General features: G+C 70.3%; 92 protein-coding genes and 1 pseudogene. 37 read left to right on the forward strand and 56 right to left on the reverse strand.

Annotation, left to right across the window (positions count from 1 at the left end; all coding sequences use genetic code 11):
* Positions 1 to 98 precede the first annotated feature (98 nt).
* The 10 genes from C5E06_RS17720 to C5E06_RS17775 all read right to left on the reverse strand — a co-directional run bounded on the left by C5E06_RS17720 (position 99) and on the right by C5E06_RS17775 (position 12,405).
* Positions 99 to 1,127, reverse strand: a complete 1,029-nt coding sequence (locus tag C5E06_RS17720) for a LacI family DNA-binding transcriptional regulator (RefSeq protein ID WP_219819572.1) — start codon at positions 1,125 to 1,127, stop codon at positions 99 to 101.
* A complete protein-coding gene (locus C5E06_RS17725; RefSeq protein ID WP_104307743.1) occupies positions 1,124 to 2,344 on the reverse strand; it encodes a fumarylacetoacetate hydrolase family protein in 1,221 nt (406 codons plus the stop codon). Before C5E06_RS17725 ends, C5E06_RS17720 begins: the two co-directional genes overlap by 4 nt.
* Before the next feature lie 824 nt (positions 2,345 to 3,168).
* Complete coding sequence (locus tag C5E06_RS17740) at positions 3,169 to 3,963, reverse strand: enoyl-CoA hydratase/isomerase family protein (RefSeq protein ID WP_104298179.1); 795 nt, start codon at positions 3,961 to 3,963, stop codon at positions 3,169 to 3,171.
* Positions 3,960 to 5,225 (reverse strand): extracellular solute-binding protein, encoded by a 1,266-nt coding sequence (locus C5E06_RS17745; protein ID WP_181063026.1) that lies wholly within the window; start codon positions 5,223 to 5,225, stop codon positions 3,960 to 3,962. Before C5E06_RS17745 ends, C5E06_RS17740 begins: the two co-directional genes overlap by 4 nt.
* Positions 5,222 to 6,640, reverse strand: coding sequence for a CaiB/BaiF CoA-transferase family protein (locus C5E06_RS17750; RefSeq protein WP_219820243.1), 1,419 nt, complete (start codon positions 6,638 to 6,640; stop codon positions 5,222 to 5,224). Before C5E06_RS17750 ends, C5E06_RS17745 begins: the two co-directional genes overlap by 4 nt.
* 98 nt (positions 6,641 to 6,738) lie before the next feature.
* Complete coding sequence (locus tag C5E06_RS17755) at positions 6,739 to 7,926, reverse strand: aldose 1-epimerase family protein (RefSeq protein WP_219819571.1); 1,188 nt, start codon at positions 7,924 to 7,926, stop codon at positions 6,739 to 6,741.
* Complete coding sequence (locus tag C5E06_RS17760; RefSeq protein ID WP_104244933.1) at positions 7,923 to 8,678, reverse strand: SDR family NAD(P)-dependent oxidoreductase; 756 nt, start codon at positions 8,676 to 8,678, stop codon at positions 7,923 to 7,925. The genes C5E06_RS17755 and C5E06_RS17760 overlap by 4 nt, the downstream gene beginning before the upstream one ends.
* Positions 8,679 to 8,849: 171 nt before the next feature.
* Positions 8,850 to 9,764, reverse strand: a complete 915-nt coding sequence (locus tag C5E06_RS17765) for a sugar phosphate isomerase/epimerase (protein WP_104298177.1) — start codon at positions 9,762 to 9,764, stop codon at positions 8,850 to 8,852.
* 70 nt (positions 9,765 to 9,834) lie between these two features.
* Positions 9,835 to 10,980: a Gfo/Idh/MocA family protein gene (locus C5E06_RS17770; RefSeq protein WP_219819684.1), complete on the reverse strand. Its 1,146-nt coding sequence runs from the start codon at positions 10,978 to 10,980 to the stop codon at positions 9,835 to 9,837.
* A gap of 279 nt (positions 10,981 to 11,259) precedes the next feature.
* Positions 11,260 to 12,405, reverse strand: coding sequence for a mandelate racemase/muconate lactonizing enzyme family protein (locus C5E06_RS17775; protein WP_104244937.1), 1,146 nt, complete (start codon positions 12,403 to 12,405; stop codon positions 11,260 to 11,262).
* Positions 12,406 to 12,527: 122 nt separating this feature from the next.
* Between C5E06_RS17775 and C5E06_RS17780 the strand changes: the two genes are divergently transcribed.
* Positions 12,528 to 13,259 (forward strand): FadR/GntR family transcriptional regulator, encoded by a 732-nt coding sequence (locus C5E06_RS17780; protein ID WP_104244939.1) that lies wholly within the window; start codon positions 12,528 to 12,530, stop codon positions 13,257 to 13,259.
* An 893-nt stretch (positions 13,260 to 14,152) separates the two neighbouring features.
* Here C5E06_RS17780 and C5E06_RS17785 read toward each other — a convergent pair.
* Positions 14,153 to 16,078, reverse strand: a complete 1,926-nt coding sequence (locus tag C5E06_RS17785) for an amidohydrolase (RefSeq protein ID WP_219820244.1) — start codon at positions 16,076 to 16,078, stop codon at positions 14,153 to 14,155.
* A 954-nt stretch (positions 16,079 to 17,032) separates the two neighbouring features.
* Positions 17,033 to 17,884, reverse strand: a complete 852-nt coding sequence (locus C5E06_RS17790) for a sugar nucleotide-binding protein (protein WP_104307746.1) — start codon at positions 17,882 to 17,884, stop codon at positions 17,033 to 17,035.
* Positions 17,885 to 17,949: 65 nt separating this feature from the next.
* On the opposite strand from C5E06_RS17790, the gene C5E06_RS17795 reads away from it, so the two are divergent.
* From C5E06_RS17795 to C5E06_RS17805, 3 genes are all read left to right on the forward strand, one after another.
* A complete protein-coding gene (locus tag C5E06_RS17795) occupies positions 17,950 to 18,759 on the forward strand; it encodes a thymidylate synthase (protein ID WP_104307747.1) in 810 nt (269 codons plus the stop codon).
* A complete protein-coding gene (locus C5E06_RS17800) occupies positions 18,756 to 19,310 on the forward strand; it encodes a dihydrofolate reductase (protein WP_104307748.1) in 555 nt (184 codons plus the stop codon). The genes C5E06_RS17795 and C5E06_RS17800 overlap by 4 nt, the downstream gene beginning before the upstream one ends.
* Before the next feature lie 165 nt (positions 19,311 to 19,475).
* Positions 19,476 to 22,058 carry a helix-turn-helix transcriptional regulator gene (locus C5E06_RS17805; RefSeq protein WP_104307749.1) on the forward strand — a complete coding sequence of 861 codons (2,583 nt, stop codon included), beginning with the start codon at positions 19,476 to 19,478 and terminating at the stop codon, positions 22,056 to 22,058.
* Here the strand turns inward: C5E06_RS17805 and C5E06_RS17810 are convergent.
* Positions 22,039 to 23,568: a glycosyltransferase family 2 protein gene (locus C5E06_RS17810; RefSeq protein WP_258067757.1), complete on the reverse strand. Its 1,530-nt coding sequence runs from the start codon at positions 23,566 to 23,568 to the stop codon at positions 22,039 to 22,041. The genes C5E06_RS17805 and C5E06_RS17810 overlap by 20 nt on opposite strands.
* Before the next feature lie 207 nt (positions 23,569 to 23,775).
* Here C5E06_RS17810 and C5E06_RS17815 point away from each other — a divergent pair, with 207 nt between their 5' ends.
* Genes C5E06_RS17815 through C5E06_RS17835 form a run of 5 tightly spaced genes read left to right on the forward strand, consistent with a single transcriptional unit; the run spans position 23,776 to position 29,184 of the window.
* A complete protein-coding gene (locus C5E06_RS17815; RefSeq protein ID WP_104307750.1) occupies positions 23,776 to 25,125 on the forward strand; it encodes a nucleotide sugar dehydrogenase in 1,350 nt (449 codons plus the stop codon).
* Positions 25,126 to 25,156: 31 nt separating this feature from the next.
* On the forward strand, positions 25,157 to 26,185 hold the full coding sequence (locus tag C5E06_RS17820; protein ID WP_104307751.1) for an NAD(P)-dependent oxidoreductase: 1,029 nt from the start codon (positions 25,157 to 25,159) through the stop codon (positions 26,183 to 26,185).
* Positions 26,182 to 26,997 (forward strand): hypothetical protein, encoded by an 816-nt coding sequence (locus tag C5E06_RS17825; RefSeq protein WP_181063028.1) that lies wholly within the window; start codon positions 26,182 to 26,184, stop codon positions 26,995 to 26,997. The genes C5E06_RS17820 and C5E06_RS17825 overlap by 4 nt, the downstream gene beginning before the upstream one ends.
* Positions 26,969 to 28,402, forward strand: coding sequence for a polysaccharide deacetylase family protein (locus tag C5E06_RS17830; RefSeq protein WP_104307753.1), 1,434 nt, complete (start codon positions 26,969 to 26,971; stop codon positions 28,400 to 28,402). Before C5E06_RS17825 ends, C5E06_RS17830 begins: the two co-directional genes overlap by 29 nt.
* Complete coding sequence (locus C5E06_RS17835; RefSeq protein ID WP_104307754.1) at positions 28,399 to 29,184, forward strand: hypothetical protein; 786 nt, start codon at positions 28,399 to 28,401, stop codon at positions 29,182 to 29,184. Before C5E06_RS17830 ends, C5E06_RS17835 begins: the two co-directional genes overlap by 4 nt.
* Positions 29,185 to 29,261: 77 nt before the next feature.
* On the opposite strand, the gene C5E06_RS17840 is transcribed toward C5E06_RS17835, so the two are convergent.
* The 7 genes from C5E06_RS17840 to C5E06_RS17870 form a co-directional block, all read right to left on the reverse strand.
* Positions 29,262 to 30,104, reverse strand: coding sequence for an SDR family NAD(P)-dependent oxidoreductase (locus C5E06_RS17840; RefSeq protein ID WP_228496639.1), 843 nt, complete (start codon positions 30,102 to 30,104; stop codon positions 29,262 to 29,264).
* Between the two features lie 139 nt (positions 30,105 to 30,243).
* The gene (locus tag C5E06_RS17845; RefSeq protein WP_104307755.1) at positions 30,244 to 31,092 is read right to left on the reverse strand and encodes a fumarylacetoacetate hydrolase family protein; all 849 of its coding nucleotides are present in this window, start codon (positions 31,090 to 31,092) and stop codon (positions 30,244 to 30,246) included.
* Positions 31,089 to 32,180: an aldo/keto reductase gene (locus C5E06_RS17850; protein ID WP_258067758.1), complete on the reverse strand. Its 1,092-nt coding sequence runs from the start codon at positions 32,178 to 32,180 to the stop codon at positions 31,089 to 31,091. The genes C5E06_RS17845 and C5E06_RS17850 overlap by 4 nt, the downstream gene beginning before the upstream one ends.
* Positions 32,177 to 33,112 carry an amidohydrolase gene (locus tag C5E06_RS17855; protein ID WP_104307756.1) on the reverse strand — a complete coding sequence of 312 codons (936 nt, stop codon included), beginning with the start codon at positions 33,110 to 33,112 and terminating at the stop codon, positions 32,177 to 32,179. Before C5E06_RS17855 ends, C5E06_RS17850 begins: the two co-directional genes overlap by 4 nt.
* Positions 33,109 to 34,056 carry a carbohydrate ABC transporter permease gene (locus tag C5E06_RS17860; RefSeq protein ID WP_258063562.1) on the reverse strand — a complete coding sequence of 316 codons (948 nt, stop codon included), beginning with the start codon at positions 34,054 to 34,056 and terminating at the stop codon, positions 33,109 to 33,111. The genes C5E06_RS17855 and C5E06_RS17860 overlap by 4 nt, the downstream gene beginning before the upstream one ends.
* Positions 34,049 to 35,020, reverse strand: a complete 972-nt coding sequence (locus C5E06_RS17865) for a carbohydrate ABC transporter permease (RefSeq protein WP_228496640.1) — start codon at positions 35,018 to 35,020, stop codon at positions 34,049 to 34,051. The genes C5E06_RS17860 and C5E06_RS17865 overlap by 8 nt, the downstream gene beginning before the upstream one ends.
* Positions 35,017 to 36,381: an ABC transporter substrate-binding protein gene (locus C5E06_RS17870; protein WP_104307757.1), complete on the reverse strand. Its 1,365-nt coding sequence runs from the start codon at positions 36,379 to 36,381 to the stop codon at positions 35,017 to 35,019. The genes C5E06_RS17865 and C5E06_RS17870 overlap by 4 nt, the downstream gene beginning before the upstream one ends.
* Positions 36,382 to 36,542: 161 nt before the next feature.
* On the opposite strand from C5E06_RS17870, the gene C5E06_RS17875 reads away from it, so the two are divergent.
* Entirely contained in the window at positions 36,543 to 37,619 is a 1,077-nt protein-coding gene (locus tag C5E06_RS17875; protein ID WP_104307758.1) for a zinc-binding dehydrogenase, read from the forward strand.
* Between the two features lie 22 nt (positions 37,620 to 37,641).
* On the opposite strand, the pseudogene C5E06_RS19720 reads toward C5E06_RS17875, so the two are convergent.
* A pseudogene (locus C5E06_RS19720) lies at positions 37,642 to 38,457 on the reverse strand (EamA family transporter); the annotation flags it as partial.
* A 39-nt stretch (positions 38,458 to 38,496) separates the two neighbouring features.
* Between C5E06_RS19720 and C5E06_RS17885 the strand changes: the two are divergent.
* From C5E06_RS17885 to C5E06_RS17905, 5 genes are all read left to right on the forward strand, one after another.
* A complete protein-coding gene (locus tag C5E06_RS17885) occupies positions 38,497 to 39,027 on the forward strand; it encodes a MarR family winged helix-turn-helix transcriptional regulator (protein ID WP_104298166.1) in 531 nt (176 codons plus the stop codon).
* 55 nt (positions 39,028 to 39,082) lie between these two features.
* Entirely contained in the window at positions 39,083 to 40,492 is a 1,410-nt protein-coding gene (locus C5E06_RS17890; RefSeq protein ID WP_104307760.1) for a M20/M25/M40 family metallo-hydrolase, read from the forward strand.
* Positions 40,493 to 40,531: 39 nt separating this feature from the next.
* Positions 40,532 to 41,995 carry an MFS transporter gene (locus tag C5E06_RS17895; protein WP_104307761.1) on the forward strand — a complete coding sequence of 488 codons (1,464 nt, stop codon included), beginning with the start codon at positions 40,532 to 40,534 and terminating at the stop codon, positions 41,993 to 41,995.
* Positions 41,996 to 42,816: 821 nt separating this feature from the next.
* Positions 42,817 to 43,182, forward strand: coding sequence for a PadR family transcriptional regulator (locus tag C5E06_RS17900; protein WP_104307762.1), 366 nt, complete (start codon positions 42,817 to 42,819; stop codon positions 43,180 to 43,182).
* Entirely contained in the window at positions 43,179 to 44,594 is a 1,416-nt protein-coding gene (locus tag C5E06_RS17905) for a hypothetical protein (protein ID WP_104307763.1), read from the forward strand. The genes C5E06_RS17900 and C5E06_RS17905 overlap by 4 nt, the downstream gene beginning before the upstream one ends.
* A gap of 718 nt (positions 44,595 to 45,312) precedes the next feature.
* Here the strand turns inward: C5E06_RS17905 and C5E06_RS17910 are convergent.
* From C5E06_RS17910 to efeU, 5 genes are all read right to left on the reverse strand, one after another.
* Positions 45,313 to 46,824 carry a cell wall metabolism sensor histidine kinase WalK gene (locus tag C5E06_RS17910; RefSeq protein ID WP_219820247.1) on the reverse strand — a complete coding sequence of 504 codons (1,512 nt, stop codon included), beginning with the start codon at positions 46,822 to 46,824 and terminating at the stop codon, positions 45,313 to 45,315.
* A 56-nt stretch (positions 46,825 to 46,880) separates the two neighbouring features.
* Positions 46,881 to 47,630: a response regulator transcription factor gene (locus C5E06_RS17915; RefSeq protein ID WP_104240221.1), complete on the reverse strand. Its 750-nt coding sequence runs from the start codon at positions 47,628 to 47,630 to the stop codon at positions 46,881 to 46,883.
* Between the two features lie 115 nt (positions 47,631 to 47,745).
* Entirely contained in the window at positions 47,746 to 49,062 is a 1,317-nt protein-coding gene (efeB, locus tag C5E06_RS17920; protein WP_104307765.1) for an iron uptake transporter deferrochelatase/peroxidase subunit, read from the reverse strand.
* Between the two features lie 124 nt (positions 49,063 to 49,186).
* Positions 49,187 to 50,404, reverse strand: a complete 1,218-nt coding sequence (gene efeO, locus C5E06_RS17925) for an iron uptake system protein EfeO (RefSeq protein WP_104240219.1) — start codon at positions 50,402 to 50,404, stop codon at positions 49,187 to 49,189.
* A gap of 49 nt (positions 50,405 to 50,453) precedes the next feature.
* Positions 50,454 to 51,362 (reverse strand): iron uptake transporter permease EfeU, encoded by a 909-nt coding sequence (gene efeU, locus C5E06_RS17930; protein WP_104307766.1) that lies wholly within the window; start codon positions 51,360 to 51,362, stop codon positions 50,454 to 50,456.
* A gap of 267 nt (positions 51,363 to 51,629) precedes the next feature.
* Between efeU and C5E06_RS17935 the strand changes: the two genes are divergently transcribed.
* The 3 genes from C5E06_RS17935 to recQ all read left to right on the forward strand — a co-directional run bounded on the left by C5E06_RS17935 (position 51,630) and on the right by recQ (position 54,291).
* Positions 51,630 to 51,932, forward strand: coding sequence for a rhodanese-like domain-containing protein (locus C5E06_RS17935; protein WP_104240217.1), 303 nt, complete (start codon positions 51,630 to 51,632; stop codon positions 51,930 to 51,932).
* 156 nt (positions 51,933 to 52,088) lie between these two features.
* Positions 52,089 to 52,316, forward strand: a complete 228-nt coding sequence (locus C5E06_RS17940) for a hypothetical protein (protein ID WP_104307767.1) — start codon at positions 52,089 to 52,091, stop codon at positions 52,314 to 52,316.
* Between the two features lie 61 nt (positions 52,317 to 52,377).
* Entirely contained in the window at positions 52,378 to 54,291 is a 1,914-nt protein-coding gene (recQ, locus tag C5E06_RS17945) for a DNA helicase RecQ (protein WP_104307800.1), read from the forward strand.
* 185 nt (positions 54,292 to 54,476) lie between these two features.
* Here recQ and C5E06_RS17950 read toward each other — a convergent pair whose 3' ends face one another.
* Complete coding sequence (locus C5E06_RS17950; RefSeq protein ID WP_104307768.1) at positions 54,477 to 54,977, reverse strand: heme-degrading domain-containing protein; 501 nt, start codon at positions 54,975 to 54,977, stop codon at positions 54,477 to 54,479.
* Between the two features lie 160 nt (positions 54,978 to 55,137).
* On the opposite strand from C5E06_RS17950, the gene C5E06_RS17955 reads away from it, so the two are divergent.
* Positions 55,138 to 55,539 (forward strand): YccF domain-containing protein, encoded by a 402-nt coding sequence (locus C5E06_RS17955; RefSeq protein ID WP_104307801.1) that lies wholly within the window; start codon positions 55,138 to 55,140, stop codon positions 55,537 to 55,539.
* Between the two features lie 95 nt (positions 55,540 to 55,634).
* On the opposite strand, the gene C5E06_RS17960 is transcribed toward C5E06_RS17955, so the two are convergent.
* The 5 genes from C5E06_RS17960 to C5E06_RS17980 form a co-directional block, all read right to left on the reverse strand.
* Complete coding sequence (locus tag C5E06_RS17960) at positions 55,635 to 56,534, reverse strand: ATP-binding cassette domain-containing protein (RefSeq protein ID WP_104307769.1); 900 nt, start codon at positions 56,532 to 56,534, stop codon at positions 55,635 to 55,637.
* Complete coding sequence (locus C5E06_RS17965) at positions 56,534 to 57,616, reverse strand: ABC transporter permease (protein WP_104307770.1); 1,083 nt, start codon at positions 57,614 to 57,616, stop codon at positions 56,534 to 56,536. The genes C5E06_RS17960 and C5E06_RS17965 overlap by 1 nt, the downstream gene beginning before the upstream one ends.
* A 67-nt stretch (positions 57,617 to 57,683) precedes the next feature.
* Positions 57,684 to 58,661, reverse strand: coding sequence for a substrate-binding domain-containing protein (locus C5E06_RS17970; RefSeq protein WP_104240252.1), 978 nt, complete (start codon positions 58,659 to 58,661; stop codon positions 57,684 to 57,686).
* 282 nt (positions 58,662 to 58,943) lie between these two features.
* Positions 58,944 to 59,936 carry a Gfo/Idh/MocA family oxidoreductase gene (locus tag C5E06_RS17975; protein WP_104307771.1) on the reverse strand — a complete coding sequence of 331 codons (993 nt, stop codon included), beginning with the start codon at positions 59,934 to 59,936 and terminating at the stop codon, positions 58,944 to 58,946.
* A gap of 1 nt (position 59,937) precedes the next feature.
* Positions 59,938 to 61,164, reverse strand: a complete 1,227-nt coding sequence (locus C5E06_RS17980; RefSeq protein ID WP_104307772.1) for a Gfo/Idh/MocA family protein — start codon at positions 61,162 to 61,164, stop codon at positions 59,938 to 59,940.
* Positions 61,165 to 61,295: 131 nt separating this feature from the next.
* Here C5E06_RS17980 and C5E06_RS17985 point away from each other — a divergent pair, with 131 nt between their 5' ends.
* Positions 61,296 to 62,327: a LacI family DNA-binding transcriptional regulator gene (locus tag C5E06_RS17985; RefSeq protein ID WP_258063012.1), complete on the forward strand. Its 1,032-nt coding sequence runs from the start codon at positions 61,296 to 61,298 to the stop codon at positions 62,325 to 62,327.
* 114 nt (positions 62,328 to 62,441) lie between these two features.
* Positions 62,442 to 62,972, forward strand: coding sequence for a GNAT family N-acetyltransferase (locus tag C5E06_RS17990; RefSeq protein WP_104307773.1), 531 nt, complete (start codon positions 62,442 to 62,444; stop codon positions 62,970 to 62,972).
* A gap of 310 nt (positions 62,973 to 63,282) precedes the next feature.
* On the opposite strand, the gene C5E06_RS17995 is transcribed toward C5E06_RS17990, so the two are convergent.
* Entirely contained in the window at positions 63,283 to 64,935 is a 1,653-nt protein-coding gene (locus C5E06_RS17995; protein ID WP_258067763.1) for an aminotransferase class I/II-fold pyridoxal phosphate-dependent enzyme, read from the reverse strand.
* 75 nt (positions 64,936 to 65,010) lie between these two features.
* On the opposite strand from C5E06_RS17995, the gene C5E06_RS18000 reads away from it, so the two are divergent.
* Together C5E06_RS18000 and C5E06_RS18005 are read left to right on the forward strand one after the other, a co-directional pair.
* On the forward strand, positions 65,011 to 65,952 hold the full coding sequence (locus C5E06_RS18000) for a LysR family transcriptional regulator (RefSeq protein WP_104240209.1): 942 nt from the start codon (positions 65,011 to 65,013) through the stop codon (positions 65,950 to 65,952).
* 96 nt (positions 65,953 to 66,048) lie between these two features.
* Entirely contained in the window at positions 66,049 to 66,882 is an 834-nt protein-coding gene (locus C5E06_RS18005) for an aldo/keto reductase (RefSeq protein ID WP_104307774.1), read from the forward strand.
* Between the two features lie 290 nt (positions 66,883 to 67,172).
* On the opposite strand, the gene C5E06_RS18010 is transcribed toward C5E06_RS18005, so the two are convergent.
* From C5E06_RS18010 to C5E06_RS18020, 3 genes are all read right to left on the reverse strand, one after another.
* Positions 67,173 to 68,066: a neutral zinc metallopeptidase gene (locus C5E06_RS18010; RefSeq protein ID WP_104240207.1), complete on the reverse strand. Its 894-nt coding sequence runs from the start codon at positions 68,064 to 68,066 to the stop codon at positions 67,173 to 67,175.
* A 136-nt stretch (positions 68,067 to 68,202) separates the two neighbouring features.
* Positions 68,203 to 69,627 carry an aldehyde dehydrogenase family protein gene (locus C5E06_RS18015; RefSeq protein WP_308471442.1) on the reverse strand — a complete coding sequence of 475 codons (1,425 nt, stop codon included), beginning with the start codon at positions 69,625 to 69,627 and terminating at the stop codon, positions 68,203 to 68,205.
* Positions 69,624 to 70,709, reverse strand: coding sequence for a homoserine dehydrogenase (locus C5E06_RS18020; RefSeq protein ID WP_104307775.1), 1,086 nt, complete (start codon positions 70,707 to 70,709; stop codon positions 69,624 to 69,626). The genes C5E06_RS18015 and C5E06_RS18020 overlap by 4 nt, the downstream gene beginning before the upstream one ends.
* Positions 70,710 to 70,964: 255 nt before the next feature.
* On the opposite strand from C5E06_RS18020, the gene C5E06_RS18025 reads away from it, so the two are divergent.
* The 3 genes from C5E06_RS18025 to C5E06_RS18035 are packed head-to-tail and all read left to right on the forward strand — an operon-like array spanning position 70,965 to position 74,449.
* Complete coding sequence (locus C5E06_RS18025) at positions 70,965 to 72,482, forward strand: amino acid permease (RefSeq protein ID WP_374953248.1); 1,518 nt, start codon at positions 70,965 to 70,967, stop codon at positions 72,480 to 72,482.
* Positions 72,479 to 73,645: an alanine racemase gene (gene alr, locus C5E06_RS18030; RefSeq protein WP_104307776.1), complete on the forward strand. Its 1,167-nt coding sequence runs from the start codon at positions 72,479 to 72,481 to the stop codon at positions 73,643 to 73,645. Before C5E06_RS18025 ends, alr begins: the two co-directional genes overlap by 4 nt.
* Positions 73,646 to 73,696: 51 nt before the next feature.
* Complete coding sequence (locus C5E06_RS18035; protein ID WP_104307777.1) at positions 73,697 to 74,449, forward strand: IclR family transcriptional regulator; 753 nt, start codon at positions 73,697 to 73,699, stop codon at positions 74,447 to 74,449.
* Positions 74,450 to 74,483: 34 nt separating this feature from the next.
* Here C5E06_RS18035 and C5E06_RS18040 read toward each other — a convergent pair whose 3' ends face one another.
* Complete coding sequence (locus C5E06_RS18040; protein WP_258064903.1) at positions 74,484 to 75,248, reverse strand: IclR family transcriptional regulator; 765 nt, start codon at positions 75,246 to 75,248, stop codon at positions 74,484 to 74,486.
* A 19-nt stretch (positions 75,249 to 75,267) separates the two neighbouring features.
* Positions 75,268 to 75,972 carry a cyclase family protein gene (locus C5E06_RS18045; protein ID WP_104307806.1) on the reverse strand — a complete coding sequence of 235 codons (705 nt, stop codon included), beginning with the start codon at positions 75,970 to 75,972 and terminating at the stop codon, positions 75,268 to 75,270.
* 571 nt (positions 75,973 to 76,543) lie between these two features.
* Between C5E06_RS18045 and C5E06_RS18050 the strand changes: the two genes are divergently transcribed.
* A complete protein-coding gene (locus C5E06_RS18050; protein ID WP_104240203.1) occupies positions 76,544 to 77,041 on the forward strand; it encodes an Lrp/AsnC family transcriptional regulator in 498 nt (165 codons plus the stop codon).
* A gap of 29 nt (positions 77,042 to 77,070) precedes the next feature.
* On the opposite strand, the gene C5E06_RS18055 is transcribed toward C5E06_RS18050, so the two are convergent.
* The 10 genes from C5E06_RS18055 to C5E06_RS18100 form a co-directional block, all read right to left on the reverse strand.
* Positions 77,071 to 77,532 carry a flavodoxin domain-containing protein gene (locus tag C5E06_RS18055; protein ID WP_104240202.1) on the reverse strand — a complete coding sequence of 154 codons (462 nt, stop codon included), beginning with the start codon at positions 77,530 to 77,532 and terminating at the stop codon, positions 77,071 to 77,073.
* A gap of 9 nt (positions 77,533 to 77,541) precedes the next feature.
* The gene (locus C5E06_RS18060; protein WP_104240201.1) at positions 77,542 to 78,888 is read right to left on the reverse strand and encodes an FAD-dependent oxidoreductase; all 1,347 of its coding nucleotides are present in this window, start codon (positions 78,886 to 78,888) and stop codon (positions 77,542 to 77,544) included.
* A 113-nt stretch (positions 78,889 to 79,001) separates the two neighbouring features.
* The gene (locus C5E06_RS18065) at positions 79,002 to 81,095 is read right to left on the reverse strand and encodes an acyl-CoA dehydrogenase (RefSeq protein WP_104298143.1); all 2,094 of its coding nucleotides are present in this window, start codon (positions 81,093 to 81,095) and stop codon (positions 79,002 to 79,004) included.
* A 195-nt stretch (positions 81,096 to 81,290) separates the two neighbouring features.
* Positions 81,291 to 82,484, reverse strand: a complete 1,194-nt coding sequence (locus C5E06_RS18070) for an ABC transporter permease (RefSeq protein WP_104307778.1) — start codon at positions 82,482 to 82,484, stop codon at positions 81,291 to 81,293.
* Positions 82,481 to 83,365 carry an ABC transporter ATP-binding protein gene (locus C5E06_RS18075; protein ID WP_104240198.1) on the reverse strand — a complete coding sequence of 295 codons (885 nt, stop codon included), beginning with the start codon at positions 83,363 to 83,365 and terminating at the stop codon, positions 82,481 to 82,483. Before C5E06_RS18075 ends, C5E06_RS18070 begins: the two co-directional genes overlap by 4 nt.
* Before the next feature lie 207 nt (positions 83,366 to 83,572).
* Entirely contained in the window at positions 83,573 to 84,292 is a 720-nt protein-coding gene (locus C5E06_RS18080) for a response regulator transcription factor (protein ID WP_104307779.1), read from the reverse strand.
* A gap of 104 nt (positions 84,293 to 84,396) precedes the next feature.
* Positions 84,397 to 85,851 carry a sensor histidine kinase gene (locus C5E06_RS18085; protein ID WP_104307780.1) on the reverse strand — a complete coding sequence of 485 codons (1,455 nt, stop codon included), beginning with the start codon at positions 85,849 to 85,851 and terminating at the stop codon, positions 84,397 to 84,399.
* 46 nt (positions 85,852 to 85,897) lie between these two features.
* Positions 85,898 to 86,380, reverse strand: coding sequence for a hypothetical protein (locus tag C5E06_RS18090; protein WP_104298138.1), 483 nt, complete (start codon positions 86,378 to 86,380; stop codon positions 85,898 to 85,900).
* A gap of 132 nt (positions 86,381 to 86,512) precedes the next feature.
* Positions 86,513 to 87,331 (reverse strand): M48 family metalloprotease, encoded by an 819-nt coding sequence (locus tag C5E06_RS18095; RefSeq protein ID WP_104240194.1) that lies wholly within the window; start codon positions 87,329 to 87,331, stop codon positions 86,513 to 86,515.
* 74 nt (positions 87,332 to 87,405) lie between these two features.
* Complete coding sequence (locus C5E06_RS18100) at positions 87,406 to 87,804, reverse strand: BlaI/MecI/CopY family transcriptional regulator (protein ID WP_104240193.1); 399 nt, start codon at positions 87,802 to 87,804, stop codon at positions 87,406 to 87,408.
* Positions 87,805 to 87,981: 177 nt separating this feature from the next.
* Here C5E06_RS18100 and C5E06_RS18105 point away from each other — a divergent pair, with 177 nt between their 5' ends.
* The 3 genes from C5E06_RS18105 to C5E06_RS18115 are packed head-to-tail and all read left to right on the forward strand — an operon-like array spanning position 87,982 to position 91,270.
* The gene (locus tag C5E06_RS18105) at positions 87,982 to 88,545 is read left to right on the forward strand and encodes an ECF transporter S component (protein ID WP_104307781.1); all 564 of its coding nucleotides are present in this window, start codon (positions 87,982 to 87,984) and stop codon (positions 88,543 to 88,545) included.
* Positions 88,542 to 90,404, forward strand: a complete 1,863-nt coding sequence (locus tag C5E06_RS18110) for an ABC transporter ATP-binding protein (RefSeq protein WP_104307782.1) — start codon at positions 88,542 to 88,544, stop codon at positions 90,402 to 90,404. Before C5E06_RS18105 ends, C5E06_RS18110 begins: the two co-directional genes overlap by 4 nt.
* The gene (locus C5E06_RS18115; protein WP_104307783.1) at positions 90,401 to 91,270 is read left to right on the forward strand and encodes an energy-coupling factor transporter transmembrane component T; all 870 of its coding nucleotides are present in this window, start codon (positions 90,401 to 90,403) and stop codon (positions 91,268 to 91,270) included. The genes C5E06_RS18110 and C5E06_RS18115 overlap by 4 nt, the downstream gene beginning before the upstream one ends.
* A gap of 31 nt (positions 91,271 to 91,301) precedes the next feature.
* On the opposite strand, the gene C5E06_RS18120 is transcribed toward C5E06_RS18115, so the two are convergent.
* From C5E06_RS18120 to C5E06_RS18145, 6 genes are all read right to left on the reverse strand, one after another.
* On the reverse strand, positions 91,302 to 91,637 hold the full coding sequence (locus C5E06_RS18120; protein ID WP_104240189.1) for a hypothetical protein: 336 nt from the start codon (positions 91,635 to 91,637) through the stop codon (positions 91,302 to 91,304).
* A 114-nt stretch (positions 91,638 to 91,751) separates the two neighbouring features.
* Complete coding sequence (locus tag C5E06_RS18125) at positions 91,752 to 93,857, reverse strand: DEAD/DEAH box helicase (RefSeq protein ID WP_104307784.1); 2,106 nt, start codon at positions 93,855 to 93,857, stop codon at positions 91,752 to 91,754.
* 129 nt (positions 93,858 to 93,986) lie between these two features.
* Entirely contained in the window at positions 93,987 to 94,766 is a 780-nt protein-coding gene (locus C5E06_RS18130; RefSeq protein WP_258063008.1) for a hypothetical protein, read from the reverse strand.
* On the reverse strand, positions 94,742 to 96,580 hold the full coding sequence (locus C5E06_RS18135) for a polysaccharide deacetylase family protein (RefSeq protein ID WP_104307785.1): 1,839 nt from the start codon (positions 96,578 to 96,580) through the stop codon (positions 94,742 to 94,744). The genes C5E06_RS18130 and C5E06_RS18135 overlap by 25 nt, the downstream gene beginning before the upstream one ends.
* Complete coding sequence (locus C5E06_RS18140) at positions 96,577 to 97,557, reverse strand: NAD-dependent epimerase/dehydratase family protein (RefSeq protein ID WP_104307786.1); 981 nt, start codon at positions 97,555 to 97,557, stop codon at positions 96,577 to 96,579. Before C5E06_RS18140 ends, C5E06_RS18135 begins: the two co-directional genes overlap by 4 nt.
* Positions 97,558 to 97,580: 23 nt before the next feature.
* Entirely contained in the window at positions 97,581 to 98,852 is a 1,272-nt protein-coding gene (locus C5E06_RS18145; protein ID WP_219819606.1) for a nucleotide sugar dehydrogenase, read from the reverse strand.
* A 326-nt stretch (positions 98,853 to 99,178) separates the two neighbouring features.
* On the opposite strand from C5E06_RS18145, the gene C5E06_RS18150 reads away from it, so the two are divergent.
* Entirely contained in the window at positions 99,179 to 100,441 is a 1,263-nt protein-coding gene (locus tag C5E06_RS18150; protein WP_181063031.1) for a glycosyltransferase family 2 protein, read from the forward strand.
* Here the strand turns inward: C5E06_RS18150 and C5E06_RS18155 are convergent.
* Together C5E06_RS18155 and C5E06_RS19440 are read right to left on the reverse strand one after the other, a co-directional pair.
* Entirely contained in the window at positions 100,438 to 103,899 is a 3,462-nt protein-coding gene (locus C5E06_RS18155; protein ID WP_258067768.1) for an efflux RND transporter permease subunit, read from the reverse strand. The genes C5E06_RS18150 and C5E06_RS18155 overlap by 4 nt on opposite strands.
* A 129-nt stretch (positions 103,900 to 104,028) precedes the next feature.
* The gene (locus tag C5E06_RS19440) at positions 104,029 to 105,105 is read right to left on the reverse strand and encodes a YdcF family protein (RefSeq protein WP_181063033.1); all 1,077 of its coding nucleotides are present in this window, start codon (positions 105,103 to 105,105) and stop codon (positions 104,029 to 104,031) included.
* 208 nt (positions 105,106 to 105,313) lie between these two features.
* Here C5E06_RS19440 and C5E06_RS19445 point away from each other — a divergent pair, with 208 nt between their 5' ends.
* From C5E06_RS19445 to C5E06_RS18190, 6 genes are all read left to right on the forward strand, one after another.
* Positions 105,314 to 106,291 carry a hypothetical protein gene (locus C5E06_RS19445; RefSeq protein ID WP_181059694.1) on the forward strand — a complete coding sequence of 326 codons (978 nt, stop codon included), beginning with the start codon at positions 105,314 to 105,316 and terminating at the stop codon, positions 106,289 to 106,291.
* Positions 106,288 to 107,334 carry a PadR family transcriptional regulator gene (locus C5E06_RS19840; protein WP_104307791.1) on the forward strand — a complete coding sequence of 349 codons (1,047 nt, stop codon included), beginning with the start codon at positions 106,288 to 106,290 and terminating at the stop codon, positions 107,332 to 107,334. The genes C5E06_RS19445 and C5E06_RS19840 overlap by 4 nt, the downstream gene beginning before the upstream one ends.
* Positions 107,335 to 107,476: 142 nt before the next feature.
* The gene (locus C5E06_RS18175; RefSeq protein ID WP_181063035.1) at positions 107,477 to 107,992 is read left to right on the forward strand and encodes a CrcB family protein; all 516 of its coding nucleotides are present in this window, start codon (positions 107,477 to 107,479) and stop codon (positions 107,990 to 107,992) included.
* Positions 107,992 to 108,456, forward strand: coding sequence for a CrcB family protein (locus tag C5E06_RS18180; protein ID WP_104307793.1), 465 nt, complete (start codon positions 107,992 to 107,994; stop codon positions 108,454 to 108,456). The genes C5E06_RS18175 and C5E06_RS18180 overlap by 1 nt, the downstream gene beginning before the upstream one ends.
* Before the next feature lie 127 nt (positions 108,457 to 108,583).
* Positions 108,584 to 109,402 (forward strand): ABC transporter ATP-binding protein, encoded by an 819-nt coding sequence (locus C5E06_RS18185; RefSeq protein ID WP_104307794.1) that lies wholly within the window; start codon positions 108,584 to 108,586, stop codon positions 109,400 to 109,402.
* Complete coding sequence (locus C5E06_RS18190) at positions 109,399 to 110,877, forward strand: permease (RefSeq protein WP_104307795.1); 1,479 nt, start codon at positions 109,399 to 109,401, stop codon at positions 110,875 to 110,877. Before C5E06_RS18185 ends, C5E06_RS18190 begins: the two co-directional genes overlap by 4 nt.
* Positions 110,878 to 111,048 lie beyond the last annotated feature (171 nt).

The following is a 111,048-nucleotide window of genomic DNA, read 5'->3' on the forward strand; positions in this document are numbered from 1 at the left end:
CTCCTGCCCGTCCGCATCCAGCGCCCCGACGACGGCCGAGTCGGTGATGTCGGGGTGCGTGAGCAGCAGCGCCTCGAGTTCGGCGGGCGCGGCGGGGGCTAGGCGCTCTCGCGGGCCACGATCTCGAAGCCGAGGTCGACCGTCTCCCCCTGGGGAGCATCCGCGCCACCACGACTCATGCGCGCCAGCAGCAGCTCGCCCGCCTTCGTGCCGATCTCACGGTTCGGCACAGCAACCGTCGTGAGCGTGGGCGTGAGGTGCGATGACAACTCGAAATCACCGAACCCCGTCACCGCGAGCTCACCCGGCACGGAGACCCCGCGGCGAGCACACTCCAGGACGGCACCCGCCGCGAAGACATCGCTCGCGAACATGAGCGCATCGGTCTCGGGATGCTCGCGGAGCGCCGCGTCGAGCAGGTCACGGCCAGTCTCGAGGTCCACCGACGCGACCCCGGAGTCGACGACCCGCACCGGCTCGCCCGGGTACAGCTCGGCGACCGAGGCCTCGAAGCTCTCGCGTCTCGCCGCGGCGCGGAAGTCGCCGGACTGGAAGGAGCCCGCGAACGTCGGATGCTCGTACCCCTTGCCCTGCACGTACTCGACGAGCGCGCGGATGGCGTCCTCGTTGGAGAAGCCGATCAAGTTGTCGACGGGGTTCTCGCTCGAATCCCACGCCTCGACGACGGGGATCCCGGATGCACGCAGCAGCGTCGATGCCGCATCCGTGTGCTGGGCGCCGACGATGAACATGCCATCCGGCCGACGCCCCAGGAACGCGCGGACGAGCTCCTCCTCATGCTCGGGGCTGTACCCCGTCGTGCCGATGAACAGCTGATAGCCGAACGGCGAGAGCATCGCCTCCAAGCCGTGCAGCGCATCCGCGAACACGGACGCGGAGATCGACGGGACGATCGCAGCGACGGTCATCGACCGGTTCGACGCGAGGTTCGACGCGGCCAGGTTCGGCACGTAGCCGAGCGCGCCGATCGCCGACTGCACCCGCTCGAGCGTGTCAGCGGACACCAGCTCCGGCGTCCGCAGCACCCGCGACACCGTCTGCGGCGAGACGCCCGCAGACGCGGCGACGTCGGTGAGCGTCACCTTCTGCGTCGACCGCCTGGTCACAGCAGCCTTCTGGCCGCCAGGTTGCGCATGAGCGCTGCGATCCCGAATGTCCACGGCGCACACCCCTCACTGCTCTGTACCTGGCCCACCAGACTACCGAGGGCAGGTGAGGAGATGCGCACGACGTCCCCGGCGTGGTGCGTGAAGCCATGGTCGGGCTGATCGCGGTCGACGATGGGCGCGAACATTGTGCCGAGCATCAGCACGGCCCCGTCCGGGTACTGGTGGTGGGGGCCGAGCAGCTGGGCGGCGAGGTCGGCGGGGTCGCGGGAGATCTGGGCGAGGTCCGACGACCCGTGCAGCGTGAAGCCGTCGAGGCCCACGATGTCGAGCTCCACGGTCATCCCCCGCACCGAGTCGAGGTCGAAGTCGCCGTCGAACAGACGGATGAACGGGCCGAGTCCGCACGACGCGTTGTTGTCCTTCGCCTTCGGCAGCAGCAGCGCCGAACGGCCCTCGATGTCGCGCAGGTTCACGTCGTTCGCCAGCGTCGCACCCACGATCGCGCCCGTGGATGCGATGAGCAGCGCCACCTCCGGCTCCGGGTTGTTCCACTCAGAGGAGGAGTGCACGCCCACCTGGACGGCCGTGCCCATCGCGGACAGCGTCGGGCCCTTCGTGAAGATCTCCGCGTCGGGTCCGATGCCGACCTCGAGGTACTGGCTCCACAGGCCCTCTCCCACGAGGTACGCCTTGAGGGCCGTCGCCTCCTCCGAACCCGGCTTGAGGCTCGCGAGGTCAGTGCCGATCTCGGCGAGGATCTGCTCGCGCATCCGTGCCGCCGCCTCGATGTCGCCGCGCACCCGCTCCTCGATGACCCGCTCGATCATGGAGACCGCGAACGTCACGCCGGCTGCCTTCAGCACGTGGAGGTCGACGGGGGCGAGGAGCCACGGCTTCGACTCGTCGCGGGTGTCGGGCTCCGTGTTCGCGAAGAGCTCCTCGAGCGACCCAAGGCTGGGCACATCCGTTGCCGCAGCCCGCACGGCCGCGGCCGGGTCGGGGGCCTCGGTGATGTCGCTCACCGTCGCGAACGTCCGGCTCAGGTCGAGCACGCCCGCCTCGGTCACGAGAACCGGAGACGGGCCGCCGACGGCCGGGTCCCAGACGCGACCGACGAGAGTGCCGGTCGTGCCGTCGGCCGGGAGCGCCTGGGCTGCGCTGCCCGACCATCCTGCTGCCGCCTGCTGGCCTGCGGCCGTCTGCTGCGATGTCATGTGAGCTCCTGAGGTTCTGGTCGTGAAGATTGTGTCGTGGGGCGTGGGGCGTGGGGCGTGAGGCTCGGGTCTCGGGTCTCGGGTCTGCACCCCACCCGATTCGGGATGGGTTTCACGCTTCGGGATGGTTTGCATCCCATCCCGAGGCGAGGAAGCCATCCCGAATCGAAAGTGGGCGGGTCAAGCGAGGTCCTCGAGTCCGGGCCGGAGGTGGCGTGGCGTGCGGTGGCGTGGCGTGGCGTGCCGTGGCGAGGCGTGCGGTGGCGAGGCGTGCCGTGCCGTGCCGTGCGCCACCCGATTCGGGATGGGTTTCACGCCTCGGGATGGTTTGCATCCCATCCCGAGGCGTGAACGCCATCCCGAAACGAAAGCGGGCGGGTCGAGCGAGGTCCCAGAGTTCGGGCCGGAGGTGGCGTGGCGTTCCGTGGCGAGGCGTGCGGTGGCGAGGCGTGCCGTGCGCCACCCGATTCGGGATGGGTTTCACGCTTCGGGATGGGTTACATCTCATCCCGAAGCGAGGAAGCCATCCCGAATCGAAAGTGGGGTGGGGGCTGGTGGGGTGGACGAGGACTCGGAGACGGGACGGGACTGGACTGGACTGGACGGGACGGGACTGGACTGGACTGGACGGGACTGGACTGGACTGGACGGGACTGGACGGGACTGGACTGGACGGGACTGGACGGGACTGGACTGGACGGGACGGGACTGGACGGGACGGGACGGGACGGGATAGACGAGACGAGACGAGACGAGACAGGACGAGACGAGACGAGGTGCGGCGGGGTGGGACAGGACGTGCGGCAGCATGGCGCGAGCCGTGGCTAACGGCGGCGGAAGGTGCCCTGGCGCTTCTCGGCGAAGGCGGCGCGGCCCTCGTCGGCGTCGGCGGTCGCGAAGGTGATGGTCTGGAGGTCGCGTTCGTAGGCGACGGCCGCGTCCTGGCCCATGTTGAACGAGGCGCGGAGGTTGGCCTTCGCCGTCTCGGCGGCGATGGGCGGGCGGGATGCGATGGTCGCGGCGAGCTCACGGGCGCGTGCGAGCAGCTGCTCCCCTGGCAGCACCTCGGACACGATGCCCCAGGCCTGAGCCTGCTGCGCGGAGATGGGGTCCCCGGTGAGGAGCATGAGGGCGGCGTTGCTGGCGCCGGCCGAGTGGGCGAGGAACGAGGCCATGCCGCCGCCGCCGATCCAGCCGAGTTTGATCTCTGGGGCGGCGAGCGACGCGGTGTCGGCGGCGAGGCGGATGTCGCAGATCATTGCCGTCTCGAGTCCGCCGCCGAAGGCGTAGCCGTTGATGGCGGCGATGATGGGCTTGCGCAGAGCTCGGAGTGCGTCGCAGTAGTCCTCGCGGTTGCGGAAGTCCCACGGGGTCGCGTACTTGTCGAGGGAGCGGATGTCGCTGCCCGCACAGAACGAGCGCTCGCCGGCCCCGGTGAGGATCACGACGCGCACGTCGTCGCTCTCGTTGGCCCAGGTCGCGACGCTGACGAGGGCGTCGGACATCTCCTGCGTCACCGAGTTGAGCTTCGCGGGGCGGTTGATGGTGACGGTCGCGGTGAAGCCGTCGAGGTCGACGAGGATCTCGTCGGTCTCCAGCTGGGGAACGCTGCCGGTCATGGGGTGACTCCTGAGGTGGTTGGGGTGGCTGGGTGGATGCGCGTGGCTGGGGCATCGATGCGCGTGGATGCAGCGAAGGCCGCATCCAGCGCGTCGAGGCACCGCTCGGCGGGGGCTGACGAGGCTGCAGCGTCGGTCGACGAGGAGGCGTCGCCGAGCAGCGCGTCGCGGAGCAGCGCGGACGCCGCCGTCTGGAAGGCGATGTACCCGTCGTAGCGGGGCCGCACCCAGGACTCTTCGATGGTCGTCGCGGTGTTGGCGTAGAAGTCGTGCGAGGCCTCGTTGACGGCGTCGTCGTGCCAGGCGGAGCGGAGGCCGGGCTGGCCGTCGTGGTCCGGGATGAAGGTGCGTTGCGTCTCTGCGTCGAGCAGCCACGCGAGGTGGGCGGTGAGCTCCGGGGTGACGCGGCAGCGTCTCGAGATGGCGATGCCGGTCCCGCCGATCGTGGAGCCGAGGCGGGCGGAGGTGCCCCAGCGGGGTGCATCCCGGAACTGGAGGGTGGGTGAGGAGGAGGTGACGTAGCCGTAGACGAGCGGCACGTAGGCGAGCGAGTCGGTGCTGCTCATGCGCTCGAGGAGGGCGATGGGGTTCTCGCTGTGCGTCGCCGCGGGTGAGCGGCGGGCGATGGTCGCGAGCAGCTCGAAGGCGTCGCGGGCGAGGCGGCGGGAGGAGAAGAGGGAGCCACAGTCGGGGGCGTCGGCAAGCGGCGCGCCAGCCCCCGCGAGCACGGACGCGAAGGTGAGGAAGGCGTGGGGGCCAGCCAGCGAGAGGGCCACGCTGGTGCGCTCCGAGAGGGCGAGGACGTCGTCCCAGGTGGTCGGAATCTCGCCCGCGAGGAGGTCGGCCCTGGTGGCCGAGACCTGCGTCGCGGCGTCGAGCGGCAGCGCCCACTGCGAGCCCTGGAGCGAGTAGGAGGTGAAGCTCGGGCCGATGGCGTCGGCGGCCACGCGGTCGAGCAAGGCGGCGTCGAAGATCTCCTCGAGCGGCACGAACGAGTCGCTCGCGAGCGCTTCGCCGAGGTGGGGGTGGTCGAGCACGATGAGGTCGTAGCGCTCGGCCAACTCGGCGATGGGGGCCGATTCGAAGCCTTCGAGCGGATGCGCGTCCCACTCGATCAGCGCCTGTCGGCTTCCAGGGGCCGCGGCGGTGAGCGCTGCCGCCGCTTCGAGCGCGTTCCGGCCGCGGGGGTGGTCCCAGGTGAGGCCCCGGTAGCGGGCCCCGCCCGTGCTGGTGTCCGGGGAGGACGGCGAGCTCTCGCTCATGATCGTTCGCCGGCGGCTTCCGCGTGGGCCGGCGCCGGGGCGGCCGCGGGGGCGGCCGCGGCGACACTCTCCGGTGCGCCTTCTCCCGGCAGCGCCGCGTCCGATCCGCCCGGCAGGACGGCGCCGTCGGCGAGCACGGCCCCGTCGAGGTGCTCCTGCACGTTCGTCAGGGTGTCGCGCACGGCGATGGCGCCGCGCTCGGCGAGCTCCGTGATGTGCGCGGCGGCGTGACCGAGCTCGCCCAGGATCTCGCGTGTGTGCTCGCCGGTGAGGGGCGCGCCACGGTCGATGCGGGCGGGCGTCTTGGAGAACTTGTAGGGGAACCCCGGCGTCTTGACGAGACCTTCGGTCGGGTGCTCGTATTCGACGAAGGTGCCGTTGTGCGCGATCTGCGGGTCGGCGACGAGGTCGGCGTAGCCGTACACGGGGCCGGCCCAGATCGAGGTCTTCGAGAAGGCGTCGAGCCAGTGCGCGCTCGTGTTGGTCGCGAGGCGGGCGGCGGTCTTGGCGAAGACCTCGTCGCGGAGGCGCCACGAGTCGTCGAGCGTGTGGAGGCCGATGAAGCTGTCCTCCCCGATCGTGCGGCCGAGCTCTTCGAGGTCGGGCATGGCAAGCACGATGAAGCCGTCCGAGGTCGCGAACGAGCCGTAGGGCGAGCGGATGTAGACGTGCGCGTGCGGTTCGGCGCTGCGCTGCTGGGGCACGCCGCCTGCGGTGAACACGGACAGCTCCTGCATCTGCAGGGTCGTGATGGCGTCGAGCATGTTGACGGTCACGAGCTGGCCTTCGCCCGTGCGCTCCCGGTGGAAGAGCGCCGCGAGCACGCCTTCGAAGGCCGTGGATGCGGTGATGGCGTCGACGAGGTACTGGCCGGCGGCCTGCGGGGGTTCGCCGTCGCGGCCCGTGGAGAGCATGGCACCGCTCATGGCCTGGAGCAGAAGGTCCTGGCCTGGGCGCATCTTGTAGGGCCCGTCTTCGCCGTATCCGGAGACGGACACGTAGACGATGCTGGGGTTGATGGCGCGCAGCGTCTCGTAGTCGACGCCGAGGCGGGCGGCGACGCCCGGCCGGTAGTTCTGGAGGAAGACGTCGCTCGTGGCGACGAGCTCTCGCAGCACTTCGCGGCCGTCGTCGGACTTGAGGTCGAGCGCGATGGAGCGCTTGTTGCGGTTGAGGGAGAGGAAGGAGACGTTGATCTCGTTGCCCGCCGCGCCTCCGGCCGGTGCGTGGCGCTGCCATTCGCCTGCTGGTGGTTCGACCTTGATGACGTCGGCGCCGAGGTCGCCGAGGCGCTGCGCGGCGAAGGGGCCGGCCATGGCGATCGAGCAGTCGAGCACGCGGATGCCGGAGAGGATCCCACCGCCTGCCCCGGAGTCTGCTTGGTGGGTGTCGCTGATGCCGTCTGCGCCGCTCATGGTGTTCCTCGTTTCGGTGGATGCGCCGCTGGCAGCGCTAACATGTCAAGTGTAGGACGCCCGGAGCCAACCTCGTCGTCAGCCCCGGGCATGAAGGTTCATTCCGGCTGATCGCCGATAGCGCGAATAGCGGCCTCGGCCGCGCTCGTCTCCGCGACACCGTCGAGCACGCGGATCGTCGTCGAGTAGCTGCGCGACTCCCCGTGCTCGAGGAACAGGGCCGTGCCATCCTGGCGCGAAGCCGCATCCCCGGACACGTGGTGCGTGCTCGGCTCGAGCCCGATGCCGTACTGGCCGCTGCGCAGGTTCTGCCACTCGAAGAAGTGGGGCATGCCCGCAGCCTCCCAGCTCAGCTCGATCCCCCGCTCGCCACCGGCCGTGATGAGCGCGACGCGGTGCCTGCCGTCGTCGCCGGCCACGAGCTCATGCTCGGTGACCTGCTCCACGAACCCGTCGATCGGAGCAGGCATGACCCGGTAGCTCGTGCCCTGCTCGGCCACCGAGTCCGACTGCCAGAGGTGCTTCGTGATGGGTGCGACGAACCTCGCACCCTCATCCAGGAAGGGCCAGCCGACGTTGATGTGGTACAGGAACATGTGGGGCGTCGGGTCGAACCCGAGGTTGTCGACGACATCGTCGAAGCGCACCTCGCGACCGTCGAAGTCGAGCTCGATCGTGCGCGTCAGGCGCAGATGCTCGCCGAACGCCGTCGCCTGGATGACCTCGCCGACGACCCGCAGCACCACTCGACCGTCGCGCTCGAGCTCACGCGCCTCGAGCAGCCGCGCCGGAATCGCGGTCAGCCGCCCGTGCAGCCCGTGCGTGACGGTCTGCTTCGGCGGGTAGTTGTAGCGGGTCGCATCCACCTCGCCGCCGAAGAGCGTGTGGTCGAGCCCACCGGAGACGAGCAGCCCATCGAGCGCCCGCAGCCAGGAGAGTCCGCCCTCGTCGTTGTGCTCGTGCAGGCCGGGATGCCGGAACCCGTTGCCACTGCGCCACCCGATGGGGGCACCGCGGAAGCGCATCGAGCCGAGGTCGAACGCCCGGTCGACGAGCACCTCGAGCTCGAGGCCGGCGGAGGTGCGCAGGTCGATCGCCCGCACGCCGCGCTCCACGCCGTTGTCGAGCACGACCTGGCGGATGCCCGCCACGGCGGAGAGGTCGCCCGTGCGCCTGCGGAGATCGGCGATCGACAGCTCGGCGCCGAAGACGTCGACCCCGTCCGTGCCACCGGCGCCCGCCGCCCCGGTCCGTGCCGCCGCCCCTGAAGTCTGCTGCTCGCTCACATCATCACCCATCCGCCATCGACGTTGATCGTCTGCCCGGTCACGAAGCTCGAGTCCTTGCCCACCAGGAAGGAGATGACGCTCGCGACCTCGTCAGGGTCACCGCGCCGCTTCAGCGACTGGTGGTCGAGCACGAACTGCGTGTACTGCTCGGGATTCTCGTGGATCTCCTCGGCCTTCGTCGGGAAGGCCCCCGGAGAGAGGAGGTTCACGCGGATCCCGAACTCGCCGAGCTCACGGGCGAGGGCCCGCGTCATTGCGACGGCGGCGCCCTTCGTCGTGACGTAGCTCGCGAGCTTGTCCCATCCGCCGCTCCACGTGATGGAGCCGATGTTGACGATCGCGCCGGTGCCGCGCTCGCGCATCAGCTCGGCCGCCGCCTGCGCCGCAACGAAGTAGCCGCGCTGGTTCACCGCGACGACGTCGTCGAACTCCTCGACCGTGATGTCGAAGAACGGCGTCGGCGGGTAGATCGCGGCGTTGTTGATGAGCGCGTGCACTGGCCCGAACTCGGTTTCCGCCTCGCGCACGGCCGCCTTGATGGCGGCGGCGTCGCGCAGGTCGACCTCGAGCACGTAGGTGGGGATGCCCGCAGCCCGCAGCTCGTCCGCCGTCTCCGCCAGCGTCGCGCCGCCTCGCCCGAGCACGGCGACGGCGTAGCCGTCGCGCCCGAGTCGCAGGGCGGTGGCCCGTCCGAGCGATCCGCCAGCACCGGTCACGATCGCGACCGGCTTCTCACCTGTTTCCGTCATGGTTCCTCCGGCCGAAGCCCGTTGTTGTCTGCTGACCCTGCGTGCACCGCCGCCCGCCCCGTCCAATCTCCGTGACAACTCGGCCGGACGCCACCCTCTTCGGGCGATCCGGCTCGAGTCATCACGGAAGCTGGCCGCTGCGCGCCGCGCCCCGACGGGCGCGAGCGCCGGCTAGATCGAGTACTTGCGCAGGATGTCGTCGATGAACTTCTTCGCGCGCGGGATGTCCGACTCATCGAGGTGCTCGATGATGAGCGGCGCGTTCGGGCTGCGCTCCGCGAGTCGCTGCAGGTACAGCTCGTAGTCGAGCGAGCCGAGGCCCGCGGCCGGCAGCTCGATCTCGCCGACGCCGCGGAAGGTGTGCGACGCGAGCGCGTCGTCGTCGCCGATGTCGGCGTGCTTCTCGCTCTTGTCGTCGCCCGCCCGCTTGACGTCCTTGGCATGGGCGACGCGCACCTTGTCGGCGAGCGTGTCGAAGACCTCGTTGAGCACGCCAGCCTGGTCGTCGATGTTCGACGCGTCGAAGTAGTTGGTCGGGTCCATGAGCAGCTCGATGCCGGGCGAGCGGATGTCGTTGAACACGCGCACCGTCTCGCGGACCGAGCCGATGACGTTGTTGACGTACGTCTCGAGCAGGAAGATCGAGCCGTGGTCGTACGCTTCCTGGGCGAGCTCGGCGAGCACGTCGCGCACCTGCTCGTAGGCGTCCTCGGTCTTGTTGTGCGGGTCGCTGTCCCACTCGCTGTCCGGGTTGAAGGTGCCGGATTCGCTGATGACGTACGGCGTTCCGAAGGAGCGCGCGTTGCGGATGATCTCCTTCAGGTAGTCGACGTTCGCGCGGCGGTGGTCCGGGTCCGGGTGCACGATGTTCGTGTATCCCGAGATCGCCGAGATGGGGAGGTTGTTGTCGCGGAAGGTGTCGGCGACGAGCTTCGCCTTCTCCTTCGTGATCTGGCCCGCCGTGAGGTCGAGGTCCTTGAAGTGCAGGTCGAGCTGGACGGTGTTGAAGCCGAGCTCGCGCGCCTTCTGGGCGGTGGTCTTGAGGTCGTAGGGGAAGTATCCGCTGAAGATGCCGACTTGGATCATGAGCTTCTTTGCTCCTTCGCTTGGGGCCGTTGGCCCGTTGAGGGGTGGTGAGTGGATGCGGGGGTCGAGGTCAGAGGGGGAACTCGTCGAGGCGCACGGGGCGCCGTTCGGCGATGGAGCGGTAGCCGGCCTCGATGAGGGCGACGGTCTTGACGTTGTCCGCGACAGTGAGGGCGGGCTCGCTGCCGGTCTCGACGGCGTGCTGGAGCTGCTCCATGACGCCGATGAACGCGTGCGGGAACCAGTGCGTGTCCCAGGTGGGCGTCACCCACTTGCCGTCGGTCGACGGTCCCCCGTCGGCGCGGGCGGCCGAAGCGTACGTGATGGTCGACGGCGTGCCGCTCGGCCAGCCGATCGTGCCCTTCGCGACGCCGCGTGTCCCCTCCACTCGCCAGGTGATAGAGAAGTCGTCGTCGAACCCCTCTTCGCGCGGGCCGCCCCACACGTCTTCCGTCGAGAGGGCGAGGAGCCCGCCGGGGAAGCGCAGGGTGGAGACGACGATGCCGTCGGTGTGCGGGAACCGGGTGCGGGGGTCGGAGCGGGTGACGGTCATGATCTCGTCGGGGTCGCCGAAGAGGAAGCGGAGGACGTCGAGGTGGTGCACGCTCATGTTGGCGAGCGTGAGGCGGTCGTAGCCCTCGAGGAAGCCCTGCCAGTGGGGCACGGCCTTCATGTCGATCTCGACGAAGACGGGCTCGCCGAGCTCGCCGCGCTCGAGGAGCTGCTTGAGCACGCGGATCGACTGGTCGTAGCGCATGTTCTGGTTGACGGAGAGGATCTTGCCGGCAGCCTGGGCCTCGTCGCGGAGCGCGATGGCCTCGTCGAGCGTGAGGGCGAGGGGCTTCTGGGCCAGCACCGCCTTGACGTGCGGCTGCGCGAGGGCCTTGCGGATGAGCGCGGGCTGCAGGTCGGGCGGGTACGCGATGTCGACGATCTCGACCTCGGGGTCCTCGATGAGCTGCTCTGGGGTGTCGTGCACGGTCGGGATTCCCCACCGCTCGGCGACGCGCTGGGCGTTGGCCTTGGTTCTGGAGGCGATCGCGACGACGGGGAAGCCGGCTTCGCTGTAGGCCGCGAGGTGCTGGTCTGCCATGATGGCGCCAGCGCCGATGGCGCCGATCTTGGCGGAGCGGGCCCGCACGGGGCCGTCCGGCAGGAGGGCGGCGCTGCCGACCTCGGCCTGTCCGGCCTGCGTTTCAAGGGAACTCGTGGACACTGCGACTCCTTCGCGCCGTTGCGTGAGCGTGTGCGAACCGGATGGGAACCCGGTCTATGTGAGCGCTACTGGTAGCGCTGCCATTGCACCTAATGTACCGATGCGACGACCCCGCCGCAAGTCCTCACGGCAGGTTCTTCGCCCGCCGATGTGATCGCATCCCACAGGCACCCCCACCGCGCAGAGCTGTGGCCCGACGCGCTCGTCCTGACCGCCAGCGACACCTGCCCACAACTCTCGCGCGCCAACCGCAGCGCCCGCCGCCCACCAGGCGCCAGCTCAGCGCTCGACGCCATCGAGCACGACCCGCAGCCCAGCACGAGACGGGCGCATGTGCGGCCCGGCCGGGTCCGCCCAGCCACGCCCCGCATCCACGATCGCAGACTCGTCGATGCTGATGCCGGACCCAACCTGATCCCCGAGCACGATGCCACCGTCGGCGAACTCCTGATCGACGCTCATGCCGTGGGCCCAGTGCAGGGCCTGCACCTCGGTCGTCAGGTGATTCGGCACCGCGGTCATGGCGGCGGCGACGGCCGGATTCGTGTTGTAGCCCACCGGGCTCACGGGGAGGTTCCTGGCATCCGCCGCGTAGGCGAGGCGGAGCACGTGCGTGACCCCCCAGATGGCGCCAGCCTGCACGATGTCGGGCGCCCCCGCGTCGAAGAGCGGACGGAACTGGTCGACGCCCGTCAGGTTCTCCCCCGTCGCGACCGCCGCGCGCACCGCCGCCGACAGGCGCGCGTGACCGAGCGCATCCCAGCGCCGCAGCGGCTCCTCGACCCACAGGAGGTCGATCTCGCTCTCGATCGCGGAGACGTACCTCACCGCCTGCTTCACCTGCCACGACTCATTGGCATCGAGCATGAGGCCCGGACTCGGGGTGTTGCGAGCGAGCACGCCGCGCAGGAGCCGCAGCCGACGCAGATCGGCGACCGGGTCGACGCCACCCTTGAGCTTGCCGGCGACGTAGCCGCGCTCCGCGAAGTCCTCATAGAAGGAGACGAGCTCGCCGTCGTCGAGTGCGATGTCGAGGCCGGATGCATACCCGGGCACGAACCTGTCGCGTCCGCCGAGCAGGCGCCAGAGGGGCTCGCCGGCGAGCTTCGCCTTGAGGTCCCAGAGCGCGGCATCGAGCGTCGCGACCCCGCCGTAGGTGGCACCCGCGTGACCGGACTTGAAGACCTGCGCGAGCATCCGGTCGAAGAGCGCCGAGACCCCTCGGGGGTCTTCCCCCTCGAGCGCCGGGAAGAGCCTGGCGACGTCGGCGTGCGAGCCGATGCCGACCCCCTCGACCCCCTCGTCGGTCTCGAGGATCACGATCGGGACGTCGGTGACTGCGGCGCGGATGTGGCCGTTGACGTCGCCGATCGACCGCCCCCAGTCGTGCCGGGTGGTGAGCAAGCGGAAGCCGGTGATCTTCATATCGTCCTTGATCTTCAGATGGGAGATTCAGCATACATCACATGATTTATTCGTCATACGTTTTTTCTGGCTTTTGCTCGTGTGCGCGGATTCGCGGGCCACTTCGTGACTACAATCACCGCATGTCCAGCACCACGACGCCCCGGCTCGGCACCCACCGCACCCCCGCCGCGAGGCTCGGCGTGCAGGTCGTGCACGACCTCGTCTCCGCCATCGTCACCGGAGAAGTCGCACCAGGCGACCTCCTCCCCACCGAGACCGAGCTGTGCGAGAACTTCGGCGTCAGCCGCACCGTCATCCGCGAGTCCATGAAGCGCCTCGAGGAGAAGGGGATGGTCTCCGTCGTGCAAGGACGCGGCACGCAGATCGCCCCGCAGTCCGAGTGGAACATCCTCGACAAGGTCGTGCTGGGCACCATGATCGAGAACGACGAGACGCTCGGCATCCTCGACGAGCTCGCCGTCGTGCGCGGGCAGCTCGAGTCGAGCATCGCCGCGGCCGCCGCCACGAGCCGGAGCGACGACGAGCTGCGCGTCATCCACGACCACCTCGAGACCATGCACGCCACCGCCGACGAGCGCGACGCGTTCGCCGCCGCGGATGTCGCCTTCCACTTCTCCGTCATGGACACCGCCGGCGACCGCCTCGCCTCCGGCATCGCCCGCAGCCTCTCGAAGCGCGCCGGCGAGAGCAGCCGCTACTACGGCGCTCCGGGTGCCGACGCCGTGCGCCTCACCCTCGAAGAGCACGAGCGCGTCTACGCCGCCATCGAAGCCGGCGACAGCGAGGCGGCCGCCAGAGAGATGCGCGAGCACATCGCGCTCGCGTGGGAGCGGCGCCGCATCCGCGACTAGCGCGGCCGGCCCATGGGGCTCGCGCGGGCGCCGGCGCGGGCTCTGCGGCGGGCCCTGGCTCGGGCTCCACTGCAGCAGCAGCGGCAGCGGCAGCGCGCCCCGGAGTTGTGGCCAAGTGCTCCCCACGCCGCCCCCAACCGCACCCCGCCACAACTCCGCGGACGCGGACGGGGACGCGAACGCGGACGGGGACGCGGACGCCACCCGGACGCCTCTCAGACCCCTCCCGCAGAGAGTTGTGGGGAGATGCCGCTACCCCCGACCCCAACCGCACCAAGCCACAACGCTGCGGGAGCGGACGCGGTTCCACAGAGCGCGAGCGATCAAAGAGTTGTGGGCAAGCGCTGCCCATCCCGCCCCCAACCGCACCAAGCGACAACTCTGTGGGCGCCGAGTCGGGTCGGGTCCACCGACCTCGGAGCCCGAACCCCAACGGCGAAGGGCGAGCAGCCAGCAGCCAACGGCCAGCGGAACCTGTCCACTCACACCAGGACCCAGGACGCTCGGAGAGTTGTGGGCAAGTGCTCCCCACCCCGCCCCCAACCGCAACGAGCCACAACTCCGCGGACGCGGATACGCACGCGGACGAACCCCGGCCGCCACGCAGACGCCCCTCCAGCAGAGAGTTATGGGGAGATGCCGCTAACCCCGGCCCCAACCGCACCAGGCCACAACTCTGGCGGGCCGGCGCGCGCGGCCCGGCGCGCAAGACTCGGCACGCAACCGCGCGCGGTCCGGCCCAGCCCGCGAGAATCCGCACGCGAGACCCGGCCCGCCAGGACCGGCCCCGCCAGGCCCCGCACGCGAGACCCTGCCCGCCAGGCCCGGCCCGGCCCGGACTGGCCCGGCCCGGACTGGCCCGGCCCGGACTGGCCAGGCCCGGCCCGAGCGACTCAGCAGCCGTGCCCCGTGTGGCCGCGTGCCGCGTGGTGGACGTGCGGCGCGGGGTCGCTGGCGTGCGCCGCGGCGAGGAACTCCGGCAGGTCGACGCGCGCCCCATCCACCCACGTTCCGAGGACCTGCACACGCTCCGCGAGGTAGCGGGGCGTCACCTCGTACGGGTCGGCGCTCAGCTCCACGAAGTCGGCGAGCTTGCCCACCGCGATCGATCCGACGAGGTGCTCCCGGTGGAGGGTGCGGGCCGCGTCGATCGTGTGGGCCTTGAGCGCCGCATCCACCGAGATCGCCTGCTGCGGGGCGTGGATGCGCCCGCTGCTCGTGCGCCGGGTCACGGCAGTCTGCACGTTCAGGATGGGTGCCGGCGGGGACACGGAGCCGTCGTTGTGCAGCGACACCACGACCCCCGCCTCGACCGCCTCGGTGAACGCCTGCCAGCGCGCGCCGTGCTCGGGCGCGAACATGTGCCCGTCGAGGAGGTCGCCCCAGAAGTAGTACTGGAACGGCGCGAGCGAGACGTGGACGCCGAGGCGCGCGGCCCGCTCGAACTGCTCGCGGCGCCCAGCCCCCGCGTGCTCGATGCGCCAACGGTGGTCGGTGCCGAGCAGACCGTGCTCGGCGAGCGCGCGCTCGTAGGCGTCGAGAGCGAAGTCGATGGCCAGGTCGCCGTTCGCGTGGAACGACATCTGCCAGCCGAGCGGCGCGCAACGGTCGAGGATCGCATGCACCTGTGCTCGCGAGTAGTTCATGGCGGATGCGCCACCCGCCGTCGCGGGGTCGATGCCCGCTCGCTCGGTCGCCTCGCTCGCGACGTAGGGGAAGGAGGTGGCGACGTTGCCGATCCACGGGGACCCATCGGTCCAGAGCTTCACGCCCTGCTTGACGAGTCGCTCCTCCCCCGCGGAAAACGTTGCGGAAGCCCCCGGATCTGCGGCGGTCGACACCTCCCACAGGCTCACGCGCAGCGGCGAAGACGGCATGACGGCGAGCGCCTCGTAGGCGGGGGCGAGGTCGGCGGAGAACGTCATGTCGGACGTCGAGGTGATGCCGGCGCGCGCCATGAGGGCGTAGTACTCGGCTGCGCTGCCGAGAGGGTTGCCGCCGAGCTGCTGCATGACGGGGCCCAGCACGGCCGTGTTGGCGGGGATCTCGTACGAGATGCCGATGAGCGCGCCGTCGGCGTCGCGCGCGAACGATCCCCCGATCGGGTCGGCGGGCGGATGCGCGTCCCAGCCGCGACTGCGGATGAGCGCCGACGTGAACGAGCAGGCGTGCCCCGAGTTGTCGACGACCACAGCGATCCGGTCGCCGAAGATCTCATCGAGGTCGGCGGCCGTCGGGGCCGGGCGACCGTGCAGGAGCGCATCGAAGCCGTTGAAGAGCAGGGGAAGACCCGCGTCGTTCTCCGCCATCGCCTGCGAGAAGATGCTGAGCACGTCGCTCCAGCGCGGCGCCTTCCACGGCGCGATCGACAGCGCAGGCAGCTGCGTGGCGAGTCCGCTCAGGAACGGGTGGCTGTGCGGGTCGATGAAGCCGGGCATGAGCACGGGCGCGCCGCTATCGAGCACCGGGGCGCCCGGCAGAACCTCCGCACACTCGGCGAGCGTGCCGACGGCGACGATCTTCGCGCAAGCGACCGCGACCGCGGATGCACGCGGCAGCTGCGCATCCATCGTCACGATCGTGTCGGCGGTGAGGATGAACGCTTCAGCGTCAGCGAACGCGGGAACGGGCTGCCCGGAGTCGGGCACCGCGGGAACGTGCTGTCCTAGAACGGGGTGCCCGAGAACCTGCTGCTCCGGAACAGGCTGCCCGGGAACGGGCTGTCCCAGAACAGACTGCCCGGAGTCGAGCACCGATGGTGAGCTGGACGCGGGTGAGGGCACACCCGCGGTCTCGTCGGGGGCTTCTGGCTCGGGCATGCGACTCCTTCGGGCGTCGCCCTTGGTGACGGGCGACGAGTGCGGGGTGGAGCTCGGGGCGGAGCAGGCGCCTCGCGGCGACGCCACCAGTATGCCGCGCACCGGCATCGCTCCCGCGCGCGTCGCTTCTCCCGAACTCGCGCTGGCGACCGCGCCGTCCGCACCAAGCCGTGCGCACCAATCACCCCGCACCCCGCCATCCCCCCAACCCGCGCCCGGGCATCCGGCGTGCCCGCCAAGCTCGGCACGCACGCCCAAAGCGGACTTGTGGTCGTCAAGAACGCGCCAGGACAACCACAACTCAACTCTGGGCAAGCGGGGGAGGGGCGGGCGGACCGGGAGGGCCGCGCGAAGTCGTGGCACAGCGAGAGAACTGCGGCGGATGCGGCGGCGGGCCGCGCGCACGCCCAAAGCGGACTTGTGGTCGTCAACAACGCGTGAGAACGACCACAACTCAACTCTGGGCAAGCGGGGGAAGCACACGAGGCCTGAGCAGAAGGGGGCCCGCGCAGGGCGGGCGGACCGGGAGGGGCACGCGAAGTCGTGGCACAGCGAGAGAACTGCGGCGGATGCGGCGGCGGGCCGCGCGCACGCCCAAAGCGGACTTGTGGTCGTCAACAACGCGTGAGAACGACCACAACTCAACCCTGCGCGGAACGGGGAGGGACGCGCATAGCCAGGAAGCAGCGGAAGGGCACGCGGAACGGGGAGGGACGCGCGAAGGCCGGGCAAAAAGGGCGAGGCGCAGCGGGAGGGACAGGCACAGCGGGAGAACGCCGACGGGCAGGGCGGGAGGGGCGCGCGCACGCCCAAAGCGGACTTGTGGTCGTCAACAACGCGTGAGAACGACCACAACTCAGCCCTGCGCGGCGGGGAGGGGCGGGCGGACGGGAGGGACGCGCGAAGGCCGGGCGAAGACGGGCAGGCGCAGCGGGAGAGCAGCGGCGGACGGGGTCAGGCCGCGCGCAGGCGCACCATCTCGGTGTAGCCGTCACGGTAGCCGGGGTAGTCGAGGGCACCGAGGAATGCGTGCATCCGCTCGCCGCTCAGCAGGGTGCCGCCCGCTTCTTCCGGGTGGATGCGCGGGGGCGCATCCACGCCCAGCTCGCCTGCCACGAAGGTCGCGACCTCGCCGAGGGAGGCCGGGCTGGCGTCGGTCGCGTGCAGCAGCTGGGGCGCGTCTCCCCGCTCGAGCAGCGCCTCGATGGCACGCACGAGGTCGGTCTCGTGCACCCGATTCGTCCGACGGGCGTACTGGATGGGGTCGCCAGCGAGCACACGCCGGATGAGGCTGTCCCGCCCCGGGCCGTAGATTCCCGATGGCCGCACGACGGTGGCGCCGAACAGCTCGACCGCGCGTCGCTCGCCGTCGACGAGCGCGCGGCCCCGGTCCGAGGTCGGTGCCGGCGCGTCCGTCTCGCTGATCGAGGAGCCGTCGACCCTACCCTCGAACACGCGCGTCGACGACACGAACACGACCCGCTCCGGGATGCTCGGCAGGCTCGCCGCGAGCGTCTCGAGGGAGCGCCGGTAGCCGTCGGGCGCGACGACGCCGTCCACAGAGGGCGGCGGGAGCGTGATGACCAGCGCGTCGACGCCGGGCAGGCGGAGGGGCGCGGCGCCCGAGTCGGCCAGGTCGGCGCGGATGACCTCGATGCCCTCGCCTGCCGTGCGCTCGCCGCGCCGCACGCCGAGCACCTCGGTGCCGCGGGCCGCGTACCGCTCCCCCAGTCGCGCGCCGAGCTTGCCGAAGCCGGCGATCAGCAGACGTTCGGGCGCGGACGGGGAGGCTGCGGGGGTGCTCATGCCACGAGCGTAGGTGTCGCCTCCCGCGAGATGCCCCAGAGGGCGCCGAGGCGTATCCTCGGGACGTGACTTCGGAGATCAAGACCCCGTACGAAGACCTGCTGCGCGACGTGCTCGAGACCGGCGCCCGCAAGTCCGACCGCACCGGCACGGGGACGCGCAGCGTGTTCGGCCGCCAGCTTCGGTTCGACCTGTCGGAGAGCTTCCCGCTCATCACGACGAAGCGCGTGCACTTCAAGTCCATCGCGTACGAGCTGCTGTGGTTCCTCCGCGGAGACTCGAACGTGCGCTGGCTGCAGGAGCGCGGCGTGAAGATCTGGGACGAGTGGGCCGACGAGAACGGCGACCTCGGCCCCGTCTACGGCGTGCAGTGGCGCTCCTGGCCGACCCCCGAGGGCGGCCACATCGACCAGATCGAGCAGGTCGTGGCACAGATCCGCGACAACCCCGACTCCCGCCGCCACATCGTCACGGCCTGGAACCCGGCCGAGATCTCCACCATGGCGCTGCCCCCGTGCCACGCCCTGTTCCAGTTCTACGTCGCCGACGGCAAGCTCTCCTGCCAGCTGTACCAGCGCAGCGCCGACCTGTTCCTCGGCGTGCCGTTCAACATCGCCTCCTACGCCATGCTCACGCTCATGGTGGCGGAGCAGACGGGGCTCGAGCCCGGTGAGTTCGTGTGGACGGGCGGCGACGTGCACATCTACGACAACCACGAGGAGCAGGTGCGGGAGCAGCTGACGCGCGACCCGTACCCGTACCCGCAGCTGCGCATCCACCGCACCCCCGACACGATCTTCGACTACGAGTTCGAGGACTTCGAGGTCGCGAACTACGAGCACCACCCCACGATCCGCGCGGCGATCGCGGTATGAGCGTCGGGCTCGTCTGGGCGCAGGCGCGCGGCGGCGTGATCGGCGCCGAGGGCGGCATCCCCTGGCACGTGCCCGAGGACCTGGCGCACTTCAAGGCCGTCACGCTCAAGCATCCCGTGATCATGGGCCGCAAGACCTGGGACTCGCTCCCGGAACGCTTCCGTCCCCTGCCGGGGCGTCGGAATATCGTCGTGACGCGGCAGGCCGGCTGGGCCGCAGAGGGGGCCGAGCGCGCCGGGTCGCTCGAGGAGGCGCTCGCCCTCGCGGGCACGGGCGCGGGCACGAGCACGAGCACGAGCGCCGACGCCACTCCCAATTCGGGCACCGAAGCCGGCACCGCGTGGGTCATGGGCGGCGGTGAGCTCTACCGGGAGGCCATCGCGCGCGCCGACCGCCTCGAGGTGACCGAGATCGACCTCGACGTCCCTGGCGACGCGCACGCCCCCGACTGGTCTGGCGAGGAGTGGTCGGCGGATGCCCGTGAGCCGTCGGAGGGCTGGCTCACCTCGCGCACCGGCATCCGGTACAGGTTCGTCAGCTTGTCCCGCTAGGCCAGGTCTGCAGGGCTGCTGGGCACCTCCACCCCGGGGTGAAACCCGGGGTGACTACATGAGTCTGCATGCAACGGCATCTAAACTCATCGCACACCGGAAGCGACGATCCCCGCTACTCCCCCTCCTGATCGATACGCCACCGGTGGGAGAGTGGACGCAGCCATGCTGGGACGAAACCGCGAACTGGCGCTTCTCTCGGCGGTGCGCTCGGAGGGCGCGGAGGACTTCCTGCTCTTCACCGGCCCACGGCAGATCGGCAAGACGAGCCTGCTCGAGGCTGGCGCGGCAGATCTCGGCGCGAAGCTCATCCGGCTCAGACGGAGCGAGAGCCAATGGCCCTACTCGGGGCTGTCGGTCATCGCGCTCAGCCTCGGCGGGCCGGCCCAGGAGAGCATCGAGAAGCAGCTCGCGCTGGTCAGAGCCGAGCGACCGCACCCGCTGCACCTCGCCGACGAGTTCGCAGGGCAGCTCCGCGCGAACGCGGCTCCCCTCACCCTCTTCGTCGACGACATCGACCTGCTCGACTCCGACAGCGCTGCAGTGCTCGAGCACCTCGTGCCGCGCCTCCCTGGCACCGGGTTGCGCATCGCCGCGTCAGCGACGCACATCGCTCGCAGCTCGGTCTTCGCCGGGTTCCGCCAGCATCCGCTTCGCGCCCTCTCCCGGGAGGAGTCCGTGGAGGTCGCCGCGACCGCATCCCCCGACGGCACGACCCGGGAGGCGCTCATGCTCCTCGCCGTGGCCTCCGACGGCCGCCCGGGGCTGATCGTCTCGGCCAGGCTCAATCAGCGTGAGCGCGACGGCGTCGACCCGATCCGCATCCCGCTCCGAATTCCCAACGCCGTCGCCCCCGAGGCGGCGTCCCACGCCGCTCGCGACTCCGACGACCTCCTGGGGCTTATCGCCCTGGCCCCGTTCTCTTCCCGAACCGCCCTCAGCAGCTCGTCCTGGGCGCAGCAGGACGCGCTCGAGGACCTCATCGAGCACGGCATCGTCGATGTCTCGGACGACCGCGTACACATCGCCGATCCGGTGGAGCGCGCCGCGCTGCACGCCGCGATGGATGCCCGCCAGCGGCGGGAGGTGCACGCGCTCGGCAAGGAGCTTCATAACGAGCGTTCGTCCGGCATCGCCCTCTGGCACGGGAGCTTCCTCGATGGCGGCGAGAACCTCGAGTTGGATCTGCTCGGCTTCGCCGAGGCATCGGCCAGGGCCGGAGAGGTCGCCACGGCGGTGGAGTTCGCGGAGCGGGCGCTCGCGCTGCGCAGCATGCTGCCGGGTCGCGGCGACCTGCTCTCCCTCCTCGCCGAGGCCTTGTTCTTCCAGGGCGAGTTCAGCCTGGCCCGCCGCTACCTGGGGTTCGGGCGTTCCCTGCAGCACTCGCCTGCGGGTGAGCTCCGCGCGGCGAGGGTCAGCATGCTCTGCACGTTCGCGATCGACCACGTCGTCGCCGACTCGGCAGGCGCCGCTCTCGTGCAGACCCACCGCGCGAGCGCCCCCGAGGCGTGCTCGATCCTCCTCATCACCCTCGCCCGACTGCACCTCGAGCGGTGGGACGTCCAACCGCTCGAGCTCACCCTCCGACGCACGGTCGAGCTGCAGCTCGTCGATTCCCTCGCTTACCGGCTCCTCGCCACGATCGCAGCTGCCAGCGACGGCGAAGCTCCGGTGCTCGCCGGTGGCGAACCCGAGCAGCAACTGTCCGGTGCAATCCACGACCGCTCGCCCCTCCCCGCAGAGGATGCCTTCCTGCTCTGCCGCATCCTGATCCTCGACGAGCGCTACGTGGAGGCGCGGCGCATCCTCGACGACCTCACCGCGGCTGGGCCGCTGCCGCTCCTCCTCCGCGAATCCGCGCTCGCGCTGCTCACCATGCTCGAGCTGCGACTCGGCAACCTCGACAAGCTGAGACAGGCCCTCACCCTGTGGACCACGCTCGAGCTGCCAGAGCCAGCACCGGATGCACCGCGCAGGTACCTGATCGCGGCGGCCGCCGCGATGCTCGAGCAGAGCCCCTCGACTCGGGTGAACGAGCTCATCGACCGGGCACGCGAGCAGTGCGATCAGGACGACAACAGCACGCTGCGCCCGCACGTCGCGGTACTCGCCGGCAGCCGGGCCCTCATCGAGGGCAGGTACGACGACGCCATCCGGGAGCTGCGGCTCGCGAAGCGCTCGCAGGCATCGTTCCGGCGGAACCCGTCCATCCTTCGAGCGGATGCGGAACTCATCGAGTCCCTCTGGCTCGCGGGGAGGCACGACGAGGCAGGCGAGGAGCTGCGACGGCTGGAGGTAGCCTCGCGGGAGCATCCCTCAACCTGGGCGACCGCAGCCGCCGCTCGTTCGGCCGCGGTCTGCGCCCCCACGGACGCACTCGCAGCGCTCGCCTTCGATGTCGCCGGGGCCCTGGTCCCGGATGGAATCACGCACACGCACGAGCACGCGCGAGTCCTCGCGGCGCGCCGCCGACGATTAGAGGAGCCGCCGCCGACCGCTCCGCCAGACGCAGCACGGGCAGCCCAGCCCGCGCCGCAACGCAAGGGAGCCTCAGCGCTCATCTCACAGCTGGACACCCGCGAACTCGAACTCGCTCAGCTCGTCTGGAGCGGCCACCGCAACCGTGAAATCGCCGGCATCCTGTTCGTGTCGCAGCGCACCGTCGAGCTCCGCCTCACCCGCATCTACCGCAAGCTCGGCGTCGACTCCAGGGCGCGCCTCGTGGCGCTCATGTCGCTGCTCGTCTGACGACCTCAGCCACTGCCCGGTCCGGGGCCAGGTCCGAGTCTGGGGCCGAGTCCGGGGTCGGGTCCACGCTGCGAGCCTCGATCGCCGGGATGCTCCGCCTGGTCGGGCTGATCCAGCGGCCGTCGCCGGCCGCCCCGAACGCTCGCACGAAGGTGAGCATGCAGACCGCCGCATCCACGATGCGCAGGAGCGGGAAGCAGAGCGCCGCCGCGTTCGGGAGCCGCCGCGACAGCACCGCGGCGATGAGGGTGACGCACAGGTCAGGAATGAGGAGCCCGAGCAGCACGATCACCGGCGGGACCGCCCCCGCGATGGCCACGGCCCACTCGAACCCTGCACCGCCGAGGCGCGCGACGTCGGCGAGCAGCCAGGCAAGGGTCGACAGCAGCAGCATCGGCAGCGCGAGCACCAGGATGATGCTCGTCACGAGCACCTCAACGATGCTGATCCCGACGGAGAACCAGAACACCCCGACGTGCGCGCCGTGCCGGCGGACCGTCTGCCAGAAGCCGAGACTCCAGCGCCGCATCTGCAGCACGTAGTCCCGCAGCGTGTCCGGATCCTGCGTCTCGGCGATCGCACAGCTCGGATGGAACGCGATGCGCCCGAGCCGCTTCGCGTGCACCTCGAAGGTCATGTTGTAGTCCTCGATCGCCAGCCCCGCCGCATCGATGTCGACGGAGTCGAGGATGCTCGTGCGGTACATGCTCGCGAACCCGGGGACGATGGCGACCGCATTCGCTCGCCTCGACGCCTGGCCGAACTTCTGCATGCACTGCACGAACACGTAGGTGCGTTCCCGGTACGCAGTGAGCAGGCGCCCCAGCCAGGTCTCCGGGCGCGGATGCAGTGCACTCGTCGCCCTCCCCGCCACCGCGACCGTGCCAGCGTCGTCGAAGAGCGGCAGGCCCGTCAGCAGGTAGTCGGGTCTGAGCCTGCTGTCGGCGTCGAGCAGCAGCACCACCTGGAACCGGTCCCGGAGGGAGAACCTCGAGATGCCCTCGACCAGCGCACCGGCCTTGCCCCGGTTCGGGAAGATGTCGATCACCTGCACCCCCGCGGCTTCCGCGAGCGCGACCGTGCCGTCCGTCGAGCCGTCCGAGGCGACGAAGATGTTCGCGGCCGGGACCTGCGCTGCGGCCGAACGGATGGTGTCGCCGATGACCTGCTCCTCGTTGTGGGCGGCGATCAGCACGGCCACGTCGCTCGGCTCGAGCCGCCGGGGAGCGCGGCGCTCACCGCCGTCCGCGCCTCCCCCCGCGCTCGAGTGGTGCGCACCGTCGCGCTGCCACACTCGAGCCGCGACGATCCGCAGCAGCCCAGCGCCCGACCACAGCACTGTGGAGAGGCTGAAACTGGCGGCGATCAGGGCCACGAGCACCATCAGCTTCGGGAGTTCGTCGAGCATCCGCGTCATCACCTCGCTGTGATCGGCTTCGGGGGCAGGCGGCTGTTCCGCTGCTCCCCGCATCCGAATCGCTTCGTCGCCCTCCCGACGGTAGATGCTCATCGCGTTCGTGAGACCGCAATGCCGCTTCGGTTTCCCGCAAGAAATGGAGGCCCCTCTCGGAAAGCCGCCAACCTCTCGGTCGGCTGTTGATCGCCGGTGCGGGCGGGGCCATGCTGTTGACGCGGAGCGAGTCAACGCCGACCGCCGCACCCATCTGCAGCGCCCTTTCCCCAGGGGGCGATGCTCTGTCGATTCTGGAGACTCCCCATGACCACCTTCGAGAGCGGCCCCGCGGTCGCGATCTCACTCAGTCCGGTGCCCCTCGCTCAGGATGTGCGGCCTCCGGCCACGCAGACGAGCTTCGACTACGACGTGGCCATCGTCGGCCTCGGCTACGTCGGCCTTCCCACCGCTCTCGCCTACCACGCAGCCGGCAGCCGCGTCCTGGCGCTCGATGTCTCGCAGCGCCGGCTCTCCACGATCCGGGCGCAGGATGCGGATCTCCTCGACGGCGATCGTTTGCGACTCGCCACCGCACTCCAGGACGAGGGCTTCGCGCTCACCGACGACCAGGAGCTGCTGAGCAGGGCCGCCGCCATCGTGGTGTGCGTGCCCACCCCAGTCGATGTGCACCTCGTCCCCGACCTGAGCCTCCTCGCCGCCGCAGCCGCGACCGCCGTTGCCGCAGCCGTCGTGGGGCAGCTGCTCATGCTCACCTCGACCACCTACATCGGCTGCACCGAGGACTTCCTCGTCACGCCGCTCCGCAAGCGCGGCCTGGCAGTCGGCAGCGACGTCCACGTCGTGTTCAGCGCCGAGCGCATCAACCCTGGCGTCGACCAGTTCTCCCAGGAGGTCGTACCCCGCGTCGTCGGCGGCGCCACCCCCGCCTGCGAGGAAGCGGGCGCCACCCTCCTGGGCCGCTACGCGGACGCCGTGCACCGCGTCTCGAGCCTCGAGGTGGCCGAGATGACGAAGATCCTGGAGAACACCTTCAGGGCCGTCAACATCGCCCTCGCCAACGAGTTCGCCGACATCTGCTCCAGTCTCGGAGTACCCGTCACCGAGGTCATCGACGCGGCCGCCACCAAGCCGTACGGCTTCATGCCCTTCTACCCGGGCCCCGGCGTGGGCGGCCATTGCATCCCCTGCGACCCCCACTACCTGCTCTGGCAGCTCAAGGAGGAACGCGTCGACGCACCCATGATCGCCCAGGCGATGACGCGGATCGCGGCACGGCCGAGGCAGGTCGTCGACCGCATCCGCGACCTGCTCCTGCAGCTGGGCCTCGGCCTGGAGGGCACCAGAGTGCACGTCATCGGGATCGCCTACAAGCCCGACGTCGCCGACCTGCGCGAGTCCCCAGCGCTCGAGATCCTCTCGCACCTGGACGCGCTCGGCGTCGACCTCGCCTACACCGACTCGCACATCCCGAGCGCCCTCCTCCACTCGGGGAGGCTCCTCGAATCGATCGACGACCCGAGCTCGTTCGAGGCCGACCTCATCCTCATCCACACGAGGCACACGGGAGAGGACCTGTCCTGGATACGCGCAGACCAGGTCATCCTCGACAGCACCTACCGGGGCACCGACCTGCCCGGCCGCCACCTCCTCTGACCCGCGACGAGAACAGCGAAAGGCAACGACCATGAGAACACTCGTGACGGGAGGCGCCGGCTTCGTCGGCAGCCACCTCGTGGAACATCTGCTGGCTCAGGGCGACGACGTCGTCATCCTCGACGACATGTCGACGGGGTCCGTCGGCAACCTCATCGAAGCGCGCTCCAACCCGCGGCTCACGATCACCTACGGCTCGATCCTCGACTCGAGGAGCGTGCGCGAGGCGATCGACGGCTGCGACCGGGTCTTCCATCTCGCAGCCCTCGTCGGGGTGAAGCTCATCGTCGAGAACCCCCTTCGAGGGCTGCGTGTCAACCTCCACGGCACCGAGAACGTGCTCAACGCCGCCGTGGGAAGCGGCGCCTCGGTGCTCCTCGTGTCCACGAGCGAGATCTACGGCAAGAACACGGCAGACAGCCTCGACGAGAACAGCGACCGGATCCTCGGCTCCCCGCTCGCCAGCCGCTGGAACTACGCGGCCGCGAAGGGGCTCGACGAGTCCTTCGCGAAGGCCTACTCCGACGAGTACAACCTCGACGTGTCCATCGTCCGCCTGTTCAACACCGTCGGCGAGCGGCAGACCGGCAGGTACGGCATGGTTGTCCCCAACCTCATCACGCAGGCGCTTCGAGGAGAGCCGGTCACCGTCTTCGGCGACGGCGCGCAGACCCGCTGCTTCAGCTATGTCGGGGACATCGTGCCAGCTATGGTGCGGATCGCGGAGCTCGCGGAACCCGGATGCGAGGCGTACAACCTCGGCGGGGCGCAGGAGGTGTCCGTGCTCGGGCTCGCGCGGCAGATCATCACGCAGCTCGGCAGCGACAGCACCATCGAGTTCGTGCCGTACGACCTGGCATACGCGACCGGCTTCGAGGACATGCGCAGGCGCGTCCCGAACAACACCAAGGCCACGAACCGGGTCGGCTACGTGCCCAGCACGACGCTCGCCGAGATCGTCGACCGCGTCGCCGGCTACGTCCGCTCCCAGGGGGCTCGCTCCGCCGACGTCATGCGTCTCGCGAACCGGGAGCCGGCGACCCCCGTCGGTCGATCGTGAGCGCCATCGTCGCCCGCATCGGGGCGGGCCAGGCAGCACCGCGCCTCATCAGCGCCCTGCGTCGGCAGTCGGGGCCAGGGCACTCCCTCGCCGGGTTGACGCTCAGCGACTACCGCGGGGCGAGCACGACGCTCGTCAGGACGGCGATCGGCGCCCACACCAACCGCCCGCTCGAGCGGATCGACGTGCCCCCGGCACTCCAAGAGTGCGGGTCCGGCATCGGCGTCATCGTCGCCGACGCGTCAGAGGCCGCGACCGACTCCCGCCAGCCCGCCACGGACTGCACGGGCGGCATCACGGTCGTCCACACGGGCGGCATCCGCAACGCGAGAGCCCTCGGCGACGAGCTGCTCGCCGCCGGACACCACCCACGCTCGGGCCACGACTCCTGGTCGTGCGCCGAGATCATCGCGCACCTCGTCGAGGAGGGCATCCGACGCCGGCTCTCCGCGCACTCCGCACTCGACCTCGCCGTGGCCCGCCTCGACGGGAACTGCGGCATCATCGTCCTCGAAGCCGGCCGCGGGCACCTTGCCGCTGCCGCCCACGGCTCCCCGCTCGTCCACGCCAGGACCGCCAACGAGGCGTTCATCGCGAGCGACGTGGACGCGCTCCCCGCGCACATCCACGAGTTCCGCATCCTCGGCGACGGCTACAGCATCGAGGCCCGACATCTCGCGGACCGGTGGCGGCGGCGCGGCCGCGAGCTCTCCTCACCCCAGCTGCACAGCAGGATCTCGGAGATGCCGTCTCCCCCGATGCCCCTGAGAGGACCCCAGAGCAGTGCGCGCGTCCCGACTCCGGCCGCGTGAGGCGGGCGGCAGACGCGCCAAGCTCACGGGCGCCATGTCGGCCGCGGCGGCGCTCTGCGTCGCGCTGCTGCTGAGCTGGGCCGGACCGCCGCCGGCCGAAGCCGCGCCCGCTCCGTGGACCGTCGTCAGCCTCACCTTCGACGACGGCCGCGACAACCAGATGAACGCCGCCCCCGTGCTCGCCGCGAACGGCGTGCCAGCGACGTTCTTCGTCTCATCCGGACTCATCGACGCGCCCGGCTACTTCACGCGCGCCGAGCTCGACGAGCTGGCCCGTGCCGGCCACGAGATCGGCGGGCACACCGTCGACCATCCCAACCTCGCGGCCCTCCCGCTCGACGAGGCGAAACGCCAGCTGTGCTGGGACAGGAACACGCTCCTCACCTGGGGGTATGACGTGCGCAGCCTCGCGTATCCGTTCGCCTCCACCACCCCGGAGGTCGAAGCGGCGGCCGAGGAATGCGGCTACTCCAGCGCCCGCTCGCTCGGAGAGCTCCGCACCCGATTCGGGTGCGAGCAGTGCGCCGAAGCCGAGAGCATCCCGCCCAGGAACGCCTTCTACACCGAGGCACCCGCGCAGGTCGACAGCAGCTGGACCCTCGAAGACCTGCAGGACAGCGTCACGAGCGCCGAATCCGTCGGCGGATGGGTGCAGCTCACCTTCCACGACCTCTGCGAGACCGGCTGCAGCGAGCTCAACGTCACCCCGAAGCTCCTCGACGACTTCCTCAGATGGCTGACGCCCCGCGCCGAGACGAACGGCACGGTCGTGCAGACCGTCGGCGACACCATCGGCGGCGACGTCCGCCCCCGGGGCGATGCCCCGGAAGCAGCCCCAGCACCGCCCGGCGTCAACGCCATCAAGAACGCGGGCTTCGAAGGCGTCGACGCCGACGGGGTTCCCGCCTGCTGGATGGAGGGCAACTGGGGAGAGAACGCGACCGACTTCGGCACCAGCCGAGCCGCCAACTCCGGCGAGTACGCCGGCATCGTCGCCACCGTCAGACACGCCTCCGGCGACGCGAAGCTCCTCCCCCAACTCGACCTCGGGACCTGCGCGCCCACCGTCCTGCCTGGCACCTCCTACTCGCTGCGCGCCTGGTACTCCTCGACCGCCAAGACCCAGTTCGTCACCTACCTGCGCACGGCAGAGGGCAGCTGGGAGTACTGGACCGCGAGCCCCTACCTGCACGCCGCATCCGGGTACGAGCGCGCCATCTGGATGACGCCGCCCATCCCGCCCGGCTACACGGGCATGAGCTTCGGCCTGAGCCTCTTCGAAGACGGCGTGCTGCGCGTCGACGACGTCGGCATGTACGCCGCAGGCGGCACCCCGGGGTCGCAGCGGATGCCGCCGGGCGCCGCTCCCGGCGGCATCCGGCCCGGCGCGGCGGTCGCCGTATGAAGCGCGCCCGCCGAAGCGGCATCACGGCAGCCGTGCTCCTGCTCGCGCTCGTCGGCTGCGCGGCCGCGCCCGCCCCTACCGCTACCCCCGCCTCCGCGCCGCGGGAGCTCCCGAGCGGCCAGTACCCGTGGCACACGAACATCATCGCGACGACCTTCTGGGTCGGCGAGCTCTTCGACCCGAACGCGTCCGACGGGAGCCAGATGATCTCCACCTACGACTCCCAGTGGTACGAGTCGTATGGCGGCTGCGATGGCCTCCTCATCAACGGGCCGAACGAGACGAGCACCTGCCAGACCGAGCGACGCAGCGCCGACGACGACTACTTCCCAACGCAGATCACGCCGCTGCAAAACCCCTTCTACCTCGACCTCCCCTTCGACGACGTGCACAACGACGACGCCTTCGCGATGCGCGGCGACGTCGTCCCCTGGGCGTCGGACCCCGAGTATGCGGGCATCGTCGACGACCGCACGGTGAGCCTCATGAAGAACCGCTGGGTGGTGCTCCACCGCGACGGCCGGTACTGCTACGCGCAGATCCAGGACGCCGGCCCCGCCCTCTACGACGACGCCCGCTATGTCTTCGGCGACGCCGACGAGCGCCCCGCGAACACCCGCTTCAATGGGGCGGGCCTCGACGTCTCCCCCGCCGTCAACGGCTGCCTCGCATTCGACTCTCTGAACGGCACGAACGACCGCGTCGACTGGGCATTCGTCGACGCCGAAGAGGTGCCGGACGGGCCGTGGACCGTCACGGTCACCACCAGCGGCGTGCAGTGAGCGGCGTCCGGTGAGGAGAGCGGGGCGCTCGCCGCTCGCGCCTCACCGAATGCGCCTCACCGGACGCACCGTCCGAGTCACGCCTGCACGGGTCTCACTCGGAGCCCGCCGAAGCCCCCGTCGACCGACAGGACGCTGCCCGTCGTCGACGCGGAGAGCGGCGACGCGAGGTACGCGACCGCCCCGGCCACCTCGGCCGGCGTGACGAGCCTGCCCGTCGGCTGGCGGGCGTTCATGGCGGCGCGTTCCGCTTCCGGATCGGCGACGTTCGCGACCATCCGCTGCACCCAGGGCGTGTCGGTCGTGCCCGGCGAGACGGCGTTGACGCGGATGCCGTCGTGCACGTGGTCGGCCGCCATCGCGAGCGTCAGCGCGTGAACGGCGCCCTTCGTCGCCGAGTACAGCGCGCGCTGCTGGATTCCCGTCGTCGCGGCGATCGAGGTGAGGTTCACGATGGCCGCCGCGTCCGACTCGCGCAACGCCGGCATCGCTGCCGCACACACGCGGGCGACGCCCCGCACGTTGACGTCGAGCACTCGCGCCCAATCGTCGTCGCTCGAGTCCTCGACCGTGCCGAAGGCGCCGATGCCCGCGCAGTTCACGACGACGTCGAGTCGCCCGAAGCGGTCGAGCACGGCCGCGACACCGGCATCCACCGAGGCCCGGTCGGACACGTCGACGCTCACGCCGAGTGCGGGCCCTGCAACCGAGGCCCCGTCGAGGTCGAACACGGCGAGCTGCGCGCCGCGAGCCAGCAGCTCCTCGGCGACGGCGGCGCCGATCCCGGATGCGCCGCCCGTGACGATCGCGACCCTCCCGCCGAACTCTCCGTCGCGGTCAGTCCCGCCGCTGCTCCTGCTGTCGCCGCCGCTCACGCCGCCACCCCCGCGCGCGACGAGCATCCCGCTGCCCCCGAGCATCCCGCTGTTTCCGGATGGCTTCCGCGCTTCGGGATGGCGTGCAAGCCATCCCGAAGCGCGGAAGCCATCCGCAGACGGCTGGTGGCGACAGCGCCGGGGGGGACCGCGGACGCGCACGCGCACGCGCACGCGGACGCGATCACGAGGCGTCCTCGAAGCGCTGGCGGGCGGTGCCGAGGCCGTCGATGGACAGCTCGACGACGTCGCCGTCGCGCAGGTAGGGGTTGCCCTCGATGCCGAGGGCGACGCCGGCGGGCGTGCCCGTGTTGATGAGGTCGCCCGGCTGCAGCACCATGAACTGGCTGAGGTACCAGACGACGTGGTTGACGTCGAAGACCTGGTCGGCGGTCGTGCCGTTCTGCCGCGGGACGCCGTTGACGCTGAGGCGGAGGCCGAGGGCCTGCACATCGGCGATCTCGTCCGGCGTCGCGACCCACGGGCCGAGGGGGTTGAAGGTCTCGCAGCTCTTGCCCTTGTCCCACTGGCCGCCGCGTTCGAGCTGGAACTCGCGCTCGCTGACGTCGTGGGAGAGCACGTAGCCGCCGATGACGGCGGCGGCGTCGTCCGGCGAGGCGAGGTAGCGGGCCTCCCGGGCGATGACGATGCCGAGCTCCACTTCCCAGTCGGTCTTGACGGAGGTGCGGGGGATGCGCACGGCGTCGAAGGGGCCGACGATCGTCGACGGGTCCTTCATGAAGATGACGGGTTCCTCGGGGATGGCGGCGCCGGTCTCTGCGGCGTGGTCGCGGTAGTTGAGGCCGATGCAGACGATCTTCCCGGGGCGCGCGATGGGGGCCGCGAGATCGAGGCCCTCGAGCTCACGGCCGACGGTGCCGAGGGCGGCCGCTTCGAGTTCGCCGAGCTCGTCGTCGGAGCGGGCGAGGAGCGCGCCGTCGACCCGGTCGACGCCGGCGAGGTCGTAGACGTGGTCGCCGTCGACGATGCCTGGCACGACTCGGTTGCCGTCACGGCGCTGAACGAATCTCACTTGGGGTCCTCCTGGTGGTCGGTGGTGAGGCTTCTCGGGTCGATGAGCCTGTGGTCGGCGAGGTCGCGCCAGAGTTCGTCCGGCACGGCGACGGATGCGCGCCTGAGGTTGTCGTGCACCTGGGCCTCGTTGCGCATGCCGAGGGCGATGCCGGCGACGGCGGGGTGCTGCAGAGGGAACGCGAGTGCCGCATCCGGGAGCATGACGCCGTGCCGCTCGCAGAGCTCGGCGATGCGGTGCACCCGCTCGAGCACCTCCGGCGGGGCTGGCAGGTAGTTGAAGACGGCGTCCGGTCCTGGGCGTGGGGTCGAGAGCAGGCCCGAGTTGTAGACGCCGACCGCGATGACGGAGGCGCCGGAGCGCCTGGCGGGTTCGAGGACGGCGTCGAGGCCTGGCTGCTCGAGGAGCGTGTAGCGGCCGGCGAGCATGGCGACGTCGATGAGGCGCTCGTCGAAGAGCTCGCCGAGCTGGTGGGTCTCGTTGGTGCCGACGCCGATGGCACCCACGACGCCTTCGTCGCGCAGCTCGCGGAGCGTCACGAGCGCTTCGCGAGCGGCGCCTTCGCTGAACGCGTCGGGGTCGTGCACGAAGACGATGTCGACGCGGTCGGTGCCGAGCCGTTCGAGGCTGCCCTCGAGGCTCTGGAGCACGCCGTCTCGGCTGAAGTCCCAGGCACGTGTGAGGTCGTCGGGCACGACGAACCCGTCATCGACGCCCGTCGGGTTCGGGTTGGGCACCAGCAGGCGGCCGACCTTCGTCGAGATGACGAGCTCTTCGCGCGGGTAGGCCGCGAGGGCCGCGCCGAGGCGCCGCTCCGAGAGCCCGAGCCCGTAGTGCGGTGCCGTGTCGAAGAAGCGGATGCCCGCTTCCCACGCCGCCGTGACTGCTCCTGCCGCTTCCTCGTCACCCGTCTCGCGGTAGAGGTTGCCGAGGGAGGCGGCGCCGAAGCCGATGCGGCTCACGCGCACGTCGGTCTCGCCGAGGCGTCGCCGTTCGAGGCCTCCGCTGTTTGCTCGCGAGTCGGCGGGGGCGGATGCGGACTCCAGAGGTCCGACCCCGATCCCGGCAGAGCCGTCGGCCGCGCTCACGACGCCACCCCGCTCATTCCGTAGACACGCTCGGCGGTGCCGGCATCGATCTGCCGCTGCTCGTCGGCGCTGAGGGCGGACGTGGCGGATCGATACGCGTCGATCCAGGCCCGGTAGCCACCACGCGTGAGGCGCACGAGCGGCCAGTCGGAGCCGAACATGAGGCGGGACGGTCCGAACAGCTCGAGCGCGGGGTCGATCGCGCGCTCGAGCGCCTCCTGCGACCAGTCGCCCCAGTCGTCCTCGATCGTGAGGCCGGAGACCTTGGCGGCGACGTTCGGCAGCGCCGCGAGCTGCCGCAGGCCCGCGTTCCAGGCGTCGAGCTCCCCCGTCGACAGGGGCGGCTTGCCGAGGTGGTCGAGCACGAAGCTCGTGCCAGGCACTCGGGCGGCGAGCCGGGCCGCCTGCCCGAGCTGCCACGGCCGGATCACGAGGTCGAACGCGAGCGACCGCGCGCCCAGCTCGGCGAGACCGTCGGCGACGTCGTCGCGCGAGAGCCAGCGCTCATCCTCGTCGATGTGCACGGGGTGGCGGATGCCGACCAGCTTCGAGGAGCCCGCGTGCCCGCTGAGCGCGTCCAGCTGGATGCGCACGCCCGCAGCTCCGGCCCGCAGGTCAACCCAGCCCACGACTCCGGCGAGCTCCGGGGTGCGCTGAGCCTCGTCGAAGAGGTAGTCGTTCTCGATGAGGGTGCGGTCGGACTGCACGACCACGGCGCGCGAGATGCCCGCCTCGCGCAGCTGCTCCGACAGGTGGTCGCCCGAGAAGTCCCGGTCGATGGCCGACATCGAGCCAGGGTCGATCCAGGTCTGCGGCACGAGCGAGCGGTCCCAGAGGTGCACGTGCGTGTCGACGGGGATGCGCGCCGCGAGCTCGCGGCGTCCGCCGCCGCCGGGACCCGCATCCACTGCGGAGAGCGTCTCACCGGTCATCCCTTCGTGCCGCCCGCGGTCATCCCGGAGACGAGGAAGCGCTGCGAGAACAGGAAGATGATGACGATCGGCGCAACCGAGAGCAGCGTCGCGAGGGCCAGCGTCGGCAGCTCGATGACGATGCTCGTGGCCGTCGTGGGGTTGAACTGGGGCACGTTCGAGAGCAGGTTGGCGAGGCCGACCTGCACCGGCACGTTCTTGCCGCCGACCATGAGGAACGGCAGGAAGTAGTTGTTCCAGTTGCCCGTGAAGCTGAAGAACCCGACCAGGGCGATGACGGGCGCCGCGAGCGGCATCGCGACCTGCGCGAAGACCCGCAGCTCGCTCGCGCCGTCGATGCGCGCCGCATCCAGCAGGTCACGCGAGACGGCCGTCGAGAAGTAGATGTAGGTCAGGTACACGCCGAAGGGGAAGAACGAGAAGGGCAGGATCACGGCGAGCGGCGACCCGATGAGCTTCACCGCGCTCAGCTCGAGGAAGATCGGCAGCACCAGTGCCGTGTTGGGGATGAGCATGACGATGAGCGTCACGAGCAGCAGCGCCTTGCGGCCAGGGAAGTTGCCGAGCGCGAGCGCGTAGCCGGCGGGAACGCTCACGATGAGCGTGATCACGAGCGCGCCGAACGAGTACAGGGCCGAGTTGCCGATCCACGTGAGGAAGATGCCGTTCTGGAAGCTGAAGAGCTGCTCCCAGTTCGCGGCCAGCTGCTCGAACGAGCCGAACGACATGGGGTTCTCGAGCAGCAGCGAACGCGCATCCTTGGTGCCCGCGAGCAGCAGCCACACGATGGGCAGCAGGAAGAACACGACGAACGAGGCGATGACGGCGCCGAGCACGATGCGCATGATCCACTCGCCCGGCGTCAGCTTGCGGGCGAGCGCCTTGGTGACGGGATGCGCCGTGTCCTGGTGCTCGACGTTCCTGGTGTGCACGGTGTCAGTCACGTTCGAACAGCTTTCCCTTGAGGATGAAGACCGTCGAGAGCGCGAGGGCGACGACGAGCAGCGTGATGGAGATGGCGGCCGAGCCGGAGAAGTCGCCCTGCTTGAACGCGTAGAGGTACGCGAGCTGGTTGAGCGAGTAGTCCTCTGGCACGACGCCGCGGCTGGCCTGCGAGAGCACTCGCGGCTCGACGAAGAGCTGCGTTCCCGCGGCGAGCGACATGATGCCCATGTAGGAGATCCACTTGGTCATCATGGGCAGCTGGATGTAGAGGGCGACCTGGAGCGGGTTGGCTCCGTCGACCCTGGCGGCTTCGATGACCTCGTTGCTGATGTTGTTGAGGGCGCCGTACATGATGACGATCCAGCTGCCAGCGCCGGTCCAGAACGCGATGACCGTGAAGACGATGGGCAGGTTGTCGATGGAGACGGTGCGGATGAGCGAGTCGTAGCCCATCGCGCGCAGCAGGCCGGCGACGGGGCTGACGGTCGGGTCGAGCAGGAACAGCCAGAGCATGACGCTCGACGCTCCTGCGATGGCTCCTGGGATGTAGTACAGGAAGCGGATGCTCACGCTCAGCCACTTGGCGCGGATCGAGTGCACGATGATCGCCAGGAACGTCACGAGGATGATGAGGCTGATGAGCCAGAACACGATGTAGAGCGTGACGTGGCCGACGGCGGGCAGGAATCGGTAGTCGCCGAAGACCCGCACGAAGTTGTCGATTCCGACGAAGACGCCGTCCTTGGTGATGGACAGGAAGACCGCGTAGAGGGTCGGGATGATCCCGAAGGCGAGGAGGAGCAGGACGTAGCCGCTGATGAAGACGTAGCCGAAGCGGGTCTCGTTCGCGAGCGGGTTGGCGGCGCGCTTGCGCTTCGCCGTGCGTGGTTTCTTCGGCCCCGCCGGGTCGGCGTCGCTCAGGAGAGCGGCGCCGACCGCGGGTGCAGCCTGGGTGGAGGTCATTCGGCGGCCGTGTACCCGTTCACCTGTGCTTCGTTGAGCACTTCGGTCTGCCAGTCCGGGAGGACCGACTCGATGGTCTTGCCGTCTGCGATCGCCGGCATGACGGTGGTCGCCCAGGCGGTCTCCGGACTGAATCGCGCGGATGCCCAGCCGCTCCAGATGCTGCCGCCGGCGTCGATCATCTGCTGCTCGAAGCCGTCGATGAAGTAGTTGGTCTCGGCGAGCTTGCCGAGCCATCCCTCCGCGGCGGAGGAGTAGGCGGGGTATCCGCTCGAGAGCTCGACCTGGAACTCGGGGGCGCTCACCGCGAACTCGAGGAACGTCTTGACCGATTCGAGGTTCTGCGTGTGGCTCGAGGCGTACCAGATGCCGCCGCCGACGTTGCCGGTGGCGATCTCCTCGCCCTCCCAGGCGAGGGGAGCTGCCACGCCCAGCTGACCTTCCGGGACCTGGAGGGCGCTCTGGAAAACGGCGCCCGTGTACCAGACCGGCCCGGGCATGACGACGACCTTGTCGGCGTACTTGGACGTGAACTCGGCGCTGAAGACGCTGTCCTGAACGATCGTGCCGTTGGCGATCATCTTGTCGAGGATCTTGCTGATCTCGACGGAGTTCGAGGCCTCCATGTCGGCGACGAAGGTGTCGCCGTCGGTCTGGAAGACGGGTGACTGCGTGCCCTGGTAGTAGACGTAGGGCATGAAGGCGTCGCCGACGCTGCCGAGGATGTAGCCGGGGTGCTCTGCCGCGAGCTTGTCGCCGAGCTCTCCGTACTCCTCCCACGTGGTGGGCACCTCGTAGCCGAACTGGTCGAGCAGCGGCTGGTTGTAGTAGGTGACGACCTGCGCGAGGTCGTTGCGGAGCCCGTAGACGGTGTCATCGATCGTGGAGGGGTCGAGGGCGCCTGCGGAGAAGCCGTCGAGGAACTCCTGGTCGAAGAAGCCCTGGTTGAGGGGAGCCGCGAAGCCCTGCCCGCCACCCGGCGCGGGCTGCGAGGCCCACGAGGCATCGTTCTGCTGGGTGGAGAACACCACGTCGGGCCAGCCCTCGCCGGCCTGGTCCATGAGGGCGATGCGGGTTTGGAAGGTGCCGCTGCCGCCGGCGTTGCCGTCGTAGACCTCGTACTCGATCGGGACGTCGGGGTTGGCTTCCTTGAAGGCGGCGATGGCCGGCTCGCGGGCCGCGTCGACCCAGACCATGATGGGACTGTCGGCGACCTGCTCTGCAGTCGCGAAGCCGTACTCGCTGTTGACTTCGCCGCCGGCTCCCCCGGAGCATCCGGCGAGCAGGAGAGCTGAGGCAGCAGCTGCCGCGATGGTGGCGATGCGCCTGCTGGGGCGCTTCTGGGACGAATCTTGCAACATTGTGCGTCCTTTTCTGGTCGACGTCGTTGACGACTGCTGCCCGCAGGTCGGGGCTGATGCGATTACATCATACGTCTGACGTTAGAGCAAGGGATCCTGGTAGCGCTGCCAAGAATTGGTACTATGTATCACCTATTGAAGATTCGACCGGGAGAGCAACGATGCTGTCAGCACATTACGTCGGCCAGAAGACCATCGAGATCCGCACGAGCACGAGCGTGCCACCCGGCGAGGGAGAAGTGCAGATCGCCGTGGCCTACGTCGGGATCTGCGGAACCGACCTCCACATTCTGCACGGCGCGATGGATCAGCGCATCACCCACAGCGGCATCATCGGCCACGAGATGAGCGGCACGATCGCCGCCGTCGGCCCCGGCGTCGATGGCTGGGCCGACGGCGATGCCGTGACCGTCATGCCGCTCGCCTGGGACGGCACGTGCCCCGCCTGCCTCGCGGGCCACAGCCACATCTGCCAGAACCTCGACTTCATCGGCATCGACTCGACGGGCGCACTGCAGGAGTACTGGAACGTGCCGGCATCCACCCTCGTCAGACTGCCCGAGGGCATGTCGCTTGCGCACGCTGCGCTCGTCGAGCCCGTCGCCGTCGCCGCCCATGACGTCCGGCGCTCTGGGCTCACGGCGGGCGACAAGGCCCTCATCATCGGCGGGGGCCCCATCGGGGTGCTCATCGCCACCGTCGCACGCGAGGCGGGAGCGGAGGTCCGGCTCTTCGAACTCGACCCCCAGCGTCGGGCTGCCGCGGAGGCGCTCGGCATCGAGGTCGCGGACCCCACCTCCCCCGACGCCGCCGACGCCATCGAGACCTGGACCGGCGGGGCCGGCGCCGACGTGGTGTTCGAGGTCTCCGGATCCGCGGCGGCAGTGCTGACCGCGACGAGCTTCGTGAAGGTGCGGGGCACGCTCGTGATCGTCGCCATCCACCCGCAGCCGCGCCCCATCGACCTGCACCGCGTGTTCTGGCGCGAACTCACCATCGTCGGGGCGCGAGTCTACGAGCGCGAGGACTTCGAGCGGGCCGCGTCGCTGCTCGCACGCGGCGTCATCCCCGCCGACGCGCTCATCACCGAGACGGTACCCCTGGGCGAGACGGCGAACGCCTTCGCGACGCTCGAGAGCGGCCGGGCCATGAAGGTGCTCGTCGACGTTCGCGCCCCGTCGCTCTCGCGCTCCGGCGGCCCCACCTGCGCCGAACGCCCCGGACCAGCGGCAGGATGATCGGCTGGCCGAGCAGGATCCCGAGGAGCACGAGCCCCATCCCGATGGCCTGCTGACCCTCAAGCACCTCGCGCGCCAGGAGCGTTCCGAGCACGACCCCCGTCACGGGATTGAGGAGGCCGATGAGCCCCGTCGTGCCCGCCGGCAGGTTCTTGAGCCCGCCGAACCAGGCGAGGTAGGCGAGTGCCGTCGAGAAGAGTCCGACGTACGCGAGCGCGGCGATGGCTGGTCCGTCGTAGCTGGGGATGGGCCCTTCGACAAGCAGCGCGACGGGCAGCAGCACGAGGCCGCCACCCACCAGCTGCCAGGCGGTCAGGGGCAGGAGGCTGACGTCGCTCCCCCACCGCTTGACGAGCACGAAGCCGAATGAGGCGAGCGCCATTGCCGCGACGGATGCGAGCACACCCCGCCAGTCGATGGCGGTCGACCCGGCCGCGAGCATGAGCACGACCCCGAGGAGCCCGACCGCGGCGCCGGCGACGGGGAGCGCTCGCAGCCGTTCGCCGAGCATCGACGCGGCGAACAGCATCATCACGATGGGCGAGACCGCCATGATCATCGAGGCGATGCTCGACGGCAGCAGCTGGGAGGCGACGTACACGAGCGCGAAGAACGCGCTCATGTTGATCGTGCCGAGCACCAGCGCGCGCCACCACCATGCCCCTTCGGGCAGCTTCCTGCCGACGAGCAGGAGCACCAGCCCCGCTGGGAGCGCACGGAGCACGGCGCCCCAGAGAGGTGAGTCGGCGGGCAGGAACGCCCCGATCACGGTGTAGTTGCTCCCCCAGGCGATCGGTGCGATCGCGGTGATGAGCATCCAGCGCCATTTAGCTTCCATGGAAGACACTCTAGCTTCCACGGAAGGTATGCTGGCAACATGCGAGCACCCGACGACCGCGTCACCCAGATCCTGGCCGAGTGGGAGCGCGAGCGCCCCGACCTCGACGCCTCCCCCATGGGCGTCATCGGCCGCATCCACCGCATCGGCATCCACCTCACGGAAGAGCTCACGCGCGTCTACCGCGAGTACGGACTCGGCGAAGGCGACTTCGACGTGCTCGCGACCCTGCGACGAGCCGGCGCCCCCTTCGAGCGCACCCCGAGCGAGCTCGCCGCGTCGACCATGGTCACGACAGGCGCCATGACGAAGCGCGTCGACCGGCTCGAAGGCGCGGGCCTCGTCACGAGAAGGGTGAGCGATGCGGATGGCCGGGGCCGGGTCGTGCAGCTCACCGAGCGCGGGCTCGAGCTCATCGACGCGGCCTACACACGACACCTCGAGAACGAGGAGCGGCTCCTCGGGGACGTGAGCGCAGACGACCGGGCGGCCCTCGCCCGCATCCTCGGCACCTGGCTCGCCGAGGTCGAGAACCGCGACGCCGCCGGAGCGCGCCGCCCCGGCAGCTGACACCCCTCCACCGCCGCCACGCAGCGACGGCCGGGGCGCGACCTACACTGACGACATGCTCGATCCGCACCGCCCGGACCGCCACCCCCTCGACGACGAGGGCGTCGACGGCATCGCCGCGCGCCTCTCCCGGATGGTCCGCGTGCGCACCGTCGAAGACGCCGACGCCGCCGCCGCCGACCCCCTCGCCCCGTTCGCGGAGTTCCTCGCGCTCCTGCAGGAGCTGTACCCGCTCGCGAACGCCCAACTCGAGCGCGAGCTCGTGACCGAACGGGGCGTGCTCTACCGCTGGCCGGGCAGCGCGAGCCCCGGCGGCGACGGCAGCAGCAGCGACTTCGACGCGACAGCATCCGGCCCGCTTGTCCTCATGGCGCACTTCGACGTCGTCCCCGCCTTCGAAGCCGAGGGCTGGACGCATCCGCCGTTCGACGGCGTCATCGCCGACGGCTCCGTCTGGGGCCGCGGAACGCTCGACGACAAGGGGCCACTCTGCGTCATCATGGAGGCCGTCGAGGCGCTGCTCGCAGAGGGCCACACGCCCCCGCGCGACGTGTACCTCTGGTTCGGCGGCGACGAGGAGACGCACTCCGGCGCCGCCACCGCGGCCGCCGCGCTCTTCCGCGAGCGCCGCCTGACACCGTGGCTCGTGCTCGACGAGGGCGGTGCCGTGGTGGATGCTCCCCTGCCGTTCATCGACGTGCCAGCCGCCATGATCGGGGTTGGCGAGAAGGGCTCGGTCAACGTCATCCTCGAGGCGAGCGGCGACGCGGGGCACGCCTCAGCACCCTCCGGGCTGACACCGACGGCGCGCCTCGCGAGGGCGGTGTCTCGCGTCGAGCGACGCCCGTTCCCCGCCCGCCTGAACCCGGTGGCCCGTGAGATGTTCGCGACGTTCACGCCGCACGCGCACGGCTCCGGCAAGGTCGTCCTCGAGACGCTCACCAGGGCACCCCAGCTCGCCGCGCACGCGCTCGCCCGCCTCGGCGGTGACGCCGCCGCGCTCGTCCGGACGACCCTCGCGACGACGCGCCTCAGCGGCGGCACCGCCGACAACGTGCTCCCCGCGAGCGCCAGCGCCACCCTCAACTGCCGCATCGCGCCCGGGGAGAGCGTCGCCAGCACCGTACGGCACGTGCGACGCGCCATCCGGGACCGCGAGGTGCACATCCGCACCACCGACCCGAACGAGCCCACCACGATCGCGCCGACCGACAACCCGCAGTTCCGCCTCCTGCAGGACGCAGCGCGAGCCGCGTACCCGGAGGCCATCGCGGCCCCGTACATCACGCTCGCCGCGACCGACGCGAAGCACTTCCAGCGCTTCGCGCCCGCCACCTACCGTTTCGCGCCGCTCGCCATGGACGCCGCGCAGCGGGCCGCCATCCACGGGGTCGACGAGCGCGTCTCGATCGCGAGCCTCCACGCCGGCGTGAAGTTCCACACGACACTGCTGCGCTCCCTCTGACATCCCGACACCGAGAGTCCCTCGAGGAAAGGCACCACCGTGCACCGTCTCCGCTCCACCGGCTTCGCCTCCATCGCCGGCATCGTCGGGTTCCTGGCCTTCGTGGAGTTCACGAGCGGGATCCTGCAGGGCTACTACACCCCGCTGCTCACCGACATCGCGCGCCACCTCGGCATCCACGACGCCGACGTCAACTGGCTCGAGGGCGCGCAGCTCATGCTGTCGGCACTCGTCGTGCCGGTGCTCGCGAAGCTCGGCGACATGATCGGCCAGCGCAAGGTACTGCTCGCCTCGACCGCGGTGACGGCACTCGCCTCGTTCGGCCTGGTCTTCGCGCAGGAGTTCTGGATGTTCCTCGTCGCCTGGGCACTGCAGGGCTTCTACGTCATCTGGCTGCCCCTCGAGATCGCACTGATCTGGTCGCGGACCCGCGAGCGGCCCAACTCCGCCAGACTGACCCGAACCTCCGCCGGCGTGCTCGTCGCCGCCCTGCAGCTCGGTGCCATCGCGGGCGCGCTCAGCGCCGGAGCGCTCGCCGAGTCGCTGCCGGTGCAGGTTCTCCTGCTGATCCCGGCGATCGCCGTCGCCCTCTGCTTCTTCGTGATCCTCTTCGGCGTCAAGGAATCGCCCAGCCCGGTCGGCGGCAAGCTCGACTACGCGGGCCTCCTGCTCCTCAGCCTCGCCCTCCTCTCGTTCACGGGCGGCCTCAGCCTGCTCCGCGTCACCGGCCCCGGCGACCTCTCCTCGTGGCTCGTCGTCCTGCTCGGCCTCGCCGGGCTCGCGCTCTTCGCGCGCGTCGAGCTCGGACGCCCAGACCCCCTCATCGACGTGCGCCTGTTCCGGTCGTCGGCGCTCTGGCCCGTGTTCCTCACAGCGGGGCTCTTCGGCGTGAGCGTGCTCGGCGCGCAGGCACCCCTCTCGACGTTCGCACGCACCGACCCGAGCGTGTACGGATACGGTCTCGGCGCATCCGCCGGCCAGACGTCGATCCTCATCGGCTCCTACGTGCTCTCGATGGTCGTGGGGGCGCTGCTCTACTCGCAGGTCACGAAGCTGCTCGCACCCCGCGTCGCACTCATCGGCGCGAGCGGTCTCGTCGCGACGGGCTACCTCCTGTTCCTGCCGTTCCACGACGGCTACCTGCAGGCGGTCACCAACATGGTCATCGCCGGCATCGGCTCGGGGGCGCTCGTCGCCGCGCTGCCATCGGCCGCCGCGGCGGCCGCACCCGCGACGCAGACGGGCGTCGCGACGGGCCTCACCAACTCGGTGAAGACGCTGGGCGGCGCGATGGCGTCGTGCGTGTTCGGCATCGCCCTGCTCGGCACGCTCGCGAATGCGCCAGCCGCCGAGGGGACGGCCGGTTCGCTTGCCGGGTACTTCACGGTGTGGACGGTGTGCGGGCTCACGGCCGTCGCCGCCGCGATCGCCCTCTGCTTCGTGCCGAAGGCCGCGTTCCAGGATGCGCCGGAGCGCGCCGACCGGCCTCCCGTCGTCGCGTAGCGCCCGGGCCGCGGATCCACGCCCACGCCGCGACCCCACCCGCCCGCGCGACCCCGCGCCCGCTCGGACCCACGCCCGCGCCGCGCACCCGCGCGGACCCACCTACCCACCCCTCGAAAAGGTCACTTTCACCGCGTGTTGCGCGCCGCCACGGGGTGAAACTGACCCATCTGGCGGCGGGCGGGCGGACCGCGACGGCGGGCGGCAGCAGCGGGCGGGCGGCGGCGGGCGGCGGCCATCAGCCCCGCGTCCGCGCATCCGCCCCGCGCCCTCCGCGTCCCACCCCAGCGCCGACTCGCCCGCAATAAGGACACCTTGACCGCGTGTCGCGAGGCATCACGGGGTGAAACCGACCTATTTGGCGGCGGAGAGTGCGCGGGCGGGCGACGGAGAGCGGGCGAGCGACGGACGGGCGGCGGCGGCATCCAGCCCGCCGAGTGCCTCCGTCCCGCACGCCCGACCCGCGTCAGCGCGCATCCGCCCCGCGGACCTCGCGCCCTCCGCGCCGACCCGGCCGGCCGATTGCCCGCAAAAGGACACTTGAACCGCGTGTTGCACGCCTCCATGGGGCAGAACCGACCCATCTGTCGGCGGGGAACGAGCACACGGCGGGCAGGGGCGAGCGGAGGACGCACGGCGGATGAGGTGCACGGGCTGGGGCCGGGACGCAACGCGCGACCAGGCACGCGAGGCGACGCGAGGCGACGACGCGCGATGCCGGTGGATGGCGGGCGGCCAAGCGGAGAGCGGTCGGCGGAGAAAGGGCGGCGGAGAGCGGAGGCGTGTGGCCAGATAGTCCAATGGTGGGTATATTCCTGTGCATGGCAACCATGACCGAGTCCACGTTCTGGATCCTCACCGCCCTCGCCGCCGGGCGTCAGCACGGCTACGCGATCATGCGCGACGTGGAGCGCCTCAGCGGCGGCGCCGCGACGCTGCGCGCGACCACCCTCTACGCCGCGCTCGAGCGCCTCGAACGCGAGCAGCGCATCCAGAAGGCAGGCGACGAGATCGTGGATGGCCGCGCCCGCCGCTCTTACGAGCTCACCCCGCAGGGACACCACGACCTGGTGGCGGAGACCGAAGCTCTTGCGGCTCGCGCGCAGGTCGCCGCGACGGCGCTGAAGCGTGGCCCCTCGCCGGCCGTTCGCCCCTCCCCGGCCCTGCGTCTCGGCCGCGCCTGGTGAGCGCATCCCTCAGCACGAGGTTCGAGCGCCTGCTTCGCTGGTATCCGCGCGCCTGGCGGGAGGAGAACGGCGAGTACCTGCTCGCGGTGCTCCTCGAGGACGCCGTCGAGCGCGGCAAGACGAAGCCGACGCACGCGGACGCCTGGTCGATCCGCGTGCATGGCCTCGCCGCCCGGGCCACACCGGGGGCGACGCTCGGTGTCGCGGTCGCAGCGCTGATCGTGAGCCTCATCCCGATGGCCACCATCTTCGTGAGCGCGCTCATGGAGCCGACCTGGCTGCGCCTCGGCATCACCGGGTTCCAGGAGTTCTCAGGCCTGCTGCTGCTCTTCCTGACCGTCATGATGTTCGGCCGCCGCCACGGTGGCAAGCTCACCGCCCCGGCCGCACTCTCGGCACTCGCGCTCTGGGTGCTGCACGCCGCGGCCGCCGCGTGCGCGCGCCTGAGCTGGTCGATCGGATGGGAGGAAGCGGATGACAACCTTCTGCCGGGAGCGACGAGCACCTGGTTCGGAGACTCCACCTCCTTCTGGCTTGTGGTCGCCGGCGCCCTCGGGATCGCTTCGCTGAGCGTCGTCTTCCGGGGCCTGCTGCGACGGAATCGTTCCGCTTTCGAGGCGTGGATGCTTGCCGGAGTCATCTCCTCAAGCTGCCTCGTCGCCCTGTTCATCACGAGCATGATGCCGTCGATCATGCCGCTCGCAGCGGGAACCATGCTCGTCCTGAGCGCGATCGACGTGAGCAGGGAGACCGCCGGCGCCCGGACGTCGCAGCGGTCTGCTCGCCCAGACCGCCCCGTGCATGTCCGAGCCCGACAGCGCCGAGCCCGCTTCCTGATCCTGTTGGTCCTCGCGGCCCTGACGGCGCTGGCCGGAGCGTTCTGCGCGGCGCTCGCCATCGGCGGCAGCAGCTGGAGTCTGGCGTTCCGCGACACGACGCACGCCATGAACGTCGGGTTGGCCCTCGGCTGCCTCGTCGTGGTTCCGCTCGCAGCCGTCGGAGCGTGGATGCTCTTCCGCCGGTTCGGAAGGCGCTGGCTGGTCGGCGGTGCGTTCCTCGTGGCCGCGCTGCTGCTCGAGGCAGGCTCGCAGCTCGCGGGGGCAGGCCATCCGGCGCAAGAGCCGCTCTGGGTGCTCGCGGCCCTCTGCATCGGCGCGGCACCCACCATCCCGCTCACCGCGCTGATCCCCGCGTCGAGGCCCGTCAGCGCCATCCTCGCGGTCGGCGGGTCACTTGTGCTCGCCCTGACCGTGGGGCTCGGCGTGCCAGGCCTGCCGTTCATCGCGCCCCTCGCATCCGTCGCCGTCGCGTGCTGGGCCGCGGTTCACCTCATCGTGGATGCGCGGCGCTCGCGAGCCGACGCGCGAACCCCGAGCGCCGGGGGTGGATTCCAGCTGGCAGAGTCGCCCTGAGCAGGCGCTCGCCGCAGCCGCATCATCCCCGCGCGCATCTGACCCCCGCGCGTCCTCCCCGCGCACATCCGTCCCCGGCGCACCTCCGCGTCCTCCGCGCGCATCCGCTCCCGCTGCACCTCCGCGCCCGCACCCCCGCGCGGAGCTACCCACGAAAAGGTCACTTTGGCCGCGTGTTGCACGCCGCGACGGGGTGAAAACGCCCCATCTGACGACGGATGGGCGGATGGCGGACGGGCGGCGCTCACCGGCCCTACTCCCGCCCCGCGCGGGCCCCGAGTACGCGCGCACCGCAGCCGCTCCATCCCCGCGCGCATCCGCTCCCGGCGCACCTCCGCGCCCGCACCCCAGCGCGGAGCTACCCACGAAAAGGTCACTTTGGCCGCGTGTTGCACGCCGCGACGGGTCGAAAACGCCCCATCTGACGACGGATGGGCGGATGGCGGGCGGGCGGCGTTCACCCGCCCTACTCCCGCCCCGCGCGGGCCCCGAGTACGCGCGCACCGTAGCCGCTTCACCCCCGCGCGCATCCACCTCCGCGCACCCCCACCCCAGCGGAGCTGCCCACGAAAAGGTCACTTTCACCGCGTGTTGCTCGCCGCCTTGGGGTGAAAACGACCTATTCGGCGGCGGAGAGCGGAGGGCGGAGGGCGGCAAGCGCGCGGGGCACGGCGGCGGGACGGCTCCGCCCGCAAGGGGGCTTAGCCTCGCGTCGGGCTCAGCCCCGCGTCGGCTGAGGCTCGGCGAGCGGCAGGCGCACCGTGAAGCGCGTCTCGCCAGGGCGGCTGTCGACGGAGATCGTGCCGCCGTGCGCATCCACCACGCTCTTCACGATCGAGAGGCCGAGTCCCGTGCCGCGGGTGACCGGGATGGAGCTCGCCTCGGTCTCGCCGCGCGTGCGAGACACATCGCCGCGCACGAACCGCTCGAAGAGGTGCTCGAGCACGCCGGGGTCGATGCCTGGCCCGTCGTCGACGACGCTGAGCACGGCGTTGCTGCCCTCGACGCCGAGCGTCAGGGTGACGTTCGTTCCCGCCGGGGTGTGCGCGTTCGCGTTGGCGAGGAGGTTCGAGACGACTCGGCGCAGCTGCGCGTCGACTCCCGTCACCTCGATGGCGACGCCTGGGATGTCGAGGTTCCACCGATGCTTCGGCCACGCAGCGTGCGCGTCGCCGACCGCCTCGAGGGCGATGAGCGACAGGTCGACCGTCCCGTGCTCGACGTCGACACCCTCATCGAGGCGGGCCAGCAGCAGGAGCTCCTCGACGAGCGCGGTCATGCGGACGGACTCCGAGTCGATCCGCTCGAGCGCGCGAGCAGTGTCCTCCGGCAGGTCTGCGCGGCTGCGGCGCGTGAGCTCGGAGTAGCCGCGGATGGACGCGAGGGGGGTGCGCAGCTCGTGGCTCGCATCCGCCACGAACTGCCGCATCTTCGCTTCGCTCGCCTCCCTCGCGGTGAAGGCGCGGGAGATGTGCCCGAGCATCGTGTTGAAGGCCTGGCCCATGCGCCCGACCTCGGTGCGCGGGTCCGCGTCGCGCGGTTCGACCCGGACGTCGAGGGCGGCGTCGCCCGAGGTGAGGGGCAGCTTCGAGATGCTGGTCGCGAGATGCTCGACCCGCTCGAGCGGTGCCATGGATGCGCGGATCCAACGCGACGTGAAGATCGCGGCGAGCCCCATGCCGAGGAGTCCGATGAGGGCGATCATGAGGCTCAGCGTCGTCGTCGTCGCGTTGACGTCGCCGAGTGGGAGCGCGATGACGACGCCGTATCCGGCCGGCCCTTCGCTCGCCTGCGCCCTGACTTCGCCGATGCCGAGGACGGTGACGGTGTGCGCCTGCCCATCCTGTGGGACGCTCGCAAGTTCCTCGGCGGTGGCCGGGGAGATCAGCACGACCTCGCCGAGACTGTTGAGGGCGCCCGCCGAGATGACGGTGTCGTCGTCGATGACCGCGCCGACGGTGCCCTCTGCCTGGCCGGGGAGCTTCAGCACGAACGTCGCGTTCGGGGTGATGGAGAGGGGGCCACCCGTGTCGCCGGGACCGGACGCGCCTTCGCGCCCGCGGTCGCTCGCAGAGGAGAGCTGCTGGTCGAGCCGGTCGACGAGCACGTTGTGCAGCAGCGTCACGCTCACGGCGCCGATGACGGCGGTCACGATGACGAGCGTTGCGACGAGTCCGAGGACGAGTCGACGCCGGAGGGTCAGCGGCGCACGCTCGCGCCTTGCATCCACGCCCGACGGTGGAGCATTCGGGGGGAGAGCTGCAGGGGATGCGCCTCCCGGCGCGCTCATTCCGTGGCCTTGAGCATGTAGCCGACGCCGCGAACCGTGCTGATCATGGGCTCACGGCCGGCGTCGACCTTCTTGCGCAGGTAGGAGATGTACAGCTCGACGACGGTCTCGCGCCCGCCGAAGTCGTAGCTCCACACGTGGTCGAGGATCTGCGCCTTCGACAGCACGCGGCGGGGGTTGCGCATGAGGAAGCGCAGCAGCTCGAACTCGGTGGCCGTGAGCTCGATGAGGTCGTCGCCGCGGCGCACCTCGTAGCTCTCCTCGTCGAGGCTGAGGTCGCCGACGCGCAGCACGGGGTCGTTGGCACCGCCCTGCGTGAGCATGGAGCGGCGAACGAGGCCGCGCACGCGCGCGATGACCTCCTCCAAGCTGAAGGGCTTCGTGACGTAGTCGTCGCCGCCGGCTGTGAGCCCCGCGAGTCGGTCGGCGAGCGCGTCCTTCGCGGTCAGGAACAGCACGGGCAGCGTCTCGTCGTCGGCGCGGATGCGGTGCAGCAGCGAGAGCCCGTCCGTGTCGGGGAGCATGATGTCGAGCACGGCAGCGTGCGGCTTGAACTCGCGGGCGACCTTCACCGCGGATGCCCCGTCCGCGGCGGTGCGCACTTCCCAGCCCTCGTAGCGCAACGCCATCCTGAGGAGGTCGGTGAGCGAGGGCTCGTCGTCGACGACGAGCACTCGGATGGCGGACCCGTCGGCCGCCTTGAGCATCGGGCCGAGTCGCGAGCTCGACTGGTCGGTGGGAGGCATGCCTCTAGTCTCCTCCTTGATCTATGGAGGAGCTATGAGGCGCCTGAGCGCCGGGTATGGGGTCGGCAACGGGCGCGCAACGTTCTGGGCCGCATCCGCTCGCCCACCCATCGAGTCAGCCGAAGAGCGTCTCCCCGACGTACCCGCCCTCGCGAGCGCCAGGGGGAATCGCCCAGATGCCGCTTCCGGTGTGCTTGATGTACTCGTTGAGGAGGTCGGTGCTGAGCGACTGCTGCACGCGGATGAACTGCTCCGGGTCTCGCTGGTAGGACAGGAAGAAGAGGCCGGCGTTGAGGCGTCCGAGCTCATCGTTGCCGTCGACGAAGTTGTAGCCGCGGCGCAGGAGCCGAGCTCCCGCGTTCTTGGTGGGGTGCGCAAGCGCGACGTGGGAGTTCGCGTCGATCGCCGGCTGCCCGAACGTCGTGCTGCTCTCGGCAGCGAAGTCGGGTTCGGCGAACTCCTCGCCGCCGCTGAGCGGCGCCCCGGCGCGCTTGTCGCGGCCGATGATCTGCTCCTGCTCCTCGAGCCGGACCCGGTCCCAGGACTCGATCATCATGCGGATTCGCCTCGCCACGAGGTAGGAGCCGCCGGCCAGCCAGTCGGCGCCGTCGCCTGGCGCGACCCAGACGTGCTCCGTCGTGGCGCTCGTCTCTTCCGCCTTGACGTTCGCGGTGCCGTCCTTGAAGCCGAAGAGGTTGCGAGGTGTGGCCTGGCTGGTCGAGGTCGACGAGGTGCGCCCGAAGCCCAGCTGCGACCAGCGCAGGATGACGCGGCCGAAGCCGATGCGCGTGAGGTTCCGGATCGCGTGGACCGCGACCTGGGGGTCGTCGGCGCAGGCCTGGATGCAGAGGTCGCCGCCCGAGAGCGCGCTGTCGAGCGCGTCTCCGGAGAAGCGTGGGAGCTGCGTGAGCTTCGCCGGCTGCTTGCTGGCCAGGCCGAAGCGGTCGACCCCGTCGCCGTCGACGAAGAGCGTCGGGCCGAAGCCGAACGTGATGGTGAGTGCCGAGGGCGGCAGTCCGAGGGCCTCGCCGGTGTCGTCGGGTGGGGCGAGCGGCGACCCTCCGACGGCTCCGGAGGCGGAGACGTCGAGGCCCTGCACGAGTCGCGACGACGCGTAGCTCCAGTCCTGCAGCAGCTCCGCGAGGTCCTCCCTCGTCGTTCCCTCGCGGACGTCGAAGGTCGCGAAGTGGATGCGGTCCTGGGCCGGGGTTACGATGCCGGCCTGGTGCTCGCCGTTGAAGGGGTACTGGGTTCCGCTGCCGGCGTGGGAGGTGGCACTGGCACCGGTTGCCGCGGCGATCCCGAAGCCGCCGGCGCCACCTGCGGCTATTCCGGCCGCGCCTGCGCCGAGGAGGCCGAGGAGACCGCGGCGGGACAGGCCGCGGGCGGGTTCTTCGACGTCGTGTTCGTTCGGGGTCTCGCCTGCGCTCACGGGCAGCCCTCCTGGGTTGTTCTGATGAGAGTGGCCAGCTTGCGTGACCGTCCGCGGGTGGTCACCGCGTTCGGGGTGACCACAGGCGGATGCTGACGCAAGCTGGCCGGGTGCGCTGGGAACGCTATGCCGGCAGCCCGAGCACGGTGGTCGTGAGCTGCGAGAGCGGCTCGGCGAGCGCGTCGACCTGGGTCGACAGCTCCTTCACCTGCTCGGGGGTGAGGTCGCGGTAGTTGGTGAAGCCGTCCTCATAGCTGCCGTAGCTCGCGAGCAGATCGTTGAGCGCGGTGAACTCGGTGCTGATCGAGTCGGCGATCGCGATGCCGTCCTCGCCCTTCGACCGGGCGACGTCCTCGACGATGCCGAACGCGACCTCCGCGCCCTCGACGTTCGCCTTGAAGTCGCTGAGGTCGGTGCCGGACCACCAGTCCTCCTCACCCGAGATCTTGCCGGTCGCGACCTCGTCGAGCAGGCCGATGGCGCCGTTCGTGATGTCCTCGATGGAGATCGAGAACTCGTCGCTGTTCACGAGGTCCGCGAGCTGCTGGATGTCGGCGACGAGCTGGTCCGCGTACTGCGCGCGCTCCGCCGTGGTCGACGGCGCCCAGTCCAGGAACGCGTCGGTGTCGTCGGAGTTCTTGGCGCCGGGCTGCGGCTGCCAGAGGTCCTTCTCGATCCGGTGGAAGCCGGTCCAGTCGAGGCCTTCGGCGACGGCGTCGACCTCGCGGTAGTCGATCTTCGGGTCGAGGTCGCCGAAGGCCTCGGCGGTCGGCTCGATGCGCTCGTATGGCACGCGCGCGGCTGCGAAGAGCTCGCGCGCGGCTTCGTCGTCGCCCGACTTGTAGGCGGTGGTGAACTGATCCACGAGGGGGACGAGCTCGGCGACCTGGTTGCGCAGGTAGGCGGTGTAGCTCGTGACGGCTTCGTCGTAGGCCGCCTGGTCGTCGGCGGCGACCGCGACTGCCTCGCCCGAGACAGAGAAGGCGGTCTGGCCGATGCCGGCCCCGAGCATGCCCGGCTTGCACACGGTGAAGTAGCTGCCTGGCTGCGCGACGACCGAGAGCTGGCGGCTCGTGCCTGGCGCGATGTTCTCGACCTCGCCGACGATGCGGAGTCCGTCGTCGGCGAGCAGGTAGAACTCGGTGACGCGTTCGCCGTCGTTGGTGACCTCGAAGGTGATGGGGCCGCTGGCGGCGGAGTCACCGGAGACCGTGCAGTCGGTGTCCGTGCTCGAGACGGCGAGCGAGGCGGCGGAGTCGGCCGGCGCGTTCGGCACGCAGCCGGTGAGGGAGACGAGCGTGACGGCGGAGAGCAGTCCGACCGTGAGTGGCTTGAGGTGCATGGTTGTCCTTCTGAGAGCGGGTGCTGAAAGCGGGTGCTGAGGTCGGTGCTCAGCGTGCGGCGGTCGCCGCGGGCTGAGGTGATGTGGGGGTCGATTGGCGGCGGCCGGAGCGCGTGCGGATGACGAAGAGCGCGGCTGTCGGGATCAGGTAGGCGAAGTAGGCGAGGATCTCGAGCTTCGTCATCTCGGGCGTGAAGCCGATGGTGCCCTTGAGGAGCGCCCCGAGGAGCCCGTCCGGCGGGATGACCTCTGGGATTCGGAACGCCCACGCGTTCTCCCCGAACCAGGCCTGCACGGCGGCGGATGCGCCCTCCGGCGCCGCGATGAAGGGGCCGGGCAGGACGGCGGCTTCCTGCAGGTCGTGGATGGCGTAGGCGACGATGCCGGCGGCGAAGACGATGAGGATGGCGCCGGTCCACGTGAAGAACGTCGAGAGGTTGATGCGCACGACGCCGCGGAAGAGCCCCCAGGCGAGGCCGACCGCGAGGAGCAGGCCGACGATGGCGCCGAGGAAGCCGAGCACCCAGCCGTCGCCCGAGCGGGTGGTCGACCAGACGAAGAGCGCCGTCTCGAGCCCCTCGCGTGCGACGGAGACGAAGGCGACGGCGACGATGCCCCACCCGCTGCCCCCGAGGTGCCGGTCGACCTGCCCTTCCAGCTCGTGCTTGAGGGTCTTGGAGACTCGGAGCATCCAGAAGACCATCCAGGTGACCATGGCCACGGCGACGAGCGAGAGGCTGCCGCCGATGATCTCCTGCGCCTGGAAGGAGAGCCCGTAGGCGCCGAAGGTGAGGACGGCGCCGAGGATGAGCGACGCGACGACCGCGAAGGCGACGCCGAGCCAGATGCGGCGCACGATGTCGGGACGCTGGATGCGCCTTGCGTAGGCGATGAGGATGCCGACGACAAGCGCCGCTTCGAGGCCTTCGCGGAGTCCGATGAGCAGAGAGCCGAGCATGTTGGGTTCCTGGGCGTGAGGGGGTACGGGCTGGCGGGCGTGAGGGCCAGCCATAGCCCAGGCGTCCATGCGCGGTAGGCCAGGTAAGGCTTACCTTTCGCGAAGATACACCCGTCCTCGGCGAATTGCCAAGTCCCCGATACCGAGGATCGCGCACCCGCCACGATCGGGCTGGAACGGGGCGGAAGGTCCCACCGAGACGACTCAAGTACCGTGGGCAGCGGCCCGCGCCACCGTCGGGCATCAGCCAGTTCAGGAGGAGCATTCGTGCAGACCATCGACATCACCCAGCTCGCGGCGCTCGGCGAGCAGGCCACGGTCATCGACGTCCGCGAGCCGGACGAATTCTCGGCCGTGCGCATCCCCTGGGCCAGCAACGTGCCGCTCAGTGAACTTGTGGAGCGCGCAGACGAGGTGCCGGATGACGGCCCGGTCTACCTGATCTGCGCGGCTGGTGTGCGCAGCGAGCGAGCCACTGCCTACCTCGAGCAGCAGGACAAGCCGGTCGTCAACGTGCTCGGCGGCATGTCGGAGTGGGCGGGCGCCGGCCACACGGTCGAGCGCGGCTGACGCGAGCAGCCAGGAGCGCTCACCGCCGAGTACCGAACGGCGACGGGGAGTTCTCCCCGTCCTCTCGGGTGTGCCGCGCGACGATTCTCGCTAGCGTGGGGCCACCTCGACTGGGGCGCCACGGCGCCCCAGATCCACCGGCGATGGGAGTGGAGCGTGAACAGTCCACGGCGTCCTGCGCGCACCCGCGACGCCCCGAACCGGCTGGCCTCGCAGCCGAACACCGAGGCGCAGCGGCAGGCCGAGCAGCAGCACCGGGCGGCGCAGGCAGATCCCTTCGGCCACACGCTGCCGCGGCGCCAGCCAGCCGTCCAACCGCCTCCGCTCTTCATCCCGGGCTTCCGGTACTACCCGCCCGCGTCCCGCGTCCGCGCCGCGGGGTAGCACCGAGTCATCGCTCGCTGCTGAGCGCATGGAGCGATCGCGCCTGTGGATGACCGAGCGGATGTCCGAGGTCGCGCCTAGGGTTGCTTGCATGGTCGCAACGCACGAGACAGATGCCCCCGCTCCATCAGGGACCCTGCTCCAGCGCGCGCAGACGGTGCTCAGGGAGGTCTTCGGCTACGACGACTTCCGCGGCGACCAGGCGCAGATCATCGAGCGGCTGTGTGCCGGCGACGATGCCGTCGTGCTCATGCCGACCGGTGGCGGGAAAAGCCTCTGCTACCAGGTGCCCGCGCTGGTCCGCGAGGGTACCGGCGTCGTCATCTCGCCGCTCATCGCGCTCATGCACGACCAGGTCGGGGCACTCGAGCAGCTCGGCGTGCGGGCGGCCTTCCTCAACTCCACGCAGTCCATCGATGAGCGCCGCGACGTCGAGCGTCAGCTGCTGGCGGGCGAGCTCGACCTCATCTACCTGGCGCCGGAACGTCTGCCCGTCGCAGCCGACCTCCTCAGCCGAACGAACATCTCGTTGTTCGCCATCGACGAGGCGCACTGCGTCGCGCAGTGGGGTCACGACTTCCGACCCGACTACCTGAACCTGTCGATGATCGCCGAGCGGTGGCCCGGGGTTCCGCGCATCGCGCTGACGGCGACCGCGACGAGCGAGACACGGCAGGAGATCGTCGAGCGGCTAGCGCTCGACGACGCGAAGGTGTTCGTCGCGAGCTTCGACCGCCCCAACATCCAGTACCGCGTCTCCCCCAAGCAGACCCCAAAGGCGCAACTGCTGCGCCTCATCCAGGAGGAGCACGCGGGCGATGCGGGCGTCGTCTACTGCCTGAGTCGAAAGTCGGTCGAGAACATCTCGGAGTGGCTGCGTGGGCAGGGCGTGAATGCCCTCGGCTACCACGCCGGCATGCCCGCCGAGACGCGGGCGAGGCACCAGTCGAAGTTCCTGCGCGAGGACGGGGTCGTCATGGTCGCGACGATCGCGTTCGGCATGGGCATCGACAAGCCCGATGTGCGCTTCGTCGCCCACCTCGACCTGCCGAAGAGCATCGAGGGCTACTACCAGGAGACAGGTCGCGCCGGACGCGACGGGCTCCCCTCGACCGCGTGGCTCGCCTACGGACTCCAGGACGTGGTGCAGCAGCGGCGCATGATCGCCGAAGGCGATGGCGACGCGCAGCGCAAGCGCGCGCAGAGCCAGCACCTCGACGCCATGCTCGCGCTCTGCGAGACGGTCACGTGTCGCCGCGTGCAGCTCCTCGCCTACTTCGGGCAGCTGAGCGAGCCGTGCGGCAACTGCGACACGTGCATCTCACCTCCCGACTCGTGGGACGGCACGATTCCCGCGCAGAAGCTGCTCTCGACGGTGCTGCGGCTCGACAGGGAGCGCAACGGCCAGGCGTTCGGCGCCGGCCAGCTCATCGACATCCTCACGGGGAAGACCACCGACAAGGTCACGCAGTGGAAGCACGACGAGCTCTCCACGTTCGGCATCGGCAAAGACCTGGGCGACACGGAATGGCGCGGGGTCGTGCGCCAGCTGCTCGCGGCGGGCGTGCTCGCGGTGCGCGGCGAGTACGGCGTGCTCGCGCTCACCAGCGAGGCCGCCCCGGTGCTGCGCGGCGAGCGTCAGCTCATGTTCCGCAAGGAGCCCCCGAAGGCGCCCGGCTCGAGCGGGCGACGCTCGCGCGGCGAGTACTCGGGCCGCTCCGGCGGCGGCAGCGCGGCAGCCGCGGCCCTCACCGAGTCGCAGCGCGAGGTGTTCGAGCGGCTGCGTGCCTGGCGGGCGGAGACGGCGAAGGAGCAGGGCGTGCCGGCGTACATCGTGTTCACGGATGCGACGCTCGCGGCCATCGCCGAGGTGAAGCCGCGCCAGCACGCGCAGCTCGCGGCGATCTCGGGCGTCGGCGCGGCGAAGCTGGAGCGCTACGCCGACGACGTGCTCGACGCCATCGCGGATGAGTAGCGCCGCCGACCTCGAACCGTGATGGGTTTCAGTGACCGTGATGGGATAAAACCCATCACCGGTCACCGAAACCCAGCACGAGCGCCGCGAGAACCCATCGGCGTCGCCGGAAGCCAGCCTCCGCACACGTTGAGCGGGGGCGGGGGCACGGACTGCAGGTCAGTCAGCGTCCTGTTGCCTGGCGGCTAGGAGAGCACTCGGTGCACGCGCAGCGCTTCGACGACCAGCGCGTGGTCCTCGTGCATCTCGAGGCCGCTCACGCCGACGGCACCGGCGAGCGTTCCCCCGATGCGGATGGGGAAGGCGCCGCCGGCAGCGGCGTACTCGCGCGGGTCGAGCAGCGAGTCGGCGGCGAAGTCCTCGCCGTTCGCCTGATAGGTGTACCGGACCGCGAGGGTCGAGTGGCCGAAGTGCTCGACGACCCGGAGCTTGCGGGCGAGCCACGCGTCGTTGAGCGCCGCGGAGCCGGGGGTCGCCGCGTGGAACGCCCGCTGCCCGCCCAGGACGATCGAGACGGCGACGCTGTGCCCGCGCACGAGCGACTCGTGGCGCAGCCACGTGCCGACCTGCCAGGCATCCTCGAGCGTGAAGCTCGGGAAGTCGAGCTCCCGCTCTTCGGCGCGCAGGAGCTGGAGGATGTCGTCGACGGGCAGGCCGACGTATGGCGGAGTGGGGGCGGAGCTCATGGTTCACCTCGGTGTGCGGAATGAGTGGAGTGCTGGGGCACGCCTACGTGCCTGCAAGCGAGCATAACCCTCGAAGCCTCATTTGTCATGACATAAGAACATGATCGATTTCACCCTCCGGGTTGACGCGATACATCGCGAGTTCCGGCAGGCTGTTCGCATGCGCACTCTCCTCAACATCATCTGGCTCCTCCTCTCGGGGTTCTGGCTCTTCTGCGGCTACGTCCTCGCGGGCGTGCTGCTGTGCATCCCGATCGTCACCATCCCGTGGGCGATCGCCTCGTTCCGCATCGGCCTCTACGCGCTCTGGCCCTTCGGACGCGACGTCGTCTCGCGAGCCGACGCCGGCGCGTTCTCGTTCATCGGCAACGTCATCTGGTTCGTCCTCGCGGGCTGGTGGCTCGCGATCGGCCACATCGTCTCTGGCATCGCACTGTGCGTCACGATCATCGGCATCCCGATGGGCATCGCCGACTTCAAGATGATCCCGATCTCCCTCTCGCCCCTCGGCAAGGAGGTCATCGACCGCGACAACGGCCCGTTCGGCAGCCCGCGGCGCTGACGGGTCTCCCCGAGCGCAAGGAACGGCCGGCACCCCGCTGAGGGTGCCGGCCGTTCCGCGCGCTGCTCGCGGCGTCTCGCGGTGGATGCTCGCGCCTACTTCACGGGCACGTCCGGGATGTCGTCCCCCACTTCGCGGATGACGGCGATGTCCTGCGTGTAGCCGCCGAGCTGTTCGAGCTCGTGGGCGAGCTCCTCGAGTTCGGCGCCGCCGGCCATCTGCGCGGTGAGCTCGTCGAGCGTGATGTCGGCCTTGTCGTAGTAGCCGATCGACTTGCCGCGCTTGAGGAGCAGGAAGCTGTCGCCGACGGGGAACGCGTGGTGCGGGTTGTGGGTGATAAAGATCACGCCGAGCCCGCGGTCGCGGGCCGCGAGGATGTAGCGCAGCACCACGCCCGACTGCTTCACGCCGAGGGCGGCGGTCGGCTCGTCCAGGATGAGCGCCTTCGCCCCGAAGTACACGGCGCGGGCGATCGCGACGCACTGCCGCTCGCCGCCGGAGAGCTGGCCGATGGGCTGGTCGACGTCGCGAAGGTCGATGCCCATGTCGAGCAGCTCCTTCTTGGTGATGGCCTTCATCTGGTCGACGTCGAGGCTCTTGAAGGGGCCGAAGCCCTTCGTGAGCTCGGAGCCGAGGAAGAAGTTGCGCCAGATGGGCATGAGCGGCACGACCGCGAGGTCCTGGTAGACGGCCGCGATGCCCCGCTCGAGGGCCTCGCGCGGCGACTTGAGGTGCACCGACTCGCCCTCGATGAGGAACTCGCCATCGGTGTGCTCGTGGCGCCCCGCGATGATCTTGATGAGCGTCGACTTCCCGGCACCGTTGTCGCCGAGCACGCACGTCACGCGTCCCGGATCGACGTCCATGTCGACGTTCTGCAGGGCGAGGATGTTGCCGTACCGCTTGCCCGCATCCCGGAGCGAGATGAGGTGCGTGCCCTGCTCGACGCGGTCGTGCTGCTGCACGTCCGCGGCTGCTGTCTGGTTCGTTGTCATCACTTCTGCTCCGCCCTCTTCTTGACGACGAGGTTCACGATCGTTGCCATCAGCAGCATGAGGCCGAGGAAGAACTTGAACCAGTCCGGGTTCCACTGGGCGTAGACGATGCCCTTGTTGGCCATGCCGAAAATGAGGGCGCCGATCGCGCCGCCGATCGCCGAGCCGTAGCCGCCGGTGAGGAGGCAGCCGCCGATGACGGCCGCGATGATGTACAGGAACTCGTTGCCGATACCCTCGCCCGACTGGACCACGTTGAAGGCGAACAGGTTGTGCATGCCCAGGATCCAGGCGCAGAACCCGACGCCCATGAAGAGGCCGATCTTGGTCGCCGTGACGGGCACGCCGACCGCGCGGGCCGCGTTCTCGTCGCCGCCGACGGCGAAGATCCAGTTGCCGATCTTGGTGCGCATCAGGATGAACGTGGCGACGAGCACCAGCGCGATCCAGATGAAGACGGTGACGTTCACGTTGACGCCGAAGACGGGGATCTCGCTGGCAAAGATCGCCTTGGCCGATGCGAAGCCGTCCATGTCCGCGATGGCGGGGCTGGAGACACCGCCGCCGACGAGTCGAGTGATGCCGAGGTTGAGCCCCGTCAGCATGAGGAACGACGCGAGCGTCACGATGAACGACGGCAGCTTCGTCTTGATGAGCAGCCAGCCGTTGATGAAGCCGACGGCGAGGGCGAAGACGAGGCCCATGAGCACGCCCACCCACACGTTGGTGGCGAAGTACCAGCTGAAGAGGGATGCGGTGAGTGCCGAGGAGATGACGGCGACACCGGCGGAGAGGTCGAACTCGCCGCCGATCATGAGGAGGGAGACGCCGACCGCCATGATGCCGATCGTGGAGGCGCCGTAGAGGACGGTCGCGAGGGAGGTGACCTGGGTGAAGACGGGCGCCGCGATCGCGAAGAAGACGAACACGACGATTGCGCCGACGACGGCGCCCATCTCGGGCCGACCGAGGATGACCGACAGCGGCGAGCGTCTGCCGACACGCTCGTCGGCGCTCGAGGATACGGGGCCGGTGGCGGGTGTTCGGGGCGATGCTGAAGTTGGTGTTGCGGTGTGAACCATGACTGCACTTCCTTGTGAGAGGTCGGGATGGCCGCGGCTCGCAGCCATCCCGACCGTGGCTCGCTGGTTAGCGGATACCCTTCTTGGCCTCTTCGAGGACAACGGCCGCGTTGCTCTCGTCGATGATCGTCGGGCCGGTGAGCACGGGCTTGCCGCCACCGAGGGCGAACTCGCCGTTGTTCTGCAGCCAGAGCGAGTCGACTGCCATGTATCCCTGCAGGTAGGGTTGCTGATCGACGGTGAACACGACGTCGCCGTCGACGATCGCCTGCGCGAGGTCTGCGTTGAGGTCGAAGGACGCGACCTTGGCGCTGGAGCCGGTCTCGGCGACCGAATCGATCGCCGTGAGCGTGAACGGAGCGCCGAGTCCGATGACGACGTCGGTGTCCGGCGTCGACTGGAGCTTGGCGGAGATGGTCGACTTGACCTGCGTCATGTCCGTGCCGGTCACGTACAGGATCTCGGTGGCTGGCACCTTCTCCTTGATGCCGGCGCAGCGGGCTTCGAGGCCGACGTGGCCCTGCTCCTGGATGATGCAGAGGGGCTTCGTGTAGCCGAGCTCGGTGATCTTGTCGCCAGCGGCCTGGCCTGCAACCACTTCGTCCTGGCCGATGTAGGTGAAGGCACCGAATTCGAAGGCCTCCTTGCTTCCGCCGTTGAATGCGACCACGGGGATACCGGCGTCGACGGCGGCCTTGATGGAGTCTTCGAGTGCGTCCCCCTTGGCGATCGTGACGGCGATGCCGTCGACGCCCTGGTCGATCGCCTGTTGGATGAGCTGGGCCTGGTTCGGCGCCTGCGGGTCGGAGGAATAGAGCAGTTCGACGTTGTCCTTCGCCGCCGCGGTCTCGGCGCCCTTCCGAACGATGTCCCAGAAGGTGTCTCCCGGGGCGGCGTGCGTGATCATCGCGATCTTGATGGAGGGCGTGTCTGCGACGCCCGCGACCGCCGGGTCTTCGGCCGTTCCGGTGTCGCGGCCACCTGCGGAGGAGCAGGCGGTGAGCGCGAAGACCGGCACCATTGCGAGCGCTGCCAGGCCGAACATGAGACGTTTCTTCTTCACGAAAACTCCTTTGAATGCCGTGATGACGCCAGTTGGACGCTCGACAGGACAGCCGCTGGGGACGGCGTCTTGAGGAACCCACGTGTGCTCGCTCGGTCATCCTTGTCCGAGAGCGACGAGCACGTCACTGACTTGTCATGACAATAGCTCAACAGGTGTATTAAGCAAATACTTTTTTGTGACGCGTCCATCTCAGCTTCGTCACGACGCGAGAAGGTGGGCGATCGCGGAGCGACCGCCCACCCGGAGAGCAGAGGTGACCCCCTACTCCACCGGCTCCTCACGCCCACTCGCGAGCGACCGCGTCGCGGCCTCCGCGATCGCCTGGGCCCGCAGCGCATCCCGCAGCGACGGCGACGGCGCGCGACCACCCTCAAGTGCCGCGACGAACTCCGCGAGCGCGGCCGCGTACGTGGGCTGCACGCGCTCGAACCAGCCGGCGTGCATCCCCGACCCGACGACGACGCCCTTGCCGTACCTCGCGACCTGACCTGCGGGGTGCCGCTTCGCCTCGACGAGCCCCTCCGAGCCGAACACCTCGATGCGCTCGTCGTAGCCGTACCCCGAGCGACGGATGCTGTCGATCTGCACGAGCGCACCATTCGCGAGCCGCACGGTCGCGATCGACGTATCGACGTCGCCGTACTCGGCGACCCTCGGCTCCGCGAGCGCGCTGCCCGTCGCGTACACCGCGACGGCGTCGAGTCCCGTGATCCACGTCGCGAGGTCGAAGAAGTGCACCGTCTGGTCGCGCATCTGCCCGCCCGAGACCGCGATGTACTCGAGCGGCGGCATGGAGGGGCCGCGACTCGAGAGCTGCAGCAGCTCGACGGTGCCGATCTCCCCGGCATCCACGGTGCGCTTCAGCTCGGCGTAGTCGCGGTCGAAGCGTCGGTTGAAGTCGACCATGGCGGTGATGCCGGATTCCTCGACGTACTCGACCGTCTCGCGGGCGCGCTCCAGATCGAGATCGATGGGCTTCTCGCAGAGCGCCGCGATACCGGCATCGGCCGCGAGCCGCAGATGATCGGCGTGCTTGTTCGTGGACGACGCGATGAGCACCGCGTCGACCTCTGCCGCATCGAAGAGCTGCTCGAGCGAGGACGCCGCGGCGGCACCGTGCGAGGCAGCCAGCTTCTCGGCCCTGGCCCGGTCGACGTCGTAGACGAATCGGAAGTCGACGTCCGGGTTGGCCGCGAGACTCTGGGCGTGGACGGCGCCGATGAACCCGGCGCCGATGAGGGCGAAACGCTGCATGTCACTTCCCTCCGGCTTCCCGGAGCTCGGCGTCGGCCGCGGCCACCTCGGCGTCGCGGTCGGCGACGCTCGCGGGCACGGTCCACGCTCCATCCGCCGCATGCGAGGCTGCGACGGCCTCGACGAACTGCACCCCGATGAGACCATCGATGCCCGTCGGGAACGACAGCTCGCGGACCGTCGAGCCTCGCGCGTCCCGGCGCGCCTCGAGCTCGTCGGCGAGGTCGCGGTAGAAGTTGCCGAACGCCTCGAGGAACCCCTCGGGGTGCCCGAGCCCGACCCTCGTGAGCCTGGCGGAGTCCTCGGAGAGCGACGCGAGGCCGTGCGTGAAGATCGTCGTCGTCCCCTCCAGATCCTGGAAGGTGAGGTGGTGCGGGTCCTCGTGCTGCCACTCGAGGCTGCCCTCGTCGCCGAACACCCGGATGCGCAGCCCGTGGTTGTGCCCCGTCGCGGCCATGCTCGCCCAGAGACGGCCAGGGGTCTCGTCGGCGAGCCTGAGCGCGACCGTCGCGTTGTCGAAGACCCTGCGTCCCGGCACGAGCGTGTGCAGCTGGGCGGAGACCTGCTCGACCTCGAGGCCCGTGATGTAGCGGGCGAGGTGGTAGGCGTGCGTGCCGAGGTCCCCGACCACGCTCGGGAAGCCGGCGATGTCGGGGTCCGTGCGCCAGCTCGCCTGCTTGTGGCCGGTCAGCTCCAGCGGCGTCGTGGCCCACCCGGAGGCGTGCTCGACGTCGACGAAGGTGAGGCGCCCCAGGCGTCCGTCGCTGACCATTCGGGCGGCCTCGCGCACCATCGGGTAGGCCGAGTAGCAATGGGGGACGGCGAGGATCGCTCCGCTCGCGGCCGCCAGCTCGACGAGCTCGCGCGCGGTCGCGGAGTCCTGCGTGAGCGGCTTCTCGCACACGACGTGGATGCCGCGCTCGAGGAACGCCTTCGTCACCTCGAAGTGGGTGTCGTTCGGCGTCGCGACGATGACGACGTCGACACCGTCCGCCCTCGTCGCCTCGACCTCCGCCATCTCCTGGTAGCTCGCGTAGCTGCGTTCCGGAGCGACCCCGAGCGATGCAGCCACCTCGGCCGACTGTCCGCGGTCGCGGCCGAAGACCCCGGCGTCGAGGGCGTATCGGTCGTCCAGCCGCATCCCGAATCGATGCGTCTTGCCGATGTCGGCACCGATGCCGCCACCGACCATTCCTGCGCTCAGCCGGCGCGCGTTCTGTCTGCTCATGTCACCCTCGGTGCTCGTCTGCTCTGCCTTGCCCCTATTGGACAAATATGGATCGATGCAAATAGTTCCACACGATGCCGGGAAAGGCCATACGCTGGTGGCGACCAGATGCAGAGCACGGAGGCGACCTCGTGAGCGAGACCCCGAAGTCCCCCGCGGCACCAGTCACGATCCGTGACGTCGCCGAGCAGGCCGGCGTCTCCAAGTCCCTCGTCTCGCTGGTCCTGCGCGACGCACCGCACGTGAGCGACGCGAGACGCCAGGCAGTGCTCGCTGCGATCGCCGAGCTCGGCTACCGGCCGAACGCGCACGCGCGAGGCCTCGCCCGCACCAAGACGAAGACCGTCGGACTCATCGTCAACGACCTCCGCAACCCCTGGTTCGTCGAACTCCTCGAAGGGGTCTCCGCCACGCTCCACGCCTCCGGCTACGCGACCCTCCTCGCCGACAGCCGCACCGACCAGCGCGTCGGGCGCAGCTCGCTGCAGACCCTCACGCAGCAGGGCGTCGACGGCATCGTCGTCATCGGCACCACCTCCGAGGCCGATGCCATCGCACGCATCGCCGACGACATCCCCACCGTGCTCGCCGGCACCCTCGACCCCGAGCTGCCCTCCGTCGACGTCGTCACCAACGACGACGAGGCGGGCGCCCACCAGGTGACCCGCCACCTCCTCGACCTCGGCCACACCCGCATCGCGTACCTGCAGGGCCCAGGTCGCATCAGCCGACTGCGCGAGCAGGGGTTCCTGCGCGCCATGACGGAAGCAGGCGTCGCCTCGAGCGCCGTCGTCGACGCAGGAGGCATGAGCGAGGAGAGCGCACATGCCGCAGCAGCTCGGCTCCTCAGCCGCTCGGCCGCCGAACGCGTCACCGCGATCTTCGCCTTCAACGACGCCTCCGCCATCGGCGTGCTCTCGGTCGCCGACACCCTCGGCCTCCGTGTCCCCGCCGACCTCTCCGTCGCGGGCTACGACAACTCCCCGCTCGCGAGGTTCCAGGTCGTCTCCCTCACGTCCGTCGACACCGGCAACTTCGCGATCGGCGTGCAGGCGGGCACGTTCCTGCTCGAACGGATGCAGCACCCCGTGCAGCTCCAGCGGGTGCAGCGGGTCGTCACGAGCCTCGCGGTGCGCGGGTCGACGGGCAGCGCCCCGGCCTGAGCCGCGGAGGCATCGAGGCATCGGCATCGGCATCGGCATCGAGGCATCGCCCCGGGCTCGCCGTGGCGCGGGGGCGTGGGGTGTGGAAGTGCGACCCTGCGGGATACTGGCCGGGTGAACCCGATCATCCGCGATGCCACCGTCGACGACATCCCCGCGATCACCGCGATCTACAACGAGGACGTGCTGACGACGACCGTCAACTGGAACGCCGAGACGGTCGACGACGACGACCGTCGCTCCTGGTTCGCGGGGCGCACCTCAGCCGGCCTGCCCGTGCTCGTCGCCGTCGATGAATCGGATGCGGTGCTCGGCTACGCGAGCTACGGCGACTTCCGCACCTTCTCCGGCTACCGGCACACGGTCGAGCACTCCGTCTACGTGCGCGGCGAGGCCCGCGGGCGTGGACTCGGGAAGGCCCTCACACTCGCGCTCATCGGCCGCGCCCGCGAAGCTGGCAAGCACGTCATGGTGGCCGCCATCGACGCGGCGAACGTGACCTCGATCGGCCTGCACGAGCGCCTCGGCTTCGTGCACGCGGGCCGCCTCGACCAGGTCGGCACGAAGTTCGGCCGCTGGCTCGACGTGGTCTTCCTGCAGCTCATCCTCGACGACGGCACACCGGCCGACGCCGGGCGCACCTGACTCCGAGCCAAGACGAAACCCCGCCTGACCAACATCAGTGCGAAAACGGCCCCACTACGCGCCCCGGAACCGCTGAGCAGCGATTCCGCACTGAAGTTGGTCACGAGAGCGCCGAACTGCCCGCGCCAGAGCGCCAGCGCGGCGCTGCCCCGCTCCTCGACGCCGGCACATCGGCCGACGCCGGACGCACCTGACTCCGAGACAAGACGAAACCCCGCCTGACCAACATCAGTGCAAAAACGGCCCCACCACGCGCCCCGGAACCGCTGAGCAGCGATTCCGCACTGAAGTTGGTCACGAGAGCGCCGACCTACTCGCGCCGAACCGCCAGCGCGGCGCTGCCCCGCTCCTCGACGACGACGCGGAATGCGGAGACTGCCGAGTCCACGGCACCGCGCACGTGGCTCCCCGCCGCAGCCGAAGCGCGGAGGAAGTCGACGACCTCGAGCGTGATCTCCTCACCCGGGAGGACGTTCGGGATCCCTGGCGGGTAGGCGGCGAGCGAGTCGGCGGAGATGCGCCCGACCGCATCCGAGAACGACACCGTCTCGGCGTCAGCGAGGTATGCGGCGCGGGGGCGGATGCGCATGGCCCCTGGCCCCGGCATGGGCGGGATCGAGGAGGCCGAGTCGCCCGCCGCATCCGCGGACCGCGAGTCGGCGGCGCCTGCCGCGATCTCGGCGAGCGCGTCGAGCAGGACGCGCGTATCCGGCGTCTTGCCGATGCCGATGACCGCGACGATGCAGCTGACGGTCGCCATCTCGACCATCACGCCGTATTCGCGGGCGAGCCGCAGCCGCACGGTGTGCCCGTCGAGGCCAGTCGCACGGATGTCGAGCGGGATGCGGAAGGGGTCGATCGCGACGGTCGACGGGAAGCCCCCGAACGCGTCGGAGGCCACCGGGAAGCGGCCGTCGGCACGGAACATCGCCCTGGCGGCAAGCACGGCAGCGTGCGACTCCTCGAGCAGGTCGCGGCGCTCGACGAGGTCACGACGGTCGAGGTCGAGCGATGCGAGCAGCAAGGAGCTCTCGCTCGTGGATGCGGTCATGCGGTGGGCGCGCTCGACGTGCGGCTCGAGGGCTCGCGCGATGGGCCCGTGCCCGAGGTGGACGAGCGCGCTCTGCGAGAGCGAGGACGTGAGCTTGTGGGTGCTCGTCACGACGAGGTCGGCACCGAGCCGAACCGGGGAGTCCGGAAGCTCGGGAAGGAAGCCGAAGTGGGCACCCCAGGCGGCGTCGACGATGAGCGCGGCGCCGGCCTCGTGTGCGACCTCGGCGATGCCGGCGACATCGGCGACCGCGCCGAAGTAGCTCGGGGACACGATGTAGATGGCCGCAACGTCACCGCCGCCGGACGCCTGCCGCTCGGCGAGAGCTTCGGCGACCGAGTCGGGGGTGACGCCGTGGGCGATGCCGTGCTCGAGGTCGACCTCCGGCAGCACGAAGCTCGGCGAGGAGCCGCCGAGGATGATGCCGTCGACGAAGCTCGAGTGGGCGCTGCGCTGCATGAGCACCCCCTCGCCCAGCCCCCTGGCCGCGAGCGCGGCCATGCGGTTGCCCATCGAGGAGCCGCCGGTCAGGAACCAGGTCCTGGACGCGCCCCACGCGTCGGCGGCGAGCCGCTCGGCCTGCTCGCGGGGCGAGCCGTCACCGAGGTCGATGCCGTCGAGCAGGGGCGTCACGTCGAGTTCGAGGACGCGCTCGCCGAAGTACTCGGCCTGCCCGAGGCCGAGGCCGCTGGCGTCGGCGCCGTGCCCCGGGACCAGGAAGGCCGTCGAGTCGCGGGCAGCGTGCATCGCGAGCGCCGCCGCGTAGGGGGCGCCGGCCGTCTCGCGGCTCGCGGCGCTCGCCCCCATCTGGCTCTGTCCCTGCACGTCCACGCTCGCATTCGCCGCAGCTCCGCCGAAGGCGCCCGCTGCGTCGTCGAGGGCGAACGTGGGGAACTCAGGTGCGTGCGTCATCCCCCTATCGTGGCACCCCGGCTTCCAAGACAGAATGGCAGGTTGCCGGGGTCGCTTCAGTCCTAGACTGAAGCTATGTATGATCGCCGATCCGCGGACCTCCCCGACTTCCGCGGACTCGCGGCGTTCGACGCGGTGCTCGCGGCGGGCTCCGTCTCAGCCGCGGCGACGGCACTCGGCTGGAGCCACCCGACCGTCGACCACCACCTGAAGCGCCTCGAGCAGCAGGCGGGCACGAAGCTCCTCGAGCGCGGCCCTCGGGGAAGCGTGCCGACCGCGGCCGGCACCGTGTTCGCACCTCGGGCGAGGCAGCTGCTCGAGGGCGGACGCCGGGCATTCGCCGAGCTCGACGCCTGGCTCGACGACGAGCGACGCCTCGTCCGCTTCGGCATCTTCCCCACGCTCGGCGCCCTGGTCGTGCCCGGCATCCTGAGCCGCGCCGAACGAGAGCAGCTCAGCCTCGAGCTGACCCTCGACGAGTGCGAGCGCCTCGGCCGGCAGCTCGAGCAGGGGCGGCTCGACGCGGCGGTCCTGTTCCAGGCGTCGGACCTGCCGACGCCGTTGTCCCCCGAGATCACCACCACGCTCCTCTTCGCCGAGCCGCTCTTCCTCGCCGTGCCTCGCGAGCATCCGCTCGCGGCCGCCGAGCGCCGGCAGCCGGTCCGGGGATTCGGCGAGCTGCGCGACGACCGCTGGGCGTTCGGTGCCTCCGGTGGAGACACGCTCGACGAGGCGACCCGGGAACACTGCAGGAGGGCCGGGTTCGAAGCGAGCACGGGGATGCGCTCGGACGATTACCCCGCGATCCTCGGGATGATCGCCGCGGGGCAGCTCGTCGCCGTGGTCCCTGCCTCGGTGGCGAGCTGGCACGACGACGCGGTGGCATTCGTGCCCATCGATCCCGCGACGCTCACGCGTGAGGTGGTGCTCGCGACGCGCGAGGAGCCGCCGGCTGGCCTGCGCGCGGCCATCACGGAAGCGCTCGCGGACCTCCACTCCCCCACCTCCGCCACCTGATGGCGGCATCGACGCGGTGCCGCGCGTCACGGTCGGAAACCTCCCGAGCGCACACCCTAGGCTCGCTTTGTTCTGACAAATGACGGAAGGCGAACAGTGACCAGCAACGTTCCTGCACTTGGGCTCAACGACGGCACCACGATCCCCGCGATCGGCTTCGGCACCTACCCCCACGCGGGCGAGGACTCGGCAGGCCCCACTCGCGAGGCGCTTGCGCTCGGCTACCGGCTGCTCGACACCGCCATCAGCTACGACAACGAGGAAGCCGTCGGGCGCGGCATCCGCGCCTCCGAGGTGCCACGCTCCGAGATCGTCGTGACGAGCAAGATCCCCGGCCGCTTCCACGGCTACGACGAGACCCTCACGGGCTTCGACGAGTCGATCGCGCGCCTCGGGCTCGAGCAGCTCGACCTGCTCCTCATCCACTGGCCGCTGCCCCGCCTCGAGAAGTACGTCGACACCTGGCGGGCCCTGGTGCAGCTGCAGAAGGACGGCCGCGTGCGCTCCATCGGCGTCTCGAACTTCACACCGGAGCACCTCACGAGGATTGTCGAAGCGACCGGTGTCACACCCGCCGTCAACCAGATCGAGCTGCACCCGTTCTTCCCGCAGGCCGCGCTCCGCGCGTTCCACGCCGAGCACGGCATAGTGACGGAGGCGTGGAGCCCGCTCGGTCGCGGTGAGCTGCTCGAGCACCCGGTCGTCGCCGAGATCGCCGCCGCGCACGAGGTGTCGCCAGCGCAGGCGATTCTCCGCTGGCACGTCGAGCTCGGCTCGGTGCCGATCCCGAAGTCACGATCCACCGAGCGCCAGGCGAAGAACCTCGACATCTTCGACTTCCAGCTCGACCAGGCCGAGGTGGATGCGCTCACAGCCCTCGAGCGCGGACGCATCTGGGACCAGGATCCGGACACGCACGAGGAGTTCTAGGCGGGAGCTCTCGCGGGGAGCCCGCGGCGACACCTCTCGCCGGGAGCCCGAGGCGGGACCTCCCGGTGGAGCATCCTGCCGCCGCTGGCCAACTTCCGGGACGAGCCGCGGCCTCGGGCCGCGCCCGGCGCCAGCTGCGCACGCTCGTCACGCAAGTTGGCCAGCCCGAGGAGCGCGCCGGGTCGCCGGACCGCCTCGCTGCCGGAGACAGGTGTGGCCCGGTGCGGCTCATCTCACGATGGGCGGCACCGGGCCACGATGCTGCGCGCCGGCGCGACGCGCGGCGGACGCTAGAGCTGGCTGCCGCTGACCGCGAAGGTGTCGCAGGCGCCGGTGCCCTGCTCGTAGCCCGTGACGAACCAGTTCACGCGCTGCTCGCTCGTGCCGTGCGTGAACGACTCCGGGTTCACCTGGCCCTGCTGGCCCTGGATATGGTCGTCGCCGACGGCGGATGCTGCCGACAGGGCGACATCCACCTGCTCGCGTGTCGGCGGCTCGAGGAGCGTCACGCCGTCGGCAGTCTCGGTGGTCGCCGCGGCGCCCAGCCAGGAGCCGGCGAAGCAGTCGGCCTGCAGCTCGATGCGCACGCCGTCAGAGGTCGGCCCCGTGTCCGTGCGGTTCGTGGTGTCGAAGACACCCATCTGGTGCTGGATGTGGTGGCCCCACTCGTGCGCGACGACGTACATCTCCGCGAGCGGGCCCTCCTTGGCGCCCAGCTGCGAGGTGAGCAGCTGGAAGAACGACGTGTCGACGTACATGGACGAGTCGCCGGGGCAGTAGAACGGGCCGACCGCGTTGGACGCGGTGCCGCAGGCCGAGCTCGTCTGGCCTTCGTAGAGGATGAACCCGGGCCGCTCGTACGTGACGCCGACGGCCGCGCTCTCGGTCTCCCAGAAGTCGGCGAGCGAGTTCTGCACGCCGACCATGCGGCACTCGATCTGCGCGTTCGCGTCAGCACCGGTCTGGCAGGCTTCGAGGCCGGTGCCCTCGACCTGCTCCTGCGACTGCTGGCCCGTGTCGACGCCGCTGACGAGCCCCGTCAGGTCGACTCCGAGGAACTGCGAGGCGAGGAACGCCACGATGAGCAGGCCGATCGAGCCGCCGCCGATCGCGGCGGTCTTGGCCCCCCGGCCGCGCTTCTGCACGCCGCTCGTGTCGAGCTTCGCGTTCTCGTTGAAAGTCATGCGCGCAATCTACTCCGCTGGGCGGCCGGTCGGGGCGCTGATCGGCGAGCGTTCCCAAACCGAGGCCGAGCGGTGAGCGGATGCACACGCCGACTGCATCCGCTCGCCCTCGTTCACGGCGCCCGTGTGATGCGGGTCACTCCAGGATGCCGACGACCTTGGTCTGCGTCATGTCCTCGTAGGCGAACCGGACGCCTTCGCGCCCCATGCTCCCGTACTTGGCACCACCGAACGGCATCGCGTCGAAGCGGTAGTCGGAGGAGTCGTTGACCATGACGGCTCCGGCGTCGAGCTCTCGAGTCGCTCGCATCGCCGTCGCGAGACTGCCCGTGAAGACCGCAGCGTGCAGCGCGTACTCGGGCTCGTTGGCGAGATCGACGGCCTCCTCGAAGGTGGAGAAGGCCTCGATGACGACGATCGGCGCGAAGGCCTCCTCCGCCCACACGCATTGCTCGCGAGGGACGTCGGTGAGGACGGTCGGCGGGAAGATGTGCCCTTCGGCGCGACCGCCGAGAAGCAGCTCGGCCCCCGCGCGAACGGCGGCCTCGACCGCTTCCTCCGCCGATCGGGCGGCGGCGGTGCTGATCATCGGGCCCACGTCGGTCGTCTCCTGCCTGGGGTCGCCGAAGGTGAGCTCGGAGGCGGCGGCGACGAACGCCGTTCGGAAGCGCTCGACGATCGATTCGTGCACGATGATGCGCTGCGTGCCGATGCAGTTCTGCCCCGCTGCCCAGAACGATCCAGAGACGCAGCGCCCGATGGCGGCCTCGAGGTCGGCGTCAGCGAAGACGAGCACGGGCGCGTTGCCTCCCAGCTCCATGGCGACCTTCTTGATGCCGGCGGAGGCGGCGATCGCCTCACCCGTCCGGAACCCTCCCGTGAAGGACACCATGCGGACCTCCCTGGCCGAGACGAGCGCCTCCGACAGGCGACGGTCGCCGTGCACGGTGGTGATCACCTCCGCTGGAAGGCCCGCTTCGACGAGGAGGTCGACGAGGAGCCTGGCGGTCAGCGGCGTGAGCTGCGACGGCTTGAGGATGATGGAGTTCCCCCCGGCGATGGCGGGGCCGACCTTGTGCGCGACGAGGTTGAGCGCGTCGTTGTACGGCGTGATGGCGACGATGATGCCGAGCGGCTCCCGTGTGAACCATCCCGTTCGGGTCTCCTCGCCTTCGTAGGCGTCGAACGGGATCACCTCGCCCGCGTTGCTGCGGGCCTGGGCAGCCGAGAGCTTGAGGGTGTTCTGGCAGCGCGAGACCTCCTTGCGCGCCTGGCGAATGGTCTTCCCGGCCTCCGCGACGATGAGGTCGGCGACGGCTTCCGACCGGTCACGGAGGAGGTCGGCGGCGCGCTCGAGGACGCTCGCTCGGTCATGCCGCGACAGGCACTTGGCGACGAGGCTGCCCGCCCGCGCTCGGGCCAGGATCTCGGGGAGGTCTTCTGCGAGGTGCTGCCTGACCCCGCCGACGACGGCTCCATCGGCGGGGCTCGTGACGACGAGCTCCTCCCCCCGGGCCGCGAGCGTGCGGTGCTCCCTCGAGAGCGACGACAGGGCGGTCACAGCGTCGCCCCGAACAGCCCGACGAGCTCATCTTCGGGGGCGACGCGCTGCGATGCCGCCCTGTCGATGGCGACGAGGTCGGAGATCAGCGCGTACGCCGTCTCCACTCGACCTGCTCCTGGCCCGGCCACGGTGACCTGGCCGAGCAGGTCCGTCGTGAACGTCACGGCGTTGGTCGGGCCGGCGATGCCGGCGAGTGGATGCTCCGCGCTGAGCGCGACGGGCCGCACGCGCGCCTCCACCCCGCCCTCTGCGGTGCGCGTCGCCGAGCCGACGAGCTTCCACCTGAGACCCTGCGCCGCGGCTTCCACGATGTCCGCATCGGTGATGCCGGAGATCCCCTCCGTGACGACCTCGGTCGTCGGCACGTCGACACCGAGGACCTGCTGCGCGAGGATGGCGACCTTGAGCCGCACATCCGACCCTTCGATGTCCGCGGTCGGGTCGGCTTCCGCGTACCCGAGCTGCTGCGCTTCAGCGATCGCGGCTTCGAGCGAGACGCCCGCCTCGCGGCGTCCGAGGACGTAGTTGCTCGTGCCGTTGAGGATGCCCTCGACGGAGGTCACGGTGAGCGCAGGGAGCATCTGCTGCGCGAACCGGAGGATCGGGGTTCCGCTGAGCACGGAGCCCTCGAACTCGAACGCCAGCCCTCGCGTCGCCGCGAGCGCACTGAGCGACGCGGCGTGGAGGGCCACCGGCCCCTTGTTCGTCGTCGTGACGTGCTTGCCGGATTCCAGTGCCCACCTGACGTGGGAGGCCGCGGGCTCTCCGTCGCTCGGGTTCGTGAAGGTGGCCTCGACGACGATGTCCGCCGTGCATCCCTGGATGACCTCTCGGTTGTTCGGTTCTGCCGACCCGCCTGGCAGTCCCCCGAAATCGGAGCCGCGGGGCAGCGCGAGGACATGTTCGAGGTCGATTCCGCCCGGCTGCACCAGCGATCCGAAGGCGAGGTCGGTGATGGCGACGACTCTGAGGGTGAAGCCGAGCTGGGCGGTCAGGCGTGCAGCGTCGTTGCTGATGATCTCTGCGAGGGCTCGGCTGACGCCGCCGAACCCGATGAGGGCCAGATCGTAATTTCTCACGGTGTCTCCTTGTGTGTTCTAGGTGCCCTCAGCCTGGGTTGCAGTGGCGGCAGCGCGATGCTGTCTTTTCGCTGCTCGTGGCTGCCGTTCTGCTCGCCTCGCTGCCCATGTGCCTGACGCGGGTTCGGACTCTTGCGTCGGCGCAGTTCGTCGGGATACTTGGGAATTACCTCCAGAGGATGCAATATAGGCATCAACGCGTGGCTATGTTGCACACTGCTCCTCGACCGCGACACAGAACTCAAAGGTGAGCCCATGTCCCCCTCAACGCACGAAGAGCTGCCCAACTCGCTCCCGCACACGACGTCGACCCAAGTTCCCCTGCGCAAGCTGCAGCGATCCATGGGCGCGCGTCACCTCGTCATGATCGCGCTCGGCGGAGTCATCGGCTCTGGCCTGTTCCTGAGCTCCGGCTACACGATCTCGCAGGCTGGCCCCCTCGGCGCCGTCCTCGCCTACGGCATCGGCGCCGTCGTCGTCTACCTCGTGATGACCTGCCTGGGCGAGCTGGCCGTCGCCTACCCGGTCTCGGGCGCCTTCCACATCTACGCGGCCCGGAGCATCAACCCCGCGACCGGGTTCACGACAGCATGGCTCTACTGGCTCTGCTGGGCCGTCGCCCTCGGCTCCGAGTTCACCGCCGCCGGGATCCTCATGCAGCGGTGGTTCCCGGGCGTCGACGTCTGGATCTGGTGCCTGGTGTTCGCCGCCGCGCTCTTCGGCATGAACGCCATCTCGGCGCGCGTGTTCGGGGAGTCGGAGTTCTGGTTCTCGATCGTCAAGGTCGCAGCCATCGTCGTGCTCATCATCCTCGGCGGCGCGGCCATCGTCGGCTTCGCCCCGTTCGGTGGCCCAGCCGCCGAGCACGGCCCAGTGTTCTTCACGAACTTCGAGACGCCGGATGGCCTCTTCCCGACCGGGATCTCCGGGGTGCTGGTGACCGCCCTCGCCGTCTTCTACGCCTTCAGCGGCTCCGAGCTGATCGGCGTCGCGGCCGGCGAGACGAAGGACCCGGCGAAGAACATCCCGCGTGCGCTCAAGTCGACCGTGCTGCGCCTCGTCATCTTCTTCATCGGCGCCATCACGGTCATCGCGGCCATCGTCCCGTACGAGGAGACCGGCGTGACCGACAGCCCGTTCGTGACCGTTTTCGAGTACATCGGCATCCCGTTCGCCGCCGACATCATGAACTTCGTCATCATCACGGCGCTGCTCTCCGCCGGCAACAGCGGACTCTTCTCCTGCGCGCGGATGCTCTTCTCCCTCGCCGAGGAGGGGCACGCCCCACGCGCATTCACGAAGCTCACCCGGCGAGGCATCCCCCTCACGGCCCTCAGCGTCAGCATGCTCGGCGGGCTCGCCTCGCTCATCTCGAGCGTCATGGCGCCCGAGACGGTCTATCTCGTCCTCGTCTCCGTCGCAGGCTTCGCCGTCGTCGCCGTCTGGATGTCGATCGTCGCGTCCCAGTTCTTCCACAGGAGGAAGTTCGTCCGGGCCGGCGGCGACGTCAGCACCCTGGCCTACCGGACCCCGCTCTACCCGTTCGTCCCGATCCTCGCGTTCGCGCTCCTCAGCATCTCGATCGTGGCGATCGCGTTCGACCCGAACCAGATCGCCGCACTGTACTTCGGCGTGCCCTTCGTCATCGCCTGCTACGTCGTCTTCTGGTGGCGGTACACGCGCCGGGGCGCGAAGCCGGCGCTCCTCGTCGACGAGGAAGCTGCGTCCGCCCCAGCTGAGCAGCTGGACGCACCGAGGAGCCACACGTCATGACCACCGCGATGACGGCGGAGCCGGTCTGGGTTGAGATCAACCTCGACGCCATCCACCACAACCTTCGGGAGATCAAGCGAGAGCTCGCCGGCAACAGCACGCTCTGCGTCGTGCTGAAGTCCGACGCCTACGGGCACGGCATCGATCTCGTCGGCCCCGTCGTCATCGCCCACGACATCGAGATGCTCGGCATCTCGAGGAACCGTGAAGCCGCCCAACTCCGCGCCCTTGGCTTCACGGGGCGTCTCCTGCGGCTGCGTTCAGCGCAGCCGCAGGAGATGCAGGCGGGCACGGCGTGGATGATCGAGGAATGGATCGGCGGGTTCCCCCAGGCGACCGCCGCGTCGGCCGTCGCCGTCGCCGCTGGACGGAGCATCCCGGTGCACCTCTCCATCAACTCATCCGGGATCTCACGTGACGGCGTCGACGTCTCCCGGGACGCGGGACTGGCTGAGCTGCGCGCGCTCGCCTCGCTCCCAGGGCTCGACGTGCGCGGCGTCGCGACGCACTTCCCTCAAGAGGATGCGGACGACGTCCGGGCTGGCACGGCACGGTTCGTCGCCGAATCCGAGGTCATCCGCGCGACCCTCGCGCAGCGAGGCGCGCGTTCGCCGATCGACCGGCACTGCGCCACCTCCTTCGCCGCGTTCATGGTCCCGGAGTCGAGACTCGACCTCGTGCGGATCGGCGCGGCACTCTACGGCGACACGGCCGCCGACCCGAAGCGGTTCCGGACGGCGATGGCGCTCAAGTCGCGCGTCGCGGCCGTCAACGGCTACTCGCGCGGCGAGAGCGTGGGCTACAACCGCGCACATGCACTCGCGAGGGACTCCGTCCTCGCCACGGTTCCGGTGGGATACGGCGACGGCTACCCCCGCGACCTGAGCGGTCGAGCCGAAGTCCTCATCCGCGGCAAGCGGGCTCCCGTCATCGACCTGCTCGCCATGAACTGCCTCACCATCGACGTCACGGAGGTGCACGGCGTGTTCCCCGGTGACGAGGTGGTCCTCTACGGCAGGCAGGGCGGTGAGGAAGTGACCGGCGCCGACCTGGAGCTCGCGCACGGGCACCTCGCCGCCGACCTCTACACGGCGTGGGGAAGAATGCTCCCGCGGAAGGCAACGGGTGCGCACGCCCTGGAGCGTGCCACGACGCTAGGCTGAAACGTCACGATCACCGAGTTGCCCAGCAGCCCCACGAGACGGGAGCCTCGCATGCACCAGCAGTCGTCGCTCTCCCAGGGCCTGCAGCTGCTCGCCGCGGCGACGCAGCGCGAGGCGACGGGACGCAGCGCGTTCACCGTCTCGAGGCTGGCCGACCACACGGGGCTCGAACGCAGCCGGGTCTCGCGACTCACTCAGGAGCTCGTCCAGCTGGGCATGCTCGAGAAGAACAGGGACCTCGCCTTCCGGCCGGGCCCCCGTCACTTCGAAGTGGCCGCAGCACGCCAGATGCCGTGGCTCCGGGAGGCACGTCGAGAGCTCCGCGGGCTCGTCTCCGCGTTCCAGGTGGATGCCCGCATCTCGGCGTCGCTCGGTGACCGGGCCCTGCTCCTCAGGTTCGAGTCGCCCGCGTCCGGCGCCAGCACCTCCGTCCGCCCGGGGATGGTGACGCCGATCTGGTGCACGGGAGCCGGCAGGGCGCTGCTCTGGGATGCGTCGACCGATCAGCTCCAGGCGCTGCTCGGGAACGCACAGTTCGTCGGAGTCGGCGGCCCGAGAGCCCCCTACTCGATCACGGAGCTCTCCGAACGACTGACTCGCGATCGCGCGACCGGACACATCGACGCGTTCGAGGAGTTCGAGCACGGGACCTCCGACCTGGCTGCTCCGATTCGCGGCGAGGAAGGGGCCATCGTCGCCGCCCTGAGCTGTGTGTCGCGGGCGCTCCCGGAGACGGCCCAGCCGCGTCTCATCGCGGCCATGGCGGCGGCGGCCGATCGCCTCAGCGCGCTCGCCGACTCCTGAGCAGCGAGCGGATGCGCGCGGGAGCGCGCGACGCTCAGTGCGCTGGAGCGGCGAGAATCGTGGACAGCGTCAGGGCGGAGTCCCGAACGGCCGCACCCAGCTCTGCCGTCTTCGGGCGCAGCCGTTCGCGCGTGCCGACGATCTGCACGGCGGCGACCACCTCGCCCCGGAAGTCGTACACCGGAGCACCCACGGAGTACAGGCCCGGTTCGGCCTCCTCATCCACGATCGAGTAGCCGCGCTCGCGCGCAGCCGCGAGCCTCGCCAGGAACTCCTCGAGGCTGGCCGCGGCGTTCGGGCCCGCGGCCCGGAACTCGGTCGCGGCGAGCACCGCGGCGATCTCGTCGTCGGTGGCATCCCACAGCACCCCCTGCCCCGCGTCCGAGCAGAACGCGGGGTAGGGGCGCCCCAGCCATGACCCGATCATGCGCGCGGCCGTCGGGAGCGCCTCCACGATCGTCACCGTGCTGTCACCGCTCAGCACGCCGATGAAGCAGGCCTCGCGCGTCCTCTCGGCGAGCTCCTCGAGCAGCGTGAGTCCGTCGGTCTGGAGGCGACGATCGGTGAGCTCCTGAGCGGTGGCGTAGCCCCGCCAGCCGAGCTGGTAGCTCCGGTCCTCGAGCCTCGTGACCGCCCCTTCCTCCGTGAGGAACTTGAGCGTCCGAGACACCTGCGAGCGGTCACGCTCGAGCATCGCCGCGACCTGCGCGACGGTCGCCCGGTGCGGCGCCACGCTCGTGAGGTCGGCGAGGGTCGTGAGCACGTCCAGCGCACGCCCCATGCTCGAGTTGGAGTCCACGCGGCCAGCCTAGCGACGCTCAGTGGATGGCGAAGACGCGCGCCGGGAATCCGCTGCCGCCCAGGGGCTTGGGCCACGTCGCGACCACAGCCGCCCCCGCCGCTGGGACGCGGTCGAGGTGCGCCATGAGCTCGATCTGCCAGCGGTCCTGCTCCAGCAGATACCGCTCGAGACTGAAGTCGCCCACCGAGGTCGCGGAGCCCGGGTCGGTGTCGGTCTGCTCGTGGCCGACCGCCGCGACATCACGCTGGGTGACCAGGAACGTCAGCACCTCGCGACTCCATCCAGGCACGTGGCTGACCCCGTCGGCGCTCGCGTTCGCCATGGCCGACGCGTCAGGCCACCGCGTGCTCCAGTCGGTGCGCAGCGCGACGAAGGATCGAGCGGGGATCCTCCCGTGCTCGCTCTCCCAGAGCTCGATGTCCTGCAGCGTCGGGGTCGCATCGGGGTCGACTGCGGCACGCGCGCTGATATCGAGCACGACCAGCGGAAGGATCATCTCCGCGACGGGCAGCTCATCGAGGCTGCGTCCGCCCTGCGCGAAGTGCGAGGGCGGGTCGACGTGCGTGCCCCACTGGCCGATGATCGAGTACCGGTGGGCCGTGAAGCCATCGCCGCGGTCGAGGGAGAAGATCTCCCTCCGCTCCTCGTCGGGGAATGCAGGGAAGCGCGGCTGGCCGACATTGAAGGCGTGCGTGAGGTCCGTGAACGTGCGGCCGAGCATGGCCGAACGCAGCTGGGGCCACAGATCGCTGCGGGCGGCAGGAGGCTCGTCTCTGGCGCGCGAGACGAGCGTCACGCCCTCGGTGACCTCGATGACCGGAACCTCCCACGGATGGACCTCGACGAGGCGCTCGAGGATCTCCGTGAGCCGGTGAGAGCCCAGCTCGCTCTCGACGTGGGTCGTCACGGCGAGCGTCGGTGAGATGGTGCGCTCTCCGGCGGATCCGAGCGTCGGCTGAGCCCCTGGGCCGACGGTGAAGCCCTCGAAGCCGATCGAGACCTCCGTCACCGTCTTGTAGTCGCCGAAGTCCCCGACCTCCGGGAACGACGAGAGGGCCTCTCTCAGGGGTCGTACGTCTGGGCTGTCTGCGAAGACCGCGGCGTTGCCAGCGACGACCTCGGCGAACGTCTCCGGCTGCACGGGCCAGTAGATCCGGATCCTGCTTCGAACCGTCGTGCTGAGAACCATGGTGTTCCTCTCCTGTGACGCGCCATCGCGTCATTCTCGTCCCGCGCCCATGCCATATAACCACGCGAGAATGCTAATGTCACACTCAAAGAGGGAGCAGACAATGACGATGCGACCACGCGACGACATCGACGCGCAGCTGCTGCGCGAACTCACGAAGAACGCGCGAACCCCGCTGGTGACCCTCGGCAACAAGGTGCGGCTCTCCAGGAACGCCGTCAAGCAGCGCATCGAGCGACTCGAGCGCGACGGCGTCATCGAGGGCTACACGCTGGTCCGGGGACATGACGCCGGCAGCCAGGACACCCCGATCTCGGCGGTGCTGTTCGTGTACCGCTCCGACCGCATGCGCGGCTCCGACGTGCTCGCTGCCCTCGCGCAGGTCCCCGAGGTCACCAGGTGCGACATCCTGACGGGCGACTACGACCTGTTCGTCCTGCTCGAAGCGCGATCGGTCGAGCGCATCAAAGAGGTCTGGGAGAGCATCGCCGCGATTCCCGGAGTCTCGGACACCGTCACGTCGCTCTCGCTCTCCACCGCCATCCGCCGCCCTCCCCCAGCACCTGCCGGACACACGCCGCCGCCCATCGCTGATGCGTGATGGGCGGCGGAAGGCCAGTCGGACGGGCGCTACGCGTCGATGCCGGCCGCTTCGAGCGCCGCGAGCAGCGTCGGCAGCCAGGCGAGCGCCGCGTCGCTCGCCGTCTGGCGCGAGCTGGCGTCGTGGCGACCGTACTCGCCGACGCGCTGCGCGCCGAGCTCCGTCATGAGCCGGTCGATGTGCTCGCTCCCCTGGCTGTAGGTGTCCGAGTAGGTGGTGTCACCCATCCCGAACATGCCGTAGCGGTACCCGTCGAGCGCGGGACGGATGGCGTCGAGCTCCTCCCAGAAGGGCAGGGCACCGCTCGGGAGTTCCCCGTCGCCGTGCGTCGAGCAGACGAAGAGGTAGAAGGTGCCTTCCTCGAGCTCTTCCGGCTCGAAGACCGACATGTCCTCGACCATGACGTCGCGGTCCGGCATGGCGTCGGCGAGGTCGCCGGCCACGAGCTCGGCGTTGCCCGACTCGGTGCCGTAGAGGATGACAATGCTCATGTGCTGCTCCTAGGTGTTGCTTGCGGGGTGGGGGTCTTGGACACTCGCACGACCGGCCTCGGCGTGCGCGTCGGAGGAGTCGACCTCGGCTCGGCCGCGTGCGATGCGCAGCAGCGTCTCGGTGTTCTGCTCCTTCGCTCGCACGCGCCCCGGGCCAGCCCGGCGCTGCTCGTGCTCATCGATCGTGCTCCACTCGGCGAAGCTCACGGCGCTCTCCTCGAGCCGCTCGAGCAGTGCGGCCCGCTCATCGTGCGGCTCGTGCGCCGCGGATGCGAGCCACGAGTCGACCTCTCGCGCGACCGTCTGACCCTCGGCGCGGCTCTCGGCGATGGTGCCCTTGGGGCCCCGTCTCGCCCAGCCCGCCGCGAAGACATCATCCTCGTGACCGAGGAGCGCGTGCAGGAGGTGCGCGTCGCCGCGGTGGAAGCCGACGGCCGTGATGACGGAGTCGACGTCGATGGATGCGGGCTCGGCGCTCGTCGAGGCGGCGAGCGCCTCGGACGCGCCCGGTCCGGCGAGCGACAGGCGGAGGGTCTCGCCGTCCCGCGCGAGCGCCACCGGCGCGACGCCGAGTCGAAGGCGGACCGTGACCCGCGGATTCTCCGGCTGCGGTCGGTCCAGGAGGCCTGCCAGGGCGACGGCCTGTGCGGACCGAGTCGATGTGTCCGCCAGAGAGCTGTCGTCGACGCCGAAGGCCTCGACGCGGACATCGTCGATGCGCCCGAGTTCGGCAAGCAGCGACGGTGTGAACTTGGCGTCGTCGATGCCTGCCCGCCCGAGCACCTCGATGACCTGCAGCTCGCCTGCTGCGGCGTCGAGCAGCGGCGAGTGCACGTCAGAGCCCTCGAAGTCGGTCTCGTGCTTGGCGAGCAGGCGCACGACGTCGATCGCGACGTTGCCGTTCCCGACGACCGCGACCCGACTCCCCAGCTGCGGGAGCGAGATCTCGTCGCCGGGATGCTGGTTGAGGATGCGCATGAACCGACCAGCGCCGATGACCCGCTCGTCGTCGAAGCCGGGAAGCGGCAGCTCCGCATCGGCGTGGAGCCCCGTGGCGACGACCGTCGCGTCGAACGCGCTGCGAACGGCATCGAACTCGACATCCCGCCCCACCTCCACGTTGCCGAGGAAGCGCACACCCGAGCGGGTGAACAGGCGATCGAACTGCCGAGTCACGGCCTTCGTGCCGACGTGGTCCGGGGCGACGCCGTAGCGGATGAGCCCATACGGCACGGGCAGCCGCTCGAACATGACGATCTCGACGTCGCGGCGCAGCTTGAGCAGCGCCTGCGCCGTGTAGCAGGCCGACGGGCCGCTGCCGATGATCGCGACGGCACGTCGGGGTTCAACGGTCATGCGGTGATGCTCTCCTCGACTCACGGGGCGCGGGAAACGCTCCGCCGAGTATCGCACCTCGACCCAGGCCGCCGCTTCAGGTTGGCGGCCGGCCGCGGCTCGGCGCGCGAGCGTCAGGCGTTGGCACCCGCCTTCTGCTGCTTGAGCTTCTCCTCAGCGCGCATCGCCTTCTCTTCCACCGGGGCAGTGCCCGACTCCCGCTGCGCGCGCATGTAGGCGCGGGCTTCGTCTTGCCGCTCGCGCTCAGCGCCGGAGGCGATGGAGGCGCGGATGTGCTCCGGCCCGTAGCCGAAGGCATCGACGAGGTCAGCGGCATGCGGGCGCAGACGCGCGATGAGGCGCTCCCTGTAGGCGGAGACGGCCTGAGCGCGGGGCACGGAGAGCCGACCCGACATGAGGTACCAGGCGAGGTTCTCCTCGATGAGGCCCAGACCGAAGAGATCGCGCAGCCACGTGAGGACCTGGCGGGTCTTGCCTTCCGGCATGGTGGTGATCGCGTCGGTGAACGCCTCCCACTGCAGGAGCTGGCCGTGCGCGCGGGCCGCCTCGATGAGCGTCGGCTGGTTGCGGTTGAAGAGCGCGGCCGCCTCGGCCTTGGACAGCTTCTTGGCGTTGCGCAGCTTGGCGGCGATCTCGGAGACGAGGGTCTCGACGCGCGCCGTCAGCAGCTCGTGCTGCGTGGCAGGCTGGCGTAGCCAGCCGACGGACCGCGCGCGGCTGCCGCGGTCGAGGACGATCTGGCCGATGCCCCGGAGCCCGGAGCCCGAGTAGACGCGCTCGGCGGTCTGCTCGGCGATGATGCGCGTCACCTGCCCCCGGTCAGCACCCTTGAACTGCTCGGCGTAGTCGCTGAGCAGGCGCTTGCCGACAAGCTGCAGCAGCACGTGGTTGTCGCCCTCGAAGGTCGTGTAGATGTCGAGGTCGTGGCGCAGCTGCGCGACTCGGTTCTCGGCGAGGAAGCCGGCACCGCCGCAGGCCTCGCGGGCCTCCTGGAGGGTGTCGATGCCGTGCCAGGTCGAGAGGGGCTTGAGCGCCGCCGCGAGGGTCTCGAGGTCTTCCCGGTTCTCGGGGGTGTCGAGCTCGCCGGAGAAGACGCCGTGGAACTGCTTGAGGAGGTTCTCGTGCGCGAAGCTGAGCGCATACGTCGTCGCGAGACGCGGGATGAGCCGCTTCTGGTGCATGCCGTAGTCGAGCAGCACCGTCTCCTCGCCATCGCCGCCCGCAAACTGCCTGCGCTCGTTCGCGTAGGTGACCGCGATCTTGAGCGCGACCTTCGAGGCGGCCACCGAGGCGCCATCGAGCGAGACGCGACCCTGCACGAGCGTGCCGAGCATCGTGAAGAAGCGACGCCCAGGGCTCTCGATCGGCGAGCTGTACGTGCCGTCCTCCGCGACGTCGCCGTAGCGGTTGAGGAGATTGCGCCGAGGCACCCGCACCTCGGTGAAGTGCAGTCGGCCGTTGTCGATGCCGTTGAGGCCGCCCTTGACGCCGTCGTCCTCGCCACCGACGCCGGGCAGGAAGCCGCCGTCGTCGTCGCGGATGGGCACGTAGAAGGCGTGCACGCCGTGCTTGACGTTCTTCGTGATGAGCTGCGCGAAGACGACCGCGGCCTTGCCGTGCAGCGCCGCGTTGCCGAGGTAGTCCTTCCAGGCCCCGCGGAACGGGGTGTTGATGACCCACTCCTGCGTGCCCTCGTCGTAGCTCGCGGTCGTTCCGATCGAGGCGACATCCGAGCCGTGGCCCGTCTCGGTCATGGCGTAGACGCCCGGCACCTCGAGGCTCATGATGCCGGGAAGGAACGTGTCGTGGTGGTACTCGGTGCCCAGGTGCATGACGGCCGAGCCGAACAGGCCCCACTGGACGCCCGCCTTGATCTGCAGGCTCGGGTCTGCCACGACGAGCTCCTCGAACGCGGCGATGTTGCCGCCGTGGTTCTCGCCGCCGCCGAGCCGCTTCGGGAAGGCCAGGTTGACTGCCCCCTCCTCGACCAGGATGCGCAGCTGGCCCATGACGCGGTCACGATGCTCCGGCATAGCCAGAGCCGGATCGCGCCAGAGCTCGGGCCGGGCCGAGTTCGCTCGCGCGCGCAGCCGCTCCTCCGGCCAGGTGCCGAGCAGCTGCTGCGACAGCCAGCCGACATCGATGCGGCTCTGCTCGAGAGCGACAGGCTCGTCGAGTTCCGGATCGTTGATGCTGATGTCAGACACGGATGCTCCTTTGCAACGTTCGGGGGTGCATCCACGCTAAGACGGGCCACCGACACTCGCCATTTCCCAGTGGGAGGGCACGAGAATCACGCGCCACTCGAGCCCCCGAATTGCACACTTCATACAACTCAGCGGGCCAAGCGTTAGCTTGACCCGCCAGAGATGTCGGTGAAACCGGTGCCATTCAGACCGCGGCTACCCCTTGAGGGCGTCGCTGAGCTTCACGCGCCCACCGATGCGCAGGATCGAGTTCTCGTAGATCCGGGCCCCGATCATGATCGACACGGCGCTCGTCGCAATGAGGATCACGAGCGCCAGGATCGGCTCCCACCACTCAGCCTGGCCGAGCACCACCCGGAGCGGCATCGCGATGGTCGCCGAGAAGGGGATGTAGCTGAGGATCGTCATGAGCAGCGCGTTGCTGTTGAACAGGATCACGAGCATGTACGGGATGAGCATGAGCATCATGAGCGGTGTCGTGACGCTGCCCACCTCCTCCTGCCTCGAGACCATCGCGGAGGCGCCGGCGTAGAGGGTCGCGATGAGCACGAACCCGAACACGAACAGCACGAGGAACCAGATGAAGCCGGGCCCGATGAGCGAGAACAGCGCGCCCTGCCCCGTCGCGGCGAGCGCTATCGCCGCAGCTGCCAGGATCGCGGCGACCTGGATGAGCGCGAGCACGCTGTTGCCGATGACCTTGCCCGCCATGATGACGCGGGGCGTGACCGTCGAGAGCAGGATCTCCACGATGCGCGACTGCTTCTCCTCGACGACGCTCTGCGCGATCGTGTAGGCGTAGCCCATGGCGGCCATGAAGTAGAGCACGCCGAACGCGACGGCCATGATGTAGCCGAGCGCGGGGTTCACCTCGGGCGCCTGCAGCGAGAACGACGCCGGTACCTGGGCGAGCGCCATGGAGTCCTCGGTCGGAACGCCGTCGAGACCGACGAGCACGAAGGCCCCGTCGCCGAGGTCGCCTGCCGGCTGCCCGTCGCCCGTGAAGAGCTCGAGGCTGCGCGCATCCGTCGGCGTCAGCACCGCGTACTCCACATCGCCGTCCGTCACGAGTCGGGCCGCCTCCTCAGCGGATGCGACCTCCGTCGTCTCGAGTCCGGCCGCGGCGGCCACGGACTGCGTTCCCGAGACCGTCGCCACCTTGGTCGCACCGCCCCCGATGGCGTCACCGAAGAGCGCGACGGCGACGATGCCGCCCGCGACGAGCAGCAGCGTGACGAGGAACGAGATCTGCTGGGCGCGCGAGCGCGCCTGCACGAGAATCTCGCGCTTCGCGATGAGCTGGATGCCCTTCGCCGAGCTCAGGCCGAACTGTCGCGGCGGCGTGGAGTCGCCCCGCTGCGGTGCCTTGGTGTCCTGTGTTGTTGTCATGCGACGACCTCCCGGTAGATGTCGGAGAGCTTCACGATGTGGCGGCCGAAGCCGAAGACGGGGCCCCGGTCGAGTGCGGTGCGGAGAATGCGCTGCGCGGTCTCGCCGGAGTCGGCGACGAAGATCGCGTCCCCTCGGTCGAACTCGAGCACCGTGATGCCCGGCTCGTCGCGCAGCCAGCCGGCGTCGCCCGCGAGCGAGATGCGGTGCATGCCCTCGGAGTGCCGCTCCTGCAGCTCGTTCCGGTCGCCGCTCGCCCTGATGGCGCCACCCGAGATGATGACGAGGTTGTCGCTGAGTCGCTCCACCACGTCGAGCTGGTGGCTCGAGAAGAGCACGGGCACTCCGCGAGCCGCGAAACCCTGCAGCGTCTCGAGGACCACCTCGACGGCAAGCGGGTCGAGTCCTGAGAACGGCTCGTCGAGGATGAGGATCTCGGGCTCATGCGCGAGGGACGCCGCGATCTGCGCGCGCTGCTGGTTGCCCAGCGAGAGGTCTTCGACGTTGTCGCCCGCCCGCTCCGTGAGACCCAGATCCTCCAGGAAACGGTCCGCGTTGCTCGCCGCCTCCCTGGCGCTCAGGCCGTGCAGCTCCGCGAAGTACGTGACCTGCTCCTTGACCTTCATCTTCGGGTAGAGGCCGCGCTCCTCTGGCATGTACCCGAAGCGGGCACGGTCGGTGACGGCGACGGGCCTGCCGCTGATCGTGACGACGCCCGAGTCCGGCTTGACGACGCCGAGGATCGTGCGCATCGTCGTGGTCTTCCCCGCCCCGTTGCCGCCGACGAAGCCCGTGAGCTTGCCAGGCTCGACCGTGAAGCTCACGTCGTCGAGCACCTTGCGGTCTCCGTAGGTCTTGGAGATGTTCTGGATCTCGAGCATCACCCCTCCTGTCTCGCGCGACGTCCGCCGCACCGTCTCTGCGCCCGTCCACCTCTGGGCCTGATGGAAACGCTACGGAGATCGGTCAGAGGAGGGATCGGCCGCGCGACGGAACTGCCCTCGCTCGGCGTTCATCCGCTCGGGTGAGGAGGTGCCGACCACGACGGAACCGCCGGGCCCGGCTGCACGATGCCACGCACCCGGCCGCTACTCGACGGGGGCGACGACTCCCACGTTGTACGCGAAGATCACCGCGTGGATGCGGTCGCGCACGCCGATCTTCGCGAGCAGGTTCGAGACGTGCGTCTTCACGGTCGCCTCGGACACGAAGAGCCGCTGCGCGATGTCCGCGTTGCTGAGGCCCTCCGCGATGAGGGCGAGCACCTCCCCCTCCCGGTCGGTGAGGCTCGCGAGAGTGGGATGTTCGACAGCGGACTGCGAGACGGGCGCGGCCTGGAGCGCGTCCGCAGGCTGGGACGGCGCTCCCTCCGCGGGGTCCTGCAGCATGCCGGCGATCACGCCGCGAGTCACCTGGGGGTCGAGCAGCGCGTCACCGGAGTGCACGACCCGCACCGCCTCCACCAGGGTCTCCGGCGGGGAGTTCTTGAGCACGAAGCCGCTGGCCCCCGCGCGAAGCGAATCGCGGACGGCGGCCTCGTCGCGAAAGGTCGTCAGCATGAGCACTCGCGGCACAGCCCCTCCGAGCTGCATGATCTCGCGGGTCGCTGCGATGCCGTCGAGGACCGGCATCTGCACGTCCATGCAGACGAGGTCGGGGCGGAGCTCGGCGACGACGGAGACGGCTTCGCGGCCGTCGGTCGCCTCGCCGACGACGACGATGTCGGGTTCCGACTCGAGAATGAGCTTGAACCCCATGCGAACGAGCTGGTGATCGTCGACCAGCACGACGCGGATCTTCTCAGACACTTGGCCTCCTTTGGCACCCGCCGGAGCGGTGTCGTTCTCGTGACCGTATCGGGGCGAGGTTACCGGGAGCTTGCCGATCGGTGCTGGGACACGGGCGCATGCCGTCAGCTCTGCCGCTCGTAGGGGACGCGGAGGAGCACGCGGAAGCCGCCACCGCCCCGCTTGCTCGTCGTGAGGTCGCCGCCGGCGGCCCTGGCGCGCTCTCGCATGCCCACGAGGCCCAGGCCGCCGGAGCCGTTCGCTTGCTTCGACGCCGCGGCATGCGCGAGGGAGGCTGGCCCGTCGTCGGTCACGTCGAGCTCGACGCCGCGCTCGAGGTAGCGGAGTCGCACATCGGCGGGGGCATCGGGGCCCGCGTGCTTCCGCGTGTTCGTGAGGGATTCCTGCAGCACCCGGTAGACGGCGATGCCCGTCAGGGGCGACACCGGCCGAGGCTCGCCGAGGGTGCTGAACTCCACCCGCATGCCAGCCCCGCGCAGCTCCTCGATGAGCGCTGGCACCTGCTCGATCGTGTGCGTCGAGGGGGCGGACGCGCCGGATTGCGCTCCGGAAGAACCGTCGTTCTCGCGCTGGCCGCCGTCGGCGGACTCCGAGTCAGCATCAGCGTCTGCGCTGCGCAGCGTCGTCAGCAGCGAGTGCAGCTCGTCGATCGCGACTCGCGCGCTCTGCTCGACGCCGAGGAGCGCCTGCTGGGACTTCTCCGGCGAGGTCTCCGCCGTCCGGCGCGCGGCGGCTGCCTGCAGGCCCATGAGCGAGACGTGATGTGCGACCACGTCGTGGAGCTCCCGCGCGATGCGGACGCGGTCGAGGCGGATGGCCTGCTCCTCGACGAGGCGACGCTCGTCGGCGAGCGCCGCCGTGTACTCCTCGAGCTCGCGGGTGCGCTCCTCGAGCGCCGCCCGCTGGCCAGCCCTCCTGAAGTCGGAGTTCCCGAACCAGAACGCGCCGATGAAGTACAGCACGTTGATGAGCAGGGTGTAGGCGCCGAAGACGCTCGTGATCCAGTTCTCGCTGTCGCTGCCATCCGAGAACGTGAACACGAGCGTGGCGCGTGTGAGGGAGTCGACGAGCGCCCACACGGTCATGCCGATCGTGATCCCGATGCGGAGCAGCGTTACCAGCGCACGCTGGTTGCTCCACGCTCCCGCGGTGAAGAGCACCAGGAAGTAGCCGATCTGGGTGACGATCGTGTCGAGGTACGTGAAGGCGAATGCCGAGACGAACGCCACCGAGCAGAGCACGAGCATCCACAGCGGGAAGCGACGCCGAAGCGCGATGGCGACCCCGTACATGGCGGGGACGAGGAACATGCCGACCAGCGCCGAGGCGGGGTCGGTGTCGTGGAGGATCGCGCCGACCTCTGCCGGGTCTGCGCCCTTGCGCAGCTCGAGCACGGCCCAGTTCGAGAAGGCCATGAGCGCGACGGCGACCAGCGCCACGACGATGTCGGTGCGCAGCGCGCGAGGCGACGGCCCCGGACGCTTCCAGTCGGCGGGATGCTCGGCATCGATGCCCTGCAGCCGCTGCCACAGCTCGCTGCCACGTGCTGACGTGATCATGTGGCCAAGCGTAGGCGGGGCCTCCGACATCCGGCGCGCGAGCGCATCAGTCGAGGAGCCCCGTCGGCTCGGCGGGGAGGCGGCGCCAGGCGGCGTGCAGCCAGATTGCGCCGACGACGCCCGTGCCGAGCCCCACGATCAGCTGCACCGTGCCCGTCGGGCTCGCACCGGTGATGGCGAGCACCCCGGTGAGGAGCAGGCCCGTGACGGCAAGGACCGACAGGATGCTGCCCGCCGTGCGGGCACCCTCCGCGCGCTTCCGCTTGGGCGAGCCGAGCAGCTTCCAGATCGCACCGTAGCCGACCACGACGACGACGAGCATGACCGCGAAGCTCAGTACGCTCGCCGAGCGGAACTCGGCCTCCTGCTGCCAGTTGGCGAACGCGCCGGCTGCGATCATCACGGCGAGCAGGATCGTGAGCTTGCGCAGCCTCGAGACCCGGGACGGCGTGAGCGCGCGCTCTGGCTCAGCGTCGCGCGCGACGTCGTAACCCGGGCGTGGTTCTTCGAACGGGGTGGAATCAGGCATGACCCAAGCCTCCCACGTCGAGCCCCCGCGGCCGTCTCCGTCCCGTCACAGAACGGATTCGAACACCTGGATGCGCGTCCAGCTTCGCCAGCGGTCAACGTGAAGCGAGTGCCGCCCCCTGCCCAGATGAGCTCAGGCGTCGAGGCTCGGCGCCGCTCCGGTGGTCCGCGTGCGGAGCCTCCGCGCGCGCTGCACGAGCACGTCGTCCTCGGCGCCTGCGCCCGCGAGCGCCTGGAGCGCCCCGGCGAGAGCATCCGCCCCGGCCTCGTTCGCAGCCGCGTCGTCGGCGATCAGCTCGATGAGCAGCGACGTCGCACGCGACAGGTTCTTCGCGCCGGCGTACCGCGGCAGGCAGGCCTCGTTGACCTCCGCGAGGCGCTGCGCCAGCGCGTGGAAGCGCATCAGGTGGCAGCGCTCGTGCGCCACGACAGCCTCGAGCTGCTCCCGCGTCAGCAGCTCGACGAGTCCGCTCGACACGATGACGACCGGCGCGCGCCCCGCGGCCGCGAGGGCGTGGGGCACTGGCGAGTCGACGAAGCGCACGAGCGCTCCGCCGATTCGCTCGTCCCGGTAGGACAGCACGCGCGCGGCGTCTCGGAGCTCGTCGTTCGCGCGGCGTCCGTCGGCGAAGGCGCGGCCCGACCGGCGCGTCACGATGAAGCCCCAGCCGAACATCGCGATCAGGCCGGCGCTCGCGAAGACGGAGGCGAGCGCGATCTCGAATCCGCTCAGCCAGCTTCCCTCGTCATGCTCCCAGGTGAGCACCGCGACGACAGAGAGCGCGACGGCCGCGAGCAGGGCGAGCGACCCGCCGACGACTGCGCCATGCCAGAGGCCGAGGGCGAGCTGCGGGTGTCGCACCTGCCAGGTGCCGCGCGTCAGGAGCGAGGGCGCGGCGAGCATCGTGAACACCGCGAACGCGAGGCACACGAGGGCAGGGATGATCCACATCGGAGATCACTCGCGCTCGGGCAGCATGCCCGAACGCCCTCTCGGAGCCATGGTGAAGGCCAGTCCGGCTCCGGCTAGCTCGCCGTGGCGGCCTCGGAGGCCGCGGCGGGCGCGTGCTGGAGGGCGGCACGCAGCAGGTCGGCGTCGCGGGCGTCGAGGTTGCCGGCGAACTTCAGCAGTGCAGCCTCGCGGCCGTCGATCGTCTTGAGGGCGTTCAGCATGGCCCGGGAGGCGTGCTCTGCCTCGCTCTGCGTGGCGGCGAAGCGGATGCCCCGCTGCTCGTGGCCGACACGGGCGACATCGCCCTTGGCCCTGAGCCGGTCGAGGGCGGTGAGGATGGTCGTGGAGGCGGGAACCCGGCCCGGGAAGCGGTCCTGGATCTCGCGCGCCGTGAGGGGCTCCGCCGCCGCCCAGAGGAGTCGCAGCACGACGAGTTCGAGCTCACCCCGCGCTCGAGTGCGAGTTCCTGGCATTGTGTTGCTCCAATTCTTGTCGCGAAGGTGCCGTGGGGAACGTCACCCAGGCATCCGCGAATACCCAGGCTATCAAGCCCGGAGCCCCGTCGCGCGACTCGCTCTACATTTTGTAGACTTGAGTCAGCCCGTGACCCCAGCGGGACCGTATCCCGCTGAGGGAAGGCGTGGAGCCCAATGAGAACCGTCAGCACTCGTCTGCTCATGAGCTGTGCCGCGATCGGCGTCGCCGGCGGTGTGGTGTTCACCGTCAACGCCTACATCGGCGGCGCGGTCTCGAACCTGCTCCCGCTGGTCTACGGGCTCACGATCGGCCTCTACTTCATTCCCGGAGCCCTGGCCCAGGCGCTCTTCCGTCGGCCTTGGGTCGGCCTCATCACCTCTGCCCTCGCCGGGCTCGTCGCGAGCCCGTTCCAGCCGATCGCCTTCGGGGCGTTCCTCATCGGCGTCGGCATCGGCGTCCTGCAGGAGCTGCCGTTCCTCATCACCCGGTATCGGCGCTGGCAGGCGTGGCTGTTCCTCGCGGGCGCGGCCTTCGCCGGCCTCATCATGACCGCGGCCGCGTTCCGCATCCTCGGTGGCGGCGAGTACGACGTGCTCGGCACGGTGCTGCTCATCGGCAGCTTCTTCATCTCGCCCCCGCTCTGCACCATGCTCGCGGTGTGGCTCGCGAAGCAGCTCGAGCGAGCGGGCATCGGCCGCGACCTGCGCCTCGCCGAAGACGGCAGAGCAGCCAGGTGACGACCCCGCTGCTGCGAGTCGAGCACCTCTCCGTCACCCACTTCGACGCTTCGGCCGCGCGTCCCCACGACGTCTCGTTCTCGATCTCGCGCGGCGAGGCGGTCCTGCTGCTCGGCCCGTCCGGCTGCGGGAAGTCGACCCTCGCGAGAGCCCTCAACGGGCTCATCCCCCAGTCGCTGGGAGCCGAGGTGACCGGGCGCGTCCTGCTCGCCGACTCCGAACCTGGCGCCGGGTGGCACGATGTCGCCGAGCTCGGCGTCGCGGCCGCCAGCCAGCAGGTCGCCATGGTGTTCCAGGATGCGGACGCCCAGATCGTCACCGGGCAGGTCTTCGACGAGGTCGCCTTCGGCCCGGAGAACCTGCGACTGCCCGTTCCGGACATCGAGGAGCGCGTCGAGCGGGCGCTCCGCCAGCTCGGCCTCTGGGACCGCCGCGAGGACTCCCCCGACATCCTGTCCGGCGGAGGACGGCAACGGCTGGCCATCGCGAGCGCCCTCGCCATGGGCTCGCCCCTGCTTGTCCTCGACGAGCCGACCGCGAACCTCGACCAGACCGCGAAGCACTCCATCTACCTCGCCCTCGGCGAGCTCGTGCGCGCGGGCACGCACGGCCTGCTGCTCATCGAGCACGACCTCGACGAAGCCCTCACCATCGCGACGCGCGTCATCGTCCTCGACGCCGAGGGGCGGCTCGTCTTCGACGGCACACCACGCGAGGTCTTCGGGCAGAACGCCGCACGGCTGCGCGAGCTCGGCGTGTGGTTCCCGGTCGCGCACGAGGCCGCGGCGTGCTTCACGGCGGCGGGCTGGGATCTCGGCCCCGGCCCCCTGCCCCTGCTCGGCAGCGAGCTCGCGCGGCGTCTCGAGCGGGTGGATCGCGCATCGCTGCCCGACTCCAGAGGCAGCGGCGCGCATCGGCGCGAGCTGCCGCCTCCTGCGGAGGCTGAAGCGGGTGCCGGCGCCAGCGAGCTGCCGCAGCAGTCGGACTCCCTGCCGATGACGGGCCTGGCCGGGAAGCGGGCTCCCGGGGAGCCAGCTCCCCGGCTCGAGACCCGTGCGCTCACGGTGACGCGGGGCCGCACACGCATGCTCGGCCCCGTCTCCCTGAGCATCCAGCCGGGCTCGATCACGGCCGTCGTCGGCCACAACGGAGCAGGCAAGTCGACCCTGCTCCAGGCGCTCGCCGGAGTCCGCCGGGCACCGCGCGGCACGGTCCTCCTCGACGGACAGGACACGGCTCGCATGCGGGCGGGCGCGCTGCGCACGCGCGTCGGCTACGTCTTCCAGAACCCGGAGCACCAGTTCCTCACGCACACGGTGCGCGACGAGCTCGCCTTCGAGATCGAGCGCGGGGCGGCGGATGCCCAGACCCGCGTCGACGAAATGCTCGAGCGCTTCGGCCTCGCCGAGCACGCGGACCGGCACCCCTTCCTCCTCTCCGGGGGACAGAAGCGAAGGCTCACGGTGGCCGCCGCGCTCCTCGACGGTGCCGACGTGCTGGTGTTGGATGAGCCGACGTTCGGACAGGACCGGGCGCGCGCGGAAGAGCTCGTCGCCCTCCTGCGGGAGCTGCACCGGGACGGGGCGACGCTGGTGCTCGCGACCCACGACCTGCAGCTCGTCACGGAGCTTGCCACGCACCTGCTTGTCCTCGACGGTGGGGTGGTGACGGCGCACGGCGAGGTGAACCGGGTCGTGGCCTCCGGGGCGCTCGAGGCCGCGGGGCTCGGCCTGCCCCCTCTGCCCCGAGCGCTCGCCGGGGTGCACCGGCACTCCTACCTGCGCGAGATCACGTCGATCTCGCAGCTGGAAGCCGCGCTCGCTCGCCACCCGGACATCCACGACGGCGGCGCCTCGTGAGTGGCGCCGGGAACGCCCTCGTCTCGCGCCCGAGCGTCGATCGCTCCCGTCGTGAGCACCTGCCGTGGCTGCACCGGCGCACCCCGCTCGTAAAGATCGCGGCGACGCTGCCCGCCATCGTCGCGATGTTCGTCGTGCGGGACGCGTTCAGCCCGGCCCTCCTGATCCTGCTCTGCGCGCTGGTCATCCTCAGCGGCACTCGCCTGTCGGCACGCGGCACACTGCTGCTGATCGTGGGCGTTCCCGTCGTACTGTCCGTGCTCTCGGTGACGCTCGGGGTCTGGGTCGACCCGAGCGTTGCGGCGGAGACGTCGAGTGCCGCTCCCCTGCTCGCGGCGGTCGGGCTCGACGGGGCATCCACGATCTTCGAGATCGTGGGGCGCCCGTTCACGGTCGCCGCCTGGGCGACGGGTCTCGGCACGGCGCTGCGCCTCGTCGCGATCGTGCTGCTGTCGCTCGTGGGCGGCATCGCCACCGCCGGGGACGACTTCGTGCGCTCCCTGGTGCAGCACCTCCGTGTGCCCTACCGCTTCGGCTACGCGGCGATGGCGGCGTTCCGGTTCGTGCCGAGGTTCCAGTCGGAACTCGACGTGATCCGGGCAGCTCGCCGCGTGCGCGGCATCGACCGCGGACGTGGACCCATCGCGTGGCTGCGCTCCCAGCTGGACGTCGCCATCCCGCTGCTCGCAGGCGCACTGCGGCACGCCGACCGGGTTGCCCTGTCGATGGACGCGCGCGCCTTCGGGTTCGCAAGCACACGCACCGAGCGTCACGTGCTGCAGACGGATACGGGCGATTGGGTGCTCCTGCCCATCGCCTGGGCGGCCACGACCCTCGCGCTCATCGCGCCGAGCCTGCTGAGCTGACGCCGCGCGCCGAAGCGCAGCAGCGCCCGCGCTACTCGGCGGTGTTCTGCCCGAAGTTGCTCTCGGCCACACCCGACTCGTCCGGGCCGGTTGCGAAGCGCGTGTCGTGCGCCTCCGCCTCCTCGACCTCCGCCTCGAGCTGCTCCGGGGTGTCGGCCTGCTCCGGCTCGAAGAGCGAGCCGGCGTCGGGGAAGAGGTTGCCGTCGCCGTGTGCGCGCTCGTTCTCGAGCTGCTCTGTGCTCATGCGAGCCGAGCTCGCCTGCGCCGCACGCTCGCCGGCAGAGCCTTCGCCGTTCGCCGCGACGTCTTCGCCTGCACTCGCCTGGTCTGCCCGCGCCTGCGGGTCGTTCGCCTGCTGTTCGCTCATGCGCGCAACGCTACGCGGGCTTCATCAACGTTCCGCGTGCGCCGCGACGACGGATGCCCCTCGGGCTGGAGCAGCGTCCATCCCGAGGGGCATCTGTCATCTGCGTTCGGCAGGTCAGTCGGCGTAGGCCATGAAGGCGTCGAGCTCGGCGCCACCCGGGCGTGCCGGGATCATGGGCGCCTCGATCTCGGCGCGCTCGAGCAGCTCCGACATCCGTCGACGGCGCTGCTTCGGGATGACCGTGACGACGGTGCCGCGCTGACCCGCGCGGCCCGTGCGGCCCGAACGGTGCAGGTACGACTTGTACTCCTCGGGCATGTCCGACTGGATGACCAGGCGGATGTCGTCGACGTGGATGCCGCGCGCGGCGACGTCGGTCGCGACGAGCACGTTGACCTTGCCGCTCGTGAGGAGTCGCAGGTTGTGCGTGCGGCGACCCTGCGTGAGGTCTCCGTGGAGGGCGGCCGCGGGAACACCGGCCATCGAGAGCTCGGTCGCGAGGCCTTCTGCTGCCACGCGGGTCTTCGTGAAGATGAGGACCCGTCCGCCCGAGCCGGCGAGCTGCTCGATCACGGCACGCTTGTCGTCGCGTTCGACGACGAGCACGCTGTGGTCGATGTCGGTGTGCTGCTCTTCCTCACCGGCCACCTCGTGCACCGATGGCTTCTTGAGGAACTCCGTGACGAGCCGCTGCACGGCGGCGTCGAGCGTCGCCGAGAACAGCAGTCGCTGACCACCCGGCATCGTCATGCGGAGGATGCGCTGCACCGGCTCCAGGAACCCGAGGTCGCACATCTGGTCGGCTTCGTCCAGCACCGTGATCTCGACCTGGTCGAGGCGCAGGAAGCCCTGGCGCTCGAGATCCTCGATGCGGCCGGGCGTGCCGATGACGATGTCGACGCCGCGCCCAAGGGCCGTGACCTGCCGCTGCTGCGGCACGCCGCCGTAGACCTGGGTCGTGAAGAGGCCGACGCTGCGGGCGATGGGCTGGATCGTCCGGTCGATCTGCAGGGCGAGCTCGCGAGTGGGCGCGACGATGAGGGCGCGGGGTGCGCGCCCGATCTTGCGCTTGCTCGCGTCGGCGTCGCGTCCGCGGGCCACGCTGAGGCGCTGCACGAGTGCGGCGCCGAACGCGATCGTCTTGCCGCTGCCCGTGCGGCCACGGCCGAGGACATCTCGACCGTGGATCGCATCCGGGATCGTGGAGGCCTGGATGGGGAACGGGCTCGGCGCACCGAGTTCGGCCAGCGCGTCGACGATGTTCGCGTCGAGACCGAGGTCGCCGAAGCTCAGGCCGTCGGCGTTCTTCGCGCCGACCGCGGTCGGGGCGAGGCGCTCGAGCACGCGGTCCTCGTCGTGGGAGGGGGCACGGCCGGCAGCTGACTGGCTGTGACTGCGGTAGTCCTGGATGGCCCCGCGCTGCGGCTGGTTCGCGCCTGGCGCCGTCGGGTCGAAGTGCTTCGCGCTGCGGTCGCCGCGGGAACCCGCGGCGGGCTGGCGGCCGTGCGACTGGCGCAGCGCGTCGTGGTGGTGCCGGTCGATGCGCTCGTTGCGGTCCGAGAACTGGCCGTCGCGACCGCGAGCGCCGCCACGGGCGGAAGCTCCACCGCGGGTGGGTGCGCCTCCGCGAGCGGATGCTGCCCCCTTGCGAGTGCTGTAGCGGTCTTCGCCGCGGGGACGGCTCTGGTCGGAGCTGCGCGAGCTGTCGCGCGAGCGATCGAAGGACTCGGCCCGTCCTGCACCGTCGTAGCCGCCGCGGCGGTCGTCGCCGCCTGCACGGTAGCCACCCCGCCGCTCGTCAGCGCCCGCACCTCGGCCCGTGCCGCGACGGTCATCGCCGGCGGCCGGCCGCGAAGCGCGTCCGTAGCCACCCTGTCGGTCGTCGCTGCGTCCGCCGTAGCCGCCACGGCGGTCATCGCCGCCTGCACGCGCGCCGGGGCGCCGGTCGTCGCCACCCGACGAGCCGCCTCGGCGATCGTCACCGCGGTACGAGCCGCGCTCGCCGCCGCCCGTTGAGCCGGAGCCGCGTCGGTCGTCGCGGCCGCCTCGGCGGTCGTCTCCGCCGGTACCGTCGCGGCGGCTCTCGCTCGCCCAGCGCGGGTTTCCGTTGGCGCCAGCGCCGCCACCGGCACGCGCCGGTCGCTCGCCACGACCCGAGGAGTCCTTGGGGATGTAGTTGCTCGCGGGCTTGAACCCGCCCTTTGCTTTGCGCTTGGGCATGTGTGCCTTCTCCAGTCCGGCACGCTGCTCACACAGAATTCGGCGCATGCCCAACTTGCCAGGATACGCGACAATCGGCGGGCTGGCCAGGGTGGCACTCGCGGGCAGGTTCGGCCCGGTGGCCCGTCGCTATCGCGAGGTCGTCACGAGCAGCGACCATGGGCCGTCAGGGACGTCACCCTCGTCCACGAATCGCCAGGAGACGCCGCCCTCCACCCCGTTGGTCGCGGCAAACCCGAGGCAGGAGTTGAGGGCGGGTGAGACGTCCATGCCGGCGCCGCCGTACCGCTCGTTCGCGGGCCTCGCGTCGTGCGCCCCGAAGACGTACTCGGCGTCGTCGTACTCGCCGGGCCCCGCGTCCTGGATCTGGCCGTAGCAGGTCCGTCCGTCGTGCTCGAGCTGCACCCACCGGTTCTTCATGAGGCTGAACGACGGATCCTCGAGCCCGCGGGAGTACGCGGCGTCCCCGGCCCACGGCACGACTCGCTGCCGCATCCCGGCCGCCGACGCGTTGTTCACGTCATCGAACGGCAGGTCCAGGTAGAACGGGTTCTCCTCGGCCGTCATCCGTGTCGGGAAGTAGCCGTTCGCCGCGGAGCGAGGCTCGGTCTGGCACACGCCGCCGACCACGGCCCCGTCGCAGCCGCCGTAGCTCGCGTACCAGTCCTTATCGTAGGTCGAGTACACCTGGCTGCCGTCAGGTGCGTCGGCATCGAAGACCTCCCCGACCCAGAAGGTCGTCGCGGTGATGTCCGTGTGCAGCGGATACTCCCGACCCTGCCCCGCTCCCCACGGGGTGCCCTGGCCCCCGGCGCAAGCGGCGCTGCTGAGGAGGATCAGCAGCGCCGCCGAGATACCGGAAGCTCTCGCGATGCGCCTCCTCGTCACCACCAGCGCGGTGGCTTGCACTTGGACGGCGAGCCGTGCTTGGTGGACCCTCCGTCAGAGAAGGAGTGCTTCGGGTACGGATCGTAGGAGGACGTGCCCGCTGGGTTGAGGTAGGAGCCCCAGCTTGTGTGGTGGTGGTGGTGGCCCGCGTCGTGGACGGGCCAGGGCTTGGTGCACTTCGGGTCCACCGGCGGTTTGGGTTTCACCGGCGGCTTCGGCTTCACCGGCGGCTTCGGAGTCACGGTCGGCTTCGGAGTCACGGTCGGCGTGGATGTCGCCGATGTCGACGGAGTTGCCGTGGGCGTCGGCGTCGCGGTCGCAGCCGGCGTGGCGGTCGGCGTGGCGGTCGCGGTCGGCGTCGCAGTCGCAACCGGCGTCGCAGTCGCAACCGGCGTCGCAGTCGCAACCGGCGTCGCAGTCGCAACCGGCGTCGCCGTCGGCGTCGGCGTCGCGGCCGGGGTCGGCTCGACGGCCCCGGACCCGACCATCGATGCGGCATCGAGGGTGAGCGAGCCGTTCGAGAACACGGTGAGGCCGAACGACAGGGCCGTCGCATCTGCCGGCACGGGCGGCGTCGTCCAGGTGGCGGTGGACGCGGACGCGCTCGGATCGAACCACGGGCTGGAGTCCCAGTAGCGCCACGCGCCACGTGCGTCACGGAGATAGACCGCGAACTGCGTGGCGGTGGTCGAGGCGTACGTCGCGCTCAAGTCGTACACGGCTCCGGGTTCGGCCGCTGGCGCGCATTCGCCGAGGTCGAGGTTCGGCATGAGCGACGAAGAACCGCTCTCGTAGTCGCTGACCGCGACGGTCAGGCCGCCGCCGTCCGCGGTGCGCGTGAACTTGGCGGTGTGCGCGCCCCAGGTATTCGGCGTCCAGCAGCTCGGTGCGGATGCACCTGTCGCCCAGTCGTCGAGCTGGGCGTTCACCACCCGGTTCCCGTCCTTCGCGGTCTGGCCGACAGGCCAGTCGCCCTGCCGAACGGGCTTCGCCTCGCCTCCGATGACTTCGTCGACGGTCTTCACCGCGACTCGACCCGCGGCGGCTTCGTCCCGGAGGTAGCTCGCGAACTGCTCGAGGGTCTGGGTCGTCACCCCGATGCTGGAGCAGCCGGCTGTCTCGCACACCCGGTGGAAGGTGATCGGCATCCAGCCACCCGCGGCCTGCGCCTGGACGACCAGCGACTTCAGGTTGTCGAAAGACCACGTCTCCGTGACCTGGGCCGGCGCGAGCAGCGCGAAGGCGTCGAGAGGCGGGATGCTCTCGACCGGCGGGCAGCCGTTGCACCCTTCGTGCGACTCCACGCCGCCGAGGAGTCTCGCGCTGGAGAAGCCGCACTCCTGCACGGCGGCCTTCGCCGACTCGCTGAAGCCCGCGAACGGGTAGGCGAAGCTCGTCGTGACGAAGCCCAGGTCGGCGAGGTTCGCGCGGTCTGTGCACACCTGCCGGACGGCCTCGTCCCTGCTGATGGTCGATAGGTCCACGTGCCCCGTCGTGTGCGAGCCGATCTCGTGTCCCGCGGCGCTGAGGCGCGTGAGGTCGCCGGTGGAGAAGTAGCCATCGGTGTTGAGCGCGCCGCTCTGCACGAAGAACGTGCCGTCCAGGTCGTAGCGGTCGAGGATGTCCACGCCGAGCAGCTGGTCGATGTTGCCGTCGTCGAAGGTGAGCGAGACCACGGGAAGCGCATCCGCAGCCGGTGCTGACGGGCTGATGGGTGCCGCCCCGGCCCCCGTCGCGAGCACGAGCGAGACCACGATCGCGACGGGCACCGCGAGATGCTCCGCGAGACGGAGCGGCATCGGGCGCCGGCGGGCGACGTTCAGCGTGCGCGTCATGCGCGACTCCCCGCCCGCTCCAGGCGGCCACGCACCCCGTCGACGACCGCGTCGACGATCCGCTCCAGCGGAAGACGCGGTTCGTAGCCGATGAGCTCAGCCGCGAGCTGGTTGTTCGGGACTCGCCGCTGCATGTCCTCGTACCCTTCGCCGTACGCCTCCGAGTAGGGCACGAGCGTCACCTCGCTCTCGCTCTCCGTACGGTCGCGGATGATGCCGGCGAGCTCGAGGATGGACACCTCGCGAGCGCCGCCGAGGTTGACGGCGCACCCGTGGGCACGCGGCTCCTCGAGCAGGGCGACGAGGGCGGGGGCCACCTCACCCACGTAGCCGAAGCACCGGGTCTGCGTGCCATCACCGTGGACGGTGAGCGGGGCACCGGCGATCGCCTGCCTGACCAGGTTCGGCACGACCATGCCGTACCGGCCCGTCTGTCTGGGGCCCACCGTGTTGAACGGGCGCGCGATGGCGACCCGGAGTCCGTGCTCGCGAGCGTAGGCGTGGGCGAACGACTCGTCGAGCCCCTTCGCGGCGGCGTACGTCCACCGCGCGGTGAGCGGAGACCCGAGGATCCGGTCGGCGTCCTCGCTGAGCGCATCCGCCGTGTTCTTGCCGTAGATCTCGCTCGTCGACGCGATCAGGACCTCGGCATCGTGCGTGAGCGACGCCTCCAGCACGTTCTCCGTGCCGTGCAGGTTCGTGCGCAGGCTCCTGAGCGGTTCCCCGAGGATCGTGTGGACGCCCACCGCGGCGGCGAGATGGAACACCCGGTCTGCACGAGCGACCAGGGAGTCGACGAGGTCCGCGTCGAGCACGCTGCCCTCGACGAACTGCAGCGAGTCGATCGAGGTCGCCAGATTGTCGACGCAGCCGGTCGAGAGGTCGTCGAGGACGACGACCTCGTCGCCGCGCGCGACGAGGAGATCGGTGAGGTGGCTGCCGATGAACCCGGCCCCGCCCGTGATGAGAGTTCTCATGTTCTGGTGTGTCCTTCGTTCTGCTAGATGAGCGCTTGCCCGGTGCGGGCAGGCAGGGTGTAGGTGGCGTCGAGGACGCACTGGTGCTCGCCGAGCCAGGCGAGATCGGTGTCTTCGTGGCGCGTGTGGAGCAGCACGAGATCGGCGTCGAGGAGCTCCTCCTGGCTGCTCGCCGCGAGCAGCTGCCCGTCCGCCAGGCGGATGGACGGCACGTGCGAGTCGATGAACGAGACATGCATCCCCTGCTTGCTCAGGAGCTGGATGATCTCGGTCGCCGTCGATTCGCGGACGTCGGCGACATTCGGCTTGTAGGCGACGCCGAGGACAACCACACGGGCACGGCTCGCGACGACACCGGCGGCGGCGAGCATCGACCCGACTCGAGCCGCGACGCGCTGCGGCCGGTGCGCCAGAGCGTTCATCGCCTCCTCGAGGATCGGCGACGACACCCGATCGGCCCGCAGCTGCCACAGCAGGTAGTGCGGGTCGCACGGGATGCAGTGCCCGCCGACACCGGGCCCCGGCCGGAACGGCATGAAGCCGTACGGCTTCGTCGCGGCGGCGTCGATGACCTCGGTGACCGGGACGCCCAGCTCTCGGCAGACGCTCGCGAACTCGTTGATGAAGGCGATGTTCACGGCCCTGAAGGAGTTCTCGAGGAGCTTCGACGCCTCGGCGATCTCCAGCGTCTCGACGAGGTGCGGCGAGTCGACGTACTGGCCGAGCGTGGCGGCGGCCAGCTCCGTGCAGCTCGCGGTGAACCCGCCGACGACGCGTGGCACCTCCTCGTGGCCGAACGCCTCGTCGGCGGGGTTGATGCGCTCGGGGCTGAAGGCGACGTGCACGTCGACCCCCGGCTGGAGCCCCCTGGCGATGAGCGGATGCACGAGCAGGTCCCTGGTGCAGCCCACGTACGACGTCGAGGTCAGGATGAGGAGCTGACCTGGCACGGCGGCGTCGAGCACCGCCGAGCAGGCGGACGTCAGCGCGTGGAGGTCTGGCACCGCGTGCGCGTCGATGGGAGTCGGAACGCACACGATGACGGCGCGCGCCCGACTGATCGATGCGACGTCGGAGGTCAGCCACCAGCCCTCGGGCTCGGCGTTCGCGGTTCCGAGTCGAAGCTGGTCTCCGGGGACGAGGTCGACGCTCCCCGTTCGCACCGAGGCGAGCCTCGACTCGTCGACGTCGACGCCGAGCACCCTGGAGCCCGCTGCCCGGAAGGCGAGCGCGGTGGGCAGGCCGACGTAGCCGAGGCCCACGATGGCGATATCGAAGTCCCAGACCTGGGACACGGACGGTGGATCGGTGAGCACTGTGTTGACGCGCGACAATTGACGCCCCTTTCGCGACGATGTGAACAGAGACTGGCAGGCTACGAATCCCCCGGCCATCCACCAGCTCTGCAACCGAGGCTACCGTCGGAACGGGGCGCGCAAAGGGGCAACTTCGCCGTGAATGCCTCAAAAACGTTCGGAATGTGGGCCACCTGTCTGGGTTTCCGAACCACCGCATCGAGTGCGGGAGTATTCCGATGCGCACGCATCGACATGGGGAGAAGTCCCCAATAAGTGAAGTCCAAATTCGACCCGAGAAGCCCACAGCTCGATACACTTCTGCAGTGTCGAACCCAGCGATCCTCCTCGTGGCGCTCGTCGTCTTCCTCTTCGTCGGGGCCAACGCATCGTTCTGGACCACGGTCTCCGCGGTGCGCGCCCTTCGCGAGCGACGGCTTCGCCTGCACGAGGTGCCGCAGACCCTCACGAGCACAGCCCTCCGACCGAGGGACGTCGCCATCCTCATCGCCGCGCACGACGAGGAACGCGGCATCCAGCGCACCGTGCGCTCGGCGGGTCAGCACGTCCCGCGCTCCAACGTGTTCGTCGCCTCGGACGGCTCCCACGATTCGACCGCCGCCATCGCGAGAGCCGAAGGCGCGAACGTCGTCGACATCTCACCGAACCGCGGCAAGGCGGGGGCACTCGAGCACGCCATCCGCTGGTTCAGGCTCGCCGATCGGTTCGAGGTGGTGATGCTGCTCGACGCCGACACCGTCCTCGGCCCGGACTACCTCGACTCCGCGCTGCCGCTCTTCGCCGACGAGCGTGTCGTCGCCGTCGCGGGGACGGCGAGGACCGCACTCTTCCCAGGCCCGACCTCGCGTCTCGGCGACCTCCTCATCACCCACCGCGACCGCATGTACGTCGTCATGCAGTACCTGCTCAAGTTCGGTCAGGCCGCGAGCTTCGCCAACGCCGTGATGATCGTGCCCGGCTTCGCGTCGCTGTACCGCACGCGCATCCTCGCCGAGCTCGACATCGCCGCACCCGGCCTCGTGATCGAGGACTTCAACATGACCTTCGAGGTGCACGCGAAGCGGCTCGGCCGGATCGCCTTCGACCCACGCGTGGCCACGGCGTACACGCAGGACCCGGACACGCTTCGAAGCTACATCGCGCAGGTGCGTCGCTGGAATCTCGGCTTCTGGCAGACCCTCCGGCGCCATTCGCGGATGCAGCCGCGCTTCGGCACCCTGGCCGCGGCGTCGGTGGTCGAGATCACGATCAGCTCCCTGCTCATCGCCCTGGCTCCCCTCCTGGTGCTGGCGTCGTTCACGGTCGGCCTCCCCGAAGTGGTCGCGTGCCCGTCGCTCGAGGAAGCCGCCGCACGTTTTCCCGCGCTCCTGCTGCTCGCCGCGTTCTTCGCAGCGGACCTGGCGCTGACGCTCGTCGCCCTGTGCATCTCACGGCGACTCGCATTCCTGAGATGGGCGCCCCTTCTGCCCGTTCTCCGCTGGCTGGACGCGCTGCTGTGCCTGCAGGCCGCCCTGCTCAGCCTGCGCCGGAGCGGCGACGGCCGTTGGCGGAGTCCCGTTCGCCGCTAGGTGCGCTCCAGCTGGGGTGGCGCGGCGCTCCGCTCCTCGTCGTGTTCGGCGGAGGCGAGCTCTTGCTCGATGCGCTCCTCACGGCGGGCTCGTCGGCGTTCGAGCGGGCCTTCGACAACGGAGTAGAGGGCTGGCAGGACGAGCAGCGTCAGCACCGTGGAGGAAAGCAGCCCGCCGATCACGACGAGCGCGAGCGGCTGCGAGATGAAGCCGCCGTGCCCCGTGATGCCGAGTGCCATCGGGGTGAGTGCCAGCATCGTCGCGAGCGCGGTCATGACGATGGGACGGACACGTCTGGCGCCTCCGGCGAGCATCGCCTCGTGCACGGCGAGGCCCCGCTCCCTGAACTGGTTGACGAGGTCGATGAGCACGATGGCGTTGGTCACGACGACGCCGATGAGCATGAGCACGCCGATGAGGGAGGCGACGCCGAGGGGCACACCGCTCGCGAGCTGCAGCAGGATCGCGCCCGTCGCCGCGAACGGCACGGACACGAGCAGGAGCAACGGCTGCAGGAGGCTCTTGAAGGTGGCCACCATGACGATGTAGACGATGAGGATCGCAGCCAGCAGCGCGAGCCCGAGCTGCTGGAATGCGGCCGCCTGGTCGGAGCTGACGCCGCCGAGGGCGGCCGTGGCGCCCTCTGGCAGGGTGATCGTGTCGAGCTGCTCGGTGATGAGCGCATTCGCCGAGCTGAGGTTGTCGTCGGTGGGCACGACGGTGACGGAGGCGAGTGGCACCCCGCGCTCGGACGAGATGGAGACGGGCCCGTCGACGATCTCGACGCTCGCGAGCGTCGTGAGCGGGACGGGGCCGAGGGCCGTTGGGATGCTCGTGGCTCGGAGCGCATCGATATTCGCCGGCGGTTCCGACCCGACGAGCACGACCTGGACGCTGGACCCGTCGACGGTGAGCGAGCCGACGGGGGTCGGCTGTAGCTGCTGGGCGACGATCGCCCCGATGGCCGTCTGGCTGAGCCCGTACTGGGCGGCCGTAGCCTGGTCGATGTCCATCTCGACGAACGGTCGGGTCTCGTCGAGGTCGCTCGTGACCTCGCCGAGCTGCTCGACTCCCGCGAGCACGGCGACGACCTGGTCACTGGCCTGGCGGAGGGTCTCGGCATCCGGTGCGGTCAGGTCGACACTGATCGCGCTCGAGAATCCGGCGCTGCCGCCACCGCCGACGGAGATCTCGCCTGCCCCCTCGAGGCCGTCGAGCTCCTCGCGGAGCTCGGCCTGGATGGCGTCGGAGTCGGCGTCGGTTGAGGTGGTCACGGAGAAGCTCGCGCGGGAGGCTCCGCCGCCGGTGAAGAGCGATGCCGCTCCCCCTCCGCCGATCGTGAGCTGCACCGTCTCGACGCCTTCCTTGGCCCTGATGAGGTCTTCCACCTGGGAGGCGGCCTCGCCGGAGGCGGCGAGCGTGAGGTTGGGTTCGAGGGTCTGCGTCACCGTGAAGCTGTTGCTGCCGGTGTTGCCGAGGAAGTTGGTCTTCATGAGCGGCGCGAGTGCGCCCGTGAGGATGAGGATGAGCAGCGCCGCGCCGAGCGTGATGAAGGGGCGGCGCAGGGTCCAGCCGAGGACCGGCTCGTAGCCGCGCTGCAGCCAGCTGCTCTCTTCACTCGACGAGGCGAGTTCGGAGTCGGGGCCATTCTCCGCGCGGCCGACTGCGGTGGCCTCCTGCTCCGCCTGGCGGCGGAGCGCACGGCGGGGGTGCAGGTCCTCGTCGTCGCTGCGCAGTCCGAGCGGCGCGAACCGACCGGCGTCGCGCTTGGCACGCTCTCGACGCGGGCGCACGCGGACCGGCTCGATGGGAGCCTCATCGCCGCCCGCAGCGGGGAGAGGCTCCTGCGCGGTGACGCTGCCCGAGCTGCGTGTGGCCTCGCTCGCGAGGACCGCCTCGCGGGCTCGGGCGGCCTCGCCTGCGGGGGTGCCGCCTCCGGCCCAGGTCTCCGCCGTGCCGACGCGGGCGCGGCGCTTGCGATGCCGCCCTCCGAGCATCCAGTAGGCGAGCACGGGGACGATCGTGAGCGAGACGAGGAGCGACGCGAGGAGCGCGATGACGCTCGTGAGGGCGAACGGACGGAAGAGCTCTCCGGAGATGTCGCCGACGAATGCGATGGGTAGGTAGACGGCGACGGTTGCGATCGTGGCGCTCGTGACGGCGGTCGCGACTTCGCGGACCGCCTCCGTGATGACGCGCACGCGCTCGGTGCCGCGCAGGCTCGCATCCGGGTGCATCGACATGTGCCGCTTGATGTTCTCGATGACGACGATGGAGTCGTCGACGACTCGCCCGATCGCGATGGTGAGGGCGCCGAGCGTGAGGATGTTGAGCGAGTACTCGGCGGCCTGCAGGCCGATGAAGGTCACGAGCAGCGAGGTCGGTATGGAGATCGCCGTGACGAGCGTGGCGCGGAAGGACAGCAGGAAGACGAAGATGACGATGACCGCGAAGACAAGGCCGAGGAGGCCTTCCACGACGAGGGTGTCGATGGACTGCTGGATGAACGGGGCCTGGTCGAAGACGATCTGCAGGGTCGCTCCCCCGCCGATGGATGCCTGCAGCGCCGGGAGCGCGTCCCTAACCGCCTGCGACACCTCGACGGTGTTGGCGTTCGCGAGCTTCGTGACGGACACCGTGAGGGCGTCCTCGCCGTTGACGCGGGAGATGGAGGTCGCGGGCTCCGGCCCGAGCTCGAGGGCCGCGACGTCGCCGAGGGTCGTCGTGGCGGGGGCGGCCCCGCTGAGGGGCAGGGCGGCGATGGCGTCGACGTTGTCGAGCAGCGTTCCGGCCTGCACGGTGAGGGCGTCGTCACCCTCGGTGATCTGTCCGATGGGGATCAGCGTGCCTGCCGCGTCGAGCGTGTCGCGGATGCTCTGGACGCTGGCTCCCGCCCCCGCGAGCGCCGCCTGGTCTGGCGTGATCTCGATGCGGGAGACCGGTGCACCGCTGACGGCCGCCTCTCGGACGCCATCGAGCTCGGTCAGCCCTGGCACGGTCGAGCTCTCGAGGCTGGCCGCGAGCTCCTCCGTGCTCGTGCCGCCCGTCGCCGCGATCTGGATGACCGGGAAGTCGTCGATCGAGCCGCTCAGCACGGTCGTCTCCGTACCTTCCGGCAGCTGGCTCTCGATGCGGTTGAGCGCCTGCTGGATGCGCTGCTCGGCGTAGACGGTGTCGGTGCCGTACTCGAACTCGACCGTCACCGACGAGAGGTTCGCGCTGGAGGTGACCTGCGTCGAGGAGAGCCCCTGCAGCCCCTGAAGGGAGGTCTCGACGAGCCTGGACACGTCCTCGTCGACGATCTCCGGCGATGCGCCCGGGTAGCTCGTCACGACCGACACGATCGGCAGGGAGACCGAGGGAATGAGCTCCTGCTTGAGCGAGGTCATGGACAGTCCGCCGAAGAGGAGCACGGAGAGCGTCACGAGGGCGATCAGCGCGCGGTTCTTCAAGCTCATCTCAGCGAGTTTGTGCACTCCGTCAGTGTCGCACGCACCACCGACACAGCCCGGGACCCTGACTGAGTGCGTCCCGAATCCGCGGTTCGGGTCGCGCTCGCCGATCAGCCGCGCCGACCGATGGCGGGATCAGCCGTTGCCGAGCGCGACCCAGAGGCTGAGTGCGGGGATGGGGAACGCGAAGAGCACCCCGGCGACGAGGTTGAGCAGCCAGTAGCGCCTGAGGATCGCCGCGAACTCACGCAGGATCGCGCTCGGCCAGTAGTAGCGGGCGACGGGTGCCTGCACAGCCTGCGCATCGATGCCGAGCTCCCTCGCGAGCATCGCGGCGCGCATGGCGTGGTAGTTGCTCGTCGCGATGATGCCGGGGCCGGTGACGCCCTCGCGCTCGAGGATCCGCATCGTGAAGCGGAGGTTCTCCTCGGTGTTGACCGATTCCTCCTCGCTCAGAATGCGCGGCTCGGCGGCGTTCCCCGCCATCCGCACGGCCCCCTGGCGCCCGTCGGCGCCGGCGTTGGCGGAGTCGGCGTTGGCGGGGTCGAGCGCCCACTCGCGCATGGCGCGCCCCTCCGCGAGCGCCTCGTCGCCGCCCTGCCCGCCGGACATGACGACGACGGAGGCCCCGACCCGGTGCGCCGCATCCAGGCCCGCCCGGATGCGCGCGGCGAGCAGCGGCGGCACGCGTCGCCCTCCGCTGAGGCCGGAGCCGAGCACGACGACCCAGGTGCCGACGGCACCGCGAACGAGCCGCGAGTAGAGCCACGAGTAGGCGAGGAACAGGGCGAACGCCGCCCCGAGGTAGGCGGCTCCGGCCGCGAGGAGGAGCGCGATGGAGATGAAGACATCGTCGCCGACGAGGATGGCCGCGAACGGCAGCGCCGCCAGCGCCGTCAGGATGACAGCCAAGACGAGGGACAGCAGATTCCCCAGCGAGCGCCCCTCGCGTCGGATCATGCGGGCCCCATTCACGTACAGCAGCACGATGAGCGCCAGCAGCAGAGCGGGCGAGAGCACGAAGGGCAGCCACGTCAGCGTGCTGACGAGCATCGACACCTGACCGTCGAAGCTGGAGACGGCGCTGATGAGGACGACGGCCGCGGCGACGATCCACACGCCGTTGCTGAGGCGTCGAGGCTCGTTCCTCGTGCGCCGCACGGCGATGAAGGCCAGTCCCGCGCCGACGACGAGGGTGAGCAGTACCGACACCCATGACAGTTCCTGCGTGATGATGTCCTGCTCCCTCGCGACACACCCGCCGGGGGCCGCCGACGGTGCGCCCAGTATGCCGCACGCCAGAAGCCAGCTGAGAGAGTCGCGAGCGCACGCGAATCCCCAGACTCGCGATATAACGTGACTTGCAGTCGTCGGGCGCGAAGCCCGACGCGCATCAAGAACCCTTTCCCGAGGAGCAGCAGTGGCTATTGAACAGTGGATCGTGGACGGACCCCGCGTCATCGACGTGCAGACCGTCCGCAGCGTTCGCGCGAGACTCGCAGGCGGCGCCATCAGCGTGCTCGCGCACGACGAGCCGAGCACCCGCATCGAGGTGTCCGGCATCACCGGCCGCGATCTCAAGATCGCCATCGACGGAGACCAGCTCCTCATCGACCATCCGCAGCTGTCCTGGACCGACGTGCAGACTTCGGCGAAGACCATCTGGAACCAGCCGAACGTCGTCGTGAGTGTGCTCGTCCCCGCCGGCGTCGACGTCGATGTGCTCGGCGTCAGCGCGGAGGTGCTCGTCGCCGGGATCAGCGGACGCGTCGACATCAACACGGTGGGCGGAGAGCAGTTCCTCGACGCGACCCGCGGCGAGCTGCACCTCAACTCCATCGGCGGCGAGATCAGCGTCCGCGGCCACGCTGGGACGGCCGTCGTGAAGACCGCGTCGGGGGACGTCACCGCCACCGGATCTCTCGTGAGCTTCGACGGCAGCACCGTCTCGGGTGCCACGATCGTCGACGTCACCTCTGGCGCCCCCAGCCTCATCGCGAACAGGTCCGTCAGCGGCGCCACCACGGTGCGCCTCCCCGGCGGCACCCACCCCAGCTACCAGGTCTCCACGGTCGGCTCCTCAGTGCAGCTCGACGGCCTCCACCTCGAACCGCTGCGCGGGACCACGTACCGCTCCGAACCCACCGAGGGCGCCGTCACCGACGTGCGCATCAGCACCGTCACCGGTCGAGTCTCCGTGCTCCTCTCCGCCCGCACTCCGCGGGCAGGAGATGCGCCAGCGGACTTCGACGAGCGCATCGACGCCCGCATCGCGACCAGCCCCGTTCCCGACGGCGTCCCCGCCGGGGACGGCGACCGCGAGGCCGCGGCCCCTGCATCCGAGAACGCGGGCGACGAGCCCGAGAACGACACCACACAGCCGGGAGGCACCGCGTGACCCCGCCAGTCTTCGCCCACGGACACCTTCGCCTCTACCTGCTGAGCCTGCTCGAAGACCAGCCGCGCCACGGCTACGAGCTCATCCAGGCGCTCTCCGAGCGCTTCGACGGCACGTACTCGCCAAGCGCCGGCACCATCTACCCGCGCCTCGCGAAGCTCGAGGAGGAAGGGCTCGTCACCAAGCACAACGACGGCCGCAAGAGCGTCTACCGCATCACGGAAGCCGGCCGGCGTGAGCTCGATTCGCGCCGAGAGGAACTCGCCTCCATCGAGCAGGACGTCGACTCGTCGGTCCGCCGTCTCGCCGCCGACGTCCGCCACGGGCTCGCGAGTGCCCGCGAGGAGCTGCGTGCCGAGTTCGCGCGACTCGCCCAGGAGCTCGGGCCGGATGCACGTGCCGGGTTCGAGAAGGCCGCGAGCGCGGGAGCAGCGGGAGCCGCATCCGCTCGTGGCTTCTTCTCCGGCGCAGGCAAGGGATGGGATGCGCCGCGCGAGAACCCGATCACGACGCCAGGCGACACACCGCCCGGCTTCGTGCCACCGGGATTCACGCGCGGCTCGAGCGCGGCGGGCGAACCGCGCCCGCAGGACCCGCCCCGGCCCCCAGCGGGACCAGACGCACCTGGGGCCCCCGAGGCGCCGCAGACTCCGCAGACGCCGACGGCTCCGACGGCAGCGGGCGACGGCCACCGAACGCATGGGCGCTACGACACGTGGTCCTCCGCGAGCAGCTCGCAAGTCTGGAGCAGCGGCACGGCAGACGACGGGGCCTCAAGATCCGAGCCAGGAGGCGACAGCCGGCCGCCGCGAGACGCCCTGCGCGCGCAGCTCGAGGCTCTGTCTCAGGCCGACCTGGTGCTCAACCGGTTCCGACACGAGCTGCGGCAGGAGCTGCGCGCCGCGCAGAGCGAGCAGCGGCTCTCCCCCGGCATCGTGACGTTCCTCGACCAGGAGCTGGAGCGAGTGCGAGAGCGCATCTCGCACGCCCTCGGCTCGCGTGATGACAGGAGCGGCGACGGCGGGGGCACTTCCGACGCCTGAGCCGCGGACCAGGCGCACGCCAGACGCCAGGCGCGAAGGGCGCTCTCCACCACGGGGAGCGCCCCTCGCGATGGGCGCGCCGCAGGATCGCCGCCGCCGCGGGCTGCTGGCGCCCAGCCCAGCCCGGGAGTACGGTTGCCGCGTGCGTTCGCCTGCCCGCTTCCTCCTCGCCGTGTTCCTCGGCGGCACCCTCGGGACGCTCGCGCGCGTCTGGCTGACGTCCCTGACGACGACGTCGATGCTCGATGGCGACCAGACGCTGTACGTGCCACTCTCCGCGAACCTGCACGTCCTCGACTCCGACATCGTCGCGGCGCTCATCGCCAACGTGGCCGGGTCCCTCGCGCTCGGCATCGTCGCGGGAGCGCACTGGCCGGAGCGGCTGGCCACGTTGCGCGCGGCCCTCGGCCCCGGCTTCTGCGGCGGCTTCACCACGTTCTCCCTCATCGCCCTGGCGCTCGCCCTCGTCTTCTCGAACTCCGGCTGGGCGGTCGTCGCGTTCGCGGCCGGCACCGTCGGCGGCATCCTCGCCATCGTCGCGGGGCGAGCCATCGGCCGTCGCGTCTCCCCTCCGCCAGGTGCGGGCCGAGGCCCGGTCGCGCCGAGCCACGACACGTTCGGCCCCGACGGCGGAGCGCCAGCTGGCGGGGTGCGCTGATGGACGTCCTCGTGCTCCTGGCGGTCGGGCTCGCAGGAGGCCTCGGCGCCTGCATCCGGTACGTCGCCGTCGAAGGGTGGCCGCGGATACGCCAACCGGCATCGGCGATCTCCACCGCCCACCCATCGAGCCCGCAGGGCGCAGCCGCACCGCGCCGTATCGCCCCGGAGTGGCGGCTCATGATCGTGAACGTCGTCGCGTCGCTCATCGCCGGCCTCGCGGCAGGGCTGCTCCCACTTCCAACCGTCGCGTCGATGCTCGTCATCTCCGGCTTCTGCGGGGGCATGAGCTCGTGGAGCTCCGTCATGCTCGACGCGACGAACGCGTTGGGTGCCCGCAAGATCGGCAAGGCCGCGATCATCGTGATCATCCAGATGCTCTGGGGAGTGCTCGCGGCGCTGATCGGCGTGACCGTCGGCCAGCTGCTCGGCGAGAGCCTCGGGCTCGGGATGCTCGGCTGGTAGACCCCGGCCGCGGCACCAGCGGTCATCCTCCCGGATGACGCCGGCCCGCGAATACCCTCCCAGAGTCGGGGGCGGATGAGCCCGCAGGCGGTCGAGGCGCGCACCCCCAGACGGGCACCTTGGAAGCATGACTTCCCACCCAGGCTTCCAGACACCGGCCGCGGCACAACCGCACGCGGCAGCAGCACCCGCACCACGCTTCGCCCCGCACCCGAACGATGCGGCGGGCCGCGCATCCACAGCCCTGCCAGCTGCCGGCGGGGTGCTCACGGCGCATTCACTCAGCAAGGCCTACGGACCGACGACCGCCCTCGCGGGCGTCAGCATCGCGGTGCAGGCAGGCGAGGCGCTCGCCATCATGGGCGCCTCCGGGTCGGGCAAGACCACGCTCCTCCACTGCCTGGCCGGCATCGTCACGCCGGACGCGGGCCGCATCGATCTGCACGGCGCTGCCGGCACCCGCGAGATCACCGGAATGTCCGACGCGGAGCGCACCGAGCTGCGCCGCACCGAATTCGGCTTCGTGTTCCAGGAGGGGATGCTCCTGCCGGAGCTCACCGCACTCGAGAACGTCGCCATCGCGGCGATGCTCTGCGGCGTCGACCGCACGCGCGCCGAGCAGGCCGCTGCGCAGTGGCTCGCGGCGATGGGGCTCGCCGGCATGGAGGCCCGCCGCATCGGAGAGCTCTCCGGTGGGCAGGCGCAGCGCGTCGCCATCGCCCGCGCCCAGGTCACCGGCGCCCGCGTCGTCTTCGCGGACGAGCCGACGGGCGCCCTCGACTCAGCGACGAGCGCCGACGTCATGACGGCGCTGCTGGCCGCGACCGCACGGGCCGGCCGCAGCCTCGTCGTCGTCACCCACGACCCCGAGGTCGCGGCGCGCTGCGACCGCACGGTTCGGATGCGCGACGGGTACCTCCTCGAGGACACGGCGGCCCGCGCATGAACGGCAGCCACGACGCCGGGCCCCTCGGCCTCGCAGCGGATACCCGACCGACCGCGAAGGTCAGGGCCGCCGCCCCGTCGTCCGCAGTCGGCACCGTGAGCGTCCCGAGCCCCGCGCCCCGCGGCTCCAGCCGCATCCCGCTCCTCACGATCCTGCGGATGCTCACCCGGCCCGACACCGTCGGCCGCGCCGCCGTCGCCCTGCCGGCCGTGGCCTTCGCCGTCGTGACGGCCCTCACGCTCGTCGTGGTCGGCGGCACCATGATGCTCTTCAACCCACCGCCCGGCATGCCATCCCACGGCTTCTTCGCCGTCTTCGCGCTGACCCTGCTCGCGGTCCCGCTGCTGACCCTCGGCGTCGCGGCGGCACGCCTCTCCGCCCGCCGCCGCGACGATCGCCTCGCGACGCTCAGGCTGCTCGGCGCATCCACCAGAGTCGTGACGCTGCTCGCCGTCGCCGAGGCGACGCTCGTCGCCATCGCGGGCATCCTCGCCGGCATGGTGCTCTACGCCGCACTCCTCCCCCTCGTGGGACTCCTGCACTTCTACGGCGCCCCCATCGGGGCGGCGTCCGTCTGGGTGGGGTTCCCTGTGCTCCTCGCGACCGCGGCCGGCATCACCCTGCTGGCGGCCCTCAGCTCGTTCGCCGGGCTGGCAGCCGTGCGCGTCACGCCCCTCGGCGTGCGCAAGCGCGGCACGCAGCCGCGGGTCAAGTGGTTCGCGCTCGCCTCCGGCGTCGTCATCCTGCTCATCAGCCTCGGCCTCGTCGGCATGATGCAGGGACTCGCGTCGGCCTTCGGCATGATCGGAATCGTCATCGCCGTGCTCGTCCCCCTTGCGGCAGGGATGCTCGCCCTCAACCTCATCGGCAGCCCCCTGGTCGGCCTCATCGGCCGGCAGATGGCGAAGCGCGCAAAGTCACCCGCACGCCTCATCGGCGGGCGCCGGCTCGCCGAGACGCCCGGCGTCGCGTGGCGCAGCGTCTCGGGCATCGCGATGATCGCGTTCGTCGCCGTCATCGGCGGCAGCGGCCTCGCCCTCCTCGACATGGTCGGCACGTCGGGGATGCAGGCAGAGGATCTCATCCTCATGACCGACCTGCGCACCGGCGTCTTCCTGACGCTCTTCATCGCGTTCCTCATGCTGGCATGCACGGTCGGCGTCTCGCAGGCGGCCGCGATCCTCGACGAGCGCAAGCTGCTCATCTCCCTCGATAGGGCCGGCATGCCGCGCAAGGTCTTCGAGCAGGCGCAGCGCGTGCAGGTCTGGGCGCCGCTGCTGCTCGCCGCACTCGGAGGGGCCGGAGCCGCGGCAGCCATCATCCTGCCGATCGTCGGCGCCTCGCTGATCATCGCGCCCCTCGCGATGCTCACGATGGCCCTCTGCTTCGCGCTCGGATTCGGTGCCGTCTGGCTGGCGCTCCTCGGCACGCGCCCCGTCGTCACCTCGGTGCTCGCCTCCGCGCACCGCGGCTAGCGCTCCTGCCGTGCGCCTCGCCCTCTGGTCCCTCTGCCCCCGGAACCCTTGACTCGCTGATCCCCGGTGGAAGAGTCAGCCAGATGCACGCGCCCGATCGGCGGAAGCTGCATATGGCTGACTTTTCAGCGCGAGAAGGGGCGGGGAGGAGGGGGGCGGTCAGGGAGGAGG

Source organism: Pseudoclavibacter sp. RFBI5 (genome assembly GCF_002931395.1).
Taxonomy (GTDB): Bacteria; Actinomycetota; Actinomycetes; order Actinomycetales; family Microbacteriaceae; genus Pseudoclavibacter.

Bases quoted from the DNA above. Each gene is read 5' to 3' on its own strand.
- C5E06_RS17725 (WP_104307743.1), bottom strand. From the start codon at position 2,344: ATGACATCGCAGCAGACGGCCGCAGGCCAGCAGGCGGCAGCAGGATGG.
- C5E06_RS17740 (WP_104298179.1), bottom strand. From the start codon at position 3,963: ATGACCGGCAGCGTTCCCCAGCTGGAGACCGACGAGATCCTCGTCGAC.
- C5E06_RS17745 (WP_181063026.1), bottom strand. From the start codon at position 5,225: ATGAGCGAGAGCTCGCCGTCCTCCCCGGACACCAGCACGGGCGGGGCC.
- C5E06_RS17750 (WP_219820243.1), bottom strand. From the start codon at position 6,640: ATGAGCGGCGCAGACGGCATCAGCGACACCCACCAAGCAGACTCCGGG.
- C5E06_RS17760 (WP_104244933.1), bottom strand. From the start codon at position 8,678: ATGACGGAAACAGGTGAGAAGCCGGTCGCGATCGTGACCGGTGCTGGC.
- C5E06_RS17765 (WP_104298177.1), bottom strand. From the start codon at position 9,764: ATGATCCAAGTCGGCATCTTCAGCGGATACTTCCCCTACGACCTCAAG.
- C5E06_RS17775 (WP_104244937.1), bottom strand. From the start codon at position 12,405: ATGAAGATCACCGGCTTCCGCTTGCTCACCACCCGGCACGACTGGGGG.
- C5E06_RS17780 (WP_104244939.1), top strand. From the start codon at position 12,528: ATGTCCAGCACCACGACGCCCCGGCTCGGCACCCACCGCACCCCCGCC.
- C5E06_RS17785 (WP_219820244.1), bottom strand. From the start codon at position 16,078: ATGCCCGAGCCAGAAGCCCCCGACGAGACCGCGGGTGTGCCCTCACCC.
- C5E06_RS17790 (WP_104307746.1), bottom strand. From the start codon at position 17,884: ATGAGCACCCCCGCAGCCTCCCCGTCCGCGCCCGAACGTCTGCTGATC.
- C5E06_RS17800 (WP_104307748.1), top strand. From the start codon at position 18,756: ATGAGCGTCGGGCTCGTCTGGGCGCAGGCGCGCGGCGGCGTGATCGGC.
- C5E06_RS17805 (WP_104307749.1), top strand. From the start codon at position 19,476: ATGCTGGGACGAAACCGCGAACTGGCGCTTCTCTCGGCGGTGCGCTCG.
- C5E06_RS17810 (WP_258067757.1), bottom strand. From the start codon at position 23,568: ATGAGCATCTACCGTCGGGAGGGCGACGAAGCGATTCGGATGCGGGGA.
- C5E06_RS17815 (WP_104307750.1), top strand. From the start codon at position 23,776: ATGACCACCTTCGAGAGCGGCCCCGCGGTCGCGATCTCACTCAGTCCG.
- C5E06_RS17820 (WP_104307751.1), top strand. From the start codon at position 25,157: ATGAGAACACTCGTGACGGGAGGCGCCGGCTTCGTCGGCAGCCACCTC.
- C5E06_RS17835 (WP_104307754.1), top strand. From the start codon at position 28,399: ATGAAGCGCGCCCGCCGAAGCGGCATCACGGCAGCCGTGCTCCTGCTC.
- C5E06_RS17840 (WP_228496639.1), bottom strand. From the start codon at position 30,104: ATGCTCGGGGGCAGCGGGATGCTCGTCGCGCGCGGGGGTGGCGGCGTG.
- C5E06_RS17855 (WP_104307756.1), bottom strand. From the start codon at position 33,112: ATGACCGGTGAGACGCTCTCCGCAGTGGATGCGGGTCCCGGCGGCGGC.
- C5E06_RS17865 (WP_228496640.1), bottom strand. From the start codon at position 35,020: ATGACCTCCACCCAGGCTGCACCCGCGGTCGGCGCCGCTCTCCTGAGC.
- C5E06_RS17870 (WP_104307757.1), bottom strand. From the start codon at position 36,381: ATGTTGCAAGATTCGTCCCAGAAGCGCCCCAGCAGGCGCATCGCCACC.
- C5E06_RS17875 (WP_104307758.1), top strand. From the start codon at position 36,543: ATGCTGTCAGCACATTACGTCGGCCAGAAGACCATCGAGATCCGCACG.
- C5E06_RS17885 (WP_104298166.1), top strand. From the start codon at position 38,497: ATGCGAGCACCCGACGACCGCGTCACCCAGATCCTGGCCGAGTGGGAG.
- C5E06_RS17890 (WP_104307760.1), top strand. From the start codon at position 39,083: ATGCTCGATCCGCACCGCCCGGACCGCCACCCCCTCGACGACGAGGGC.
- C5E06_RS17900 (WP_104307762.1), top strand. From the start codon at position 42,817: ATGGCAACCATGACCGAGTCCACGTTCTGGATCCTCACCGCCCTCGCC.
- C5E06_RS17915 (WP_104240221.1), bottom strand. From the start codon at position 47,630: ATGCCTCCCACCGACCAGTCGAGCTCGCGACTCGGCCCGATGCTCAAG.
- efeO (WP_104240219.1), bottom strand. From the start codon at position 50,404: ATGCACCTCAAGCCACTCACGGTCGGACTGCTCTCCGCCGTCACGCTC.
- efeU (WP_104307766.1), bottom strand. From the start codon at position 51,362: ATGCTCGGCTCTCTGCTCATCGGACTCCGCGAAGGCCTCGAAGCGGCG.
- recQ (WP_104307800.1), top strand. From the start codon at position 52,378: ATGTCCGAGGTCGCGCCTAGGGTTGCTTGCATGGTCGCAACGCACGAG.
- C5E06_RS17950 (WP_104307768.1), bottom strand. From the start codon at position 54,977: ATGAGCTCCGCCCCCACTCCGCCATACGTCGGCCTGCCCGTCGACGAC.
- C5E06_RS17955 (WP_104307801.1), top strand. From the start codon at position 55,138: ATGCGCACTCTCCTCAACATCATCTGGCTCCTCCTCTCGGGGTTCTGG.
- C5E06_RS17960 (WP_104307769.1), bottom strand. From the start codon at position 56,534: ATGACAACGAACCAGACAGCAGCCGCGGACGTGCAGCAGCACGACCGC.
- C5E06_RS17965 (WP_104307770.1), bottom strand. From the start codon at position 57,616: ATGGTTCACACCGCAACACCAACTTCAGCATCGCCCCGAACACCCGCC.
- C5E06_RS17970 (WP_104240252.1), bottom strand. From the start codon at position 58,661: ATGTTCGGCCTGGCAGCGCTCGCAATGGTGCCGGTCTTCGCGCTCACC.
- C5E06_RS17975 (WP_104307771.1), bottom strand. From the start codon at position 59,936: ATGCAGCGTTTCGCCCTCATCGGCGCCGGGTTCATCGGCGCCGTCCAC.
- C5E06_RS17980 (WP_104307772.1), bottom strand. From the start codon at position 61,164: ATGAGCAGACAGAACGCGCGCCGGCTGAGCGCAGGAATGGTCGGTGGC.
- C5E06_RS17995 (WP_258067763.1), bottom strand. From the start codon at position 64,935: ATGACGCACGCACCTGAGTTCCCCACGTTCGCCCTCGACGACGCAGCG.
- C5E06_RS18000 (WP_104240209.1), top strand. From the start codon at position 65,011: ATGTATGATCGCCGATCCGCGGACCTCCCCGACTTCCGCGGACTCGCG.
- C5E06_RS18010 (WP_104240207.1), bottom strand. From the start codon at position 68,066: ATGACTTTCAACGAGAACGCGAAGCTCGACACGAGCGGCGTGCAGAAG.
- C5E06_RS18025 (WP_374953248.1), top strand. From the start codon at position 70,965: ATGTCCCCCTCAACGCACGAAGAGCTGCCCAACTCGCTCCCGCACACG.
- alr (WP_104307776.1), top strand. From the start codon at position 72,479: ATGACCACCGCGATGACGGCGGAGCCGGTCTGGGTTGAGATCAACCTC.
- C5E06_RS18035 (WP_104307777.1), top strand. From the start codon at position 73,697: ATGCACCAGCAGTCGTCGCTCTCCCAGGGCCTGCAGCTGCTCGCCGCG.
- C5E06_RS18045 (WP_104307806.1), bottom strand. From the start codon at position 75,972: ATGCTCGGCCGCACGTTCACGGACCTCACGCACGCCTTCAATGTCGGC.
- C5E06_RS18050 (WP_104240203.1), top strand. From the start codon at position 76,544: ATGACGATGCGACCACGCGACGACATCGACGCGCAGCTGCTGCGCGAA.
- C5E06_RS18055 (WP_104240202.1), bottom strand. From the start codon at position 77,532: ATGAGCATTGTCATCCTCTACGGCACCGAGTCGGGCAACGCCGAGCTC.
- C5E06_RS18060 (WP_104240201.1), bottom strand. From the start codon at position 78,888: ATGACCGTTGAACCCCGACGTGCCGTCGCGATCATCGGCAGCGGCCCG.
- C5E06_RS18070 (WP_104307778.1), bottom strand. From the start codon at position 82,484: ATGACAACAACACAGGACACCAAGGCACCGCAGCGGGGCGACTCCACG.
- C5E06_RS18075 (WP_104240198.1), bottom strand. From the start codon at position 83,365: ATGCTCGAGATCCAGAACATCTCCAAGACCTACGGAGACCGCAAGGTG.
- C5E06_RS18085 (WP_104307780.1), bottom strand. From the start codon at position 85,851: ATGATCACGTCAGCACGTGGCAGCGAGCTGTGGCAGCGGCTGCAGGGC.
- C5E06_RS18090 (WP_104298138.1), bottom strand. From the start codon at position 86,380: ATGCCTGATTCCACCCCGTTCGAAGAACCACGCCCGGGTTACGACGTC.
- C5E06_RS18095 (WP_104240194.1), bottom strand. From the start codon at position 87,331: ATGTGGATCATCCCTGCCCTCGTGTGCCTCGCGTTCGCGGTGTTCACG.
- C5E06_RS18100 (WP_104240193.1), bottom strand. From the start codon at position 87,804: ATGCCAGGAACTCGCACTCGAGCGCGGGGTGAGCTCGAACTCGTCGTG.
- C5E06_RS18105 (WP_104307781.1), top strand. From the start codon at position 87,982: ATGAGAACCGTCAGCACTCGTCTGCTCATGAGCTGTGCCGCGATCGGC.
- C5E06_RS18120 (WP_104240189.1), bottom strand. From the start codon at position 91,637: ATGAGCGAACAGCAGGCGAACGACCCGCAGGCGCGGGCAGACCAGGCG.
- C5E06_RS18125 (WP_104307784.1), bottom strand. From the start codon at position 93,857: ATGCCCAAGCGCAAAGCAAAGGGCGGGTTCAAGCCCGCGAGCAACTAC.
- C5E06_RS18135 (WP_104307785.1), bottom strand. From the start codon at position 96,580: ATGACGCGCACGCTGAACGTCGCCCGCCGGCGCCCGATGCCGCTCCGT.
- C5E06_RS18140 (WP_104307786.1), bottom strand. From the start codon at position 97,557: ATGAGAACTCTCATCACGGGCGGGGCCGGGTTCATCGGCAGCCACCTC.
- C5E06_RS18155 (WP_258067768.1), bottom strand. From the start codon at position 103,899: ATGAGCTTGAAGAACCGCGCGCTGATCGCCCTCGTGACGCTCTCCGTG.
- C5E06_RS18180 (WP_104307793.1), top strand. From the start codon at position 107,992: ATGGACGTCCTCGTGCTCCTGGCGGTCGGGCTCGCAGGAGGCCTCGGC.
- C5E06_RS18185 (WP_104307794.1), top strand. From the start codon at position 108,584: ATGACTTCCCACCCAGGCTTCCAGACACCGGCCGCGGCACAACCGCAC.
- C5E06_RS18190 (WP_104307795.1), top strand. From the start codon at position 109,399: ATGAACGGCAGCCACGACGCCGGGCCCCTCGGCCTCGCAGCGGATACC.